General features: G+C 70.9%; 83 protein-coding genes, 1 tRNA gene, 1 rRNA gene and 3 pseudogenes. 22 read left to right on the plus strand and 66 right to left on the minus strand.

Features of this window, described 5'->3' with window-relative positions; translation table 11 throughout:
- Positions 1-612 (minus strand): annotated as a pseudogene (locus tag RY94_RS14565) (hypothetical protein); the annotation flags it as partial.
- A gap of 134 nt (positions 613-746) precedes the next feature.
- Between RY94_RS14565 and RY94_RS14570 the strand changes: the two are divergent.
- The 4 genes from RY94_RS14570 to RY94_RS14585 all read left to right on the plus strand — a co-directional run bounded on the left by RY94_RS14570 (position 747) and on the right by RY94_RS14585 (position 3781).
- Positions 747-1121 carry a hypothetical protein gene (locus RY94_RS14570; protein WP_156135203.1) on the plus strand — a complete coding sequence of 125 codons (375 nt, stop codon included), beginning with the start codon at positions 747-749 and terminating at the stop codon, positions 1119-1121.
- Positions 1122-1221: 100 nt separating this feature from the next.
- Positions 1222-1959, plus strand: coding sequence for a lipoyl(octanoyl) transferase LipB (gene lipB / locus RY94_RS14575; protein WP_043446932.1), 738 nt, complete (start codon positions 1222-1224; stop codon positions 1957-1959).
- Complete coding sequence (lipA, locus tag RY94_RS14580) at positions 1956-2957, plus strand: lipoyl synthase (protein WP_043446934.1); 1002 nt, start codon at positions 1956-1958, stop codon at positions 2955-2957. The genes lipB and lipA overlap by 4 nt, the downstream gene beginning before the upstream one ends.
- A gap of 71 nt (positions 2958-3028) precedes the next feature.
- Positions 3029-3781 carry a DUF4191 domain-containing protein gene (locus RY94_RS14585; protein ID WP_043446935.1) on the plus strand — a complete coding sequence of 251 codons (753 nt, stop codon included), beginning with the start codon at positions 3029-3031 and terminating at the stop codon, positions 3779-3781.
- A gap of 66 nt (positions 3782-3847) precedes the next feature.
- Here the strand turns inward: RY94_RS14585 and RY94_RS14590 are convergent, their stop codons facing one another.
- Positions 3848-4285: an RDD family protein gene (locus RY94_RS14590; RefSeq protein WP_043446938.1), complete on the minus strand. Its 438-nt coding sequence runs from the start codon at positions 4283-4285 to the stop codon at positions 3848-3850.
- Between the two features lie 255 nt (positions 4286-4540).
- On the opposite strand from RY94_RS14590, the gene glnA (RY94_RS14595) reads away from it, so the two are divergent.
- Positions 4541-5965, plus strand: a complete 1425-nt coding sequence (gene glnA / locus RY94_RS14595; RefSeq protein ID WP_043446939.1) for a type I glutamate--ammonia ligase — start codon at positions 4541-4543, stop codon at positions 5963-5965.
- Positions 5966-6055: 90 nt separating this feature from the next.
- Here the strand turns inward: glnA (RY94_RS14595) and RY94_RS14600 are convergent, their stop codons facing one another.
- Entirely contained in the window at positions 6056-9064 is a 3009-nt protein-coding gene (locus tag RY94_RS14600; RefSeq protein ID WP_043446941.1) for a bifunctional [glutamine synthetase] adenylyltransferase/[glutamine synthetase]-adenylyl-L-tyrosine phosphorylase, read from the minus strand.
- 32 nt (positions 9065-9096) lie between these two features.
- Positions 9097-10437, minus strand: a complete 1341-nt coding sequence (gene glnA, locus RY94_RS14605) for a type I glutamate--ammonia ligase (RefSeq protein ID WP_043446945.1) — start codon at positions 10435-10437, stop codon at positions 9097-9099.
- A gap of 277 nt (positions 10438-10714) precedes the next feature.
- Here glnA (RY94_RS14605) and panB point away from each other — a divergent pair, with 277 nt between their 5' ends.
- Positions 10715-11584, plus strand: coding sequence for a 3-methyl-2-oxobutanoate hydroxymethyltransferase (gene panB / locus RY94_RS14610; RefSeq protein ID WP_043446948.1), 870 nt, complete (start codon positions 10715-10717; stop codon positions 11582-11584).
- Positions 11585-11603: 19 nt separating this feature from the next.
- On the opposite strand, the gene RY94_RS14615 is transcribed toward panB, so the two are convergent.
- On the minus strand, positions 11604-11768 hold the full coding sequence (locus RY94_RS14615; RefSeq protein WP_156135204.1) for an SPOR domain-containing protein: 165 nt from the start codon (positions 11766-11768) through the stop codon (positions 11604-11606).
- Positions 11769-11864: 96 nt separating this feature from the next.
- On the opposite strand from RY94_RS14615, the gene map reads away from it, so the two are divergent.
- The gene (gene map / locus RY94_RS14620) at positions 11865-12743 is read left to right on the plus strand and encodes a type I methionyl aminopeptidase (protein ID WP_043446952.1); all 879 of its coding nucleotides are present in this window, start codon (positions 11865-11867) and stop codon (positions 12741-12743) included.
- A 92-nt stretch (positions 12744-12835) separates the two neighbouring features.
- Complete coding sequence (ppgK, locus tag RY94_RS14625; protein ID WP_043446954.1) at positions 12836-13648, plus strand: polyphosphate--glucose phosphotransferase; 813 nt, start codon at positions 12836-12838, stop codon at positions 13646-13648.
- 174 nt (positions 13649-13822) lie between these two features.
- Here ppgK and nrdR read toward each other — a convergent pair whose 3' ends face one another.
- From nrdR to RY94_RS14640, 3 genes are all read right to left on the minus strand, one after another.
- The gene (nrdR, locus tag RY94_RS14630) at positions 13823-14323 is read right to left on the minus strand and encodes a transcriptional regulator NrdR (protein WP_043446956.1); all 501 of its coding nucleotides are present in this window, start codon (positions 14321-14323) and stop codon (positions 13823-13825) included.
- Between the two features lie 129 nt (positions 14324-14452).
- Entirely contained in the window at positions 14453-15817 is a 1365-nt protein-coding gene (hisD, locus tag RY94_RS14635) for a histidinol dehydrogenase (protein ID WP_043446958.1), read from the minus strand.
- A gap of 76 nt (positions 15818-15893) precedes the next feature.
- Positions 15894-16421, minus strand: coding sequence for a hypothetical protein (locus tag RY94_RS14640; protein ID WP_052274437.1), 528 nt, complete (start codon positions 16419-16421; stop codon positions 15894-15896).
- 87 nt (positions 16422-16508) lie between these two features.
- Here RY94_RS14640 and RY94_RS14645 point away from each other — a divergent pair, with 87 nt between their 5' ends.
- Positions 16509-17039 carry a flavin reductase family protein gene (locus RY94_RS14645; RefSeq protein ID WP_082046403.1) on the plus strand — a complete coding sequence of 177 codons (531 nt, stop codon included), beginning with the start codon at positions 16509-16511 and terminating at the stop codon, positions 17037-17039.
- A 38-nt stretch (positions 17040-17077) separates the two neighbouring features.
- On the opposite strand, the gene dnaE is transcribed toward RY94_RS14645, so the two are convergent.
- From dnaE to dinB, 23 genes and pseudogenes are all read right to left on the minus strand, one after another.
- On the minus strand, positions 17078-20617 hold the full coding sequence (gene dnaE, locus RY94_RS14650) for a DNA polymerase III subunit alpha (RefSeq protein ID WP_043446961.1): 3540 nt from the start codon (positions 20615-20617) through the stop codon (positions 17078-17080).
- A 70-nt stretch (positions 20618-20687) separates the two neighbouring features.
- Positions 20688-21623 (minus strand): RluA family pseudouridine synthase, encoded by a 936-nt coding sequence (locus tag RY94_RS14655; RefSeq protein WP_043446963.1) that lies wholly within the window; start codon positions 21621-21623, stop codon positions 20688-20690.
- Complete coding sequence (gene lspA, locus RY94_RS18475; RefSeq protein ID WP_231554561.1) at positions 21613-22116, minus strand: signal peptidase II; 504 nt, start codon at positions 22114-22116, stop codon at positions 21613-21615. Before lspA ends, RY94_RS14655 begins: the two co-directional genes overlap by 11 nt.
- 301 nt (positions 22117-22417) lie before the next feature.
- Complete coding sequence (locus tag RY94_RS14665) at positions 22418-23062, minus strand: DivIVA domain-containing protein (RefSeq protein WP_043446966.1); 645 nt, start codon at positions 23060-23062, stop codon at positions 22418-22420.
- Between the two features lie 147 nt (positions 23063-23209).
- Complete coding sequence (locus RY94_RS14670) at positions 23210-23500, minus strand: YggT family protein (RefSeq protein WP_043446969.1); 291 nt, start codon at positions 23498-23500, stop codon at positions 23210-23212.
- A 57-nt stretch (positions 23501-23557) separates the two neighbouring features.
- Positions 23558-24079 (minus strand): cell division protein SepF, encoded by a 522-nt coding sequence (locus RY94_RS14675; RefSeq protein ID WP_043446971.1) that lies wholly within the window; start codon positions 24077-24079, stop codon positions 23558-23560.
- Positions 24080-24172: 93 nt separating this feature from the next.
- Positions 24173-24931 (minus strand): YggS family pyridoxal phosphate-dependent enzyme, encoded by a 759-nt coding sequence (locus tag RY94_RS14680; RefSeq protein ID WP_043447075.1) that lies wholly within the window; start codon positions 24929-24931, stop codon positions 24173-24175.
- Positions 24928-25677: a polyphenol oxidase family protein gene (locus RY94_RS14685; protein WP_052274440.1), complete on the minus strand. Its 750-nt coding sequence runs from the start codon at positions 25675-25677 to the stop codon at positions 24928-24930. Before RY94_RS14685 ends, RY94_RS14680 begins: the two co-directional genes overlap by 4 nt.
- A gap of 4 nt (positions 25678-25681) precedes the next feature.
- Positions 25682-27023: pseudogene (ftsZ, locus tag RY94_RS14695) on the minus strand (cell division protein FtsZ).
- A 222-nt stretch (positions 27024-27245) separates the two neighbouring features.
- Positions 27246-28124, minus strand: coding sequence for a cell division protein FtsQ/DivIB (locus RY94_RS14700; RefSeq protein ID WP_082046405.1), 879 nt, complete (start codon positions 28122-28124; stop codon positions 27246-27248).
- The gene (murC, locus tag RY94_RS14705; RefSeq protein ID WP_442853459.1) at positions 28121-29632 is read right to left on the minus strand and encodes a UDP-N-acetylmuramate--L-alanine ligase; all 1512 of its coding nucleotides are present in this window, start codon (positions 29630-29632) and stop codon (positions 28121-28123) included. The genes RY94_RS14700 and murC overlap by 4 nt, the downstream gene beginning before the upstream one ends.
- Complete coding sequence (gene murG / locus RY94_RS14710) at positions 29629-30750, minus strand: undecaprenyldiphospho-muramoylpentapeptide beta-N-acetylglucosaminyltransferase (RefSeq protein ID WP_043447088.1); 1122 nt, start codon at positions 30748-30750, stop codon at positions 29629-29631. The genes murC and murG overlap by 4 nt, the downstream gene beginning before the upstream one ends.
- A 25-nt stretch (positions 30751-30775) precedes the next feature.
- On the minus strand, positions 30776-32161 hold the full coding sequence (ftsW, locus tag RY94_RS14715) for a putative lipid II flippase FtsW (protein ID WP_082046406.1): 1386 nt from the start codon (positions 32159-32161) through the stop codon (positions 30776-30778).
- Complete coding sequence (gene murD, locus RY94_RS14720; RefSeq protein WP_043446976.1) at positions 32161-33741, minus strand: UDP-N-acetylmuramoyl-L-alanine--D-glutamate ligase; 1581 nt, start codon at positions 33739-33741, stop codon at positions 32161-32163. Before murD ends, ftsW begins: the two co-directional genes overlap by 1 nt.
- On the minus strand, positions 33738-34838 hold the full coding sequence (gene mraY, locus RY94_RS14725) for a phospho-N-acetylmuramoyl-pentapeptide-transferase (protein ID WP_043446977.1): 1101 nt from the start codon (positions 34836-34838) through the stop codon (positions 33738-33740). The genes murD and mraY overlap by 4 nt, the downstream gene beginning before the upstream one ends.
- Entirely contained in the window at positions 34835-36376 is a 1542-nt protein-coding gene (locus RY94_RS14730; protein ID WP_082046407.1) for a UDP-N-acetylmuramoyl-tripeptide--D-alanyl-D-alanine ligase, read from the minus strand. The genes mraY and RY94_RS14730 overlap by 4 nt, the downstream gene beginning before the upstream one ends.
- Before the next feature lie 6 nt (positions 36377-36382).
- Positions 36383-37975, minus strand: a complete 1593-nt coding sequence (locus RY94_RS14735; RefSeq protein WP_052274453.1) for a UDP-N-acetylmuramoyl-L-alanyl-D-glutamate--2,6-diaminopimelate ligase — start codon at positions 37973-37975, stop codon at positions 36383-36385.
- 58 nt (positions 37976-38033) lie between these two features.
- Positions 38034-39821 (minus strand): peptidoglycan D,D-transpeptidase FtsI family protein, encoded by a 1788-nt coding sequence (locus RY94_RS14740; protein WP_052274443.1) that lies wholly within the window; start codon positions 39819-39821, stop codon positions 38034-38036.
- Between the two features lie 53 nt (positions 39822-39874).
- A complete protein-coding gene (locus tag RY94_RS14745; RefSeq protein WP_052274444.1) occupies positions 39875-40480 on the minus strand; it encodes a hypothetical protein in 606 nt (201 codons plus the stop codon).
- Positions 40477-41478 carry a 16S rRNA (cytosine(1402)-N(4))-methyltransferase RsmH gene (gene rsmH / locus RY94_RS14750; RefSeq protein WP_043446980.1) on the minus strand — a complete coding sequence of 334 codons (1002 nt, stop codon included), beginning with the start codon at positions 41476-41478 and terminating at the stop codon, positions 40477-40479. Before rsmH ends, RY94_RS14745 begins: the two co-directional genes overlap by 4 nt.
- Before the next feature lie 209 nt (positions 41479-41687).
- Positions 41688-42119, minus strand: coding sequence for a division/cell wall cluster transcriptional repressor MraZ (gene mraZ, locus RY94_RS14755; RefSeq protein WP_043446982.1), 432 nt, complete (start codon positions 42117-42119; stop codon positions 41688-41690).
- A 260-nt stretch (positions 42120-42379) separates the two neighbouring features.
- A complete protein-coding gene (locus tag RY94_RS14760) occupies positions 42380-42757 on the minus strand; it encodes a DUF3040 domain-containing protein (RefSeq protein WP_043446983.1) in 378 nt (125 codons plus the stop codon).
- A 230-nt stretch (positions 42758-42987) separates the two neighbouring features.
- Positions 42988-44355 carry a DNA polymerase IV gene (gene dinB / locus RY94_RS14765; protein WP_269429760.1) on the minus strand — a complete coding sequence of 456 codons (1368 nt, stop codon included), beginning with the start codon at positions 44353-44355 and terminating at the stop codon, positions 42988-42990.
- A 211-nt stretch (positions 44356-44566) separates the two neighbouring features.
- Between dinB and RY94_RS14770 the strand changes: the two genes are divergently transcribed.
- Entirely contained in the window at positions 44567-45700 is a 1134-nt protein-coding gene (locus tag RY94_RS14770) for a polyprenyl synthetase family protein (RefSeq protein ID WP_052274445.1), read from the plus strand.
- Between the two features lie 57 nt (positions 45701-45757).
- Here RY94_RS14770 and RY94_RS14775 read toward each other — a convergent pair whose 3' ends face one another.
- Complete coding sequence (locus tag RY94_RS14775; RefSeq protein WP_043446986.1) at positions 45758-46111, minus strand: Rv2175c family DNA-binding protein; 354 nt, start codon at positions 46109-46111, stop codon at positions 45758-45760.
- Between the two features lie 281 nt (positions 46112-46392).
- On the opposite strand from RY94_RS14775, the gene RY94_RS14780 reads away from it, so the two are divergent.
- Both RY94_RS14780 and pknB read left to right on the plus strand, forming a co-directional pair.
- On the plus strand, positions 46393-47955 hold the full coding sequence (locus tag RY94_RS14780; protein ID WP_052274446.1) for a lytic transglycosylase domain-containing protein: 1563 nt from the start codon (positions 46393-46395) through the stop codon (positions 47953-47955).
- Positions 47956-48039: 84 nt separating this feature from the next.
- The gene (gene pknB / locus RY94_RS14785; RefSeq protein ID WP_043446988.1) at positions 48040-50190 is read left to right on the plus strand and encodes a Stk1 family PASTA domain-containing Ser/Thr kinase; all 2151 of its coding nucleotides are present in this window, start codon (positions 48040-48042) and stop codon (positions 50188-50190) included.
- 83 nt (positions 50191-50273) lie between these two features.
- Here pknB and RY94_RS14790 read toward each other — a convergent pair whose 3' ends face one another.
- Both RY94_RS14790 and RY94_RS14795 read right to left on the minus strand, forming a co-directional pair.
- Positions 50274-51656: a class II 3-deoxy-7-phosphoheptulonate synthase gene (locus tag RY94_RS14790; protein ID WP_043446990.1), complete on the minus strand. Its 1383-nt coding sequence runs from the start codon at positions 51654-51656 to the stop codon at positions 50274-50276.
- Between the two features lie 151 nt (positions 51657-51807).
- Entirely contained in the window at positions 51808-52677 is an 870-nt protein-coding gene (locus tag RY94_RS14795; protein WP_052274447.1) for a lysophospholipid acyltransferase family protein, read from the minus strand.
- Between the two features lie 260 nt (positions 52678-52937).
- Between RY94_RS14795 and RY94_RS14800 the strand changes: the two genes are divergently transcribed.
- Positions 52938-53525, plus strand: coding sequence for a hypothetical protein (locus RY94_RS14800; RefSeq protein ID WP_043446991.1), 588 nt, complete (start codon positions 52938-52940; stop codon positions 53523-53525).
- 15 nt (positions 53526-53540) lie between these two features.
- Here RY94_RS14800 and RY94_RS14805 read toward each other — a convergent pair whose 3' ends face one another.
- Positions 53541-54545: an ROK family glucokinase gene (locus tag RY94_RS14805; protein WP_231554564.1), complete on the minus strand. Its 1005-nt coding sequence runs from the start codon at positions 54543-54545 to the stop codon at positions 53541-53543.
- A 210-nt stretch (positions 54546-54755) separates the two neighbouring features.
- Between RY94_RS14805 and RY94_RS14810 the strand changes: the two genes are divergently transcribed.
- Positions 54756-56564, plus strand: coding sequence for an AMP-dependent synthetase/ligase (locus RY94_RS14810; protein ID WP_043446993.1), 1809 nt, complete (start codon positions 54756-54758; stop codon positions 56562-56564).
- Positions 56565-56603: 39 nt separating this feature from the next.
- On the opposite strand, the gene RY94_RS14815 is transcribed toward RY94_RS14810, so the two are convergent.
- Positions 56604-58007: a mycothione reductase gene (locus RY94_RS14815; RefSeq protein WP_043446995.1), complete on the minus strand. Its 1404-nt coding sequence runs from the start codon at positions 58005-58007 to the stop codon at positions 56604-56606.
- 80 nt (positions 58008-58087) lie between these two features.
- Complete coding sequence (locus tag RY94_RS14820) at positions 58088-61510, minus strand: pyruvate carboxylase (RefSeq protein ID WP_043446998.1); 3423 nt, start codon at positions 61508-61510, stop codon at positions 58088-58090.
- Positions 61511-61710: 200 nt separating this feature from the next.
- Between RY94_RS14820 and RY94_RS14825 the strand changes: the two genes are divergently transcribed.
- Positions 61711-62535 carry a ParA family protein gene (locus RY94_RS14825; RefSeq protein WP_043447108.1) on the plus strand — a complete coding sequence of 275 codons (825 nt, stop codon included), beginning with the start codon at positions 61711-61713 and terminating at the stop codon, positions 62533-62535.
- A 37-nt stretch (positions 62536-62572) separates the two neighbouring features.
- On the opposite strand, the gene RY94_RS14830 is transcribed toward RY94_RS14825, so the two are convergent.
- The 5 genes from RY94_RS14830 to gcvH all read right to left on the minus strand — a co-directional run bounded on the left by RY94_RS14830 (position 62573) and on the right by gcvH (position 65607).
- Positions 62573-63160, minus strand: coding sequence for a MerR family transcriptional regulator (locus RY94_RS14830; protein WP_043447000.1), 588 nt, complete (start codon positions 63158-63160; stop codon positions 62573-62575).
- Between the two features lie 222 nt (positions 63161-63382).
- Positions 63383-63886, minus strand: a complete 504-nt coding sequence (locus RY94_RS14835; protein ID WP_043447003.1) for a bifunctional nuclease family protein — start codon at positions 63884-63886, stop codon at positions 63383-63385.
- 10 nt (positions 63887-63896) lie between these two features.
- A complete protein-coding gene (ftsR, locus tag RY94_RS14840) occupies positions 63897-64646 on the minus strand; it encodes a transcriptional regulator FtsR (protein WP_043447006.1) in 750 nt (249 codons plus the stop codon).
- Between the two features lie 8 nt (positions 64647-64654).
- Entirely contained in the window at positions 64655-65146 is a 492-nt protein-coding gene (locus tag RY94_RS14845) for an FHA domain-containing protein (protein WP_043447009.1), read from the minus strand.
- A 74-nt stretch (positions 65147-65220) separates the two neighbouring features.
- Complete coding sequence (gcvH, locus tag RY94_RS14850) at positions 65221-65607, minus strand: glycine cleavage system protein GcvH (RefSeq protein ID WP_043447010.1); 387 nt, start codon at positions 65605-65607, stop codon at positions 65221-65223.
- Between the two features lie 237 nt (positions 65608-65844).
- Between gcvH and RY94_RS14855 the strand changes: the two genes are divergently transcribed.
- Positions 65845-66375: a flavodoxin family protein gene (locus RY94_RS14855; RefSeq protein WP_043447012.1), complete on the plus strand. Its 531-nt coding sequence runs from the start codon at positions 65845-65847 to the stop codon at positions 66373-66375.
- A 124-nt stretch (positions 66376-66499) separates the two neighbouring features.
- Here the strand turns inward: RY94_RS14855 and RY94_RS14860 are convergent, their stop codons facing one another.
- The 11 genes from RY94_RS14860 to RY94_RS14910 all read right to left on the minus strand — a co-directional run bounded on the left by RY94_RS14860 (position 66500) and on the right by RY94_RS14910 (position 78084).
- Positions 66500-67795 (minus strand): wax ester/triacylglycerol synthase domain-containing protein, encoded by a 1296-nt coding sequence (locus RY94_RS14860; RefSeq protein WP_231554558.1) that lies wholly within the window; start codon positions 67793-67795, stop codon positions 66500-66502.
- Positions 67792-68763, minus strand: a complete 972-nt coding sequence (locus RY94_RS14865; protein ID WP_043447014.1) for a hypothetical protein — start codon at positions 68761-68763, stop codon at positions 67792-67794. The genes RY94_RS14860 and RY94_RS14865 overlap by 4 nt, the downstream gene beginning before the upstream one ends.
- 123 nt (positions 68764-68886) lie before the next feature.
- Positions 68887-68963 (minus strand) — tRNA-Pro (locus tag RY94_RS14870).
- 77 nt (positions 68964-69040) lie between these two features.
- Positions 69041-70591, minus strand: a complete 1551-nt coding sequence (der, locus tag RY94_RS14875) for a ribosome biogenesis GTPase Der (protein WP_043447016.1) — start codon at positions 70589-70591, stop codon at positions 69041-69043.
- 92 nt (positions 70592-70683) lie between these two features.
- Positions 70684-71406 (minus strand): (d)CMP kinase, encoded by a 723-nt coding sequence (gene cmk / locus RY94_RS14880; RefSeq protein ID WP_052274455.1) that lies wholly within the window; start codon positions 71404-71406, stop codon positions 70684-70686.
- 29 nt (positions 71407-71435) lie between these two features.
- Positions 71436-72560, minus strand: coding sequence for a prephenate dehydrogenase (locus tag RY94_RS14885; protein WP_043447018.1), 1125 nt, complete (start codon positions 72558-72560; stop codon positions 71436-71438).
- 3 nt (positions 72561-72563) lie between these two features.
- Positions 72564-73928, minus strand: a complete 1365-nt coding sequence (locus RY94_RS14890) for a pseudouridine synthase (protein WP_043447020.1) — start codon at positions 73926-73928, stop codon at positions 72564-72566.
- 28 nt (positions 73929-73956) lie between these two features.
- Complete coding sequence (gene scpB / locus RY94_RS14895) at positions 73957-74592, minus strand: SMC-Scp complex subunit ScpB (RefSeq protein ID WP_043447021.1); 636 nt, start codon at positions 74590-74592, stop codon at positions 73957-73959.
- Positions 74589-75473, minus strand: coding sequence for a segregation and condensation protein A (locus tag RY94_RS14900; protein WP_082046409.1), 885 nt, complete (start codon positions 75471-75473; stop codon positions 74589-74591). The genes scpB and RY94_RS14900 overlap by 4 nt, the downstream gene beginning before the upstream one ends.
- A gap of 36 nt (positions 75474-75509) precedes the next feature.
- A complete protein-coding gene (locus RY94_RS14905) occupies positions 75510-76397 on the minus strand; it encodes a ParA family protein (RefSeq protein WP_043447118.1) in 888 nt (295 codons plus the stop codon).
- A 277-nt stretch (positions 76398-76674) separates the two neighbouring features.
- Positions 76675-78084, minus strand: coding sequence for a cation:dicarboxylate symporter family transporter (locus tag RY94_RS14910; RefSeq protein WP_043447025.1), 1410 nt, complete (start codon positions 78082-78084; stop codon positions 76675-76677).
- 204 nt (positions 78085-78288) lie between these two features.
- On the opposite strand from RY94_RS14910, the gene RY94_RS14920 reads away from it, so the two are divergent.
- Both RY94_RS14920 and RY94_RS14925 read left to right on the plus strand, forming a co-directional pair.
- Positions 78289-79941 carry a sensor histidine kinase gene (locus RY94_RS14920; RefSeq protein WP_043447030.1) on the plus strand — a complete coding sequence of 551 codons (1653 nt, stop codon included), beginning with the start codon at positions 78289-78291 and terminating at the stop codon, positions 79939-79941.
- A complete protein-coding gene (locus RY94_RS14925) occupies positions 79938-80660 on the plus strand; it encodes a response regulator (protein ID WP_043447031.1) in 723 nt (240 codons plus the stop codon). The genes RY94_RS14920 and RY94_RS14925 overlap by 4 nt, the downstream gene beginning before the upstream one ends.
- A gap of 7 nt (positions 80661-80667) precedes the next feature.
- On the opposite strand, the gene RY94_RS14930 is transcribed toward RY94_RS14925, so the two are convergent.
- Positions 80668-82611, minus strand: a complete 1944-nt coding sequence (locus RY94_RS14930; protein ID WP_052274448.1) for an AMP-binding protein — start codon at positions 82609-82611, stop codon at positions 80668-80670.
- 192 nt (positions 82612-82803) lie between these two features.
- On the opposite strand from RY94_RS14930, the gene RY94_RS14935 reads away from it, so the two are divergent.
- From RY94_RS14935 to RY94_RS14950, 4 genes are all read left to right on the plus strand, one after another.
- A complete protein-coding gene (locus RY94_RS14935; RefSeq protein ID WP_043447035.1) occupies positions 82804-83448 on the plus strand; it encodes a GntR family transcriptional regulator in 645 nt (214 codons plus the stop codon).
- 62 nt (positions 83449-83510) lie between these two features.
- Entirely contained in the window at positions 83511-85031 is a 1521-nt protein-coding gene (locus RY94_RS14940) for an MmgE/PrpD family protein (protein ID WP_043447037.1), read from the plus strand.
- A gap of 9 nt (positions 85032-85040) precedes the next feature.
- A complete protein-coding gene (prpB, locus tag RY94_RS14945) occupies positions 85041-85997 on the plus strand; it encodes a methylisocitrate lyase (protein WP_043447040.1) in 957 nt (318 codons plus the stop codon).
- Positions 85994-87136: a bifunctional 2-methylcitrate synthase/citrate synthase gene (locus tag RY94_RS14950; protein WP_043447042.1), complete on the plus strand. Its 1143-nt coding sequence runs from the start codon at positions 85994-85996 to the stop codon at positions 87134-87136. The genes prpB and RY94_RS14950 overlap by 4 nt, the downstream gene beginning before the upstream one ends.
- Before the next feature lie 25 nt (positions 87137-87161).
- On the opposite strand, the gene RY94_RS14955 is transcribed toward RY94_RS14950, so the two are convergent.
- The 12 genes and pseudogenes from RY94_RS14955 to rrf form a co-directional block, all read right to left on the minus strand.
- On the minus strand, positions 87162-87725 hold the full coding sequence (locus RY94_RS14955) for an NUDIX domain-containing protein (RefSeq protein ID WP_231554559.1): 564 nt from the start codon (positions 87723-87725) through the stop codon (positions 87162-87164).
- A complete protein-coding gene (gene xerD / locus RY94_RS14960; protein ID WP_043447045.1) occupies positions 87718-88680 on the minus strand; it encodes a site-specific tyrosine recombinase XerD in 963 nt (320 codons plus the stop codon). Before xerD ends, RY94_RS14955 begins: the two co-directional genes overlap by 8 nt.
- 5 nt (positions 88681-88685) lie before the next feature.
- A complete protein-coding gene (locus RY94_RS14965; protein WP_043447047.1) occupies positions 88686-89372 on the minus strand; it encodes an NUDIX domain-containing protein in 687 nt (228 codons plus the stop codon).
- Positions 89373-89374: 2 nt separating this feature from the next.
- Complete coding sequence (locus tag RY94_RS14970; RefSeq protein WP_043447050.1) at positions 89375-91075, minus strand: CTP synthase; 1701 nt, start codon at positions 91073-91075, stop codon at positions 89375-89377.
- Entirely contained in the window at positions 91072-92799 is a 1728-nt protein-coding gene (gene recN / locus RY94_RS14975; protein WP_043447052.1) for a DNA repair protein RecN, read from the minus strand. Before recN ends, RY94_RS14970 begins: the two co-directional genes overlap by 4 nt.
- On the minus strand, positions 92796-93722 hold the full coding sequence (locus RY94_RS14980; protein WP_043447055.1) for an NAD kinase: 927 nt from the start codon (positions 93720-93722) through the stop codon (positions 92796-92798). The genes recN and RY94_RS14980 overlap by 4 nt, the downstream gene beginning before the upstream one ends.
- Positions 93722-94564 (minus strand): TlyA family RNA methyltransferase, encoded by an 843-nt coding sequence (locus RY94_RS14985; protein ID WP_043447059.1) that lies wholly within the window; start codon positions 94562-94564, stop codon positions 93722-93724. Before RY94_RS14985 ends, RY94_RS14980 begins: the two co-directional genes overlap by 1 nt.
- Entirely contained in the window at positions 94551-94763 is a 213-nt protein-coding gene (locus RY94_RS14990; protein WP_043447062.1) for a hypothetical protein, read from the minus strand. The genes RY94_RS14985 and RY94_RS14990 overlap by 14 nt, the downstream gene beginning before the upstream one ends.
- 79 nt (positions 94764-94842) lie before the next feature.
- The gene (locus RY94_RS14995) at positions 94843-95832 is read right to left on the minus strand and encodes an HAD-IIA family hydrolase (protein WP_043447064.1); all 990 of its coding nucleotides are present in this window, start codon (positions 95830-95832) and stop codon (positions 94843-94845) included.
- On the minus strand, positions 95825-97573 hold the full coding sequence (locus tag RY94_RS18485) for a hypothetical protein (RefSeq protein WP_231554560.1): 1749 nt from the start codon (positions 97571-97573) through the stop codon (positions 95825-95827). The genes RY94_RS14995 and RY94_RS18485 overlap by 8 nt, the downstream gene beginning before the upstream one ends.
- A gap of 1286 nt (positions 97574-98859) precedes the next feature.
- Positions 98860-99051: pseudogene (locus tag RY94_RS18760) on the minus strand (hypothetical protein); the annotation flags it as partial.
- A gap of 395 nt (positions 99052-99446) precedes the next feature.
- A 5S ribosomal RNA gene (gene rrf / locus RY94_RS15010) occupies positions 99447-99563 on the minus strand.
- Positions 99564-99618: the final 55 nt, after the last annotated feature.

Below are 99618 nucleotides of genomic sequence, written 5' to 3' on the forward strand. Positions count from 1 at the left end.
GGGGCCGCGACTCGTCACGAGGCCGAGCAGCGAGCCGCCCGGGGCGAGGTCCATCAGCAGCCCGGGGCCCTGGTCCGTCCCGACGAGGCGGTGCACCCTGACGAGGTGGTCATGGGTGAAGCGCTGCAGGAGCGTCAGTTCGCGCGCGAGCACGTCCGCCCCGTCGCCGCCAGTCCGCGCGCCCGTACCCGCGCGGCGGCCGGTGCCCGACGACGGCGCGGGTCCTGCCGCATCGGCCGCCCCTGCACCGGGCGCGGCGAACGGCGCGGCCCCGGTGGCAGCGCGTCTCCCGCGACATGTCGGCCCCGCAACGCGCTCCCCGCCACGTCCCTCCGCGGGACCCGGCGGAACCGGCGTGATCACCTTGAGCGCGAAGCGCCGTCCGCCGTCATCCGTCACCAGCCACACCGCGGAGGAACCGCCACGGCCCAGGAGGCGTCCGACCAGCAATCCGGGGACGGCGGGCCGCTCCGCGCCGTCGGGATCGGTGTTCCATGCGTCGTCCGGGATGCCCGACGACGATGGGGCGGCCCTCACCGCAGCGCCCCCCAGGGTGCCCGCCGTGACGTCCGCTGATGGTCCCGTCCGCCTGGATCGGGTGTCTTCGTCCATGGTTCAGTTCTAGGCCACCGTGACGCGGCCCTCGGCGTTATCCACAGCCCGGGACGACAGACCCCCGGAACCGATTGCGGGACTAGAACATTTGTTCTATTTTTAAGGCACGGTTCCGGAGGAGACAGGTGATCATGAAACGCACTCCCGCTGACACGACCGAGACCTGGCGTCCGGTGGACGAGGCCGTCGGGCTCGCCTTCGAGGACGTCGACGGCGTCCCGCAGCCCTGCCGGCTGCGCTGGCGCGGCTCCCTGTGGCAGGTGGTAGGCCCGCGCCGCCACTGGTCCACGTGGCGGGCACTGCCCTCGACGCCGGCAGGACTGCAGGACGTGCGGCCCATCCACCCGTGGCGGGCCGATTTCTGGAGACTCGAGGCCCAGACCGGCCCCGTGTCCCCGATCCTCCACTTCGAGGTGCGCCGTGCCGGGACGGACTGGCGGCTGGTCCGCCTCGGCGCGACCTTCGACCTCCCCGGCCGGCCCGAACACCAGCAGGGCCACCCGTAAGGCCACCCGCGCGGCACCCTGTGCCGACCCTGCAGTCCGAGCAGCCGGGAGCAGGGGGCTGCGGCAGGAAGGTGTCACCGCGCAGGACTAGGCTTGTGCCATGACTCTTGTGCTGTCGCGCGTCGGCCTCGCTCCGGACTACATCGAGTACACGCAGGGGTGGGAGATGCAGAAGGCACTCCATGCCCGGGTGGTGGGGGGCTCCGCACCGAGCACCGTCCTCCTCCTCGAGCACGCCGCCGTGTACACGGCGGGCAAACGCACCGAGGATCACGAGAGGCCCTTCGACGGCACTCCCGTGGTGCCCGTCGACCGCGGCGGGAAACTCACCTGGCACGGCCCGGGACAGCTGGTCGGCTACCCCATCCTCGCGCTGCGGGATCCGGCGCGTGTCGCCGACTACGTCCACACCCTGGAGGAGGTCATCATCGCCTCCCTGCGCCCCCTCGGGATCGACGGCATCAGGATCGACGGACGTTCCGGGGTCTGGCTCGCGGAGACCGACACGCAGCCCGCCCGCAAGATCGCGGCCATCGGCATCCGCGTGAGGAACCGCGTCACCATGCACGGCTTCGCCGTCAACTGCAGCAACGATCTGGCGCCCTTCCAGCAGATCGTCCCCTGCGGCATCGCGGACGCCGGGGTCACCACCATCTCCGCCGAATGCGGCCGCACGGTCACACCGGCCGATCTCGTTTCGTCGATCGAGGCCGAACTGCGCAAGAATGAGGCGGTGCTGGTGGGCAAGGATGACGCCGAAGCACCCGACCACGACCCTGCCGGTGCCGGCGGTACGCCCGGCCCCGTCCAGAACCAGCCAGAAGGAGCTTCCCTGTGAGTCTTGCACCCGAGGGCCGCCGGCTGCTGCGCGTCGAGGCGCGCAACGCCGAGACACCGGTGGAGCGAAAGCCCGACTGGATCAAGGCCAAGGTCAACATCGGCCCGGAATTCGTGGCCATGAAGAACCTGGTGAAGAAGGAGGGCCTGCACACCGTCTGCGAGGAGGCAGGCTGCCCCAACATCTTCGAGTGCTGGGAGGATCGGGAGGCCACGTTCCTCATCGGCGGCTCCGAATGCACCCGGCGATGCGACTTCTGCCAGATCGACACCGGCAAACCGCAGCCCCTGGACCGCAGTGAGCCCTTCAAGGTCGCCCAGTCGGTGCAGTCGATGAACCTGCGCTACGCCACCGTCACCGGCGTCGCGCGGGACGACCTGCCCGACGAGGGTGTCTGGCTCTACGCCGAGACCATCCGGCAGATCCACAGCATGAACCCGGGTACCGGCGTCGAGATCCTGATCCCCGATTTCTCCGGTCGCCCCGAGCACATCGCGGCGATCTGCGACGCCGCCCCGGAGGTCTTCGCACACAACGTCGAGACCGTCCCCCGGATCTTCAAGCGGATCCGCCCGGCGTTCCGGTACGAGCGCTCCCTCGACGTCATCACCCAGGGGCGCGACCGCGGCATGGTCACGAAGTCGAATCTCATCCTCGGGATGGGCGAGACCCGGGAGGAGATCTCCGAGGCCCTCCGCGACCTCCACGACGCCGGCTGCGACCTCATCACCATCACGCAGTACCTGCGCCCGAGCGAGCGCCACCTCCCCGTGGACCGCTGGGTGAAGCCCGCCGAGTTCGTCGAACTGAGCGAGGAGGCCGAGGCGATCGGTTTCCTCGGCGTGATGAGCGGACCCCTCGTGCGCTCGTCGTACCGCGCGGGCCGCCTCTGGGCGCGCGCCATGCGCAAGAAGGGCCTCGAGCTCCCCCCGGAACTCGCGCACCTGGATGAGTCCGGATCCGCCCTGCAGGAAGCGTCCTCGCTCCTCGCCGGCTGACGTCCCCCGCCGTCCACGACGGCGGGCAGTCCGGCCGCCGCTCCTCCGCCATCCCGTAGAATCGAAGAACTATGTCGCACACGATCGATCCTTCCGGTTCCCCCACGCCCAAACGCCGTCTCTTCTCCCGCAAGCCGAAGGCCGCGAAGGGCCCGAAGAAGACCGGGCGCATGAAGCAGGTCTCCGAGGTCTTCAAGATGACGCGGCGCAACGATCCGAGCGTCGTCTGGTTCATGCTGCTGGCCTTCGTCGGCATCATCGCGCTGGGGCTGCTGATCGGGCTGCTGATCGACAACGTCATCACCCTGATGATCATCGCGATCCCGCTCGCGTTCCTCGCGGCGATCTTCATCCTGTCCCGCCGTGCCGAACGCGCGGCGTTCTCCCAGATCGAGGGGAAGCCAGGCGCGGCCGGGGCCGCCCTGAGCGTCCTGCGGCGCGGCTGGATCCTCCAGGAGCAGCCCGTCGCGGTCAATCCGCGCACCCAGGACGCCGTGTTCCGCGTCATCGGTCGCCCGGGGGTCATCCTCGTCTCGGAGGGCCCGTCCACCCGGGTCAAGCAGCTCGTGGACGGCGAGAAGCGCAAGATGGCCCGCATCATCCCGAACGTACCCGTCCATGTCATCGAGACCGGTCGCGACGAGCGCCAGGTCCCCCTGTCCAAGCTCCCGAAGACCGTGCAGAAGCTCAAGAAGACCCTCACCAAGCAGGAGGTGTCGGCCGTGGACAAGCGACTGAGTGCCCTCGGGACGAAGCTGCCGATCCCCAAGGGTGTGGATCCGTTCAAGGCCCGCCCTGACCGCAAGGCGATGCGCGGACGCTGACCCTCGACCGACGAAGAGCCCCTCCCGGCGGGAGGGGCTCTTCTGCGTCCGGCCCGCCGCTTCCGGCTAGATGCGGAAGAGTCCGGTCCCTCTCGCACGGTCGTGGATTCCGCGCTGGTCCGCGTCGATGATCAGTGCCGGGATCACGAGGCACAGGAGGACGCTCCGGATGATCGCGGTGAGGTAGCCCGCAGGCCGGCCGTCCAGGGTCTGCACCTGCATGCGCAGCAGGCGATGCCCGATGCTGTAGCCGAAGAAGCCGACGAACAGGATCTGTTCGACGAGGAAGATGTACAGCGTGGCGAAGGAGTCGTAGTCGAAGAACGCTGCGGACAGCAGCGAACAGAGGACCCAGTCGATCAGGAGCGCCGCGGCCCGCGGCGGGAAACGGGCGATCGACCCGGGACCCGATGCCGGACGTCCGAGCCGCTGGCCGGGCCACTGCTGGTTGCCCGACGGCGAGGGGCCTTCCATCCACGAGCCGATGTCATGTCTACTTACCACGCCTCCAGCGTACCCGGCGGCGAGCGGCCTCATTATGCCCCCGACCTCGCGAACGCGCTAGGGTAGGAAGCGCACTTCCCCTCATGTAACGTCCCGGAAACAACGGCGACACCAGCGAGAAACTGCCCGCTCCTACAGTGGGAGCGAGACGGCGGCAGTGTCCCACTCCGCCAGAGCTCGTGACTTCCCGCGCGATGCAGGGGCACGCGCTGGCGTCCAGTTTCCCCCCCAGCCATGCGATAGGAGCACGAATCGATGTTTAAGAATGCGGACGAGGTCCTCAAGTTCATCGCCGACGAAGACATCAGGTTTGTCGATGTCCGATTCACCGACCTGCCCGGCGTGCAGCAGCACTTCAACGTCCCCGCCAAGACGGTCGACGCCGACTTCTTCATCCACGGGCAGCTCTTCGACGGCTCCTCCATCCGCGGCTTCCAGGGCATCGCCGAGTCGGACATGCAGCTGATCCCCGACGTGACGACGGCGTTCATCGACACGTTCCGCGCCGAGAAGACCCTCGCGCTGAACTTCTCCATCGTCAACCCGCGCACCGGCGACCCCTACCACCGCGATCCGCGCAGCGTCGCCGAGCGTGCCGAGGCGTATCTCTCCTCGACCGGCATCGCGGACACGGCGTTCTTCGCCCCCGAGGCCGAGTTCTTCATCTTCGACAACGTGCAGTACGAGTCGTCCCCGCAGGGCAGCTTCTACAAGGTGGACTCCATCGAGGCGCCCTGGAACAGCGGCCGCGAGGAAGTCGGCGGCAACCTCGGCAACAAGACGCCGTTCAAGGGCGGCTACTTCCCGGTGTCCCCCGTCGACAAGCAGGCGGACCTGCGCGACGCGATCTGCGTCGAGCTGGACAAGGCGGGCCTCGAGGTCGAGCGCTCCCACCACGAGGTCGGCGGCGCCGGCCAGGCCGAGATCAACTACAAGTTCACGACCATGACGCACGCTGCGGATGACCTGCAGAAGTTCAAGTACATCGTCAAGAACGTCTCGAACGCCTGGGGCAAGTCCGCGACCTTCATGCCGAAGCCCGTCTTCGGCGACAACGGGTCCGGCATGCACTGCCACCAGTCCCTGTGGAGCAACGGCGTGCCGCTGTTCTACGACGAGCGCGGCTACGCCGGTCTCTCCGACATGGCCCGCTGGTACATCGGCGGCCTGCTCAAGCACGCGTCCGCCGTCCTGGCCTTCACCAACCCGACGGTCAACTCCTACCGCCGCCTGGTCAAGGGCTTCGAGGCCCCGGTGAACATGGTCTACTCGCAGGGCAACCGCTCCGCCGGTATCCGCATCCCGATCACCGGGTCCAACCCGAAGGCCAAGCGCATCGAGTTCCGCGCGCCGGACCCGTCGTCGAACCCGTACCTCGCCTTCGCCGCGCAGCTCATGGCCGGCCTCGACGGGATCAAGAACCGCATCGAGCCCGCGGATCCCATCGACAAGGACCTCTACGAGCTCCCTGCCGAGGAGGCCAAGGACATCCAGAAGGCCCCCGGCTCGCTCGAGGAGGCCCTGCTGGCCCTCGAGGCGGACAACGAGTTCCTGCAGGCGGGCGACGTCTTCACGCAGGACCTGATCGACACGTGGATCGAGTACAAGCGCGAGATGGAGATCAAGCCGCTCTCCCTGCGCCCGAACCCCTACGAGTTCGAGCTCTACTACGGCGTCTAGCAGCACCCGGCACCACAGGCACCGACGACGGCGGCCGCTCCCCTTGCGGGGGCGGCCGCCGTCGTCGTTCCCGCACGGGGACCGGGACCGCTAATACCCGTAGAAGTGCCGCTCGAAGATGCTCCGGCTGCGCCTGGTCATCCGGAGGTAGTCCTCCTCCAGGTGGGAGCCGCTGTCGGGACCGTAGCCGCACCACCGCGCCACCGCCTCGAGGTCGCGGCGCGAGGAGGGCAGCAGATCGGACCCCCGGCCGCTCCAGATGACGTTCGCCCCGCGGATCCGGGTGGCCAGGGTCCAGCTGCCGCGCAGCATGGCCACATCCTCCGCCGGGACCAGCCCCTCGGCCTCGATCACCTGCAGCGCCGCGAGCGTGGACTGCACCCGCAGGGCCGGGATCGCGTGCGCGTGCTGCAGCTGGAGGAGCTGCACCAGCCACTCGACGTCGCTGAGCGCACCGCGGCCCAGCTTCAGGTGCCGCGACGGGTCCGCCCCGCGCGGCAGCCGCTCCGCTTCCACGCGCGCCTTGATACGCCGGATCTCACGGACATCGGTCTCGGCCAGCTCCCGGGGGTACCGCACCGGGTCGATGAGCTCGAGGAACTCGGTGGCCAGGCTGTCGTCGCCCGCCAGGGGCCGGGCCCTCAGGAGCGCCTGCGCCTCCCACACGAGCGACCAGCGGCGGTAGTACTCGCGGAAGGAGGCGATGGAGCGCACCATGGGGCCCTGCTTGCCCTCCGGGCGGAGGGCTGCGTCGATCTCCAGCACGCGTTCGGCGAGCACGGCCGGCTTGCAGGGCTGCGTGAGCAGCGCGACCAGCCGGGCGACGATCACCTCCGCCTGCTTCTGCGCCGCGGACTCGTCCACCCCGGGCCGCGGCCGGTGCACGTAGATGACGTCGGCGTCGGAGCCGTACGTGATCTCGCGGCCGCCCTGGCGTCCCATCGCCATCACGACGACGTCGGTGAGCTGCTCCTCACCGGCGAACACCTGGTTCTCGGCCACGTGCAGGGCACCGAGGACCGCCGCCCGGTCGGTGTCGGACAGCGCCTCCCCCACCTCCGCCTGGGAGAGCAGGCCCGAGCTGTCGGCGATGGCGATCCGCAGCAGCTCCCGACGCCGGATGAGGCGGATCAGGCGCATGGCCTCCTCCGGCTCCGGGTGCCGCGACATCTTGGACCGGATCTCGTGCCACTGGGCCTCGAAGGTCTCGGGGACGAGCTCGGCGTCGGAGCCGAGCCACTGCGTCGACTCCGGCGACACCTCCAGCAGGTCGGTGATGAACCGGCTGCTGGACAGGACGGCGCAGAGCCGTTCCGCCGCGGCGTTCGAATCGCGCAGCATGCCGAGGTACCAGTGGCTCTCGCCGAGCGATTCGCTGAGGCGGCGGAACCCGAGGAGTCCGGCGTCGGGATCCACGCCGTCGGCGAACCAGCCCAGCAGGATGGGCAGGAGCTGCCGCTGCAGCAGCGCCCGGCGCCGCAGCCCGCCCGTGAGCGCCTCGATGTGGCGCATCGCCCCGCGCGGATCCTGATAGCCCAGGGCCGCGAGGCGCGCCTGCGCCGCCTCCGCCGTGAGCTGCACGTCCTCGGGCCGGAGCGTCGCCGCGTTGTTGAGCAGCGGCCGGTAGAAGATCGACTCGTGGAGGCGCTTGACGAGCCGCCGCGTGGACTGCCACTTGTCGTGGAGGCTCTGGGCGCTCGGTCGTACCCTCACCATGCACCCCTCCGAGGACCGCGCGAGGGCGCGCAGCGACGCCTCGTCCTCGGGCATCAGATGGGTACGACGCATCTGCATGAGCTGGATCCTGTGCTCGAGGACCCGCAGGTACCGGTAGGCGTCGTCGAGGTCCAGGGCGTCGGAGCGTCCCACGTACCCGGCGGCGCTCAGGGCGGCGATGGCGGAGACGGTGTCACGTACCCGGAGCGAGTCGTCCAGCCGTCCGTGCACGAGCTGCAGCAGCTGCACGGTGAACTCGACGTCGCGGAGGCCGCCCGGCCCGAGCTTCAGCTGGCGGGCCTCCTCGTCGCGCGCGATGTTGTCCGTGACCCGGCGGCGCATGGCGCGGACGCCCTCCACGAAGCCCTCCCGCTGCGACGAGGCCCAGATGAGCGGGGCGACGGCTTCCTCGTACCGCCGGCCGAGGTCGGCGTCCCCTGCCGCGGCCCGGGCCTTGAGGAGGGCCTGGAACTCCCAGGTCTTCGCCCACCGCTCGTAGTAGGACACGTGGGACTGCAGCGTCCGGACGAGCTGGCCGTCCTTGCCCTCGGGCCGGAGGTTCGCGTCCACCTCCCACAGGGCGGGCTCCGGTCCGGGCGAGTAGACGCCGCGGGTCATGCCCGATGCGAGCCCCGTCCCGATCCGGGTGAGCGTCGTGTCGTCGAGGTCCTCGCCCTCCACCACGTAGACGACGTCGACGTCGGAGATGTAGTTCAGTTCGCGGGCTCCGCACTTGCCCATCGCGATCACGGCGAGCCTCACCCGGGCGACGACGTCCGTCCCGTACACCTCGCCCAGTTCCGCGCGTGCGACGGCGAGGGAGGCCTCCAGCGCGGCGGCGGCGAGGTCCGCGAGTTCACGCCCGACGACGGGCAGGTAGTCGACGGGGATGCAGTGGCCGAGGTCGCGGACGGCGAGGTCCGTGAGGAGCCTCCGGTAGGCCACCCGGAGCCGGCAGTACGCGTCGACGCCGGCGACGCCCGCGACGGGGTTGGCCGCGGCCGGGTCGGCGTCGACGGAGCGGAGCAGCTCCGCGCGCAGGTCCTCCGGAGCGACGACCGGAGGGGTCGCCGGCCGGGTCCTCACGACGTCGAGGTGCTCCGGTCGACGCATGAGGAACTCCCCGAGCGCCTCGGTGGCCCCCAGCAGCCGGAACAGGAGGCCGCGCCGGCCGACGTCGGCGAAGGCCGCCGCGACCGCCGTGCGGTCCACTGCGAGGAGCCGCACGAAGGACTGCAGCGCCATGTCCGGGTTGGCGGCCAGGGCGAGGCCGGCGAAGAGGTCGTCGTCGTTGAGGCCCTGCAGCTCCGGCGCGTCGAGGAAACGCCGGCTCTTCTCGAGGTCCGTGAAGCCGTAACTGATCAGCTTGCGGTTAAGGCTCATGGTCCAACCCTAGCCATGTCCCCGGGCGCGCCTTACAGGATGTTGAGGTTCCGGCGCAGCTCGTAGGGGGTCACCTGGATGCGGTAGTCGTGCCACTCCGCCCGCTTGTTCCGCAGGAAATTCTCGAAGACCTGTTCGCCCAGGATGTCCGCGACGAGCTCGGACTCCTCCATGACGCGGATGGCGTCGTGCAGGCTGGCGGGCAGCGGGTCGTGTCCCATGGCGCGGCGCTCGGCGGCGGTCAGGCTCCAGACGTCGTCCTCGGCGGCCGGCGGCAGGTCGTAGCCCTCCTCGATGCCCTTCAGTCCCGCTCCGAGGAGCACCGAGTACGCGAGGTAGGGGTTGCTGGCGGAGTCGATGCCGCGGTACTCGATGCGCGCGGACTGGCCCTTGTTGGGCTTGTACAGGGGAACGCGGACCAGGGCGGAGCGGTTGTTGTGGCCCCAGGACAGGTAGCTCGGTGCCTCCCCGCCGCCCCAGAGCCGCTTGAAGGAGTTCACGAACTGGTTGGTCACGGCGGTGAACTCGGGGGCGTGCCGGAGGATGCCCGCGATGAACTGGCGTGCGGTCTTCGACAGCTGGAACTCGGCCCCGGCCTCGTAGAACGCGTTCGTGTCACCCTCGAACAGCGAGAAGTGGGTGTGCATCCCCGACCCGGGGTGATCCGAGAAGGGCTTGGGCATGAAGGTCGCGTAGCTGCCGGAGGTCAGCGCGACCTCCTTGATGATGGTGCGGAACGTCATGATGTTGTCGGCGGTCTGCAGCGCGTCGGCGTACCGCAGGTCGATCTCGTTCTGCCCCGGGCCCGCCTCGTGGTGGCTGAACTCGACGGAGATGCCCACGGACTCCAGCATCGCCACCGCCGTCCGCCGGAAGTCCTGGGCCACGCCGCCCGGCACGTGGTCGAAGTAGCCCGCCTGGTCCACCGGCACGGGCTGGCCGTCCGCGCCCGGTTCCGCGGACTTCAGCAGGTAGAACTCGATCTCCGGGTGCGTGTAGCAGGTGAAGCCCATGTCGGCGGCCTTCGCGAGGGTCTTCTTGAGGACCCCGCGCGGGTCGGCGGTGGAGGGCTGGCCGTCCGGGGTGAGGATGTCGCAGAACATCCGGGACGTCTGCTCCTTCTCCCCGCGCCAGGGCAGGATCTGGAACGTCGAGGGGTCCGGCTGGGCCAGCATGTCCGACTCGTACACCCGGGCGAGCCCCTCGATGGAGGACCCGTCGAACCCGAGGCCCTCCTCGAACGCCCCCTCAACCTCGGCCGGTGCGAGCGCCACCGACTTCAGGGAGCCGACGACGTCGGTGAACCACAGCCGCACGTAGCGCACGTCCCGCTCCTCGATGGTGCGCAGTACGAACTCCTGCTGGCGGTCCATGACAACCTCATTCCTCGAATCGATGCCCGGACCGCTCGGTCGGGGCGGCCGGCAATCCCTGTCCGGCGTCCTATACGTCCTGCTCCGGCGCCGCGGGGACCCGCAGGGCCCACGGGCCGCCTCGGGCACGCGTGCGGCGCCGTCATCACTCTACTGATCCGCAGGCGCAGAACAGGCGCGGCCGCGCCTCGCCATTCTCGCGCGTCCGTGTTAACGGCCGGTTACGGCGGGGCAGCGGGCCGTGGGACGGCGCAGCACCGTCCGATAGTCTCGTGTCATGACTTCCGCCGAATTGCCCGCCCCCTACGGAGCGGGCGCAGGCACGACGCCGACCCCGCCGGCCGGCGCCCCGACCGGTCGCATCCGCATCCACCACCTGCAGCAGGCGAAGGAGAACGGCACGCGCTTCGCGATGCTGACGGCGTACGACCAGTACGCGGCGCAGGTGTTCGACGAGGCCGGCATCGAGGTGCTCCTGGTCGGCGATTCGGCGGCCAACAACGTCCTCGGCCATGCCACGACGCTGCCCATCACGCTGGACGAGATGATCCTCTTCAGCCGGGCGGTGAGCACGGCGGCACGGCGGGCCCTCGTCGTCGCCGACCTGCCCTTCGGCAGCTACGAGGTCTCACCCCAGCAGGCCGTGGAGTCCTCGGTCCGCCTCCTGAAGGAGGGCCTGGTGCACGCCGTGAAGATGGAGGGCGGCGCCGAGTACGCCGGGACGGTGCGGGCGCTCGTCCGCGCCGGCATCCCGGTCATGGCGCACATCGGCTTCACGCCGCAGAGCGAACACGCCCTCGGCGGGTACCGGGTCCAGGGGCGCGGGGACGCGTCGCAGCGCATCATCGACGACGCCGTCGCCCTCGCCGACGCCGGCGCGTTCTGCGTCCTCATGGAGATGGTGCCCACCGTGACGGCTGACGCCGTCGAGGCCGCGGTGCGCGTGCCGACGATCGGCATCGGCGCCGGCCCGGGCACCACGGGGCAGGTGCTGGTGTGGCAGGACATGGCGGGGCTGCGCGGCGGCCGGCAGGCGAGGTTCGTCAAGCAGTACGCGGACGTGCGGACGGTCCTCACGGACGCCGCCCGCGCCTACGCGGACGAGGTCCGGGCGGGCACGTTCCCCGGGCCCGAGCACACGTTCTAGCCGAGGGACGGGACGGTGCCTAGGCGTCGTCGTCCCGGTCCCAGGCATCGTTGCGCTGCTGGACCTTCTCGAGGGCCTTCTCGGCCTCGGCCCTCGTCGCGTACGGGCCGATGAGCTGCGACCAGTCCGACAGCCGGTCCTCCTCGATCTCGTGCGTGCGCACGTTGAACCAGTACTCGCTCATGCCGACCTCCTCGATCCGGGCGCGGACCATGTCATCCGCCGGCCGGTCCGGTGGCGCCTTTCGGCCACCGACCAGCGCCCACTATAGAATCAGGGTATGCCCCAGACTTCCGCCGCCGCGCCCCTTGGGACCCTGACACCCGGCACCCTCTCCCCCCAGCGCCCCGTTCCCCGGGGCATCGCACGCCCGGAGTACGTGGGCCGCACGGCGCCCGCACCCTTCACCGGGTCCGAGGTGAAGACGCCGGAGACGATCGAGAAGATCCGCGTGGCCGGCAGGATCGCCGCCCAGGCCATCGTCGAGGTCGGCAACCATGCGAAACCCGGCGTGACCACCGACCACCTCGACCGGATCGGGCACGAGTTCCTGCTCGACCACGGCGCCTACCCCTCGACGCTCGGGTACCGGGGGTTCCCGAAGTCGCTGTGCTCGTCGCTCAACGAGGTCATCTGCCACGGCATCCCGGACTCCACGGTGATCGAGGACGGGGACATCCTGAATATCGACATCACGGCCTACAAGGACGGCGTGCACGGCGACACGAACTACACCTTCTGCATCGGCGACGTCGACGAGGAGTCCCGTCTGCTCGTCGAGCGCACGCAGGAATCCCTCAACCGCGCCATCCGCGCGGTGGCCCCGGGCCGCGAGATCAACGTCATCGGCCGCACCATCGAGTCCTACGCGAAGCGCTTCGGTTATGGTGTTGTCCGTGACTTCACCGGGCACGGCGTCGGCGAGGCGTTCCACACCGGCCTGATCATCCCGCACTACGACGCCGCCCCGGCGTACAACCGCGTGATCGAGCCGGGGATGGTCTTCACGATCGAGCCGATGCTCACGCTCGGGACCGTCGAGTGGACCATGTGGGCGGACGACTGGACCGTCGTCACGAAGGACCGGAAGAGGACCGCGCAGTTCGAGCACACTCTCCTGGTCACGGACCGCGGCGCGGAGATCCTGACCCTCCCGTAGCACCACACCCGGCAGTCCGCCCCGGACGCCGCACCACGACCATGTCCGGCCCGCGCCGGACGACGCCCCACCCCACCCGCCGAGAGAGAGCCATGGCCAAGGACACCGACAAGAAGAAATCGAAGAAGCTCCCCGCCACGGTCATCGGCGTGGACATCGGCGGCACGGGCATCAAGGGCGGCATCGTCGACCTCGAGAAGGGTGTGATCGTCGGCGAACGCTACCGGATCCCGACGCCGAAGCCCTCGACGCCGGAGGCCGTCGCCGAGGTGGTGGCCCAGATCGTCGCGGAGCTCTCCTCCCGACCCGAAGGCCCTGCGGCCGACGTCCCGGTCGGGGTCACCTTCCCGGCCATCATCCAGCACGGCATCGCCCGGTCCGCGGCGAACGTGGACAAGAGCTGGGTCGACACCGACGTCGACGGCCTGTTCAGCAAGGTCCTCGGGCGGGACGTCCACGTGATCAACGACGCCGACGCCGCCGGCCTCGCCGAGGTCCGCTACGGGGCCGGCAAGGGCAGGATGGGCACGGTCCTCGTGATCACCCTGGGCACGGGCATCGGCTCGGCGTTCATCTTCGACGGCAAGCTGGTGCCGAACGCCGAGCTCGGCCACCTCGAGATCGACGGGCACGACGCGGAGACGAAGGCGTCCGCCGTCGCCCGCGAGCGGGAAGGCATCGGCTGGGACGAGTACGCCGTCCGCCTCCAGCGCTACTTCTCGCACGTGGAGTTCCTCTTCTCCCCCGAGCTGTTCATCGTGGGCGGTGGGATCTCGAAGCGGAGCAGCGAGTACCTGCCGTCGCTGGACCTGCGCACCCCGATCATCCCGGCGCAGCTGAAGAACCAGGCCGGGATCGTCGGCGGAGCGCTGCAGGCCGCCCTGCTCTCCGGCTCGAAGGGCTGACCACCGCGAGGACCACCGCGAGGACCACGGTACGCAGAAGCCCGGTACGGATCACATCCGCACCGGGCTTCTGTCCTCCGGAGACCGTCGACTCCTGCGCCTCGGCGACGGGAGGTGGAACCGGTGGTGGCGTCGGCTTCCCCTCCGCAGCCACCACCGGGGTCTTGTAGGGCGCTAGTGCGCCGTCAAGGGCCGCTGCATCCCGGTGGGGACGCGCTGCCCGTTGTCCTCGTCCTGTCGTCGCAGGGTCCCGATGGCCTCCTCGAAATCCTCGAGGGACTCGAAGCCCTGGTACACGCTGGCGAACCGCAGGTAGGCGATCTGGTCGAGCTTGCGCAGCGGCTCGAGGATGGCGAGCCCCACCTCGTGCGCGTCGATCTCCGCGACGCCACTGGCCCGGACGTTCTCCTCGACCTCCTGCGCCAGGAGGGCGAGGTCGTCCTCCGTCACCGGGCGGCCCTGGCAGGCCTTGCGGACACCGTTGATGATCTTGGACCGGCTGAACGCCTCGCCCGCCCCGGAGCGCTTGATGACGCTGAGGGTCGTGGTCTCCACGGTGCTGAAGCGGCGGCCGCACTGGGGGCACTGGCGACGGCGTCGGATCGCCGATCCGTCATCCGCGAGGCGGCTGTCGACGACGCGGGAGTCGGCGTTGCGGCAGTACGGACAGTACATGGCACCCCTCCCGCTCCGTGGCCCGTCCGAACAACGTGCCGTGACCAGTTTAGGACTACATGTAGTGAAACAACAACACTGTAATTACCAGATGTAGTGGCCATCCGCCGGAACGGGTGCGGCGGCGGGTCAGGTCGCGTCGGCCTCGAAACGCGCCGCGACGGCCTCCCCGTGCGCGGGGAGGTTCTCCGCCTCGGACAGGGCGAGGATCGAGGAGGCGACCCCGCGCAGCGCCTCGCGGTCGTAGTGGACGAGCTGGACGGCCCGCAGGAACGTCGTCACGTTGAGCCCGGAGGCGAACGCGGCCGTCCCGCCGGTGGGCAGCACGTGGTTGGACCCCGCGCAGTAGTCCCCGAGGCTGACCGGGCTGTAGGCGCCGATGAAGACGGCGCCGGCGTTGCGGATGCGCCCGGCCACGGCTGCCGCGTCCGCGGTCTGGATCTCGAGGTGCTCGGCCGCGTAGGCGTCGCACACGGCGATGCCGTGCTCGACGTCGTCGACCAGGATCACGCCGGACTGCGGCCCGGACAGGGCGGTGCGGACCCGGTCGGCGTGCCGCGTCCGGGCGGCACGCACCTCGAGCGCACCGACGACGGCGGCCGCGAGCTCCTCCGAGTCCGTCACGAGGACGGACGCGGCCTGCGGGTCGTGTTCCGCCTGGCTCACGAGGTCCCCGGCGACGAGGTCGGGGTCGGCCGTCGCGTCGGCGAGGACGGCGATCTCGGTGGTGCCGGCTTCCGAGTCGATGCCCACCTGCCCGCGGACCAGCCGTTTTGCCGTCGCCACGAACACGTTGCCGGGCCCCGTGATGACGTCCACGGGATCGATGTCCCGGCCGGTCCCGGCGTCGTCGCGGATCCCGTAGGCGAGGGCCGCGACGGCCTGGGCGCCGCCCATCGCGTACACCTCCGTGACGCCGAGCATGGCGGCGGCGGCGAGGATCACGGGGTGCGGCCAGCCGCCGAACTCCTTCTGCGGGGGCGAGGCGAGGGCGATGGACCCGACGCCGGCGGCCTGGGCGGGCACCACGTTCATGACCACGGAGGACGGGTAGACGGCGAGCCCGCCGGGCACGTAGAGGCCCACGCGGTCCACGGGGATCCACCGGTGCGTCAGGTGGGCCCCGGGAGCGACCTGCACCTCCACGTCGTCCGGCACCTGGGCCCGGGCGAAGATACGCGCCCGCCGGATGGCCTCCTCGAGCGCGGCCCGGACGCCGTCGTCCAGGCCCGCGAGGGCGGCGTCGATGACGTCGGCCGGCACCCGGGGGTGGTCCTGCTCGACGCCGTCGAAGCGCAGGGCGAGGTCGCGGAGGGTCTCGACGCCGCGGGCGCGGACGTCGTCGATGATGGCCTGCACGGCGGCTTCCGAGGAGCGGGCGTCCGCGGCGGCACGGGGCATCGCGCGCTTCAGGTCGCCGGGCGACAGGGTCCGGCCCCGCAGGTCGATGGTGCGGAAGCCGACGGTCGGGGAGGTGCTGGACGGTGGATTCACCCTGAGAGTCTATCGGGAGCGCCGCCCGCGGGTTCACCCGCGGACGGCTGCCGGTGCGCCGGCGGCGGGCCCGCCGTCAGGTCCGGCGGCGTGCGAGGCCGACGAGGGCCGTGACGAAGACGATGACGGCGGCGACGGCGGGCCAGATGGCCAAGGCACCGTAGGAGTGCAGCAGGAAGTCGGAGCCGGGCCGTCCGTCCTGCCCGTGGGGTCCGAACAGGTAGGCGAGGCCCTCCCCGACGCCGAGGGCCAGGAGGGAGCCGAGGACCGACCCGCCGACGGCGGCCAGGATGCGCGACACCGGGGCGGGCAGCGTGAGCCGCAGGGCCACCACGGTACCCACGGCGATCCCGGCGGCAAGTCCGAGGCCCGCGAGCGTGAGGTCCCGGAGCAGCCACTGGTCGGCGGAGGACGGGTCGCCGAACAGGCGCCCGGTGGGAGCGAGCAGCCACCAGGCGACCCCCAGGACGGCACCCAGGAGGATCGTGGACCCGAGCCACCAGTACACACCCGCCGGTGGCACCGTCCGCCGGTCCTCGGCCACGGAGTACACGGGAGGCGGGTAGTTGCTGGGTCCGGTGTCCGACTCCTGGCTGGCGCGCATGACTTCTACATTAACAAACCGCTCCGCGTCCGGGGTGCGCGCCTAGGGTTGGGGTGTCCCACGTCCCGAGCCCTTCGGAGGAACCCAATGAGCAACCCAGGTACCGCAGCGCCGGTCGTGACCTCGATGCCCGGCGCGCACGCGGAGTCCTTCCGCGAGGTCTTCCGCCGTCACGCCGCCGGCGTGGCCATCATCACCGCCACCTACGACGGTGTCCCCTACGGGTTCACGGCGACGTCCGTGGCGTCGCTGTCCGCCGAACCGCCGCGCTTCACGTTCAACATGGCGCGGTCCTCGTCCTCGTGGCCGGCGGTCGCGAACACGAACTTCGTGGGCGTCCACATGCTCAGCACCGAGAACGAGGGCCTGGCGAACCGCTTCGCGCGCACGAAGGACCGGTTCACGGGCGACCACTGGGAGCCGGGACCGGAGGGTGTCCCGATCCTCCGGGACGTCGCCGGCTGGCTCGTGGGGCGCATCAGCATGCGCCTGTCCTTCGAGAACAACGCCGTGGTCGTCGCGGAGGTGGTCGCCGGGACCATCGGCCCCGACGGCGCCCCCCTGCTGTACCACGGCGGCAGCTACGGCACGCCGACGGCCACCGACTACGTCATCTGACGTTCGTCCCCGGGCCGGGCCCGTTCGGGACCTGCCGGTCAGGCGTCGAGGCAGGCCGGCCCGAACAGGATCTTGAGGTCCCCGAAGAGGCCCGGCGTCGGGTTGACGCGCAGGTCCACGCCCAGCTTCATGACCTCGACCTTGCGTGACCCGTTGAGCCGGATCAGCACCTCGCTGGTCCCGGGGTGCGTCCTGAGCACGTCGCCGAGCGCCGTGACCGCGGTCTCCGTCGCCTTGTGCTGCAGCATGGAGATCACCACGGGCCCGGAGTGCCCCTCGCTGAGGTCCGGCACCGTGAGCTCCTGCGCGTTGAGCATCACCGCGCCGTCGTCGCGACGCTGCAGGCGCCCCCGCACGACGACGATCAGGTCCTCCGCGAGGACCGCCGAGATGGGCCCGTAGACCTGCCCGAAGAACATGACCTCCATGGACCCGGCCAGGTCCTCCACCTCGGCCCGCGCGTAGGCGTTGCCGCTGTTCTTGGCGATCCGGCGCTGGAGCGAGGTGATCATGCCGGCGATGGTGACGATCGCACCGTCCGCCGGGCCCTCCTCGCTGATGATGGACGGGATGGAGGAGTCGGCATGCTGGCTGAGGATGCCCTCCAGTCCCTGCAGGGGGTGGTCCGAGACGTACAGGCCGAGCATGTCGCGTTCGAAGGACAGCTTGTCCTTCTTGTCCCACTCGGGCAGGTCCGGCACCTCCACGGACAGGCCCCCCACGGCGCCCCCGGCGTCGTCGAACGCGCTGAAGAGATCGAACTGGTTGGCCGCCTCGTTGCGCTTGAGGACGATCACCGAGTCCACGGCCTCCTCGTGGATCATCGCCAGGGCCCGCCGCGGATGCCGGAGCGAGTCGAAGGCGCCGGCCTTGATGAGGGATTCGATGGTGCGCTTGTTGCACACGACGGCGGGCACCTTCTGCAGGAAGTCGCTGAAGGAGGTGAACGCCCCCTTCTCCTCCCGCGCCCCCACCATCGCGCCGACGACGTTCGCGCCGACGTTGCGGATGGCGCCCATGCCGAAGCGGATGTCCTTCCCGACCGGGGTGAAGTTCACGCTGGACTCGTTGACGTCGGGCGGCAGGACGGTGATGCCCATGCGGCGGCACTCGTTGAGGTAGATCGCCAGCTTGTCCTTGTCGTCGCCGACGCTCGTGAGCAGGGCCGCCATGTACTCGGCGGGGAAGTGCGCCTTCAGGTACGCGGTCCAGTAGGACACGAGGCCGTACGCCGCGGTGTGCGCCTTGTTGAACGCGTAGTCGGAGAAGGATTCGAGGACGATCCACAGCTTGTCCATCGCGGCCTGCGAGTAGCCGTTGGCCTTCATGCCGGCGAAGAAGTCGGCCTGCTGCTTGTCCAGCTCCGACTTCTTCTTCTTGCCCATCGCGCGGCGGAGCATGTCCGCCTGGCCGAGCGTGAAGTTCGCCAGCTTCTGGGCGGCGCTCATCACCTGCTCCTGGTACACGATGAGGCCGTACGTGCCGCCGAGGATCTCCTCGAGCGGACCCTCGAGCTCGGGGTGGATCGGCTCGATCTCCTGCAGGCCGTTCTTGCGCAGGGCGTAGTTCGTGTGCGAGTTCACGCCCATCGGACCCGGCCGGTACAGCGCCAGGACGGCGGAGATGTCCTCGAAGTTGTCGGGGCGCATGAGCTTCAGCAGCGACCGCATGGGACCACCGTCGAGCTGGAAGACACCCAGCGTGTCGCCGCGGGCCAGGAGTTCGTAGGACTCCTTGTCGTCGAGCTCGAGGTCCTCCAGGACGAGGTCCGCGCCCTTGTTGGCCTTGATGTTCTCGACGGCGTCCGTGATGATCGTCAGGTTCCTCAGGCCGAGGAAGTCCATCTTGATCAGCCCGAGGCCCTCGCACGTGGGGTAGTCGAACTGCGTGATGATCTGGCCGTCCTGCTCACGGCGCATGATCGGGATGATGTCGATCAGCGGGTCGGAGGACATGATGACGCCGGCGGCGTGCACGCCCCACTGGCGCTTCAGCCCCTCGAGGCCGAGGGCCGTCTCGAACACCTTCTCGGAGTCGGCGTCGGTCTTCAGGAGCTCGCGCAGCTCCTCCGCCTCGGAGTAGCGCTTGGCCTGCTTGTTGTGCACGTCGGCCAGGGCGAGGCCCTTGCCCATGACGTCCGGCGGCATGGCCTTGGTGAGCCGCTCCCCCGTGGAGAACGGGTATCCCATCACGCGGGAGGAGTCCTTGAGCGCCTGCTTGGCCTTGATGGTGCCGTAGGTGACGATCATGGCCACGCGCTCGTCGCCGTACTTCTCGGTCACGTACCGGATGACCTCGGCGCGGCGCCGGTCATCGAAGTCGACGTCGAAGTCGGGCATGGAGACGCGTTCGGGGTTGAGGAAGCGCTCGAAGATCAGGCCGTGCTTCAGGGGGTCGAGGTCGGTGATGCGCATCGCGTACGCCACCATGGACCCCGCACCCGAGCCGCGGCCGGGCCCCACCCGGATCCCGTTGTTCTTCGCCCAGTTGATGAAGTCCGCGACCACGAGGAAGTAGCCGGGGAAGCCCATCTGCGTGATGACGCCGACCTCGAACTCCGCCTGCTTGCGGACGTCGTCGGGCACGCCCGCCGGGTAGCGGTACTGCAGGCCGGTCTCGACCTCCTTGACGAACCAGGACTGCTCGTTCTCGCCCTCCGGTACGGGGAACCGGGGCATGTAGTTGGCCTTGGTGTTGAACTCGACGTCGCACCGCTCGGCGATGAGCAGGGTGTTGTCGCAGGCCTCCGGGTAGTCGCGGAAGATCGCGCGCATCTCGGCGGGCGACTTCAGGTAGAACTCGTCGGCGTCGAACTTGAAGCGCTTGGGGTCCGCGAGGGTGGACCCCGACTGGACGCACAGCAGGGCCGCGTGGGCCTTGGAGTCCTCCGCGTGCGTGTAGTGCAGGTCGTTGGTGGCCACGAGCGGCAGCCCCAGGTCCTTCGCGAGCCGGATCAGGTCCGCCTTGACGTTCCGCTCGATGTCGAGCCCGTGGTCCATCAGCTCGCAGAAGTAGTTCTCCGCCCCGAAGATGTCCCGGAAGTCGGACGCCGCCTGCCGCGCCTCGTCGTACAGGCCGAGCCGGAGCTTGGTCTGGACCTCGCCGGACGGGCAGCCCGTCGTCGCGATCAGGCCCTTCCCGTACGTCTGCAGCAGGTCGCGGTCCATGCGGGGCTTGTAGAGATAGCCCTCGAGGGAGGCGAGCGAGGACATCCGGAAGAGGTTGTGCATGCCCTGGGTGGTCTCGGACCACAGCGTCATGTGGGTGTACGCGCCGGCACCGGAGACGTCGTCGCGCCCGCCGCCGCCCCACTGCACGCGGGTGCGGTCGTTCCGGGCGGTGCCCGGGGTGAGGTAGGCCTCCACGCCGATGATGGGCTTGATGCCCGCGCTGGTGGCCTTGCTCCAGAAGTCGAAGGCACCGAACACGAACCCGTGGTCGGTGGTCGCGAGGGCCTTCATCCCGAGTTCCTCGGTATGGGCGAAGAGGTCCGTCAGCCGGGCGGCGCCGTCGAGCATCGAGTACTCGGTGTGGTTGTGGAGGTGGACGAACGAATCTGTTGATGCAGGAGTAGCCACCCCCCGAGTCTAGTGCTCCCCGGCCCCGTGACGGGCCCCGGGGCGTGTCGCCCGGGGCCGCCCCGGCGTGTCAGACCAGGCCGTCGGACAGTGCCATCAGGGCGTACGCGAGATCCACCGGGTACGGGCTCGTCGCCGTGACCGGTTCACCCGTGCGCGGATGCGCGAAGCCCAGGCGGTGGGCGTGGAGCCACTGCCGGGTGAGGCCGAGCTCGGCCGCGAGCCGGGGGTCCGCGCCGTAGGTGAGGTCTCCCGCGCAGGGATGGCGGAGGGCGGAGAAGTGGACGCGGATCTGGTGGGTCCGGCCGGTCTCGAGGTGGACCTCGACGAGGCTCGCCCGGCCGAAGGCCTCGAGCACCTCGTAGTGCGTCACGGAGTCGCGGCCGCCCTCCATGACCGCGAACCGCCACTCGTGGTGCGGATGGCGCCCGATCGGCGCGTCGATGGTGCCCTTGAGCGGCTCCGGCAGCCCCTGCACCACGGCGTGGTACACCTTGTCCACCGTGCGCTCCTTGAAGGCACGCTTCAGGGCCGTGTAGGCGGGTTCGGTCTTGGCGACGACCATCGCACCCGAGGTACCGACGTCGAGCCGGTGGACGATCCCCACGCGCTCCGGGGCGCCCGAGGTCGAGATGCGGTAGCCGGCCGCGGCGAGGGCCCCGACGACGGTGGGGCCCACCCAGCCCGGCGACGGGTGGGCTGCGACGCCGACGGGCTTGTCCACGACCACGAAGTCCTCGTCGTCGAGCAGGATGCCCATGCCGTCCACCGCCTCGGGGACGACGCGGTGCCGGTCCTCGGGATCCGGCAGGTCGACGTCGATGCGCTCGCCGGCGTGGACGCGGTCCGACTTCGCCACCGGCGCACCCCCGCGGAGGACGCGCCCGTCCGCGCACCACTGAGCGACGGCGGAACGCGAGGCGTCCAGCAGGCGGGCGAGGGCGGCATCGGCCCGGTTCCCGGCCTCGGCCTCGGGAACGGTGAGCTCCCGGCGGTCACCGGCCATGATCGTCACGGTCCGGTGTCGGGCCGGTCGGCTCGTTGTCGCGGCGACCGTCCAGGCCGACGCCTCGCAGGGTCAGGATGCAGATGAGCACCACGCCGCTGACGACCGCCGAGTCGGCGATGTTGAAGATGGCGAAGTTCGGCAGGGCGATGAAGTCCACCACATGGCCCTGGCCGAACGAGGGCTCCCGCAGGAGGCGGTCCGTCAGGTTGCCGAGGGCACCCCCGAGGACGAGTCCGAGCGCCACGGACCACCCGCGGGAGGCGACCTTCGTCACCTGCAGGATGAGGGCGGTGGAGACGACGACCATGATGATCGTGAAGACCCACGTGTAGTCCGTGCCGATCGAGAACGCGGCGCCCGGGTTGCGGAAGAAGCGCCAGCTGAGCAGGGGCGGGAGGACCGGCGTGATCTGCCCCTCGGTCATCGTGGACACGACCCACCACTTGGTGAGCTGGTCGGCCACGTAGACGGCGAGGGAGCACGCGAGCATCAGGAGCCCGTAACGGGCCGGGATGCGGCGCGCGGGTCCGTGCCCGTCCGCCGGGGTGCTGTCCGCTGCTGCCGACGGGTCGCCGTCGGGATCGGGGGTGGTGTCGGCGGGCTGGTGCTCGTTCACGGTCCATCCAAGGGGTCGGCGCTGTGTGGTCTGTCGTCGTGCGCCCGGAGCCGTCGGTGGGGCCACGGGTCGGGTCCCGGCGGCCCTGACGCGGGAAGGGCCGGTCCCCGGGGTCGTGCCCCGGCAACCGGCCCTTCCGCTGCTGCCCCGACGCGGGTCGGGCCAGGACGTCCTGCTAGGAGGTGGACTCGGTCGCGAGGGAGTCGCGGGCATCGAGGTCGCGGAGCTGCCCCTCGATGTAGGCCTTCAGGCGTGCGCGGTAGTCGCGCTCGAAGCCACGGAGCTGCTCGACCGTGCTCTCGAGGACCGTCTTCTGCTCCTCGAGATCGCCGAGGGTCTTGCGGCTCTTCTCCTCGGCGTCGTCGACGAGGCCGGTGGCCTCGAGCTGCGCCTCGGCGATGATCCTGTCGCGCTGCTCGACGCCCGCGTTGACGTACTCGTCGTGCAGGCGCTGGGCCATGGCGAGGACACCGGCGGCGGCGTCGGTCGAGGTGACGGAGGCCGCGGCAGCCGCTCCGGCCGGGATCGCGGCGGGACTGGTCTCGTCGTCGGCCTGCGTGGCCTGGGACTCGGCCTCCCCGTCCGTCGCCGTCGCAGTCTGCGGGCTCGCCGCGACCGGCGCGGGGATCGCGGTGGTCTTCGAGGCCTCCGGGGAATCCTCCCCGAGCCTGCGGCGCAGGTCGTCGTTCTCGGAGGCCAGGCGGCGGAGTTCGACGACGACCTCGTCGAGGAAGTCGTCCACCTCGTCCTGGTCGTAGCCCTCACGGAACTTCGTCGGCTGGAACCTCTTGTTAAGAACGTCTTCTGGCGTCAAGGCCATGTGGTCACCTCATACTGATAGAAGCCGGCCCGCCGGCTGGCGGTCGTGGCTGCGGTACCGGATTGTGGACATGAACCGCTGGACTCACGTCGATCTGTGCTTCAGCGTATATCTTCCCCGGCGTCATTGCCGAAACGGGCCCGGACGCTAGCGCGCGAGCCCTGCGGACACGGACATCAGGATCAGCACCAGGACGAACAGGGCGAGGAACGCGAGATCCAGCTGGACCCCGCCGAGGCGCAGGGGCGGTATGAGGCGGCGCAGGGCCTTGATGGGCGGATCCGTCACCGAGTAGATGCCCGATGCCAGCACCAGCGCCGACTTCTGCGGACGCCAGTCCCGGGCGAATCCCTGGACGGCGTCATAGATGATGCGCAGGATCAGCGCGAGCTGGAACAGCATCAGTACCAGGTAGATCAGGGCGAATACCAGACTCACAGAGCAGTTTCAGTCCTTCGGGCCTTGGAGGGTCTTGCGCGACCGGAGGGCCGCAGCTCAGCTCTGGTTGAAGAAGCTGGTTTGTCCTTCGCTTGCCTTCAGGTCCTCGCCGAGTACTTCAATATACGACGGCGAGAGCAGGAACACCTTATTGGTGACCCTCTCGATGCTGCCGTGGAGGCCGAAGACGAGGCCCGCCGAGAAGTCGACGAGGCGCTTGGCGTCGGCCTCGCCCATGTCGGTGACGTTCATGATCACGGGGATGCCGTCGCGGAAGCTCTCGCCGATGAGCTTCGCGTCGTTGTACGAGCGCGGGTGGATCGTGGTGATCTGGCGCAGGGCGCCGGAATCCTCGCGGGACGACGGCGCACGCTTGATCGGCGTGACCGGGGCCCGGTACTCCTCGGCGGGGGCCACGCGGACCGCGGCCGGGGCCGGCTCGAGGTGACGCTCGTCGCGATCGTAATCCACCGTGTAGTCCTCGTTCCTGCTCTGCGCGCTTTTCGTTTCGGGCTCGTAGTGCTCATCACCATCGGCGAGCCCAAGGTAGATCATCGTCTTGCGCAGTGCGCCAGCCATGGTGACTCCTGTCCTGAAAGTGGATCGGTGGGTTCGGGGTCGTGCCACAGGCCACCAACACGGTGCCCGTCGTACCGCCGTTCTAGCACGACGCTACCTCACGGCCGGACGCGGACCGAGAACATCAGATCCGATCCTGAGGTGTGTCGCCCCGGCGGCGACGGCTTCCTCGAGGTCCGCGCTCATCCCCGCCGAGACGGCCGAGGCGGCCGGGTCGACGGCGCGGACGTCGGCCGAGATGCGGAGGAGCCGTTCGAACGCCCCGGCCGGGTCGGCGCCCAGGGGCGCCACGGCCATCACACCCGCGAGCCGCAGACCCTCCGTCGCGGCGCAGGCCTCGGCCAGGTGCGCCGCATCGCCGGGAAGGGCCCCTCCCCTGCCCGCCGACGCAGGGCCGGCTCCGGCGTCAAGCGTGAACTGGAGGAAGCAGTGGAGGTCCTCGCGGGCACCCGTCCCCGCCGCAGCCCGCCGCCCCTGCTCCGCCGCGACCGCTTTGCCGAGGGCCGTGATGAGCGGCAGGCGGTCCACGGAATGCACGCTGTGGGCGTAGCGGACCACCGATCTGGCCTTGTTGGTCTGCAGCTGTCCGATGAAGTGCCAGGCCAGGTCCAGGTCCTGGAGTTCGGCCGCCTTCGCCGCCGCCTCCTGGTCGCGGTTCTCGCCGACGTCGGTGACGCCCAGCGCGGCGAGGATCCGCACATCGGAGGCCGGGAAGTACTTGGTGACGACGACCAGCGCCGGTTCGTCGCGTCCGGCCGACAGCGCCGCGGACGAGATGCGCGTCCGGACGGCCCGCAGGCGTTCCTCGAGCTCGCGCGCACGGGCTGGGTCCGGGCTCCCGTGCGGGCTCACGTCCGCCACACGAGGCCCGCGAGGCGCCCCGCGCCGGGCTCCCGCCGGTGGGAGTACAGATCCGGGTTCTCGACGGTGCAGCAGATGCCGCTGCCGACCAAAGGCTCCACCCGGGCGCCGGTCCGCGCGAGCTGCACCGTCACGGCCGCCGGCAGGTCGAGCGCCGGCGTCCCCCGACGCGTCCGGGAGGCGGCGTCGGGGAGGACGCGGGCCATGGCCTCCATCATGTCCCCGGGCACCTCGTAGCAGGACCCGCAGACGGACGGGCCGATCCACGCCGCGACGTCGCGCGCGCCGTGGCGGCGGAGCGTCCTGACCGCGTGCTCGACGATCCCGTTGCCCACGCCCGCGCGCCCGGCGTGCACCACCGCCGTGGCCCCGGTCCCGCCGTCGGCGACCGGGGCGTCCGCCAGGACGATCGGGACGCAGTCGGCGACGAGGACGGCGAGCGGCTCGCTGCCGTCCGGCGACACCATGCCATCGGCGTCGGGCGCGTGCCGGGCGGTCCGGTCGACGACGGCCACGCGGTCCGAATGGGTCTGGCTCATGAACCGCAGGGTTCCGCCGGGCACGCCCATCGCCGACTCCAGCCGACGGCGGTTGCCGCGGACGGCATCGGGCTCGGCACCCACGTGGAGGGCGAGGTTGCCCGCACCCACCGCCGTGAACGCGACCCTGAGCCCCGGGCGGACCTCCGCGTTCCAGTGGAACGCGGAGGTCCGTCCGGGCACGCCGCCTGTGTCCATCCGACTACTTGAGGAAGTCGGGCACGTCGAGGTCGTCCGAGCGACCGGCCGACAGGTCGGGCTCGACGATCGCCGGCAGGTCGACGTCGAAGCCCGAGTCGGCGGGGACGGCCTGCACGTTCTGTGCACGCTGCTGCGACCAGGCGCCGAGGCCTGCGGTCGCCGCACCGGCCATGCGCTGCTGGTCGCCGCCCACGCGGGGTGCGACGGCCGGCCGGGCCGCCGGTGCCGCTGCCGCGGCGGGCTGGGACGTGGCGTCCACCTGGTCGAAGCCGGCCGCGATCACCGTGACCCGCGCCTCGTCGCCGAGGGCGTCGTCGATGACGGCGCCGAAGATGATGTTCNCCTGTCTCTTATACTCATCTAGATGGGTATAAGAGACAGGGCTGGGACGTGGCGTCCACCTGGTCGAAGCCGGCCGCGATCACCGTGACCCGCGCCTCGTCGCCGAGGGCGTCGTCGATGACGGCGCCGAAGATGATGTTCGCCTCGGGGTGCGCGACCTCCTGGACGAGGCGCGCGGCCTCGTTGATCTCGAAGAGGCCGAGGTCGGAACCGCCCTGGATGGACAGCAGGACACCGTGGGCGCCGTCGATGGAGGCCTCGAGCAGCGGCGACGCGATGGCGAGTTCCGCCGCCTTGACGGCACGGTCCTCGCCGCGGGCGGATCCGATGCCCATGAGTGCGGAGCCTGCGCCCTGCATCACGGACTTCACGTCGGCGAAGTCGAGGTTGATCAGGCCCGGCGTGGTGATGAGGTCGGTGATGCCCTGGACACCGGAGAGCAGGACCTGGTCCGCGGACCGGAACGCGTCGAGCATCGAGACGTTGCGGTCGCTGATGGACAGCAGGCGGTCGTTCGGGATCACGATGAGCGTGTCGACCTCTTCGCGCAGCGTGTCGATCCCGCTCTCCGCCTGGTTGGACCGGCGGCGTCCCTCGAAGGTGAACGGACGCGTGACCACGCCGATCGTGAGGGCGCCGAGGGACCGGGCGATCCGGGCGACGACGGGGGCGCCACCGGTGCCGGTTCCGCCACCCTCACCCGCGGTGACGAAGACCATGTCGGCCCCGCGCAGGACCTCCTCGATCTCCTCGGAGTGGTCCTCGGCGGCCCGGCGGCCGACCTCGGGATCCGCCCCGGCACCGAGGCCGCGCGTGAGCTCGCGGCCGACGTCGAGCTTGACGTCGGCGTCGCTCATGAGCAGGGCCTGGGCGTCGGTGTTGATGGCAATGAACTCCACGCCACGGAGTCCGACCTCGATCATCCGGTTGACGGCGTTGACGCCGCCGCCGCCGATGCCGACGACCTTGATGACGGCCAAGTAATTCTGAGGTGCTGCCACGTCCTGTGTCCCTTGTTCGAATCTGTGTGCTGTACGGGGGCCCGCCGGTGCTCCGGCGTCGACCTTCACCCGAGATAACGTTAACGTTCAGGTTGAGGGTTAACGTTATGTCAAGTAACTTCTATGTTCGACGCTAGGTGCATACGCATCTCGTTGCAAAGACCGCGCGCCGTGTGTCGGCGTGTCGGCCTCCGATCCTCCGTGTCGCGGGGCTCTGCGGCGTCATCGTGTCACCGGCCGGTCGGGTGTGCTGACGTCGAACACCTCGACGGGCGGGTCCGCCGTCGGCAGCGACAGCATGGCCTCGAGGACCCTCGCCTTCTCCGCGCTGCGCTCGGCGCTGCCCCAGAAGATCCTCTGCTCTCCCGACAGGGACAGCTGGATCGAATCGACGCTCGACGCCGATGCGCTGTTGAGGCGCGACAGGATGCTGACCGGCAGCTCGACCAGGACGGCGGTGATCGAGGAGAACACCTCGGAGTTGACCGCGTTGGCGCCGCCGTCGATCAGGGGCAGCTTGGCATCGCCCCGCTGTGCGACCTGCATGAGCTGCCGACCCTCCGCGTCGATGAGCATGAACTCCCGGCCGGTCTGCAGGACGGCGACGGGCACGCGCTCCTCCACGGTGACGACGAGCGTCGAGGGCGGTTCCGCAGCGATCCTGACGTCCTCGATGGGCGCCTTGTCGGCGAGCAGGTCCGCGACCTGCTCGCGCGAGATCCTGGTGAGCGGGGTCCCGGTCAGGGGCGCGAGGGCCGCCTCGACCTCCGACGTGGGGACCAGCGCGTTGCCCTGCACGGAGACCGTACGCAGGGCGAGGGCCGGCGAGAAGACCACGTACGCCACGAGGCCTCCGAGGACGAGCACCACGGCGGCGACGGCGATCACGGTGTTCCTCAGGCGGCGGGAGCGCCGAGGGGCCGGGAAGTCGAGGACCGTCCCGGAGGCGCCCCGCTCCGGAGGTCCTGTGAGCGTGGCGGTGCTGCCGCGGGTGCCGGTCGCGCCGCCGGTGCCGGTCGCGCCGCCGGTGCCCGGAGCCCGCGTACCCCTCGTACCCGGCGCCCCGGGTGCCCGCGTCGCGGGAGGCTTCCTCGGCGTCATCCGGCGGCCCCCGGGCCCGCGCCCGCAGCCCGCTCCGCCAGCAGGCAGACGAGGCGTGTCCCGTACTGCGTGACGTCCCCCGCGCCGATCGTGAGGACGATGTCGCCGGGCCGGGCGCTGCCGATCACGGCCTGCAGGGCCTCGTCCGGGTCCGCGACGTAGGCGGCGCCGCGCATGAGGTCGGTGATCGTCCAGCCCCCCACGTCGTCCACCGGGTCCTCCCGCGCCGCGTAGACGGGCAGGACGACGGCCGTGTCGGCGAGGGAGAGCGCGTCGGCGAACCCGGCGGCGAACTCGCGCGTCCGGGAGAAGAGGTGCGGCTGGAACAGGACGTGGACGCGGTGCTCCCCCGCCACCGTGCGCGCCGCCGTGAGCGCCGCCTGCACCTCGGTCGGGTGGTGCGCGTAGTCGTCGAAGACCCGTACGCCGTCGCCCTCGCCGCGCGCCTCGAACCGGCGTGCGGCGCCCGAGAACAGGGACAGCCCCGTCGCGGCGACAGCCGGGTCGACGCCGAGTTCCAGTGCGACCGCGAACGCCGCCGCGGCGTTCAGGATGTTGTGCCGCCCCGGGACGCTCAGCTGCAGGTCCTGTTCGGCGTCCAGTCCGTCGACGGCGAAGGACAGGACGCTGCTCGTGGTGCTGCCGACCGCCCGTGTGGCGCCGATGCGGATGTCGGCCGTCTCGGCGTAGCCGTAGGTCCGCACACGGCGCGTCCCGGGGATGGCCGCGGCCAGCGCGGCAGCCCCAGGATCGTCGGCGCACGCGACCAGGAGGCCGTCCTCGGGCAGCCGGTCCGCGAACCGGCGGAATGCGGCATGCACGGCCTCGGCGGTGCCGTAGTGGTCCAGGTGGTCCGCTTCGGCGTTCGTCACGACGCTGATGCGGGGCGAGTAGTTCAGGAAGGAGCCGTCGGACTCGTCGGCCTCGGCGACGAAGACCTCCCCGCCGGTCCACTCCGCGTTGACGCCGAGGGCGGCCACGTCTCCCCCGATCGCGAACGACGGGTCGAGCCCGGCCTGCCGCAGCAGGACCGTGATCATGGCCGTCGTCGTCGTCTTGCCATGGGTGCCCGCGACGGCGACGGCGAGCCGGCCGCTCATCGCCGCGGCGAGTGCTTCCGACCGGTGGAGCACGGGCAGGCCCCGGCGCCGCGCCTCGGCGAGCTCCGGGTTGCTCTCGCGGATCGCCGAGGAGATGACGACGGTCCCGTCCTCGGGGACCGCGGCCGCGGAGTGGCCCACGTGCACGTCCGCGCCGAGGGCGGCGAGGGCCCGCAGGCCCCTGGACTCAGCGGCGTCGGAACCCGAGACGCGCAGGCCCCGGCCGAGGAGCACGCGGGCGACGGCGGACATGCCGGCGCCCCCCAGTCCGATGAAGTGGACGGGTTCGGCCAGGACCGCGTCGGGTGCTCCGGTGCTGCTCGTGGTGGTGATGCTCGTGCCTTCCGTCGTCTCGCCTGCAGGCGTCATGGTCGCGTCGCCGGCGCCCCTGTGGTGTCCGGCGCTCATCGGCGGGCCTCCGCGACGGCCAGGACGAGTTCCGCCATGCGCCGGTCCGCGTCCCGGACGCCCTGCGCGTAGGACGCCGTGGACATCGCGGCGAGCCGTGGTGCGTCGGTGACCAGTGGCAGGACGTTCCGGCGGATCCAGTCGGCGGTGAATGCGGCGTCGTCGACGAGGATCGCCCCGCCGCGGTCCACGAGTCCCGCCGCGTTGAGCCGCTGCTCGCCGTTGCCGTGGGGCAGCGGGACCAGGACGGCGGGCAGCCCCACGGCGCCGACCTCGCTCACCGTGGCGGCACCGGCACGGGCGACCAGCAGATCGGCCGCCGCGTACACGCGCTCCATCCCGTCCACGAACTCGACCTGGTGGTACCCGGGCACCGACAGCGGCGTGCCGTCGTCGCCTGGGATCTGCTTGCCACGGCCGGTGATGTGCAGGATCTGGATGCCGGCGGCGATGAGTGCGGGCACCGCGGCGGCCACGGCGCGGTTCAGGCTCGCCGCGCCGGAGGAGCCTCCCGTGACGATGAGCGTGGGCCGGTCCGGGTGGAGCCCGAGGGAGGTACGGGCGTCGGCGCGCCCACCGGAGCGGTCGAGGTCGGCGATGCTGCGGCGCATCGGCATGCCCACCAGCACGGCGTCGGCGAGGCCCGTGCCGTCGAACGCGACGGCGACGCGCGCCGCGATCCGCGCGCCCACCCGGTTGGCGATCCCGGGGCGGGCGTTCGCCTCGTGGATCACCACGGGGATGCGGCGCGTCCACGCGGCGAGGTACACGGGCGTCGACACGTAGCCGCCCACCCCGACGACGACGTCGGCTCCGGCGTCCACCACGATGGCCCGCGCCTGGCGGACGGCCCGGAGGAGGCGCACCGGGAGCTTGAGGAGGTCCGTCGACGGTCGTCGCGGCATCGGCACCCGGTCGATGGTCCGCAGCTCGAACCCGGCCGCCGGGACGAGGCGGGTCTCCATGCCCGCCTCCGTGCCGACCGCCGTGATGCGCGTGCCTGGCACCTCGTCGAGGATGGCCCCCGCGATGGCGAGCAGCGGGCTGATGTGGCCGGCCGTCCCGCCGCCGGCGAGGACGACGGACACAGCGCGGTCGTCGGTGGTGGGGTGTGTCATGGGAGTGCGGGGCCTCTTCCGGAGGTTAGGACGCGGACCGGTCCGGCGCCGTGACGGCGGAGTGCGGGGTCTTCCGCGCGAAGGAGAGCAGGACGCCGACGGCGGCGAGGGTGAAGGTCAGCGCGGACCCGCCGTAGGAGATGAAGGGCAGCGGCACGCCGATGACGGGGAGCAGGCCCGTCACCATGCCGATGTTGACGAACGCCTGGCCGATGAGCCAGACGAGGATGGACCCCATGAGGATCCGTACGAAGGGGTCGGTGTAGCGCATCGCAACCCGGATGGTCGCCACGGCGAGGATGCCGAAGAGCAGCACCACCACGAAGGTGCCGAGCAGCCCGAACTCCTCACCGATGATGGCGAAGATGAAGTCGTTGTGGGCCTCGGGGATCCAGTTCCACTTCTGCCGGCTCTGGCCGATCCCCACCCCGAACCAGCTGCCGGAGGCCATGGCGAACAGCCCGTTGTCGGACTGCATGCACAGGTCCGTCCCGTCGTCGCAGTTGAGCCGGAGCCAGGCGGCGATGCGCCCGCCACGGTTCGAGCTGGTCGCGACCATCAGGAGGGCGCCGACGGCGGCGACGATCCCCACCAGGGAGAACATCTTCAGCGGCGCGCCGGCGAAGAACAGGGCCGCGGCGGCGATCATCATGAGCACGAGCCCGGTCCCGAGGTCCCCGCCGATCAGGACGAGGCCGATGGGCAGGCCGCCCAACGGCACGGCGGGGATCAGGGCGTGCTTCCAGTCGCGGATCAGGGCCTTCTTGCGCTCGAGCACCGACGCGAACCAGAGGGCCAGCGCGAGCTTCGCCGGCTCGGAGGGCTGGAGCGTCTGCGAGCCGATCCGGATCCAGTTCTTGTTGCCGTTGATCTCGACGCCGATGACCAGCACGAGGACGAGCAGCACGATCGCGATCCCGAGGCTCGGCCAGGCCAGGGCCTTGTAGGCACGGGGGCCGAGCCGCGACAGCACCAGCATCAGGATCAGGCCGGCACCGGCCCAGACGGCCTGCTTGAGGAAGAGGTCGAACGTGTCCTTGCCTTCGGAGATCGCCTCGACGGAGGATGCCGAGAGCACCATCATGAGGCCGATGGCCGTGAGTGCCAGGGCGGCGCCCAGGATCAGGTAGTAGCTGGAGCCGGTCGGCGACCGGTCCGAGCCCTCGAGGATCTCCCAGCCGCGCCGGACCCGGGCGCGCAGGCCCTTCGCCGGCCTGCGGGCGGGGACACCTGCGCTCCCGCCCGGCGCCGCCGTGGTGGCGTCGCCGCGGACGGTCCGCCCCGCGACCGGCGGGCGGGGCGTCGACGGCGAGACGGGTGGGCCCCCGGACAGGGCCGACCGCCCCGCCCCCGTGGTCCGGGCGGACCGGACGGAGGGCTTGCGTCCTCCCGGACGGGTTGGCGTGGCCATTACGACTCCTTAGCGGTTGTCCCCTGTCCGCCGCGGGCGTGGACGGCGGCCGTGAAGGCCGCCCCCCGGTGCGCGTAGGAGGAGAACTGGTCCATCGACGCGGCGGCAGGCGCCATGAGCACCGTGTCGCCGTCCTGGGCGAGCCGCGCGGCTTCCGCCACGGCCCATTGCATCAGGGCGTCTGCGCTGACCGGGTCGGGTGACCCGCCGGCGTCGTGCCCCCGTCCAGTGTGATGGCTCGGCGGGAGGGAGACAGGAACATCGGGTGCGTGTCGGGAGAGCGCCCCCTGGAGGGGGGCAGGATCCTCGCCGAGCAGGACGACGGCGCGGAGCCGCCCGGCGTGGTCCCGCACGAGGTCCTCGTAGGAGACCCCCTTGGACAGGCCGCCGGCGATCCAGACGACGGACTGGAAGGAGGCGAGGGACGCGGAGGCGGCGTGCGGGTTGGTGGCCTTCGAATCGTTGATCCAGAGCACGCCGTCCTCGTTGGCGACCACCTGGATGCGGTGGTCGCCCGGCTGGAAGGCGCGGATCCCGTCGCGCACCGCTGCGGCGGGGACGCCGGCGGCCCGGACGAGCGCGGCGGCGGCCAGCGCGTTCGCGACGAGGTGGCGGGGCACCACCTCGCCGAGCTCGCTGATCGACGCCAGTTCGGCAGCGGAGTCCTTGCGCTGCTCGATGAAGGCGCGGTCCACCAGCAGGTCCTCCACGACGCCCATCATGCTGATCGACGGCATGCCGGTGGTGAACCCCACGGCGCGGCAGCCGTCCATGACCTCGGCGTCCTCGACCATGGTCTCCGTCTCGCGCTGCTCCACGTTGTAGATGCAGGCGATCTTGGTCCGCTCGTAGACCGAGGCCTTGGCCGCGAGGTAGGCCTCGTAGCTGCCGTGCCAGTCGACGTGGTCCTCGGCGATGTTGAGGCACACGCTTGCCAGGGGCTCGATCGAATGGGCCCAGTGCAGCTGGAAGCTGGACAGTTCGACGGCGAGCACGTCGTAGCCCTGCGGGTCGCGGATGACGTCGAGGATCGGGGTGCCGACGTTGCCTGCGGCGACCGCACGCTTGCCGGCGGCGATCAGCATGGACTCGACCAGCCCCACCGTCGTCGTCTTCCCGTTGGTCCCGGTGATCGTGAGCCATTCCGCGGTGGGGCGGCCCTCGCGGATGCGGACGCGCCACGCCAGCTCGACGTCGCCCCAGATGGGGATCCCGGCGGCCGCAGCCTCGGCGAGCAGCGGCTGGGTGGGAGGCCACCCGGGCGAGGTGACCACGAGGTCGGGCTGCCCGCCGTCGACCAGGGGCAGGGCGGCCGCGTGGCCGGCACCGAGCAGGACGTCGCGGGCACCGACGATCCGCAGGGTGTCGGCCTTCGCCTCGTTCGCGGGCGTCACGCCGGCGTCGACGACCACGACCACGGCGCCGAGCTCGATGAGCGTGTCCGCGGCGGAGAAGCCGGAGGCCCCGAGGCCGGCGACGACGACCCGCAGTCCGGCCCAGTCGGCGTCCCACGACGTGAGGTGCGCGAGGCGCGGGGTCTCCCAGGTGTTGGGGACGGTCTCCCCGTGCGACCCGCTCATCCCACGACCCATTCCGCGTAGAAGATGCCGAGCGCAGCGGCCACGAAGAGGCCCGCGAGGATCCAGAACCGGACCACCACGGTGACCTCCTGCCAGCCCTTGAGCTCGAAGTGGTGCTGGAGCGGCGCCATCTTGAAGACGCGCTTGCCGCCCGAGAGTTTGAAGTAGCCCACCTGGATGATCACGGACAGCGTGATCACGACGAACAGGCCGGCCAGGATCACCAGGAGCAGCTCGGTGCGGGAGAGGATCGCGAAGCCGGCGATCGCGCCGCCGATCGCGAGGGACCCGGTGTCGCCCATGAAGATCCTGGCGGGCGAGGTGTTCCACCACAGGAAGCCGACGAGCGCGCCGCACATCGCCCCGGCGATCAGGGCCAGGTCCAGGGGGTCGCGCACCTCGTAGCAGACGCTGCCCGCGCCCGGCGAGCCGCAGCTCTGGTTGCTCTGCCAGATACCGATCAGCATGTAGGCGCCGAAGACGAGGATCGAGGCACCCGCCGCGAGTCCGTCCAGGCCGTCCGCGAGGTTCACGCCGTTGCTGGCGCCGGTGATGATGAGGTTGGACCAGATGACGAAGAGGATGGCGCCGAGGACCGTCCCGGCGAACGCGAGGTCGATCGGGGTGTCGCGGATGAACGAGATCGCGGTGGATGCCGGGGTGCGCCCCTCCTCGTTGGGGAACATCAGGGCCATGACGGCGAAGGCGACGCCGACGGCGGTCTGGCCGGCGATCTTCGCCGGGGCGGACAGCCCGAGGCTGCGCTGCTTGGAGATCTTGATGTAGTCGTCGGCGAAGCCCACGAGGCCCATGCCGCCGGCGAGGAAGAGCAGCAGCAGTCCCGACGCGCTGGGCCCGGAGGCCGGGGCCCCGATCGCCATCATCAGCAGGTGCGTGAGGAAGTAGGCCAGCAGCACGGACCCGACGATCACGGCGCCACCCATGGTCGGCGTCCCGCGCTTGGTGTGGTGCGCGGTCGGCCCGTCGTCGCGGATGAACTGGCCGTAGCTCTTCTTCACGAGGAGCCTGATGAACAGGGGCGTCCCGACGAAGGCGAAGATCAGGGCGGCGGCCGAGCCGATGAGGATTGCGATCACGGCTGGGTGGCCTTTCCGGAAGCGTCAGGTCCACTGACCGCTTCAGAGTCTGCTGCTGGGTGGTTCGAACTGTGGTCGGTGCGGTGCTCCGGGCTGCTGACCGGGCCGGCCTGCTGTGCGATCCGGTCCCCGAGGAACCGGAGGCCGGCCCCGTTCGAGGACTTGAACAGGACGATGTCCCCGGGTTCGAGCTCCGCGGCGAGCAGCTGCTCCGCCGCCCCGACGTCGTCGACGTGCACGGCTTCGCTGCCCCACGACCCCTCGAGCACGGCGCCGTTGAAGAGCGCCCGGGTGTTGGGCCCCACGCACACGAGCTTCGAGATGTTGAGCCGGACGACCACGCGTCCCAGGAGGTCGTGCTCCTCGATGGTGCTCCCGCCCAGCTCGAGCATCTCCCCCAGCACCGCCCAGGTCCGCCGGCGCCCGCGGCCGAGTTCGGCGAGGGTCCGCAGGGCCGCACGCATCGACTCCGGGTTGGCGTTGTAGGCGTCGTTGATGACGGTCACGCCGTCGGCGCGCTCGGAGCGCTCCATGCGCCAGCGGCTCGCGGCCGTCAGGCTGCGCAGGCCCTCCGCGATCCGCTCGGACGGGCACCCGACCTCGTAGGCCACGGTCGCCGCGGCCAGCAGGTTCGTGGTGTGGTGCAGTCCGAGGAGCGGGGACACGACCTCGTGCTCGCCGCCGTCCGGGAAGGTGAGGGTGAACGAGGGATGCCCCTCGGGCGTCGTCGTGCTGTTCCTGGCCCGCACCACGCCGCCCTCCGCCGCGAAGTCGTCCGAGGAGGTGAAGAACGCGGTGCGCGCGCCGGTCCGGGACCGCATCGCGAGGACACGCTCGTCGTCGGCGTTGATGACGGCCGTGCCCGTCGGTGCGAGGGCCTCGAAGAGCTCCCCCTTCGCCCGGGCGATGTTCTCGACGCCGCCGAACTCACCGGCGTGGGCCGAGCCGACACCGAGGACAACGCCGACGTCGGGCTGGACCAGCGAGGCGAGGTAGGCGATGTGCCCGGGCTTGGTGGCACCCATCTCGATCACGAGGTAGCGCGTGTCCCAGGTGGCCTGGAAGACCGTCAGCGGCACGCCGACCTCGCCGTTGTAGGAGCCGCGGGGCGCGACCGTGGGACCCGCCGCGGCGAGGATGCCCGCGAGGAGGTCCTTGGTGGTGGTCTTCCCTGCCGAACCGGTGATGCCGATGACGGTGAGGTCGCCCGCGGCCCGCAGCCGGCGGACCGTCTCCGCGGCGAGCTCGCCCATGGCGAGGATCGCATCGGGGACGACGACGGAGGGGTGGGGGACGCCGTCGGGTCCCGCGACCTCCCGCTCGGCCAACGCGAGGACGGCGCCGCGCCCGAAGGCCGATCCGATGTGGAGGTGCCCGTCGGAGGCCTCGCCGGGCTTGGCGACGAAGAGCGACCCCGGGACGCACTCGCGCGAATCGGTGGCGGCGGAGGTGACGGTGATGGCGGGGCCGGCAGGGTCGATCCCGACCAGTCGTCCGCCCGTGAGTGCCGCGATCTCGGCTGCGCTGAATTCAATCATGACGGTTCAGGACTCTATCCCGGGGCGGGAAAGCCCAGAGAATCCGTGCCTTGTCAACGCGGAACGCAGTTCCTCCCGATCGTCGAGTGACAGGTTGACGCCCTTGACCTCCTGCCACACCTCGTGGCCGCGGCCCGCGACGATGATGGTGTCGGACGCGCGGGCCAGGGTAACGGCGCGCTCGATCGCCTCCGCCCGGGGGAAGACCTCCAGCACCTCGCACGCCAGCCCCTCCGCGCGGACCGCCGCGTCGGCACCCGATCGGACGGCCTGCCGGATGGCCGCTTCGTCCTCGTCATGCGGATCGTCGTCGGTGACGATGAGGATGTCGGACAGCCGGGCTCCGACGGCGCCCATGACGGGCCGCTTGGACTCGTCGCGCTGCCCGGTGGCACCGAAGACGGAGATGACCCGGCCACCGGGACGCCGGACCGAGGCCAGGGTCCGTTCGAGCGCGTCGGGGTTGTGCGCGAAGTCGACGATCGCCGCGGGCTCCTCGCCGATGAGCTGCATGCGTCCCGGGACCTCGGTGGTGAACGGGTCATGAGCATCCAGGGCGCGCTGGACGTCCTCGAGGGGCACGCCGGACGCGAGGACCATGACCGTGGCCAGGGCGGCGTTGGAGACGTTGAACGTCCCGGGGAGGCCGGTGCGGACCCGCAGCCGCTCCCCCGCGCGACCCTCGAGGGTGAAGGCATGTCCCAGGCCGCTGGGTCCGACGTCGGCCACGGTCCAGTCGGCCGCCGGGTCGGTGCCGGCGGCCTGCTCGGTGCGCAGCGAGAGGACGGGCACGTCGGCCGTCGCTGCGAGGCGGCGCCCCCAGGCGTCGTCGACGAGGACGACGGCGCGACGGCAGCGGGTAGGCGTGAAGAGCGCGGCCTTCACGGCGAAGTAGGCCTCCATGGTCCCGTGCAGGTCGAGGTGGTCCTGGGTCAGGTTGGTGAAGCCCGCGACGTCGAACCGGACGCCGTCGACCCGCCCGAACTCGAGGGCGTGCGAGGAGACCTCCATGGCCGCCGCGTCGAGTCCCCGTTCCCGCATGAGGGCGAGCAGGGAGTGGACCTGCGGGGACTCGGGCGTGGTGAGCGCACTGGGGATGGCGTCCGCGCCGGCGCGGATCTCGATCGTGCCGATGAGCCCCGTGGTCCGGCCCAGCGCGCCGAGGAGCGCAGTGAGGAAGTAGGTCGACGTCGTCTTCCCGTTGGTCCCCGTGATCCCGAAGAGGGCCGGGGCGGCGTCCGGCTGGCTGTCGAAGATCACGCCCGCGAGCGGTCCGGCCGCCCGACGGGGGTCGGGGACGACGACGACGGGAGGCGCCTCGAAGCGGCCCGCCGCCGCGGCACGGGCCAGGATCGCCGCGCCTGCCTCGTCCGTCAGGACGGCCACGGCCCCCGCCCGCACGGCCTGTTCGGCGAAGTCCGCGCCGTGGCGCGCCGCTCCGGGTACGGCCGCGTACACGTCGCCGGGGAGCACCGACCGCGAATCGAGGGTGAGGCCTGTGACCACGGGGAGGTCCGCCGGCCCGGCCGGTCCGGCCAGGGGCCCGATCGCCGCGAGGGCCTCGGAGAGGGCGACAGGGTGCGGAGTGCGCGGTCGCATCAGGGAGGCGCCGCCCCCCTGCGAGTTGTTGGATTGCACGATGCTCCGGCCTCCGGGATCAGAACTCGACCGGATAGGTGTCCGGCTTCGTCGTCGAGGCCGGGACGTTGTTGGAATTGAGGACCTGCTTCATCACCTTCTGGAACGACAGGCCCGGGATGAGGTAGTACAGGTCGCCCTGCGGGCGCTGGAGCGTGACGACGACCACGTATTCGGGGTCCTCGATCGGCGCGATCCCGGCATAGGACAGGGTGTAGCCATCGTAGCCGCCGGTGGGGCTGGGAGCCTCGGCGGTGCCGGTCTTCGATCCCACGCGGTACTGCTCGAGCTGCCCCGTCTTGCCCGAGCCCTCCTGGGTCACGGTCTCGAGCATCTTCAGCGTCTTGGCGGCGGTCTCCGGCGACACCACCTTCGTGCCCTCCGCCTGGGGGACGGTGTGCTCGGTGCCGTCCGGGTCGATGTAGGCGTCGATCAGCCGCGGTTGCAGCCGCACCCCGTCGTTGGCGATCGTCTGGTACACCATGGCGGTGTGCAGCGCGGTCTGCGCGAGGCCCTGCCCGAACAGGACGGTGTACTGCTGGCGCTCGTCCCAGTTGTCCGGCGTCGTCAGGAGGCCCTGGTTCTCCTCGTTGAGCCCGGTTCCGAGCGGCTCGCCGATACCGAACTTCTTCAGCCAGTCGTACCGCTCCTGCTTGGTCAGCTGCTGGCCCACCTGCACGGTCCCGGTGTTCATCGACTTCGCCAGGATGCCCGCGGCCGTGCGCTTCTCCGTCTTGTGCTCGAAGGCGTCCTTGAACGTCTGTCCGTCGATCGTGTAGCGGTTGTCGAGCGTGAACCTGGAGGTCGGCTCGATGAGTCCCTGCTCCAGCGCGGCGGCCATCGTGATGACCTTTGTCGTGGAGCCCGGCTCGAAGGACGCGCTGACGGAGTTGGGGCGGCGCTGCTCGGCCGGCGTCGCCGTCGGGTCGTTGGGGTCCGGCGTCGTGGACTCGGCCATCGCGCGGATGGCGCCGGTGTCCGCCTCGACGACGACGATGTTCCCCCATTCGGCGTCGTACTCCTCGACCTGCGACGCGATCGTCTGCTGCGCGAACCACTGCAGGTCCTGGTCGATCGTGAGCCGTACGTTCTGGCCGTCGACCGCCGGTACGTCCTCGTTCGTGGCGTACGGGATGCGGATGCCGTCCCCGCCGATCTCGAAGGTCCTGCTGCCGGCGGTGCCCTCGAGCGCATCGTTGAGCGAGTACTCGAGGCCCTCCTGCGGCTTGCCGTTCTCGGACACGAAGCCGATGATCGACCCCCCGACCGCGCCCGCGGGGTAGGTCCGCACACTGGTCTCGTCGGCGTAGACGCCGGGGATCTTGACGGAGAGAGCCCGGTTCTTGACCTCGGGCGTCACCGATTTGAGGATGTAGTTGAAGCTCCTGTCACCGAGGACGGCGCCTCTCAGCGTCTCCCCGTCGATGCCGATGACGGCGGAGAGCTCCAGGAGTGCCTGGTCCATCGGGATGACCTCCCATTCCTCGAGGTCCTCGTTGTACCGGCGGAACTCCTCGACGTCGCTCAGGCGCTGGTCGACCACGAGGTCGTAGCGTTCGACGCTCCGTGCGAAGTACTTGCCGTTCATGTCGACGATCGAACCCCGGACGGGCTGCACGGCGGTGGTCGTGAGCCGCTTGGACAGGCCTGCCTGCGCCATGCCGTTCAGATCGAGGGCCTGCAGCTGGAAGAGGCGCACGCCGAGGACCATCAGGAGGACGAGGACGAACGCGAGCCCCACGCGGAGCCGGGTGGAGCCCAGGGTCAGACGGAGGCTGTCGGGGCTGCCGAGGCGTGCAGGGGTCACGAAGAATCCTTGTCGATCAGTACATCCGGTGCGGGGTTCTGGAGTCGTTCCTGCTACTGGCCGGAGCCGAGCTGCTCGGGACCCGGGATCGTCCCCGACTCGGCGCTCGGTGCCGTGTCCGTCGCGGGTTCTCCGGCGGCGGGAGGGGTCGGGTTCGAGCCGAGGTCCGGCGCAGCGATGAGGACCTCGGGCTCGGGGCCCTCCGTCGCGGGTTCCGGCGTACCGGTCACCGTCTTCGAATCCAGCTCGATGGTCCCGAACGTCGGGGAGGACACCATGCCGAGTTTCGTCGCGGCCGCGGCCAGGTTCTGGGGCGCCTCCTTCGCCTCGATGGCGAGCACGAGCGCCTCGTTCTCCTGGCTCAGGGCCGTCTGCTGGTTCCGGAGCTGCACGAGTTCGTACTGCGTGCCGGAGACGGAGATGTTGAGCATGAGCACCGTGGCGAGTGCCGCGGCGAGCACGAGCAGGCTGAAGACGGCGAAGGGCACCTTGCGCCGCGCAGGGCGTGCAGGCACCACGGACAGTGGCGTCCGGGTCCTCGTGGTGGCGGGGGCCTCGGTGGCCGGCCCGGTCAGCCGTCCCGGAGCCAGCGCGAGAGCGCCGTTCCCGGAGAAGGCCGCGGCGCTGTGTCGCTTCTCCACGGTCAGTGCCTGGCTCATGTGGTCTTCCTGTCGACGGGTCCGGCTGTGATTCGTTCAACTGCCCGCAGCTTGGCCGATGCCGCACGCGGGTTCTCCTCGATCTCCGCCGCGGTGGGCGCTTCTGTGCCGCGGGTCAGGGATCGGAGGTAGGGCTTGTGCTCCTCGAGTTCCACCGGGAATCCGACGGGCGCAGAGGACTTCGTTCCGGCGGTGAACGCGCTCTTCACGATGCGGTCCTCCAGGGAGTGGTAGGACATCGCGACGACGCGGCCGCCGGTCAGGATGGAGGCGACGGCTGCGGGGATGGCCCGTTCGAGGACGGTGAGTTCCTCGTTGACCTCGATCCGCAGCGCCTGGAACGTGCGCTTGGCGGGGTGCCCACCGGTGCGGGCCGCGGCGGCAGGCACGACGCCGCGGATGACGTCCACGAGCTGGGACGTGGTCCGGAACGGTTCGGTCTCCCTCGTCCGGACGATCGCCGATGCGATCCTCCCGGCGAACTTCTCCTCGCCCCAGGTGCGGATGATGCGGAGGAGGTCGTCCTCGCGGTAGGTGTTGACCACCTCGGCCGCCGTGATGCCCCGGCTCGTGTCCATGCGCATGTCGAGCGGCGCGTCGTAGGAGTAGGCGAACCCCCGCTCGCGTTCGTCGAGCTGCAGGGAGGAGACGCCGAGATCGAAGAGGACGCCGTCCACGCCGTCGATCCCGAGGTCCTCGAGCACCTCGAGCAGTTCGTCGTACACGGCGTGGACCAGGTCGGTGCGTGCCGCGTACGGGGCGAGGCGTTCGCCGGCGAGCCCGAGCGCCTCGGTGTCGCGGTCGATGCCGACGAGGTGCGCGTCGGGGAAACGCTGGAGCATGCTCTCGGAGTGGCCCCCCATGCCGAGCGTGGCATCGACGACGACCGCGCGCCGACCGGCGGATTCCGCCGCGACGACGGCAGGCGCGAGGAGGGAGACGCAGCGGTCGCGGAGGACGGGGACGTGGCGCTCCCCCGTCGGCCGGTCACCGCTCATGCGTCCTCTTCTTCCTGCAGTCGGTACTCGTCTCGGGTTTCACTGCAGGCAGGAAGGGAGGTCGGCCTTCTTGGATCAGACCCCCATCCGGCCGGAGGGTCGTCGCCTGGCTTCGGGGAAGTGAAGCCAGGAGGCGTACCGGATCCGGCGGCTGGAGATCTCATCCAAGGGACGTTCCCACCTGCGCCGTCGTGCTGTCGTGCTGTCGTTCAGATGATGCCCGGGAAGGCGTCCTCGTCCGTCTCGGAGAACGCGGTCTCCTTCTCCGTCAGGTAGGAGTCCCAGGCGTCCGCCGCCCAGATCTCCGCGCGGCTTCCCGCCCCGATGACCGCCAGGTCCCGGTCGAGTCCCGCGTAGGTCCTCAGCGCGGGCGGGATGGTGATCCTGCCCTGCTTGTCGGGTACCTCGTCCGAGGCTCCCGAGAGGAAGATGCGGTTGTAGTCCCTCGCCTGGCGTGACGAGATGGGAGCCGTGCGCATCTGTTCGTGAACCCTCTCGAACTCACTCATGCTGAAGACGTAGATGCACCGTTCCTGGCCCCTCGTGAGGACCAGCCCCTCGCTCAGTTCCTCACGGAACTTCGCAGGGAGAATGAGCCTGCCTTTTTCATCCAGGCGGGGGTTATGAGTTCCGAGGAACATCCATGACCGCCTGTTCTGAGTCCGCCAAGCCCGGCGTGGTGCCGCTTCGCTCTTATATTCCCCACTTTACTCCACAACTCTCCCCGGTCAACGTTCATGGGGGCGCGCCGCGCCGCTTTTCGTCGGCGCGTGTCGCGGTCGGGCGACTGGTGACGGCGTCCTGGCGCCCCCGGATCCCGTGGGGAGCGAAGTGGAGGACTTAAACGCAGAAGGACCCGCCGAGGCGGGTCCTTCTGCAGTGCGGTGGAGTGCTCCGACTCCTAGGACTGGTCGCGCTTCCGTTCGTCCCATTTGTCTTCGAGGCTGGACATGAAACCGCTCTTGCCTCCGGTGGTCGCCTTGGACGGTTTGCCGATCGGCTGGCCGGTGTCGACCTGCTTCGACTTCGTCGTGGCAAAGTACACGCCGGCTCCCATGATCAGGAAGCCGGCGACGCCGATGAAGATGTTCTGCCAGACGATGCCCGCCAGGAGGACGAGGATGCCGGCGATCGTGATGAGTGAACCGATGACAAGACGCCTGGTCGACATCGACTTGCGACTGTCCGAGGCCATGGAGTGCGCGAACTTGGGATCGTCGGCGTGTAACTGCTGTTCAAGCTGATCAAGCAACCTCTGCTCGTGTTCCGAGAGTGCCATGACCGCCTCCTTGATATGGGTACCAACGTTCCTTCACCCAACCAACGCTCCTGACGCTGCCCCGGTTCCCGATGGGAGGCTCCGGGACCCCGGGTTCCGGGTGGTGGATTTGCGTCACGACCGGCAGTTGGACTACCGGGTTAAAGACTAGTGTGCTACTGCGTGGGAGCAAAGTCACAATGCGGTGTTGGGAGCCACCTCTTCTGGATGATATGGGCCCGTCCTGGCGCTCAGCGGCGAGGATCGTGATCGTCCTGCACCGGGCCCCGCGGCGATGCTCCGGGAGGCCCGGGCCGTTGTGGCCGATCACCGTCGCGGGCCCCGTGCGGAGTGCGCGTCCGCTCGTCCTCGGCGGCCGCCGGCAGCCCGCCGCCGGGCCCCCTCGGAGATGCCTGCGGACGCGCTCGGGCGAGCAGGCCCGCGGGCATGACGCCGGCGTCCCCGAACTTCCGGTTGACATCGTCGAGGACCCGTTCGGCGAGCCTCCAGTTGTCGTCCTGCCGGTCGATCGTCAGCTGCGTGGAACCGTCGCCGCCGGTCTCGAGCGACTCGGCACGGAGGCCGATCAGCCGCACCGCCATGGGCCTGTCGCCCAGGCCGGCGAGCAGCGCCGTCGCGGCCCGGTAGAGGGCGTTCGCGTTGTCCACGGGTTCGTCGAGCTTCTTCGATCGGGTGAGGGTCGAGAAGTCCTCGTAGCGGAGCTTGAGCGCCACCGTCCCGGCACGGTGACCGGACGCCCGCAGCCTCGCCGCCGTCCGGTGGGCGAGCCTCAGCAGCTCCCGGCGGAGGACGTCGGAGTCCTCGACGTCGCGGGAGAACGTCTCCTCCGCGCCGATGCTCTTCTCCGGGCGCGAGACCACGACCCGCCTCGGGTCACGGCCCCAGGCCAGGTGATGCACGTGCTCACCGGCGGCGCCGAGGAGCCTGCGGAGCGTGGGCACCGGGGTGAGCGCGACGTCCTCCACCGTGCGGATGCCGATACGCGCCAGGACCTCCTGCGTCTTCGCGCCCACACCCCAGAGGGCGGAGACGGGGAGCGTGTGGAGATAGGCGACCGTCCGGTCGCCCGGGATGAGCAGGAGGCCGTCCGGCTTGGCCCTCGTCGAGGCGATCTTCGCCACGAACTTCGTCGTCGCCGCCCCGACGCTCGCCGTGATGCCCAGCGTCGAGTGGATCTCCGCGCGGACCTGCTCGCCGATCTCCCGCGGGCTGCCCAGCCGCCGGAGGGAACCCGCGACGTCGAGGAAGGCCTCGTCCACGCTCAGCTGCTCGACCTCCGGCGTGACCGATCGGAAGATCCCCATCACCTGCCCGGAGACCTCCGCGTACCGGTCGTGGTGCGGGGGGAGGATGACGGCGGTGGGGCACTGCCGCATCGCGACCGCCATCGGCATCGCGGACCGCACGCCGAAGCGACGGGCCTCATAGGAGGCCGACAGCACCACCGACCGTCCGGACGGGGATCCCACGACCACCGGCACGCCGCGCAGGTGCGGGTGGTCGAGCAGTTCCACGGAGACGTAGAAGGCGTCCATGTCGATGTGCAGGATGTGGCACTCCGCGTACTCGACAGGTTCCTGCCCCACATCCTTTGGCACGCCTTCATCGTACGCACCCGCACCGACACCGAACCCGTACCGAACCCATACCGACCCGACACCGACCCGACACCGGACCCACCCGCATCGGCAGCCCCTCGGGCTCCCGGCGCGGCCCACGATCGCCGGCCGCAGGCGCACCCCGGGAGAACCGGCCGGGGCGCCGGTTAGAGTGGGGACACCACCGAAAGACGAACTGCACGGGAGATTCATGCTGTCCGCACCCGCCATCCCCGACCAGGGCGGCCCCGCTCCCGATGCCATCACCGTGGAGCAGGAACGGTTCAGGTCCTCCCTCACACGGACCATCGAGGACTTCCTCGGCGAGCAGCGCTCCGTGCTGGCCTCCATCTCCGACGAGGCACTCCCCCTCATCTCGAGCATCGCCACCCTGACGAGCGGGGGGAAGAGGATGCGGGCGCTGCTGTGCTACTGGGGCTGGCGGGCGGCGGGCGGATCAGCCCTGGCGTCCGCTCCGGTGACGGCCGGCACGGCCCTCGAGTTCTTCCAGGCCGCGGCCCTGATCCACGACGACATCATCGACCGGTCCGACACCCGGCGCGGGCGCCCGAGCGTCCACCGGCAGTTCACGGCACGGCATGCGGACGCGGGGTGGCATCTCGACGCGGAGCGGTTCGGCGTCTCCTCCGCCATCCTGGCGGGCGATCTCTGCCTCGCCTTCAGCGAGGAGCTCTTCACGGGGTGCTGCTCCGGCGTCACGGGCGACGCCGGGACCGCGGCGCGCGCGATCTTCAACCGCATGCGCACGGAGGTGATGGCCGGTCAGTACCTGGACCTGCTGGAAGAAGCCGTCGGCCCGGACCAGACCCCGGCGGTGGCCGAGGACCGGGCGCTCAACATCCTCCGCTTCAAGTCGGCCAAGTACTCGATGGAACGGCCCCTCATGCTCGGCGGGGCGCTCGCCGGCGCCGACGACGCGCTGCTCGCCGCCTACTCGGCGTTCTCGCTACCGCTGGGTGAGGCGTTCCAGCTGCGCGACGACGTCCTGGGCGTCTTCGGCGATCCGTCGGTGACGGGCAAGCCCGCCGGAGACGATCTGCGCGAGGGCAAGCGGACCTTCCTGATCGCGCGCGCCCTCGGATCCAGCAGCGAGACCGGGCGTGCCCGGATCAACGCGATGCTCGGCGACACGTCCCTCGACGCGGACGCCGTGGATGTCCTGCGGGCGCTCATCGTGGACAGCGGAGCGCTGGCGCACACGGAGCAGCTCATCGGGCAGAAATCGGAAGAGGCGTTCGCGGCACTCGAGGACCTCACAGTGGACCCCGTCTCGCTGCGCGCACTGCGACTGCTCGCGGAGGCGGCGGTGACCAGGACCGCCTGACGGTGCCTCGCCCCGGAGGTCGCCCGCCCCGGATCGTCCCCGGCGGGCAGGATGCCTCTACCAGGCAGCGGCCTGGGCGCGGCGGCGGATCTCGGTCTTGCGGCCCTCCCGCAGCGCGTCGATGGGCCGGCCCGGCAGCGACTCGTCCTCGGTGTACAGCCACCGGATGATGTCCTCGTCGCCGTAGCCGCTGTCCGCCAGCACCACCACGGTGCCCTTGAGGCTGTCGAGGACGCCTCCGTCGACGAGGAAATCCGCCGGCACGCTGCGGATGTTGCGCTCTCCGATCCGCACGCTCACGAGGGATCGCTCGCTGACGAGCGAGTGCACGCGGGTGATGGGCAGATCGAGTGCCTCGGCCACCTCGGGGAGATTGAGCCAGGCCGGGACGAGTTGTTCGAGTTCAGTCACCGTCCAAGGGTGCCATGCTCCCGCACCCAACTCCACTCGGCCGCGCTCCGGCAAGGACTCCTCAAGAATCGGTGGGCAGGACACGCCGATCTTGACGATTCCCTGCATTTTCATGCCCTTGTGCTAACGAACCCATCGTGTAGATTCACTTGAGTCGCACAAGTCACAATATCAACACGTGTAACACCAGCATCATCAGCACAGCATGATCCCGGACAGGAAGAGTCACCCCGGGGCATGCGTCCGCGCGGACTCAGCCGCCAACAGACGAGGAACCAAACATGACTGCCCAGCGATCGAACGCACCGCTGAACGGCGCCCGCAGGAAGGTCGACGGCTCGAGCCGACGCCGCCTGAATGTCGCCGTGACCACCGCCGCCCTGCCCGCGGTGCTTCTCTCCTCCGTGGCTCTCGCCCAGCCGGCCACGGCAGCACCTGCCACTCAGGCTCCGGTCACCCGGCACCTCGGAGCAACAGCAGCCGCCCTTCCCCCGCGGGCCGTCGTCCCGGCCGCCCTCGTCGCCGCCCAGATCCCCGCGCAGAAGATCGCCGTCGTCACGCAGACGGTGCCCAGCACCTACATCGTCAAGTCCGGTGACACCATCGGCGCGATCGCCAAGCGGTACGGGCTGTCCACCGACGCCGTCCTGACGCGCAACGGCATGACCGCGCGCACCATCATCTACCCGGGACAGAAGATCCTGCTGACCGGGAAGTCCTCCCCCGTGGCGAAGCCCGCCCCCGCGGCCCCGGCGGCACCGACGGCCGGATCCACCTACGTCGTCAAGCCCGGCGACACCCTGGGCGCCATCGCCTCCCGCCACGGCGTGAGCCTCCAGAGCGTCCTCACGGCCAACAAGCTGTCGATGACCTCGATCATCTACCCGGGCCAGAAGCTCAGCCTCGGCGGCAAGGCACCTGCCCCCGCCCCCGCCCCGGCGCCCACCAAGCCGACGCCCGCACCGGCACCGGCCGGCGGCACGTATGTCGTGAAATCCGGCGACACGCTGGGTGCCATCGCCTCCCGCAGCGGCATCGGCCTCGATACGCTGCTGACCGCCAACGGCCTCTCGAGGTCGTCGATCATCTACCCCGGCCAGAAGCTCAAGCTCACCGGTTCCGTCACGCCGCAGGCGACTCCCCCGAAGGCACCGGCCCCTGCCCCCGCGCCCGCGGCCGGCTCGTACGTCGTGAAGGCCGGCGACACGCTGGGCGCCATCGCCTCCCGCAACGGGGTGGGCCTCTCCAGCCTGCTCACCGCCAACCGCATGAGCGCAACGACGGTGATCTACCCGGGCCAGAAGCTCACCATCCCGGGCCCGGGCACCACGCCCGCACCCGCCCCCGCGCCGACCGGCCTCGTGCCCTCGACCTTCCTCGGCTTCACGTACCCGGACAAGGTGGTGGCGGACGCGAACGCCAACAAGGCGCTGCTCAACTCGCTTCCCGCGCCGTCGCAGGCCGACATGAAGAAGATCGTCGCCGACACCGCACGCTCCATGGGTGTGGATCCGAGCCTCGCGATGGCGTTCGCCCACCAGGAATCGGGCTTCAACCAGCGTGCGGTCTCGCCGGCGAACGCCATCGGCACCATGCAGGTCATCCCCTCGTCCGGTCAGTGGGCCAGCGACCTCGTGGGTCGCAAGCTCAACCTCCTGGACCCGTACGACAACGCCACGGCCGGCGTCGCGATCATCCGCGCGCTGACCCGCACCAGCCCGTCGCTGGACATCGCGATCGCGTCCTACTACCAGGGCCAGTACTCGGTGCAGACCCGCGGCATGTTCTCGGACACCAAGCAGTACGTCGCGTCGATCAAGGCCCACCAGAAGAATTTCCGGTAGGCCCGCTCCGGTCCTGGACCGGTGAGGGGGTGGGGCCGCGTGTGGCCCCACCCCCTTTTCGCTGCTCCCGTTTAGTATCGAAGGGTGCACCAGCAACGGAAGGACCCCCTCGAGGGGGCAACTGTCGACGGGCGCTATGTCGTCCACTCGCGGTTGGCCCGCGGGGGCATGTCCACCGTCTACCTCGCCACCGACCGCCGGCTGGACCGGCGCGTGGCGCTCAAGGTCCTGTATCCGCACCTGGCCGAGGAGCCCGGCTTCATCGACCGCTTCGAGCAGGAGGCGAAGTCCGCGGCCCGGCTCTCCCACCCGCACGTCGTCGGCGTCCTCGACCAGGGCGTGGACGACGTCGGGGGGCAGAACGTCGCCTACCTCGTCATGGAGTTCGTCGAGGGCCGGACCCTGCGCGATGTCCTGCGCGAGCACGGCAGGCTGACACCGCGCCGTGCCCTCGACCTGCTCGACGCGGTGGTGGAGGGGCTGGCGGCCGCCCATGATGCGGGCCTGATCCACCGCGACGTGAAGCCGGAGAACGTCCTCCTCTCCGACACGGGCCGGGTGAAGATCGCCGACTTCGGGCTGGCCCGCGCCGTGTCGGCGACCACGGGCACCGCGACCCTCGTGGGGACCGTCGCCTATCTCTCCCCCGAGCTCGTCCTCGGCCGGCCCGCCGAAGCACAGAGCGACATCTACTCGACGGGCGTCATGCTCTTCGAACTCCTCACCGGGCAGCAGCCCTTCACGGGCGACACGCCCATCCAGGTGGCCATCCAGCATGCGCAGGCGGATGTGCCGGCGCCCTCCGTGCTCCTTCCCGGCCTCGCGCCGGACATCGACGAATTGGTGCAGTGGTGCACCTCCAGGGATCCCGAGGACCGCCCGGTGGACGGCGCCGCGCTGCTCGGCGAACTCCGGCACATCCGCCGGACGCTCACCGACGAGGAGCTCGACTTCGCACCCGAGGACGCGCCCGCCGTCCCGGAACAGGATCAGCTCACCGTCGCCGTCGTCCCGCAACTCACGGGCGACGACACCCGGACCGGGGCGGCAGGTCCCGGAGACACCGACGGGGCCTCCGGCCGGACGGAGGTCCTGCCGCGCACGGCCTACGAGGACCACCGCACCAGCGTCATCAGCAGGGACCGCAACGCGACCCGCGTCATCGGGGCGATGCCCGCCGTCCCGCCGGCGTCGGGCCCGTCGGCGCCGTCCGGGGACGAGGGACGGCCGGGCGGCACGGCGACCGCGGTCGGCGGTCCTGGAGGAAGCACGGCCCGTCCGCTGTCGAAACGGCAGCAGGCACGCCAGGCGCAGCGCCCGCAGAAGACGCTGCGCGGGCGGACCGGGCGTCGGTCCGTCCGGCTGCTCGTGGCCCTGCTGATCGTCCTCGCCGGCCTGGTCGCCGGGCTCGGCTGGATCTTCGGGGCAGGACCGGCCGGGGTGGTCACCCTTCCCGACGTCGCGAACGTCCCGCTCGGGGAGGCGCGCGCCGCCCTGGAGGACCAGGGGCTCGTCTCCGTGTCCACGGAGGAGGCCTTCGACGAGGAGGTCCTCGCCGGCCTCGTGATCGGCACGGACCCGGCCGCGAACACCGAGGTCCGACGCTTCGAGCGCGTGGACCTGCTCGTCTCGAGAGGGCCCGAGCTGTTCGCCGTCCCGGAGCTCGGCGGCAGGTCGCAGGTCGACGCCACCGCGGAGCTCGAGGCCGCAGGCCTGGCCGTCGGCGCGCTGGACGAGGAGTACAGCGAGAGCGTGCCGGCCGGCGGGATCCTGCGGCAGGACCCGGCGCAGGGCGCCGAGCTCCGGCGCGGTTCCGTGGTGGACCTCGTGGTGTCCCTCGGCCCCGCGCCGATCGCCGTCCCCGACGTCGTCGGGCTCGCCGAGCAGGACGCCGTGGACGCGCTCGAGGAGGCGGGGCTCGTGCCGGTCGTGGGCGAGGCCCGCGAGTACAGCCGGACGGTGCCGGCCGGCGCCGTCGCGGGCCAGAGCCCTTCCGGCACCGAGGTCCAGCGCGGGACCGGCGTCACGCTCACGCTCTCCCGCGGCCCGCGCCTGGTGCAGGTGCCGAGCGTCTTCTCGCTGTCGGAGGAGCGCGCCGTGGACGTCCTGGAAGCCGCCGGTTTCGAGGTGGAGGTCGACTACACCTTCGGCAGCGCGGTCCTGGGACTCGTCGCCGGGCAGAGCCCGTCGGGCGAACAGCCCGAAGGAAGCGTCATCCGCATCACGGTCACCTGAGGCGCGGTGGCCCGGAACGCCGAAGGCGGCCACCGCGGTGGCCGCCTTCGGGAGGGTCCTGGTCGAGGGGTGTCCTCCGAGGTTCAGCTCTTCGAGAGCGCGCCGGCGACGAGGAACGCCATCTCGAGGGACTGCATGTGGTTGAGGCGGGGATCGCACACTGACTCGTACCGCTCCAGGAAGGCGTCCTGGTCGATCGGGTCGGCGCCGCCCAGGCACTCGGCGACGTCGTCGCCGGTCATCTCGACGTGCAGCCCGCCCGGGAAGGTGCCGAGGGAGTTGTGCACCTCGAAGAACCCGCGCACCTCGTCGATGACGTCGTCGAAGTTGCGCGTCTTGTAGCCGTTGGGCGAGGTCACCGTGTTGCCGTGCATGGGATCCGTCACCCAGAGGACCTGCGCACCCGAAGCCGTGACGCGTTCCACGAGCTGCGGCAGCTTCTCGCGGATGTTCTTCGCACCCATGCGCGTGATGAACGTGAGCCTGCCCGGCTCGCGGTTCGGGTCGAGCTTGTCGATGAGCGCGAGGGCGTCGTCCCCCGACGTCGACGGACCGAGCTTGACGCCGATCGGGTTCCGCACCCGGGACAGGAAGTCCACGTGGGCGCCGTCGATCTCGCGGGTGCGCTCCCCGATCCACAGGAAGTGCGCGGAGGTGTCGTACGGGAGGGAGGTGCGCGAGTCGATCCGCGTCAGCGCACGCTCGTAGTCCAGGAGCAGGGCTTCGTGGCTGGCGAAGAACTCCACGCGCTTGAGGGCTTCGAAGTCCGTGCCGCAGGCGTCCATGAAGCGCACGGCGCGGTCGATCTCCCGGGCGAGCGACTCGTAGCGGGAGTGCGCCGGGTTGGCCATGAAGCCCTTGTTCCAGTGGTGGACCAGCCGGAGGTCCGCGAATCCGCCCTGCGTGAAGGCCCGGATCAGGTTCAGGGTGGAGGCCGACGTGTGGTAGGCCTTCACCATCCGGGAGGCGTCGTGCCCGCGGCTCTCCGGGGTGAAGTCGTACCCGTTGACCATGTCCCCGCGGTAGGCCGGCAGCGTGATGCCGTCGCGCGTCTCGTCGTTGGAGGACCGCGGCTTGGCGAACTGGCCTGCCATGCGCCCCATCTTGATGACCGGCAGGGAGGCGCCGTAGGTCAGGACGACGGCCATCTGGAGGATCGTGCGGACACGGGCACTGATCTTGTCGGCCGTCGCACCGTCGAACGTCTCCGCGCAGTCGCCGCCCTGGAGCAGGAACGCCTTGCCCTGGGCGGCCGCGGCGAGCCGCTCGCGCAGCACGTCCACCTCCCCGGCGAAGACGAGGGGCGGAAGGGTCGAGAGTTCCTTGACCGACGCCGAATAGACTCCGGGATCCTGCCACGAGGGCTGCTGCGCCGCGGTCATCGAACGCCAGGCATCGAGGCCGGCGAGGGTGGACGAAGCGGAATCCGCGGTGCGCGGGAGGACGGGAGCTAGTGAGTCAGTCACACCCGAATTCTACTGGCTGGGCGGAGACGTCCCGATTCGGCCCGTCATGGCCGCCCGGGGCGGTGTCATACAGCGACACCTCACGCCGGTCACGCGGAGACACCGGCGCGCCGGGGCCGCTGTGCGGGCCCGACCTCCCGGGGCAGGACGATCAGGCGGGGCCGGTCGTCCCGTCGCGCGGGGCGTCCTGCCCCTCGTCGGGCGTCGGGGGCTCGTCCGAGGGTGTGCGGCCGATCTCGGTGACGGCCCCCGGTGCCGGGGTGGCGGCGTCGGTGGAGATCCTGACGGCGGCCCTCCGCGTGTCGGCGCCGGGCCTCGGCGCCTTCCGGCCCGCCGCCTTCTCCGCGGCGAGGCGCTCCTTGACCGTACTGGCGTACGCGTCGACGTACTCCTGCCCGGAGAGGCGCATCAGTTCGTACATGATCTCGTCGGTGACGGAGCGCTGGACGAAGCGGTCGTCCTCGAGTCCCTCGTACCGGGTGAAGTCGAGGGGCTCGCCGATGATGATGCCGACGCGGCGGATGTTGGGGATGCGGCGGCCGATGGGCTGCACCTTGTCCGTGCCGATCATCGCCACGGGGATCACCGGTACGCCGGTGGCGAGGACCAGCTTCGCGACGCCGGTCTTGCCGCGGTAGAGGCGCCCGTCCGGGCTGCGGGTCCCCTCGGGGTAGATGCCGAGGACACCGCCGTCGTTCAGGATGTCCATCCCGGCGCTCAGCGAGGAGGACGACGCCGCCCCGCCCGAGCGGTCCATGGGCAACTGGTTGGACAGCCGGAAGAAGAGCGCCGTCAGCCGGCCCTTGAGGCTCTTGCCCGTGAAGTACTCGGACTTCGCGAGGAACACGACCTTCCGGGGAACCACGATCGGCAGGAAGATCGAGTCGGAGAAGGACAGGTGGTTGCTGACGATCACGGCGGGACCCGAGGCCGGGACGTTGTCGAGTCCCTTCACCCACGGCCGGAACAGGAGGTTGAGGATCGGACCGACGATGATCCGCTTCATCACCCAATAGAACACGCTGCCAGCCTCCCTGATGGACGGTGCGGCACTCGGCAGTGCCGCCCGCTTTTTCCTCTGGAAGCCTACTCTAAGGGTGCCGGCGTGACGGACGGTGGCACCTCTGCCACCCGGGCGGGGAAAGACCGACACGCTGGGTATCGGTTGACGTAGCGCCGTGCGGTGTCCACGATTGAACGAGCACGCCCACTGATGTCCGAAATTGCCGGGTGGAGATCCTCCGAACCCTGGCCGCAGCACGCGACGGCAGGTAGCAAAGTATGGGCCCCCGAGGTCAGGAACCGAACGAATCCACGGACGACGCCGTATGGCAGGACCTCGTGGCGCGGCTGGAAGGGACGTCCGCCGATCCCGAGTCCCCCGCCGCGCCGTTCCGCGCGCGGATCGACGGGGTGCCGGCACCCCGACCGGGCGGTCCCGACGGCCAGGGGCCACCAGCCACCCGCGGTTCCGGCGACGGCGTCCACGATGCCGTCCGCGCCGCGGACGACGCCCCGGGTGACGCTACAGGGGCCACGAGCCGCGAGCGGGCGGAGGCCGTCTTCCGCAACCAGCCCCTGCTTCCTTCCGGGCCGCGCGACTACGCCGCGCCGGATGATCCGGACGAGGACGAGGGGTTCACCCCGGAGGACCCGCCGCCGCTCGGATCGGGCGACCCGCTCACGGTCCTCGCCTGGATCGGCGCGGCCGGCGGACCGATCCTGCTGTTCCTCATCGCCATGTTCTGGCGGACGGCGCCCATGGCCGCGACGCTGGGCCTGCTCGCGGTCTTCCTGGCAGGCGCCGGCTACCTGGTCACCAAGCTGCCCAAGCATCGGGACATGGGCGACGACGGCGCCGAGGTCTGACACGGGCAGCTGCGCTCAGGTGCCGCTGCGTGAGAGCAGGCGGGACAGGTCCGCAGCACCGATGAGCCCCGCGGCCGGCCCCAGGGCCGCCCGCTCGATCCGCGCCACGGGGCGGAAGCCCCGACCGGTCAGGTTCCTTCCGAAGGCGCGCCGGGCCGGCTCCAGCAGGAGATCGCCCGCCGCGCTCAGCCCGCCGCCGATCACGAACGTGCCGGGGTCGAGGGCCGCCGCCAGGTTGGCCAGCCCCAGTCCCAGCCACTGGCCGACGTCGTCGACGAGTTCGCGCGACGTCGGGTCCCCCTCCATGGCGAGCCGGGTGACGAGGGCACCGGTGATCGCACCGCCGTCGGCTGCCGCGGCGTCGATGACGGCCTGCGCCACGGGCGACTGCGCAGCCGCCAGCTCGCGTGCCTCGCGTCCCAGCGCGTTGCCCGAGGCGTACTGTTCCCAGCACCCCCGGTTCCCGCATTCGCAGCGCTGACCCTGCGGGACGATGATCTGGTGGCCGAACTCGCCCGCGACGCCGTACCGGCCACGCTCCACGCGTCCTCCCATGATCATGGCCCCGCCGATCCCGGTCCCCAGAGTCACGCAGACCAGGCGGGACTCCCCGCGGCCCGCGCCGAACCGCCACTCGGCCCAGGCGGCGGCGTCGGCGTCGTTCACCACCGTCACGCGCCGGCGGAGCAGCTTCTCGAGGTTGCGCCGCACCGGCTCGTTGCGCCAGGCCAGATGCGGGCTGAACAGCACGGTGCTGTTCGACAGGTCCATCCAGCCCGCTGCCCCGATGCCGACCGAGCGGACACGGTATTCCCTCGACAGTTCCCGGACGAGATCGGTGACGGCCGCCTCGACGGCGCGCGCGTCCTGGCCCGGCGTCGGCCGGCGGGCCTCGGCGAGGATCCGCCCGTGGACGTCCACCACGCCGGCGGCGATCTTGGTGCCGCCGATGTCCACGCCGACCGACAGGCCACGGCGCGCCGGATTGGGGAGTGCGGTACGGGCCGGGCGCGCGGCCATCGGCCCGTGGCCCCGCCACGCCAGGCCCGTGTCGCGGCGCTGCCGCCGGGTCCGGGGGACGCCCGGCTCGGACATGATCGACATGCGGTCCTCCTCCTCGCGGGACGCGCGCGCACCCGTCACCGATTCGTACCTTACTGGAGAGCGTTTCGGGCAGGCACACTATAGGGTTGAACCACCTCGCCGTGAGGAGATATCAAAGGAGCTATCGTGCGCGACATCAGCGTCCCCGTCCTCGTCGACGTCCCCCGCCGGACGAACACCACGGACCTCGTGATCAGGCAGGCCTCCAAGCCCTCGAACCCGGCCCTCTTCGCCGTCAAGGGGACCTCGGGCGAATGGGAGAACATCTCGGCCACCGAGTTCCGCCGCCAGGTCGAGGACGTCGCGAAGGGCCTGATCGCCTCGGGCGTCCAGCCCGGGGACCGCGTGGCCATCATGGCCCGCACGCGGTACGAGTGGTCGCTGGCCGACTTCGCGATCTGGTTCGCCGGCGCGGTCTCCGTCCCCGTCTACGAGACCTCCTCCCCCGCGCAGGTCGCCTGGATCCTCAGCGACTCGGGTGCGGTCGGGGCCTTCGTCGAGTCGGCACGCCACGAGGGCGTGGTCCGTGATGCCGTCGCACTGGAGGACATCGCATCCCTGCAGCACGTCTGGCAGTTCGACGGTGACGGACTGGACACGCTGCGGACGGCCGGGGTGGGGACGGACGAGCAGATGCTGGCGGACCGCCGGGCACATGCGGGGCTCGACGACATCGCCACGATCATCTACACCTCGGGTACCACGGGCCGGCCCAAGGGGTGCGAACTGACGCACGGCAACTTCGTCGAGCTGTCGGAGAACGCCGCCGCCGCCCTCCCGGAGGTGGCCCGCGAGGGCGGCCAGACCATCATGTTCCTCCCCCTCGCCCACGTCTTCGCCCGCTTCATCTCGGTGCTGTGCGTCGCAGCCGGGGCTACGGTGGCGCACACACCCGACGTCAAGAACCTGCTCCCCGACCTGCAGAGCTACCGGCCCACGTTCATCCTGGCCGTGCCGCGCGTCTTCGAGAAGGTGTACAACAACTCGATGCTCAAGGCCGAGGACGGCGGCAAGGGCAAGATCTTCCACGCGGGCGCCGATGTGGCCATCGCGTGGTCGAAGGCCGAGCAGGCCGGGAAGATCCCCCTGGCCCTGAAGGTCAAGCACGCGGTCTTCGACCGGCTGCTGTACGGCAAGATCCGCACGGCCATGGGCGGCCGCGTGGAGCACGCGGTGTCCGGCGGGGCACCCCTCGGGGACCGGCTGGGGCACTTCTTCCACGGCATCGGACTCATGGTGCTCGAGGGCTACGGCCTGACGGAGACCACCGCGCCCATCACGGTGAACACGCCGAAGCGCATCAAGATCGGGACCGTGGGCGCTCCCCTCCCCGGCAACGCGGTGAAGATCGCCGACGACGGCGAGATCCTCGCCAAGGGCGTCTGCGTCATGAAGGGCTACTACAACCGCCCGGACCTGACCGCCGAGGCCTTCCTCGACGGGTGGTTCCGTACCGGTGACATCGGCGAGCTCGACGACGACGGCTTCCTGCGCATCACCGGCCGGAAGAAGGAGATCATCGTGACGGCCAGCGGGAAGAACGTGATCCCGGCGATGCTCGAGGACGCGATCCGCGCCAACGCCCTGGTCTCCCAGTGCGTCGTCGTCGGCGACGCCCGGCCCTTCATCTCCGCCCTCGTCACGATCGACGAGGAGGCCCTGCCGGGCTGGCTCGACCGGCACCAGCTGCCGGCCGGCACCACGATCGCCGAGGCCGCCGAGCACCCGGCGGTCCTGGCGGAGATCCAGGTCCTGGTGGACCAGGCGAACTCGACGGTCTCGCGGGCGGAGGCGATCAAGGAGTTCCGGATCGTCACGACGGACTTCACCGAGAGCACGGGCCACCTGACGCCGTCCCTGAAGATCAAGCGGGCCCAGGTCCTCAAGGACTACTCGGACGTCGTGGAGTCCATCTACAGCAAGGCCGCCGTCTGACCGGACGGGGTCCCGGCCCTTCGTGGCCGGGGCCCCGGGTCAGTCGATCGCGAGATTCAGCAGGGCGTTCTCGACCACTTCGGTGAGGGCCGGATGGATCCAGTACTGACCCCGCGCCATCGTGTGCGCGTCCAGTCCGAAGGACATGGCCTGGACGAGGGGCTGGATGATCATCGACGCCTCGTGGCCGAGGATGTGGGCGCCCAGGATCCGGCCGGTGTGCTGCTCGGCGATGATCTTCGCGAAGCCGAGTGAATCCTCCATCGCCCACCCGTACGCGGTGGAGCCGTAGTGCTGCACGGCCGTCACGACGGCCGTGCCTTCGGCCTCGGCGTACGCGAGGGCCTGTTCCTCCGTCATGCCGACGGAGGCCGCCTGCGGGTGCGAGAACACCGCGGCGGGCACGAAGCGGTGGTCGCTCGCCCGCAGCGCCTCGGGATGGAGCAGGTTGTGGGCCACGACCTTCGCCTCGTGGTTCGCGACGTGCTTGAGCTGGTAGGGGCTGCTCACGTCCCCGAGGGACCACAGTCCGTCCACGGGCGTCCCGTTGCGCAGGACCCGCTGGAACTCGTCGACGGCGAGGCGGCCGTCGTCGTGGAGGTCCAGCCCCGCCTCGGAGGCCCCCAGGCGGTCGGTGTTGGGCGTGCGGCCGATGGCCACGAGCACGGCGTCGACCTCGAGTTCGGCGACCCCGGCCGGGCCGCTGAGCCGGGCGGTGACGCTGCCGTCGTCGTTGGCGGCCAGGCCCGTGACGTCCGTGTCCACCCGGAGGTCCCACTGCCGGGCGGCCTGCTCGGTGAAGGACCCGGACACGGTCTCGTCCAGGTGGCGCAGCATGCCGGCGGAGCGGACGGCGAGCGTCACGCGCGTGCCGAACGAGCCGAACACGTGCGCGAACTCCGCTGCGATGTAGCCTCCGCCGATGATGAGCAGGCGCTGCGGCTGCTCCTCCATCCGCATGATGGAGTCCGAGGTGTGCACCTGGGGCAGGGTGATGCCCGGGATGTCCGGGAGCGCGGCACGCGAGCCGGTGGCCAGGACCAACTGGTCGGCCGTGACGACGTCCCCGGCCGGCGTCTCGAAGGACTTCTCCCCCGTCAGCCGGACGTACTCCTCGATGAGGGTGACGTTCGCGAGTTCCTCCGCGCGGTACGTCCTCCCGCCGCGCGAGATCGCGTCGATGCGGGTGAAGATGCGGTCCCGGATGTCCCGCCAGCGCACCCCGTCCAGCGAGAGGTCCACGCCGAGTCGCGAGGACTCGGCCGGAGCGGTGGCCAGCCCGGCGGGGTACACGAACATCTTCGTGGGGATGCAGCCCACGTTGAGGCAGGTGCCGCCGAAGGTCCCGCCCTCGACGAGCACCACCTTGCGGTCGTCCCATTCCGGGGAGATGAGCGTGTTGCCCGAGCCGGAGCCGATGATCGCGAGGTCGTAGTGGGTCACACCCGCAGTCTAGCGGCGGTCGGCGCGTCGGCCGGCCGGGGTCGCGGGCCGCGGGTCCTCCCCACGGCCCACGACCCCGCTCAGGAGGTCGAGACCACGAGCAGGAGGTCGCCGCCCTGCGCGGGCGCGGCCCCGGTGAACGCGACGCGCTGGACCGTACCGGCCACGGGGGTCGTGATGCTGGCCTCCATCTTCATGGCCTCGATGGTGGCGACGGTGTCCCCGGCCTCGACGGTGTCGCCCTTGGCACGGGTCACGGTCACGGACCCGGCGAACGGAGCGGCGATCTGGCCCGGGGTCCCCGGGTCCGCCTTCTCGGCCGTCACGACGTCGCTGTGGACGCTCCTGTCGCGCACGCTGACCGGCCTCATCTGGCCGTTGAGCGTGCACATGACGGTCCGCATGCCCTTCTCGTCGGGCTCCGAGACCGCCTCGAGGGTGGCGATGAGCCGGACGCCCTTCTCGAGCTCGATGATGTGCTCCGTGCCGGGCTGGAGTCCGTAGAGGTAGTCGGCCGTGCCGAGGAGCGACACGTCGCCGTAGGTGTCGCGCGTGGCCCGGAAGTCCTTCGTCGGCCCGGCGAACAGGAGCGTGTTGAGCGCGGACCGGCGCTCCGACGACGAGCCGGCGAGCTTCGCCTCGTCCTCGGCGGTGAGCGCGACGTCGCGTGGCTTGAACTCGCGGCCCTGCAGGGCCTTGGTGCGGAAGGGTTCCGGCCAGCCGCCGGGCGGGTTGCCGAGCTCCCCGTTGAGGAACCCGATGACGGAGTCAGGGATGTCGAAGGCCTGCGGGTTCTCCTCGAACTCGGCGGGGTCGGCGTCCCGGCCCACCAGGGCCAGGGCGAGGTCCCCCACCACCTTGGAGGACGGCGTCACCTTCACGAGCCGGCCGAGGATGCGGTTCGCCGCGGTGTACATGTCCTCGATCGCCTCGAACCTCTCGCCCAGGCCGAGCGCGATGGCCTGCTGCTTCAGGTTGGACAGCTGCCCGCCGGGGATCTCGTGGCGGTAGACGCGCCCCGTGGGCCCGGGCAGCCCGGACTCGAACGGCGCGTACATGCGTCGCACGGCCTCCCAGTACGGTTCCAGGGAGCAGACCGCGTCGAGGTCCAGGCCCGTGTCCCGGGGCGTGTGCGCCAGGGCCGCCACGAGGGCGGACGCGGAGGGCTGGCTGGTGGTGCCGGCCAGGGCGGCGCTGGCGACGTCGACGGCGTCGACCCCGGCGTCCACGGCCGCGAGGAGCGTGGCGAGCTGGCCGCCGGCGGTGTCGTGGGTGTGCAGGTGGACGGGCACCTCGAAGCGCTCCCGCAGGGCGGTCACGAGACGGGTCGCGGCGGCCGGCCGGAGCAGCCCCGCCATGTCCTTGATGGCCAGGATGTGCGCGCCGGCGTCGACCATCCTCTGCGCGAGGTCGAGGTAGTACTCGAGCGTGTACAGCGTCTCCGCCGGGTCGAGCATGTCGGCGGTGTAGCAGAGGGCCACTTCTGCGACCGCCGTCCCGGTCTCCCGGACCGCCCGGATGGCGGGCTCCATCTGCGTGACGTCGTTCAGGGCGTCGAAGATGCGGAAGATGTCGATGCCGGACGCGGCGGCCTCCTGCACGAAGGCCGTCGTGACCGCCTCGGGGTACGGCGTGTAGCCGACGGTGTTGCGCCCGCGCAGCAGCATCTGCAGGCAGATGTTCGGGACCTCGCGGCGCAGCGCGTCCAGGCGCTCCCACGGGTCCTCGCCCAGGAAGCGGAGCGCGACGTCGTAGGTGGCCCCGCCCCAGGCCTCCACGGACAGCAGCCCGGGGGTCAGCCGGGACACGCTCGCGCCGGCGGCGACGAGGTCGCGGGTCCGGACACGCGTGGCGAGCAGGGACTGGTGGGCGTCGCGGAACGTGGTGTCCGTGACCGCGACGGCGGTCTGCCCGCGCAGCGCCTTCGCGAAGCCCTCCGGACCGAGCTCGAGCAGCCGCTGCCGGCTCCCGGCCGGCGGGTCGTCGGCCTCGGTTGCCCGCCGGTCCTCGGGGAGCTGCGGCAGCTTCTCCCGGGGGTCGAGGTGCGCCGGCCGGGCGCCGTTGGGCTGGTTGACCGTCACGTCGGCGAGCCAGGTGAGGAGCTTGGTGCCGCGGTCGGCCGGCACGCGCGCCGTCAGCAGTTCGGGGCGTTCGTCGATGAAGGACGTCGCCACGTTGCCCGCGATGAAGTCCGGGTCGTCCAGGACGGCCTGCAGGAAGGAGATGTTCGTCGACACGCCACGCACGCGGAACTCCGCCAGGGCCCGCCGCGCCCGGGTGACGGCCGAGGGGTAGTCCCGGCCCCGGCAAGTGAGCTTGACGAGCATCGAGTCGAAGTGCGGGCTGATCTCGGCACCCGCGTAGACGGTGCCGCCGTCGAGCCTCACCCCGGCGCCGCCGGCGGACCGGTAGGCGGAGATCCTGCCGACGTCGGGGCGGAACCCGTTCGCGGGATCCTCCGTGGTGATGCGGCTCTGCAGGGCAGCGCCGCGCAGGGTCACGGTGTCCTGGCTCAGGCCGAGGTCGGCGAGGGTCTCCCCCGCGGCGATCCGCAGCTGGGACTGGACGAGGTCGACGTCGGTCACCTCCTCGGTCACCGTGTGTTCGACCTGGATGCGCGGGTTCATCTCGATGAACACGTGCTGGCCCGCCCGCTCCCCGACCGTGTCCACGAGGAACTCGACCGTGCCGGCATTCACGTAGCCCAGGGCGGTCGCGAACTTCACGGCGTCGCGGTGCAGCGCCTGGCGGATGGACTCGTCGAGGTTCGGTGCGGGCGCGATCTCGATGACCTTCTGGTGGCGCCGCTGCAGGGAGCAGTCGCGCTCGAAGAGGTGCATCACGTTGCCCTCGGCGTCAGCGAGGATCTGCACCTCGATGTGGCGCGGGCGGAGGACCGCCTGCTCGAGGAACATGGTGGGGTCCCCGAACGCGGATTCGGCCTCCCGCATCGCGGCCTCGAGTGCCTCCGGCAGTGCCTCGCGTGTGTCCACCCGGCGCATCCCGCGGCCACCGCCGCCGGCCACGGCCTTCGCGAAGACGGGGAACCCGATCTCCTCCGCCGCGGCGATCAGTTCGGCGACGTCGGCACTCGGGCGGGACGATGCGAGGACCGGGATGCCGGCCGCGCGGGCGGCGTCGAGGGCCTTGACCTTGTTCCCGGCGAGTTCCAGCACATCCGCGGGCGGTCCCACGAACGTGATGCCCGCCGCCGCCGCGGCCCGGGCGAGGCCGGGATTCTCGGACAGGAAACCGTACCCGGGGTAGATGGCGTCGCAGCCGGACTCGCGGGCCACGCGGATGATCTCGTCGATGTCCAGGTAGGCCCGGACCGGGTGGCCCTCCTCGCCGATGAGGTACGCCTCGTCGGCCTTCTGGCGGTGGATCGAGTTCCTGTCCTCCTGGGGGAAGACCGCGACGGTCTTCGCTCCCACCTCGTGCCCGGCCCGAAAAGCGCGGATGGCGATCTCGCCACGGTTGGCTACCAGAATCTTCGAGAACATGGCACTCCTGCATCCTTGCGGGTCGGGTTCTTCACGCAGGCTCGATCCTACCCGTGGCGCCGCGCCGGTCCATGACGGTGCCGCCATGTGGACGGGCGGCCCTCCGGCGCCGTCAAGGCGGCGGGCCGCGCCACCCTATGATGGACGGGATCACAAGGACATCGGGCCGCTCGTCGCGCCCGGGGATAGGTATGGGTGACGTGCAGGTAGTGAGCATCAGCAGTCTCAAAGGCGGCGTGGGCAAGACGTCGATGACCCTGGGGCTGGCCTCGGCCGCGCTGGCGGCCGGCATCCCGACTCTCGTCGTCGATCTCGACCCGCACGCCGATGCGACCACCGGCCTCGGCGTCAGGCCGTCCGGCCGGACCGATATCGGCCGCCTGCTGAAGAACGCCCGGCGCGGGGACCTCGGTGCCCACACCGTCCCCAGTGGCTGGGTGGCGACCGCCGCGCGGCAGCCGGGCGTCCGGGCGTCCACGCTCGACGTCGCGATGGGGTCGGCCCATTCGGGCATCTACGACCGGCCGGATCTCGGACGCCGCGACCAGCTGCGCCTGTCCACCCTGCTGTCCCGGGTCGAGGGCTACAGCCTCGTCCTGATCGACTGCCCACCGTCGCTGAACGGTCTGACCCGCATGGCGTGGACCGCGAGCGACAAGGTGCTCCTCGTCGCGGAACCCGCCCTCTTCTCCGTGGCGGGCACGGAACGCACGATGCGCGCCCTCGAGCTGTTCCGCCGCGAATTCGCGCCGAATCTGCAGACCGCGGGCATCCTCGCGAACCGGGTGCGCGGGACCTCCCACGAGCATGCGTTCCGCCTCGGCGAGATGCGGCGGATGTTCGGCGACCTGGTCCTGAGCCCCACCATGCCGGAGCAGGCCAACTGGCAGCAGATCCAGGGCGCAGCCCACTCCGTGCACCACTGGCCCGGCGAGTCGGCCCAGGCGGCGGCGAGCCGCTTCGACGAGCTGCTCATGAACGTGGTGGACCCGGCCAGGATGCGCAGCCGGACCGCTCGGCGGTAGGCGCCCGGCGCGGAGCCGTCGGCACACGGGCGAGGCGTCAGCTGATCCTGCGGGTGGCGCGGCGCTTGCTGAGCTCGTCGCCGGGGAAATCCTGGTCCGCGGCATGTTCGCTGGGCAGGGCCGCGAGGCTTCCCTCGACCTCGCGCCATACACGACCGACGGCGATGCCGAAGACCCCCTGTCCGCCCTGCACGAGGTCGATGACCTCGTCGGCGGAGGTGCATTCGTAGACGCTGGCGCCGTCGCTCATGAGGGTGATCTGGGCGAGGTCCTCGACCCCACGTTCGCGGAGGTGCTCGACGGCGGTACGGATCTGCTGGAGGGACACCCCGGTATCCAGCAGGCGCTTGACCACCTTGAGGACGAGGATGTCGCGGAAGCCGTAGAGGCGCTGCGTGCCGGAGCCGGAGGCTCCGCGGACGGCGGGTTCCACGAGTCCGGTGCGCGCCCAGTAGTCGAGCTGGCGGTAGGTGATGCCTGCAGCCTTGCAGGCGGTGGGGCCGCGGTATCCGGCGTCCTCGTCGAGGACGGGGAGGTCTTCCGTGAAGAGCAGGCCCTGAGCGCTCGCCGGGACACCGGTGCCTGATGGGCTGGCTGCCTTGCCGGCGTCACCCTTCGGACTCACGTGCTGCCTCCTCGTCGGGTCCCCGGGACGTCTGCTGATCAGGCGGGGCCCCGGGGTATGCACTCAAGTGTGCCCCGGGCCCACCACGCGCACAATGGGAACTGTATTCTTCGACGTTAGATCGCGGGAGGGACAAGGTCAAAGACGATGCCCCTCAAGCGGTGCCGTGTCGTCCGCGGACCGCGGGAAGCCGCCGGAGCAGGGGTCCCGTGGTGGGCAACCTCACCGTTCGAAGTCCTCGGGCTCCACGTCGGCGAGGAACTCCCGGAACTGGAGGACCTCCTTCTCGGCGGTCTCCTCCGTCCCGCCGTCCCCGGGTTCCTCGGCGTCCGCCTCCGCGATCTCGACGCCGGCCACGGCCAGCACCTCGTCGGCGCAGAAGATGGGGCAGGGCACGCGGAGCGCGATGGCCAGCGCGTCCGAGGCGCGCGAACCGACCGTCACGCCGTCATCGAAGACGAGTTCCGCATGGTAGACCGTGTCCTCCACCGAGGTGATCCGCACCTCGGTGATCTGCTTCCCCGCAGCGGCGACGACGTCCACCAGGAGGTCGTGCGTCATGGGCCGGGGCGGGACGATCCCCTGCTGCACGAAGGCGATGGCACTGGCCTCGGGGGCGCCGATCCAGATGGGCAGGTGCCGCTCCCCCGCGGTCTCGCGCAGGAGGACCAGGGGCTGGTTGGACGGCAGCTCGATCCGCACGCCCACCACTTCTACTTCGATCACGGAACGCCGCCTAACTGTCCATCCGGGCTATGTGGCTGTGCACCAGGGCGCTGTGGAGGCCGAGGCAGAGTTCGCTGATCTCGCGCGCGGTCTCCGCGGCGCGGGCCTTCGAGGCCACGTCCCTGCGCGAGGCCACGGGAGCGACGACGCTCTCCACGAGCCCCAGTTCGCGATCCGCGGCGGCGCGGAACGGCCGCAGGTGGCGGGGCTCGATGCCGTGGCCCTCGAGCTGCACGCAGGCCTTCGTGATCTTCAGGGCGTGCTCGTCGAAACGGTTGTCGACGGCCGTGATCAGTCCGAAGCTCACGAGGTCGTCGACCAGCCTGCGCGGCGCCCCGGCCTCCGCGGCGAGCGTCTCCGCGGTGAGCCGCCGCGCATGCCCCTGCAGTTCGCGGGAGAGCTGGTCGGAGACGACGCGCGGCGAGAGGGTCAGCCCGCCGGGCAGCGACTCCGGACGCTCACCGCGATCGATCGCGTCGACGTAGTCCTTGATCACCTTGAGGGGCAGGTACTGGTCGCGCTGGAGGGCGAGCACGAACCGGAGGCGCTCGACGTCGTGCGATGCGTACTTCCGGTACCCGGCCCGCGTACGCTGCGGCGAGATCAGGCCCTTCTCCTCGAGGAACCGGATCTTCGACGCCGTGACCCGGGGGAACTCCTCGGCCAGCTCGCGCAGGACCTCACCGATGTTGAGGACACCGGTGCCGGACGGACCGGGGACGACGCCGGTCGGACGCCGGTCGGGTTGGGAGACAGGCATGAAGCGGACTACGCCTGAGCTGTCGTGTGCCGGCCGCCCTGGCCCGGGACGGTGCGCGCCGCGTAGAAGGTGAGGCGGAACTTGCCGATCTGCACCTCGTTGCCGTTGCGCAGGGCCACGCTGTCCACACGGTCGTTGTTGACGTAGGTGCCGTTGAGGCTGCGCGTGTCGACGACCATGAACCCGTTCTCGGTACGGCGGAACTCGGCGTGCTGGCGTGAGACCGTCACGTCGTCGAGGAAGATGTCGGCGTTCGGGTGGCGACCGGCCTTCGTGACGTCCTCGTCGAGAAGGAACCGCGCACCGGCGTTGGGCCCGGAGTGGGCGATCAGCAGCGCCGAGCCCGCGGGCAGTGCCGCGACGGACGACTGCTCCTCGCCCGTCAGATGCCGTTCCAGCTCGGTCACCGCGACCTGCGGGGGCAGACCGATGGTCGTTGTCTCGGGAGACGTCATGTTCGGCTCTTCTCCGTTTCCGGCTGGATTCACGTGGGGCACCATGGTCTTTCCTCCACCTACTGCACGATGGGCCGACGTGACGCCGGCCATACCGTCCCTGCCTTTGCGAGGTGGATCTAGCCTACCTGCTGCGAGTAGTCGGCTGAACTCAGCAGACCCTGGACCACCGCGGGGTCCGCGACCCTGATCTCCAGCAGCCAGCCCTCGCCGTAGGGGTCGGAGTTGATCAGGGAGGGATCGTCGTCGAGCGCCTCGTTGCGCGCCACGATCTCACCGGTCACCGGGGCGTAGATGTCGCTCACGCTCTTGGTCGACTCGACCTCGCCCACGACGTCCGCGCCGGTGACCCCGGTCCCGGCCTCGGGCATCTGGACGTAGACCACATCCCCGAGGGCGTCCTGCGCGAAGTCGGTGATGCCGACGCGGACCGTGCCGTCGACGGCCGGCTCACTGACCCACTCGTGCTCCGCGGTGTAGTAGAGGCCGTCTGGGATGTTGCTCATGGTTGCCTTTCGGACGCGGGGTGCGGCAGCGGCGGCGGGAGGTGCCACCCGGTACAAGTACTGGTCGAGTATAGGCATAACGCGCACCACCGTGACGCGCCTCTCATCGTGCGCGGACGGCGTCCACGGGCAGTGCAGCCGGTCACCCGATCGGCGCTGCGACGGGACGTTCGGCCCTTCTGGAGTCCCGGCCGCCGGTGGAGACTTCTCTGCGCAGACCGACGAAAGGTGCGGGAGATGGACACACTGGTCGTATACGAATCGATGTTCGGCAACACCCGGATGATCGCGGAGGCCGTCGCCGACGCCCTCCGGTCCACCGGCGACGTCACGGTGGCCACCGCGGCCGAGGCCCCGGTGCAGCTGTCCGGGTACGGCCTCGTCGTCGTCGGTGCGCCGACCCACGCGCACACCCTCCCGCAGCCGTCCTCACGGCAGGAGGCCGCCGCCTGGGCCGACGACCCGGACCGGGACCTCACGCTCGAGGCGGATGCCATGGAGCCCGGCATCCGGGAGTGGCTGGACCTCATGACCCTGTCCGCAGCGGAGCCCCGCTTCGCGGCGTTCTCGACCCGGGCGGACATCCCGCGCATCTTCGCCGGCGATGCCACGGCCTCGATCCGGCGCAGGCTCCACCGGAGGGACCTCGCCCTCGACGCGCACGAGGACTTCCTCGTGGACCACGACAGCCACCTCCTGCGGGGAGAGCAGCAACGCGCCCGCGACTGGGCCCTGACACTCGTCCCGGTGACGTCCCGCCGGGAGTGAGCCCACGGCAGTGATTCCACGGGAGCGGTGAGCCGAGAGCGGTGAGCCGGCAGCAGCGGTCCGGCGGGACGGTCGGACAGGTTAGTCAGACAGGTTAGTCAGACAGGTTAGTCAGACAGGTTAGTCAGACGGGCCGGTCGGCCGCGGGGTGTCCGCCCAGGCGGACGAACTCCTCCGCCATGGCCCGCGCGAACACCGTCCCGGGCACGCTCGCCGCGTCGAAGTGGACGCTGCAGCGCAGGCGGCCGTCGTAGGAGACCGCCGCGACGCCCAGCCGGACGTTCGCGGCGAGTACCGCGACGGGCCAGATGTCCGTCACGGGGGCGCCGGCGAGCTGGAGGGCCCGGCCCGGACCCGGGACATCGGTCACGAACCCCGCCACCAGGTGCTGGCGGTGCGCAACCCGGTCCAGGATCCGGGCACCGAGGGGGCCGCGCATGAACTCCAGCGTGCCCTGCTGCCGCGCCTCCACCTTCTCGGAGCGGGTGCGGGCGGCGATGAGGCGCAGGCGCCGCGCCGGATCGGGCTCGCCGAGCGGCAGATGCACGAGCATGACCCCGACGTGGTTGCCCGATGATCCCCGACGCTGCAGCGCCACCGGGACCGACACGGGCAGGTCCGCGGGGACGCCCTCGCCGGCCGTCTGGAGGGCGGCCCGGTAGCCCGACGCCACCGCGGAGAGCAGGGCGTCGTTCACCGTGGCACCGACGGCTCGCGCATGGGCCCCGACGGCGGCGAGGTCGGCGTCGAGGAAGGCGACGCCACGGTGTGCGCTGCGCTCGCCCAGGAGCAGGGTGGACCCCACCTCCCGCCCCGTGAGGGTCAGCCGGATGCGGCGCCCGCCGACGACGGCCCGGCGGAGGACACGGCACAGATCCCGCCGACCGCCGGCAGCGGCGGCCGGCGGGGGTGGTGCCGTTTCCGGCGTGGATGCTCCCCCCGGGTCGAAGAGGTGCTGCACGATCGACACCGCCCCCAGACCGTCGGCCAGCGCATGGTGGACGCGCAGCACCATCCCCACCCCGACGGCGTTCGCACCCGGCACCAGCAACAGTTCCCACAGCGGGCGGTACCGCGGCAGGGGCACACCCATCAGCTCGCCGCACAGGCGTTCGAGCCCGGCCGGTCCCGGCACGGCGGCCACGAGGCGGATGTGATGGCGGAGATCCGGCGACACCTCCGCCCACCGGTGCCGGCGGCCGTCCCGGACCGCCAGCCGGCGCAGCCGCGGCAGCGCGGCGATCCGCTCGCCCACGACGGCGCGCACCATGGTCAGGTCGGGGACGCCGTCGGGCCCCACGAACCCGCCTGCCGCGAGCACGCCCGCGACGAGGAACACGTTCACCTGTCCGGCGTGGTCCAGCACGAGGTTGGCCTCGTCGACCGGGGCCAGCCGCTCTCCGGCCGGGATCGGGGTCATCGCACGGACCCGGTCGCCTCCACCCGACCCGCACCCAGATGGCGGAGGAACACGAGGAGCGGCACCATCCCGATCGCGGCGACGGCCGCGAAGAGAGGAACGGCCGCCATGGACGCGAACGGCGTCCCCGGGTCCGCGACAGCACCGAACCATTGGTCGGTGGCCACGCCGATACCCTCGACCACCAGCAGGACGAGCAGTGCACCGACCACGAGCCGGCCGAGCGGGCGGGACGTCCACAGCCACCACGAGGCGACCGCCAGCAGTGGGAGCCAGACGGCGAGATCCTGGACGAAGACGGGATTGGTCGTCATGCCCGATCCCGCCAGGAAGGCGGGCGGGTCCTCGCCGAGCATCGCGGGCACGATCGTCCGCAACCAGACCAGCGCATTGAGGGCGGCGACGACGACCGCGTACGCCGCGATGCCCCGTGCGGGCAGGCGGTCGTCGAAGCAGGCGTTGAAGACCGCCGGATCGATCTGCCGCAGCAGCGCCCCCGCGGACCACAGCGCGAGCGAGAGCATCGCCACATAGGCGAGGAAGAGACCGTTGAAGGGCGTGCCGAACAGGAACAGCACCGCCTGGTAGATGATGTACGCCACCGCTCCCAGCCACACCACGAGGGCCCGGGCGGAGTTCCTCGCCGCGAAGGACATCGAGGCTACGAGGAGCGGGACGGCGATGACCATCAGCACGAGCGCCGTCCCGCGGAGGCTCCCACGCGTCACGGCCGGCCCGCCGAGCACGTCGGGGAGGAAGAAGGAGGCGGAGGCGGCGAGCAGCGTCATCACCGCCAGGGCGGCGGACAGGGTGTATGCCGCGCCCGGGCGCACCAGGGCCGTGGCCGTCGCGCTTCCCTGCAGGAGTCCCTGGCCCGGCCGGCGACCGGACGGCGTGGCGACGGTGCGGACCGGGGCCTCGTCCGGGCGCGCTCCTCCGACGACGGCGGGTGGCTGGTCGCTCTTCATCCGTCGATCCTCGTCCGCGCCACGGGACCCGCCTAGGGCCGAGAGTCCCCTCACAGAGGCCCGGAAACACGAAACGCCCTCCCGAAGGAAGGCGTTCCGTGGTCGATGTCCGAGGACATCACATGGTCGGGATGACAGGATTTGAACCTGCGACCCCTTGACCCCCAGTCAAGTGCGCTACCAAGCTGCGCCACATCCCGAACGGCCTGTCCAGCAGGCCAAACCACTCGGATAACACTACAGCATCCAGCGGCGGAACCGCACACCGGAGAGGGGGTCAGCGCTTGCGGCTGCGCTTCTCGCGGACGCGCATGCTGACCTCGATGGGCGTGCCCTCGAAGCCGAACGTCTCCCGCAGGCGGCGCGTGATGAAGCGGCGGTAGCCGGGGTCCAGGAACCCCGTGGTGAACAGCACGAACCTCGGCGGCCGGCTGGAGGCCTGGGTCCCGAAGAGGATGCGGGGCTGCTTCCCGCCGCGCACGGGGTGCGGGTGGGCGGCCACGAGTTCGCCGAGGAACGCGTTGAGCCGGCCCGTCGGGATGCGGCGGTCCCAGGACTCGAGGGCGACGTCGAGCGCGGGGACGAGACGGTCCTTGTGCCAGCCGGTGAGCGCCGAGATGTTCACGCGCGGGGCCCAGTCCACGTGGGCCAGGTCCTGGTCGATCTCGCGCTCGAGGTAGCGCCGGCGTTCGTCGTCGAGCAGGTCCCACTTGTTGAAGGCCAGCACGATCGCGCGGCCGGACTCGATGGCCAGGTTCAGGATGCGGATGTCCTGCTCGCTGAGCACCTCGTCGACGGCGAGGAGCACCACGGCGACCTCGGCCTTCTCCAGGGCGGACTGGGTGCGCAGGGACGCGTAGAAGTCGGCGCCCTGCTGCATGTGGACGCGGCGGCGGATGCCTGCGGTATCCACGAAGCGCCAGGTGCGCCCGCCGAGCTCGATCATCTCGTCCACGGGGTCGCGCGTGGTCCCGGCCAGCGGGTCGACGACGACGCGGTCGGAGCCCGCGAGCTTGTTCAGCAGCGAGGACTTGCCCACGTTGGGTCGGCCGATCAGCGCGATGCGGCGGGGGCCGCCGGAGCGCTCGATGCCGCCGTGCTCGGAGAACTCGGGGAGGATCGTGTTGATGTGGTCGAGCATGTCGGCGGTACCGCGGCCGTGCAGCGCGGACACCGGCCAGGGCTGCCCGAAGCCGAGGCCCCACAGCACGGAGGCGTCGGCCTCGTTCTGGATGTCGTCCACCTTGTTGGCCACGAGGATGACGGGCCTGTTCTTGCGGCGCAGCATGCGCACCACGGCCTCGTCCGTCGCGGTGGCACCCACGGTGGCGTCGACGACGAACAGGACGGCATCCGCCATGTCGACGGCGATCTCCGCCTGGTCGGCGACGCGCGCGGCGATGCCCCTGGCGTCCTGCTCCCATCCGCCCGTGTCGACGAGGGTGAAGTTCCGCCCGGACCACTGGGCCGGGTAGGAGACGCGGTCGCGGGTCACGCCGGGGGTGTCCTCGACGACGGCCTCGCGTCGGCCGAGGATGCGGTTGACGAGCGTGGACTTGCCGACGTTCGGGCGGCCGACGATGGCGAGCACGGGGTTGAGCCGGCCTTCCGCCTCGTCGTCGAAGTCCTCGTGCCGGCGGTCCAGGAGCGCGGCGTCCTCGTCGTCGAGCTCGTAGTCCTCGAGGCCCGCGCGGAGGGAGGCGGCGCGCTGCTCCGCCTCGGCGTCGTCGAGGCTGTCGAGCAGCGCACCGACCTGGTCCTCGCCGCTCGGCTCGTAGTCCTCGTCGGCTCCGGGGCTCTGCTCGTCCGGCGAAAGGTTCTCGCTCATCTGGTATTCCTTCGGTTGATGTTCACCGTCTCCCGACGGCAATCCTGGGTGGGCTCGCGCCCTGGGTCTTGCGGTGGGCCGTCGCGGGACGGCTAGTGCGCCACCGTGCGCACGATGCCGAGGACGGCGGTTACGGTCTGCTCGAAGTCGAGGTCCGAGGAGTCGAGCGCGACCACTCCGTCCGCGGCCTGGTGGAACTCGACGACGGTCGAGTCCCGGGCGTCCCGTTCGGTGACCTGCCGCTTCAGCTGGGCGTCGGTCTGCGTACCGCCGAGCTGGTCCCCGCGGCGGCGCAGGCGCGCCTCCTCGCTCGCGGTGAGGAGGATGCGCACCTCGGCGTCGGGGGCGACGACGGTGGTGATGTCGCGCCCCTCGGCGACGATGCGGTGTCCGGCTCCGGCGATCAGCGCGCGCTGGCGCCGGATCAGCTCGGCCCGGGCACCCATGGTGGTCGCGACGGCGCTCACCGCTGAGGACACCGCGGGCTCGCGGATGGCGGCGGTGACGTCGTCGCCCCCGATGGTCACGGATTCGTGGTCCGGGCTGGTGCTGATGAACAGCTCGACCTCCCGCGCCGCCGCCTCGACGGCGGCGCTGTCCTCGAGATCGATCCCCTGCGCGACGCAGTGGAGGGTGACGGCGCGGTACATCGCCCCGGTGTCGAGATACGCGGCGCGGAGCCGCCGGGCCACTTCCCTGCTGACACTCGACTTCCCGGAACCGGAGGGCCCGTCGATCGCCACGACGAGGGACTTGCCCAGACGGAAGCCCGAGTGCGGGCTGGATGGCGCGGACTCGCCGGCGGCGTCCGGGATGATGGGCGTCTGCACTGCTGAAACCTGCGTCACTGCACTACCTTCCAGCCCCGCTGCGTCAGGGACTCCGTGAGTTCTTGTCGTTTGCCCGGGATGACCGACAGTTCGGCGAGGCCCACCTGGCGCCCGGGAGAGTGTTCGAGGCGGAAATCCTCGACGTTGATGCCGGTGTGCCCGATCTCCGTCAGGAGTTTCGCGATCTGCCCTGGCACGTCGTCGACGAGCACGGTCAGGCGGGCGAAGGAGTTCGGCGGCGTCCCGTGCTTGCCGGGCACGCGCGCCTGGCCTGCGTTCCCCTCGGACATCAGCTGGGCCATGTCGAGGCGGGATCCGCCGCCCGTCGGGTCCTCGAGGGTGCTGATCAGCCGGTTCAGGTCCTCGCGGACGCCGTACAGGATCTCGACGAGTCGGCCGGCATTGGCGGAGAGGATCTGCACCCAGAGGCGGGGGTCGCTCGCCGCGATGCGCGTCACGTCCCGCAGTCCGTTGCCTGCGAGCGAGAGCGCCTGCACGGGCGAGTCCTGCAGCCTGCTCGCCACGAGCGAGGACACCACCTGCGGCAGGTGGGAGATGAGCGCCACGGCCTGGTCGTGCTCCTCGACGGACATGCGCGCGGGCACGGCCCCGAGGTCGACGGCGAGCCGTTCGGCGCACAGGACGGCCTCGGTGGAACTGTGGGCGCCGCAGAGCACCCAGGGTGCACCGGTGAACAGTTCCGCGCGGGCCGCGACGGGACCGGACGTCTCGCGGCCGGCCATCGGATGCGTCCCGACGTAGCGCGACAGGTGCGCCGCGGCACCCGGCGTCCCTTCGAGGTCGCGCAGGATCGCTTCCTTCACGCTGCAGATGTCCATGACGACGGCGTCCGGGTAGTCCCGGAGCGCGGCCGCCACGACCTGAGCGGTGACGTCGGGAGGGGTCGCGACGACGACGAGTTCCGGTGCCGGCCGCTCCCCCGCGGCCAGCACCTCCGCGAGGAGCCGGCCGGCTCCGATGTCGCGGGCGACGGCCTCGGTGGAGGGCGAGCTGTCGGACAGGACGACGTCGAGCCCGCGGGCGCGCAGCCCCAGCCCGATGCTGGCACCCAGCAGCCCGGCCCCGATGACGAGGACCGGTCCTGCGAGGTGCGTTCCCTGCTCCGTGCGCGCGGTCATGGGCTAGAGGCCCACCGATGCCAGCAGGTGCCCGACCTCCTGGCGTCCGAGCACGCGGATGCTGCCCTGGCGCTGGTCGCCCACGCGGATGGGGCCGAGCTGGGTGCGGACGAGGCGTTCCACGGGATGCCCGACGGCGTCGAAGAGTCGGCGGACCACGCGGTTGCGGCCCGAGTGCAGCACGACCTCGACGAGGATGTGGCCGGGCGTCGAGTCGACGAGCTTGAAGGAGTCGACCTTCGCGAGGCCGTCCTCCAGCTCGATACCGGCCTTCATCTGCGCGCCGATGCCCTGGCCCATGGGACCGCGGACCTGCACGAGGTAGGTCTTCGGGACCTCGTAGGAGGGGTGGGTCAGGCGGTTGGTGAGTTCGCCGTCGTTGGTGAGCAGGAGCAGGCCCTCGGTCTCGGCGTCCAGGCGGCCCACGTGGAAGAGTCGCTCGTTCTTGTTCTTGTTCTTCAGGAAGTCGCTGATGCACGGGCGGCCCTCGGGGTCCTCCATGGTGGAGACGACGCCGCGGGGCTTGTTGAAGACGTAGTACTTGAGGTTCTCGTCGAGCTGGAGGCGGATGCCGTCCACGTGGATGGCGACCTGCTCGGGGGCGACGCGCACGCCGAGTTCGGTGACGACGGTACCGTCCACCTCCACGCGGCCGTCGAGGATCATCTCCTCGCAGACGCGGCGCGAGGCGACGCCGGCGAGGGCCATGACCTTCTGCAGGCGGACGCCCTCCGGATTGTGGACGTCGATCTCGTCGGCGGGGCGGCTGGAACGCTTGGGCCTGGCGACGCGCACCGGCCCGAGGTTCTGCCCGAAGCGTTCACGCCCGAAGGGCTTGGCGCCGGCAGGCTTCTGGCGCGCCGCGCTCTTCTGCTCACCCGTGCGTCCGCCGGTCGCGGCACCGGGGCGGCCGGGCTTGCCGGTCGCACGCCCTCCCGCCTTCGTCCCGAAGCGGCTCGAGGGGGTGCCTGCGGAGGGACGGCCCGCGGCAGACCGCGCGCGTCCCTCGGCGGATTCGCGACGGTCACCTGCATCGCGACGATCGCCCGCGCCGGAGGGGCGGCCTCCGGAGGAACGGGTGTCGTCCCGGGAGGGGCGGCCCCCGGAGGAGCGGGTGTCGTCCCGCGAGGGGCGGGCGTCGTCCCGCGAGGGGCGGGCGTCGTCCCGTGCGGGGCGGGACTCACCCGGACGGCCACCCTGCGCCGAGCGCTCCTGGAAGGGACGACCCTCACCGGAACGCCCGCCACCCTGCCCCGAACCGGTACGGGGAGCGGACTTCCTGGTGCGGGCAGCGTCGGATGGGCGCCCGGCCGACCCGCCGCGGCGCGGCGTATTGCGTCCGGAACCGGATCCTGGCTGCTGTGTCATGTAGAAAAGTCCTTCTCGTCGGTCGTGCTCAGTACGTCGTTTCGTCATACTCCCCAAGGCTCTCGAGGCCCGGCAGGTGGGGAGCGATCCGGGGCAGTTCGTCGACGCTGCCCAGCCCCAATCTTTCCAGAAAGAGGGTGGTGGTCCCATAAAGGACGGCACCGGTCTCCGGATCGGTCTCGAGCTCGACAACCAGTCCGCGCTGCAGCAGCGTGCGGACCACGGAATCGACATTGACGCCCCGAATCGCGGAAACCCTGGCACGGGACACCGGCTGGCGGTACGCGATGACCGCCAGGGTCTCGAGCGCTGCCTGTGACAACCGGGCTGATTGGCCGTCGAGCACGAAGTCTGCGACGACGGATGCGAAGTGCTGCCGCGAGAAGATGCGCCACCCGCCGGCGATGTTCCTGAGTTCGAAACCACGCGGCATGGGATCTTCGGCGCCCTGGGAGCCTGATCCAGTATAGCCGTCATACTCCCGCTGCAGGTCCACGAGCACCGCGCCCACCTGTGCGGCCGGCCGGTCGAGCGCCGCGGCGACCTGCTCGTCGGTGACGGGCCGGTCCGCGACCATGAGGATCGCCTCCACCGCCGCCCGCAGCCCGCCGGGCAGATCCTCGACGGGGACGTCCTGCCCGTCGGGGGCTGTCCCCTCGCTCATGCCGCACCCCTCTCGTCGTCGCGCGTGTCCGCCGCGCCCTCGCCATCGCTGGTCATCACGCCGGTCGCCCACGGCCCGTCCTCCGTGCTCCACCGCACCAGGAGCTCGGACAGGGGGGCCGCCTGCTCGAAGGAGACGGCACCGTCCCGGTACAGCTCCAGCAGGGCGAGGAATCGCACCACGAGCACCAGCCGGGACGCGGCATCCTCCGTGAGGTGGCGGAAGGACAGCGCGCCGCTGCCCTGCAGGAGGTCCCGCAGGGCCAGGGCCTGCTCGCGCACGCTGACCGCGGGCGCGTGCAGGTGTCCGATGCCCACCTCGGCGGGCCGTTCCTCCCGCGGCGCGAGCACCCGGGCGGCGATGGCCGCGAACTCCTCGGGAGAGTGCCGCCAGAGGAGTTCCGGGAGGAGCCGGGTGAAGTGCGGCTCGAGCGGCGCGTCGCGCGGGTGGCGTGCGTCCTCCTCCTCGAGGCGGGCGGCGAGGTGCCGGGCCATCTCCTTGAAGGCCCGGTACTGCAGGAGCCTGGCGAACAGCAGGTCGCGGGCCTCCAGGAGTGCGACGTCCTCCGCGTCCTCGACGGCGCCGGCCGGCAGCAGGCGTGCCGCCTTCAGGTCCAGGAGGGTCGCCGCGACCACCAGGAACTCGCTCGCCTCGTCGAGCTTCCACTCCCCCTCGGCGGCCTGGATGCGGCGGATGTGGGCGATGAACTCGTCCGTGACCTGTGCCAGGGCGATCTCGGTGATATCGAGCTCACGCCGGGAGATGAGGTTCAGCAGCAGGTCGAAGGGCCCGCTGAAGTTGGTCAGCTGCACCTCGAAGACCTGGCGCGCGCCGGCTCCCGCCGGCGTCCCGACCGCCGGGGCGTCCGCCACGCGCACCACCCTAGCGGGACCGGGAGGACCCGGAGGAGACCCGCACTAGGGCGCTCCGCCCCTGCTGATCAGTTCCTTGGCGAGGCGGCGGTAGGCGTCCGCACCGGAGTGGTTGGCCGCATAGGACGTGATGGGCTCCGCCGCCACGGTCGCGTCGGCGAACTTGATGGTGCGCTTGATGACGGTCTCGAAGACCTTGTCGCCGAAGGCTTCGACGAGGCGCGCGATGACCTCGCGGCTGTGGAGCGTCCGGGCGTCGTACATGGTGGCGAGCACGCCGTCGATCTGCAGCCGCGGGTTCAGGCGGTCCTGTACCTTCTCGATGGTCTCGACCAGCAGTGCCACGGCGCGCAGCGCGAAGAACTCGCAGATCAGCGGGATGATGACGCCGTGCGCCGCGGTGAGCGCGTTCACGGTGAGCAGCCCCAGCGACGGCTGGCAGTCGATCAGGATGACGTCGTAGTCGTCCGAGACCTTGCGCAGCGCGCGGTCGAGGACCTGCTCGCGCGCCACCTCGTTGACCAGCTGCACCTCGGCGGCCGAGAGGTCGATGTTGGCCGGCAGCAGGTCGATGTTCTCGATCGCGGTGTGCTGGATGGCGTCCTGGATGGAGACCTTGCGGTCCATGAGGACGTTGTAGACGGTGACGTCGAGTTCGTGCGGATTGGTACCGAGGCCGGCGGAGAGCGCGCCCTGCGGGTCGAAGTCGACCAGCAGGACCCTGCGGCCCGCTTCGGCGAGCGCGGCGCCGAGGTTGATGGTGGACGTCGTCTTGCCGACACCGCCCTTCTGGTTGACCATCGCGATGATCCTCGCCGGGCCGTGCGACTCCAGGACCCTCGGCTCCGGGAATTCCGTCACGGGGCGGCCGGTCGGGCCCAGTTCCGTGTCCGCCGCGCTGGGCAGGGTCGCTGAACCCTGTTCGCTACTCACGTATGTCTCCACGCTTCCATCAGTGTCGGTGCAGGCCGGCCCGTGATCGCCCACGGCCGCTTTTCTCTAGGTCAACGGTACAACGCCGAGGGCGGCCGCCGTGAAGATCGATGTCGGGAGGTGGCGAGCCTTGATCCTCGACCTGAGGTCGGAGCTTCCCGCGGGACGGGTTCCGAGGCCGGGAACGACGACGGCGACGGCCGGGGGTGCCCGGTCCGTCGCCGTCGGTTCTACTCGTGCGGTTCCTGCGCGGCGGGTGGCTCCCGCCGTCGCCCTGTCAGCGCGCGGCGGGTGCGACGACCGCGGCGTCGGTCCTGACGGCCGCGCCCTCCTCGATGCCGTCGTCGGTGTCGTCGTTGTCGAAGCGGTGGTCGGTGCTCATGGTCGCCTCGTCGAAGGGCTCGCGGCCCTCGAGGACCTCGTCCACGCGGGCGCGGTCGATCTCCTTGGTCCACGTGCCGATGAGGACGGTCGCGACGGCGTTACCGGTGAAGTTGGTCAGCGCGCGGGCCTCCGACATGAAGCGGTCGATGCCGACGATGAGGCCGACGCCGTCCACCAGGTCGGGGCGGTGCGACTGCAGGCCGCCCGCGAGGGTGGCCAGGCCGGCGCCGGTGACGCCCGCCGCGCCCTTGGAGGCGATGATCATGAAGACGAGCAGCGAGATCTGCTCGCCGAGGGCCAGCGGCGTCCCCATGGCCTCGGCGACGAACAGGGAGGCCATCGTGAGGTAGATGGCGGTGCCGTCGAGGTTGAAGGAGTACCCGGTGGGCACGGTGACGCCCACCACGGGCTTGGAGACACCGAGGTGCTCCATCTTCGCGATCAGGCGCGGCAGGGCCGCCTCGGAGGAGGAGGTGCTGAAGATCAGCAGGTACTCGCGGCCGAGGTACTTCATCAGCTTGAAGATGCTGACGCCGGTGACGAGCCGCAGCAGTCCGCCCAGGATGACCACGATGAACAGGATGCAGGTGATGTAGAACGCGACCATGAGCGTGGCCATGCTGATGATCGCCTGCACGCCGGTCTCGCCGACGACGGCGGCGATGGCGCCGAAGGCACCGATCGGCGCGAGCCACATGATCATGACGAGGATGCGGAAGACCAGGGCCTGGATGTGGCCGATGCCCCGGAGGATCGGCTTCCCGGCCGAGCCCATCTTCTGCAGCGCGAAGCCGACGAGCAGTGCGACGAACAGCGTCTGGAGGATGCTGGGACCGGTCAGTGCGGACAGCAGCGTCGTGGGGATGATCCCGAGCAGGAACCCGATCGTCCCGCCGTCGCCGCCCTCGGCGGACTCGGGCACGGTGTAGGTGGAGGACGAGATGTCCAGGCCCTCACCGGGCTGGATGAGGTTGCCGACGACGAGCCCGATCGCGAGCGCGAAGGTGGACATGAGCATGAAGTAGCCGAGCGCCAGTCCGCCCACCTTGCCGACGGTCGCGGCCTTGGCGATCGAACCGACCCCGAGCACGATGGTGCAGAAGATGATCGGGGCGATCATCATCTTGATGAGGTTGATGAACCCGGTGCCGAGGGGCTTGAGGGCCTTCGCGAACTCGGGGGCGACGAGGCCGAGGACTGCTCCGAGGATCACGGCCGCGATGACGGCGATGTAGAGGAAGTGGGTCTTGTCGACCCGCTTGCGGGGTTGTGCTGGTCCGCTGTCGGACCGCGCTGGCGCCATAGCCATGCTGTTCTCCCTTGGTGTCGGCCGCCCGGCGGCGCCGGCGGGGAGGTCGTTCTCCGTCCGCGGGGGTCTGGCCAGGAAGCGTAGTGTTGAGTCGTTCCTCCCCATCGTGCCCGTGCGAGTGACCCGGATCACGATTGCGTTCATACTGGTCGTGGTCGTACAGGCGTGGGGGCCAATTCGGAAGGAGCGGATCCCCGCGTGAGTCGATGGAGCCTCGCCCGCCAGTTCTTCCTGGCCCAGCTCGTCTTCATCGTGGTCCTCTCGGCCTCCCTGTCGGTGATCCTGTACCTCGACGCCGCCCGGGGCGTGAACGACGCCGCGGCCGAGCGGATGGTCGCCGTCTCCACGTCGATCGCCCTCGAACCCGCCGTCCTGGACGCCGTCGGAGGCCCCGACCCCTCGGCGACCCTGCAGCCCTACGCGGTGGAGGTGATGGACCGCCTGGGCGTGGACTTCATCACCATCATGGCGACCGACCGTACGCGCTTCACGCACCGCAACCCGGAGGAGATCGGCAGGCCCTACATCGGGTCCGTGGCCGAGGCCCTGGCAGGCACCACGCACTCGGAGACCTACGCCGGGACCCTCGGGCCGTCCATCCGCGCGATCGTCCCCGTCGTGGACGACACCGGGACGGTGCAGGCCATGGTCGCCTCGGGCATCACCGTGGACCGTGCCGCCATCGCGCGGAACGCGCAGCTCCCGCTCGTCGCCCTCATCGCCCTGGGCGCGCTGGCGCTCGGGGCCCTCGCCTCGTTCCTGCTCAGCCGGCGCCTCCGGGACGCGACGCTGGGCATGGGACCGGCCGAGCTCTCCCGCACGTTCGTGTTCTACGACTCGGTGCTCCACTCCGTGAGGGAGGGGCTCCTCCTGACCGACGCGGCGGGGCGCCTGGTGCTCTACAACGACCAGGCGGCCCGGCTCCTCGGGCTCGACGGATCGCAGGAGCCCGTTCCGGCGTCGCACCTGGCGGTGCCGCCGTCGCTGCGCGAGCTGCTCTCCTCGGGCCGGCGGGCCCTGGACGAGGTGCACGTCACCGAGTCCCGGGTCCTGGTGGTCAACCAGGAGCCCGCCGTCCCGCCCACTGCGCCGGGCCGCACCGCCCAGGCCCAGGGTGCCCTGGGGACCGTCACGACCCTGCGCGACCACACCGAGATCGAGGCCCTGACCGGGCAGGTGGAGACCATGCGGACCCTGACGGACGCGCTGCGCTCGCAGACGCACGAGCACGCCAACCGCCTGCACACCATCGTCTCGCTCGTGGAACTCGGCAGGGACGCCGAGGCCGTGGATTTCGCCACCCGGGACCTCCAGCAGTCGCAGCGGCTCACGGACGAGGTGGTCCAGGCGGTCGACGAGCCGTTCATCGCGGCGCTCCTGGTCGGCAAGGCCGCCCAGGCGAACGAACGCGGTATCGAGCTCACCTCGGACATCGCCCCCGATGCCCAGGCCGGTTCGCTCCATCCCGTGGACCTCGTGACGGTCATCGGGAACCTCCTCGACAACGCGTTCGACGAGGCCGCCCGATCCGAGGAACCCCGTGTCCGGCTCGCGGTACGACGCGCGACGGACGGCGACGGCGCACCGGTCGTGGAGATCGTCGTCGAGGACAGCGGCAACGGCCTGCCCGACTCCGAGAAGGCCCGGATCTTCGACTTCGGCTACAGCACCAAGCCGCCGCACGAGGCCGGGGGCGGGACTCCGGCCGGACGCGGCATCGGCCTCGCCCTCGTCCGCCAGGCGGTACGACGCTTCGCGGGCTCGATAACGGTGACGGACACGGACGACGGCGGGGCGCGGTTCACCGTCCGGCTGCCCGTCGCGCCCGTCACCGGCCGGGTCGGCGCATGAGTGCCATCCGCGTCCTCGTCGTCGAGGACGACCCGGTCGCCGCGGACGCGCACGCCGAATACGTCCGGCGGCTCGAGGGGTTCGAGCTCGCGGGAGTCGCCCGGAGCGGCGCGGAGCTCGCGGCGTTCCTCCGGCTGGCGGGCGAGAAGCCGGGGCGCGGCGGGGCCGCCGTCGACCTCATCCTGCTCGACATGAACCTGCCGGACGCTCACGGACTGGACATCATCCGCCGCCTCCGCGGTCTCGGCCTCCCGGTGGACATCATCGCGATCACCGCCGTGCGGGACCTGCAGGTGGTGCGCTCGGCGATCTCCTCCGGCATCGTCCAGTACCTCATCAAACCGTTCACCTTCTCGGCGTTCCGGGAGAAGCTCGACGCCTACCGGGACTTCCACCGGAACCTCGTGGAGCAGGCCTCGGCCACCACGCAGGAGGAGGTGGACCAGGCCTTCGCCTCCCTCCGGCCCGCCACCGTGGCGGCACTCCCCAAGGGCCTCTCGGCGGAGACGCTGCGTGCCGTCTCGGGGGTCCTGAAAGAGCTGCACGAGCCCACCTCGGCGATCGAGGTGTCGGAGGCCCTGTCCATGTCCCGCGTCACGGCGCGGCGGTACCTCGAGTACCTCGCCGACCGCAGGTCGGTCCTCCGGACGCCTCGCTACGGCACGCGGGGGCGTCCCGAGTTCGAGTACACCTGGGCCCGGACCCCGCCGGAGCGGTAGGTGCGCGTCAGCCGGCCGGCGACGGGCGGAGCAGGGGCTCCAGCGCGTCGAGCACCGAGGGGTCCTCGATGGTGGACGGGACGGCGTACGCGGCCCCCGCCGCCATCTGCCGCATGGTCTTCCGCAGGATCTTGCCGGACCGCGTCTTCGGCAGCGCCTCGACGACGACGGCGGACCGGAAGTCGGCCACGGGGCCGATCGTGCGGCGGACCATCGCCACGAGCTCGGCCTCGAGCGTGGCCGGGTCGAGGGAGACACCCGCCTTGAGGACCACGTAGCCGCTCGCCCGCTGTCCCTTGACCGGGTCCTGCAGCCCGAGCACGGCGCACTCGGCGACGGCGGGGTGCTGGGCGATCACCTGCTCGATCGCGCCGGTCGAGAGCCGGTGCCCGGCGACGTTGATGACGTCGTCCGTGCGGCCCATCACGAACAGGTAGCCGTCCTCGTCCAGGTAGCCGGAGTCGCCGCTCGTGTAGAAGCCCGCGAAGTCGCTGAGGTAGGCGTCCCGGTAGCGGTCGTCGCTGCCCCACAGGGTGGTCAGCGTGCCGGGCGGGAGCGGAAGGCGCAGGGCGATGCTCCCCTCGGTCCCGGCCGCCACCGGGGACCCGCCGGGGTCGAGGATCACGACGTCGAACCCGGGTGAGGGCAGGGACGGCGATCCGGCCTTCAGCGGCACGCCGCCCAGCCCGCGCGGGTTCCCGCAGATGGGCCACCCGGTCTCCGTCTGCCACCAGTTGTCGACGACGGGCACGCCGAGGACCTCCCCGATCCACTCGGAGGTCCCCGTGTCGAGCCGCTCACCGGCCGAGAAGAGCGTCTCCAGCGAGGAGAGGTCGTGGGAGCGGACGGCCGCGGCGTCGGGGTCGGCGCGCCGGACGGAGCGGAGCGCGGTGGGCGCGGTGAACAGCACCTTCACACGGTGCTGTTCGATGAGCCGCCCGAAGGCCCCGGCGTCGGGGGTGCCCACGGGCTTCCCCTCGTACAGGACCGTCGTGGCGCCGGCCAGGAGCGGCCCGTAGACGATGTACGAGTGGCCCACCACCCAGCCGACGTCGGACGCCGTCAGCATCGTGTCGCCCGGGCCCACGCCGAAGATCGCCTGCATGGACCACGTCAGCGCCACGGCGTGCCCACCGTTGTCGCGCACCACACCCTTCGGAGAACCCGTGGTGCCGGAGGTGTAGAGGATGTAGAGCGGGTCCGTCGCGGCGACCTCCACGGGCGGGACGGCCTCCGCAGCGGCGACGGCCTCGTCCCAGTCCAGCCACCGCGTCCCGGGCTCCCGGTACTCGGTGATGCCGTGGCCGAACCCGTCGCGCGCCTTGACGACGACGGGCGTCCCGGCGCTGTCGGCGAGCGCGAGCGCCTCCTGGACCGCGGGGAGGTACTCGACGCGCCGGGCGGGTTCGATGCCGCCGTCCGCCGTCACGACCGCCGACGGCCGCGCATCCCTGATGCGGGCCGCCAGTTCGGCGGCGGCGAAGCCTCCGAAGACCACGGAGTGGGCGGCGCCGATCCGGGCGCAGGCGAGCATGGCGATGGCGGCCTCTGGGATCATCGGCAGGTAGATCAGCACCCTGTCGCCCTTGCCGACGCCGAGGCGCGCGAGCACGCCCGCGAAGACGGCGACCTCGTCGCGGAGCTCGGCGTACGTGATGGTGCGGACCGTGCCGAGCATCGCGGAGTCGTAGATCAGGGCCGCCTGGTCGCCCCGTCCCGCCTCGACGTGGCGGTCGAGCGCGTTGTAGCTCGTGTTGAGGGACGCGCCGGGGAACCAGCGGTACAGCGGTGCGTCCGCGGTGTCCACGGCGGCCGCGGGCGGGCGCACCCAGTCGACCGCATCGGCGGCCTGCAGCCAGAACCGCTCCGGGTCCGCGAGGCTCTCCGCGTGCAGTCGTCGGTAGTCCTGTCCGGGGAGAACCCCGGGTCCTGCATCGTGTTCGGCAGCCATGGTCGCCCCTCGTCGCGCGTGGATGGTGAGGACCAGTATCCACCATCACCTTCTGTATACATAGGAGTCATAACTTCCAGCTGAGATCCGTAAATTCTTGTACTTGTGCACTCCTTTGCATACATTGGAGCCGGTACAGCCCCGTGACAGCGGGGTGATCGGCACCACCAGGACGAGCCGGAGGAGGCGAGGATGCGGGCCAGTGATCGCGCCTACGCCCTCCTGCGCGCGGACATCGTCGAATGGCGGCTGGCCCCGGGGGACGTGCTCGCCGAGGTGGAGCAATCGGCGCGGCTCGGCGTCTCGAGGACCCCCCTGCGCGAAGCGCTCTCCCGGCTCGTCGCCGAAGGCCTCGCCAGCCCGCACGCCGGGCGCGGCGTCGTCGTCTCCGCGATCTCCCTCGCGGCCGTCGCCGATCTCTTCGACGTCCGCCTGCCCCTCGAATGCGCCGCCGTTCGGCTCGCCGCCGTGCGCGGCGATCGCCCCGTCTTCGCGGCCCTCGCTGGGGAGTTCGCCCGCGCCGGGCAGCTCATCGGGGACGACGACGGCGGCCAGGACGCGTACTACGCCCTCGTGGCGCGGCTCGACGCCCAGATCGACGAGGCGGCCGGGAACCCCTACCTGCTGCAGGCCCAGAAACCGATCCGCACCCATCTGGCCCGGGTCCGGCGGCTGGCCCGGGACCACCCGCCCCGCCTCCTGGCCTCGGCCCGCGAGCACGAGCAGATCGCGCTCGCCCTGGGCGCCGGCAACGCCGATCTCGCCGAGGCCTCGATGCGCGTGCACCTGCACACCAGCCTGCAGCACCTGCTCGCCCCGGACCCCACCCGAACCTGACCGACCCTGCAACCCACCCTGAACCAGCCCCGAACCACCCCCGCAGCACCGAGAGGAACACCATGGTCGAACTCCACCCCGTCCGCGTCCACCGCAGTGAGGAGAACCTCCCCCGGGAGGACCAGCTCGCCTGGAAGATCGCCGAGGTCGCCACGGATCCCGTCGAGGTCACGGCGGACGTCACCGACATGGTGATCAACCGGATCATCGACAACGCCTCCGTGGCCCTCGCATCGCTGAACCGCGCGCCCGTCGTCGCGGCCCGCGCCCAGGCGCTGAGCCACCCGGTCTCGGTCCACGGCTCGGGGGCCGCCGTCTTCGGCGTCGACTCCCCCGTCTCCGCGGAATGGGCCGCATGGGCCAACGGCGTCGCCGTGCGCGAGCTCGACTACCACGACACCTTCCTCGCCGCGGACTACTCGCACCCGGGCGACAACATCCCGCCCATCCTCGCCGCGGCGCAGCACACCGGCGCCTCGGGCCGCGACCTGGTCCGCGCGATCGCCACCGGGTACGAGATCCAGGTGGACCTCGTGAAGGCCATCTGCCTGCACGAGCACAAGATCGACCACGTCGCGCACCTCGGCCCCTCCGCCGCAGCGGGCATCGGCACGCTGCTCGGCCTCGACGCGGACGTCATCTTCCACGCCGTCGGACAGGCCCTGCACACGACGACGGCGACCCGCCAGTCCCGCAAGGGCGAGATCTCCACATGGAAGGCGCACGCCCCGGCCTTCGCCGGGAAGATGGCCGTCGAGGCCGTCGACCGCGCCATGCGCGGACAGACCTCGCCCACCCCCATCTACGAGGGCGAGGACGGCGTGATCGCCTGGCTCCTCGACGGACCCGGGGCCGCCTACGAGGTGCCCCTGCCCGCGCAGGGCGAGCCGAAGCGCGCCATCCTCGACACCTACACCAAGGAACACTCCGCCGAGTACCAGGCCCAGGCCTGGATCGACCTCGCCCGGCGCCTCCACGGCTCGCACCCCGAGGCCACGGACCCGTCGAACGTCGCGTCCGTGGTCATCCACACCTCCCACCACACCCACTACGTGATCGGCTCCGGCGCCAACGATCCGCAGAAGTACGATCCCACCGCCTCCCGGGAGACGCTCGACCACTCGATCCCCTACATCTTCACCGTCGCGCTGCAGGACGGCCGCTGGCACCACGAGGACTCCTACGCCCCCGAACGGGCCGCACGACCGGACACGGTCGCCCTCTGGCACAAGGTCACCACGGTCGAGGACCCCGAGTGGACGCGCCGCTACCACTCCCTGGACATCGCGGAGAAGGCCTTCGGCGGGCGGGTGGAGATCACCCTCACGGACGGCACCGTCATCACCGACGAGATCGCCGTGGCGGACGCGCACCCCCTCGGCGCCCGGCCCTTCGCCCGCGCCGACTACATCGCCAAGCTGCGCATGCTCGCCGCGGGCGTCGTGGACGACGCCGAGCTGGGCCGCTTCCTCGCCGCCGTCGAGCAGTTGCCCGACCTGCCGGCCGGCTCGCTGGGGCAGCTCAACATCCTCGCGCGCCCCGGCGTCATCGATGCGGCCGCCGCGCCGCAGGGACTCCTCTAGGAGGCGGCCGTGCTGTACTCGAGCGTCACCCCCGAACAGAAGCGCCGGACCCTCAGGGACGGGCTCGCCTCCGGGCGCCTTCAGCAGTTCCCGGGCGCCTTCAACCCGCTCTCGGCCCGCCTCATCGCCGACAAGGGCTTCGACGGCGTCTACATCTCCGGGGCGGTCATCGCCGCCGACCTCGGCCTGCCGGACATCGGCCTGACGACGCTGACGGAGGTCGCCCACCGTGCCGGGCAGATCGCCCGCATGACCGACCTGCCGTGCATCGTCGACGCCGACACGGGCTTCGGCGAGCCGATGAACGTGGCCCGCAGCGTGCAGGAGCTCGAGGACGCCGGGCTCGCGGGCTGCCACATCGAGGACCAGTTCAACCCGAAGCGCTGCGGCCACCTCGACGGCAAGAACGTCGTGGACCTCGACACGGCCGTGAAGCGCATCCGGGCCGCCGCCGACGCCCGCCGGGACCCGAACTTCCTGATCATGGCGCGCACCGACATCCGGGGCACGGACACGCTGGAGGCCGCCTGCGAGCGGTCGCGGGCACTCGTCGAGGCGGGCGCCGACGCCATCTTCCCCGAGGCCCTGCGGAGCCTCGAGGAGTTCCGCGCCGTCCGCGCCGCCGTGGACGTGCCGATCCTCGCCAACATGACCGAGTTCGGCAAGAGCGAGCTCTTCACCGTGGAGCAGCTGCAGGAGGTGGGCGTCACCATGGTGATCTACCCCGTCACGCTGCTGCGCAGTGCGATGGGCGCCGCCGAGCGTACGCTGGACTCGATCAGGACCCAAGGGACGCAGGAGGCGGCCGTGGCGGACATGCAGCCACGGAGCCGGCTCTACGAGCTGGTGGACTACGAGGGCTACAACCGCTTCGACTCCTCCGTCTTCGACTTCGAGATTCCCGACGGCCGCCCGCCGGGCGGCGCCGGATCCGCACGACCGACTGCACAGGAGGACCAGGCGTGACAGAACCACAGATCCACAAGGGGCTCGCGGGAGTCGTGGTGGACTACACCGCGGTCTCGAAGGTCAATCCGGAGACCAACTCGCTCCTGTACCGGGGATACCCCGTGCAGGAGCTCGCCGGTCACCGCGACGTCGAGGACGTCGCCTATCTGCTGTGGAACGGCGAACTGCCGGACCCCGAGGAGCGGGCGCGGTTCGATGCCTTCGAGCGCGCGCACCGGGCCCTCCCGGAGCAGGTGGTCGCGGCGATCGACCTGCTGCCGCTGACGGCCCACCCCATGGACGTGGCGCGGACGGCCGTCTCCGTGCTGGGCGCCTGCCACCCGCTGGCGAACGACAACTCGGTCGAGGCGAACATGGAGAAGGCCGCCACGCTGTTCGCGGTGTTCCCCGCCGTCGTCGCCTACGACCAGCGCCGCCGGCGCGGGCAGGCCCGCGTTGAGCCCCGCGACGATCTCGGCTATTCCGCCAACTTCCTGTGGATGACCTTCGGCGAGGAGGCTCCCGCCGAGGTGGTGCACGCGTTCGACGTGTCGATGGTCCTGTACGCGGAGCACTCCTTCAACGCGTCGACCTTCACCGCGCGGGTCATCACCTCCACCCTCTCGGACCTGCACTCCGCCGTGACCGGCGCCATCGGCGCCCTCAAGGGAGCCCTGCACGGCGGGGCGAACGAGGCCGTCATGCACACCTTCGAGGAGATCGGCATCCGCGAGGACGAGTCCTCCGAGGAGGCCGCCGCCCGCGCGAAGGCGTGGATGGAGGAAGCGCTGGCGTCGAAGAAGAAGGTCATGGGCTTCGGCCACCGGGTCTACAAGAACGGCGATTCCCGCGTCCCCACCATGAAGTCCGCGCTCGACGCCATGATCGGGTACTACGGCCGCGGCGAGATCCTGGGGCTGTACTCGGGGCTCGAGACGGCCATGGACGAGGCCAAGGGCATCAAGCCGAACCTGGACTACCCGGCCGGGCCCACCTATCACCTCATGGGGTTCGACACCGAGATGTTCACGCCTCTCTTCATCGCCGCGCGCATCACCGGCTGGACCGCCCACATCATGGAGCAGACGGCCGCCAACTCGCTCATCCGCCCCCTGAGCCTCTACAACGGGCCGGACGAGCGGCACGTCGAGGGCTGACCCGCGCGTGCCGGCGCCGTCGCGCTCAGTCGACGACGGCGCCGGCGACGCTCTCGTTGTCAGCGGCCATGACGAACCGGGCGTGGACCGGCCGCCCCGCGAGGACGGTCGGGACCCAGTGGGGAGCGTCCTGCCACATCTCCTGCCAGGGGATGGCACCGACCCCGTACCAGCGCGGTTCGATCTCCTCGCAGGGGACGGCGATGGCGCACCCGGCCTCGGCCGTGAACAGGGACGCCGCCATGTTCCAGGCGGGCTGTGCAGGGAACCGCCAGGTGATCGTCCCGGCCGCACGCACCTCCGTCGGCACGAGCGCGATGCCGCTCTCCTCCTCGACCTCGCGTACGGCCGCCTCCCGGGCTGTCTCCCGACCGTCGATCTTGCCGCCGAGGGCCACCACCCGGCCGGCGCCGAACCGGGTGCGCTTGAGGCCGAGCAGCACCTGCCGCCCGCCGTGTCCGTCACTGTCACTGTCACTGTCCCGGAAGAGGAAGCACAGGACCACCCGCCGGTAGTCGACGCCGTCGATGCCCACCCACTCGGGGGTCGTGAGGCCGGCGTCCCGTCCCGGCACGCCGGCCTCAGGCAAGGGCCCGCGGGTGGGCCGCCGCGTACACCTCCCGCAGCGTGTCGGCGGTGACCAGGGTGTAGACCTGCGTGGTGGTGACGGACGCATGGCCGAGGAGCTCCTGCACCACGCGCACGTCCGCCCCGCCCTCGAGCAGGTGGGTGGCGAAGGAGTGCCGGAGGGTGTGGGGTGAGACCTCACGGGTGACCCCGGCGCGCTCGGCCGCGCTCTTCAGGATGGTCCACGCGCTCTGCCGGCTCAGGCGCCCTCCCCGCATGTTGAGGAACAGGGCGGGGCTGCCCGTGCCCTTCGCGGCCAGCCCCGGACGGCCCTGCACGAGGTACGCGTCGACGGCCCGGGCGGCGTAGGACCCGACGGGGACGAGGCGCTCCTTCGATCCCTTGCCGGTGAGCCGGACCACGGCGGGACCGTCAGCGGTGTCGTGGACGGAGACGTCGTCGATGTCGAGGCCGACCGCCTCGCTGATCCTCGCCCCGGTCGAGTACAGGAACTCGAGCAGAGCGCGGTCCCGCTGGCCCGACGGCGATCCCGTGTCCACGGCCTCGAGGATCCGCACCACCTCCGGGACGGGGATGGCCTTCGGCAGGCGGCGCCCCGCCATGGGCGGGGCCACGTCGCGGGCCGGGTCCCCCTCGGTGATGCCCTCCAGGGCCCAGAACCGGTGCAGGCCCCGCACCGCGACGACCGTCCGTGCGGCGGACCGCGGACTCAGCGGCGACTGGCCGTCCTCCCCCGAGACGACGGCCTGCGCGAAGGCGGAGACGTCGTGGCGCGTGATGCGGGCGGCGTCCTCCACGCCCCGGGAGCCGAGGAACGCCTCGTACCGCCGCAGGTCGCGCCGGTAGGCCGCGAGCGTGTTGGCGGACAGGCCCCGTTCCACCGACATGTGCTGCAGGTAGTCGCGGACGAGCACGGTCAGCGGTCCGTCGTCGCCCGCGGGTGCCGTTCCCGGCATGATCGTCAGTCCCCGAGCACCGCACCGCGCGGCCAGGCGGAGTGCTGGCTGGGGTGCTCGGGCCAGGGGGTCGACGCGGGGCGCAGGCCGGCGAACCCGTCCTCACGCGCCACCCGGGCGGCGAGGATCGCGGCGGCCGCGGACGGGCTGTGGATACGCCCCTCGAGGACCGCGTCCACGGCGGCGTCGAGGTCCACCCACTTCAGTTCGATCTCGGCTTCCTCGTGGGTGCGCGTGTGCCGGTCGGCCTCGGGGACGTCCCCGATGTCGCGGGCCAGGTAGACGCGCAGCGCCTCCGAGGAGGACCCCGGCGAGAGGAAGAGGTCCACGAGGACGTGCCATCGCCCGGCCGTGAGGTCGGCCTCCTCCGCGAGCTCGCGCGCGGCGGCGTCGACGAAGTCCTCGCCGTCCTCGTCGAGCAGGCCGGCGGGGATCTCCCACAGCGCCATGCGCACCGGGTGCCGGTACTGGCGCAGCAGGAGGACCTGGCCGGCGTCGTTCAGCACGAGCACCGCGACGGCACCCGGGTGCTGGATGAAGTCCCGGGTGATGGTCTCGCCGTCTCCGGTCAGCGTGAACTGCTCGCTGACGACGTCCCACACCCGCCCCTCGTAGACCGTGGTGGTCCCGAGGAGCCGGCGCGGGCTCTGCTCGTCGCCGAAGCCGGCGTCGCTGACCCCCGGGGGCTGCACCGTCAGACCTTCGCGCCGCGGCGTTCGAGGGCCGCCTTGACCAGGCCGGCGAACAGCGGGTGCGGCCGCGTGGGGCGCGAGCTCAGCTCGGGGTGGGCCTGCGTCGAGACGTAGTACGGGTGCACGTCCTTCGGCAGTTCGGCGAATTCCACCAGCTTCCCGTCCGTGGTGGTGCCGGAGAACACGAGGCCGGCGGCGGCGATCTGCTCGCGGTACTCGTTGTTCACCTCGTAGCGGTGGCGGTGGCGTTCGAAGACCGTCGTCTTGCCGTAGGTCCCGGCGACCACGGAGCCTTCCTGGAGCTTGGCCTCCCAGCGTCCGAGGCGCATGGTGCCGCCCATGTCGCCCTCACCGCTGACGATGTGCAGCTGCTCGGCCATGGTCGCGATGACGGGGTACTTCGTGTCCGGCTCGAACTCGCTCGACGACGCGCCTTCGAGGCCCACGACGTTCCGGGCGTATTCGATGACCATGCACTGCAGTCCGAGGCAGAGGCCGAGGGTGGGGATCCTGTTCTCGCGGGCGTAGGTCAGCGCGCCGAGCTTGCCTTCCAGGCCGCGGATGCCGAAGCCGCCCGGGATGCAGATGGCGTCGACACCGTCGAGGGCCTGCTTGGCGCCCTCCGGGGTCTGGCACTCGTCCGAGGGCACCCATTTGATGGTGACCTTCGTCTTGTTCGCGAACCCGCCGGCGCGCAGCGCCTCGGTGACGGAGAGGTAGGCGTCGGGCAGGTCGATGTACTTGCCGACGAGCGCCACCTCGACGTGGTGCTTCGGGTTGTGGACGACGTCGAGGAGCTTGTTCCACCGGGTCCAGTTGACGTCCTTGAACTTCAGGTCGAGCGCCTGGACGATGTACGCGTCGAGGCCCTGGGCGTGGAGCGTCTTCGGGATGTCGTAGATGCTCGGCGCGTCGGCCGCGTTGACGACGGCGTCGATGTCGACGTCGCACATGCGGCCGATCTTCTCGCGCATCGCCATGGGCACCTCGCGGTCCGAGCGGATCACGATGGCGTCCGGCTGGATGCCGATGGAGCGCAGCATCGCCACGGAGTGCTGGGTGGGCTTGGTCTTGAGCTCCTGCGAGGGTCCGATGTACGGGACCAGGGAGACGTGCAGGAAGAAGACGTTGTTGCGGCCGATGTCCTGGCGGACCTGGCGGGCCGATTCGAGGAAGGGCTGCGACTCGATGTCGCCGACCGTCCCGCCGATCTCGGTGATGATGACGTCCGGCGCCTTCTTGCCCGGGGTGTGCTCCGCCGGCAGGCGCATGCGGCGCTTGATCTCGTCCGTGATGTGCGGGATGACCTGCACGGTGTCGCCGAGGTACTCGCCGCGGCGTTCCTTCGCGATGACCGTCGAGTACACCTGGCCGGTCGTGACGTTCGCCGACCCGTCGAGGTTCTCGTCGAGGAACCGCTCGTAGTGCCCGATGTCGAGGTCGGTCTCTGCGCCGTCGTCCGTCACGAAGACTTCACCGTGCTGGAACGGGTTCATCGTGCCGGGGTCGACGTTGAGGTAGGGATCAAGCTTCTGCATCGTCACGGAGAGGCCGCGCGCCCTCAGGAGGTGACCCAGGCTGGAAGCCGTCAGTCCCTTGCCGAGTGAGGAGGCCACGCCGCCAGTCACGAAGATGTGCTTGGTCGTTGCGGATTTAAGGAACCGGGAGTTTAGTTGCTGCGCCACGGAATTCGAGACTATCACCGAGCGGCGGTCCGGGCAGCATCGGCGAGCAGTTCCTCGGCGTGGGCCCGGGCCGATGCCGAGTCCTCCTGGCCGGCGAGCATCCTCGCGAGCTCGCGGACGCGTTCGTCGTCGGACAGCACCTCCACGTCGCTGGCCGTCACTCCCCCGCCCTCTCCGTCCCGGGAGACGTTCTTCGTGACCCGGATGTGCCGGGCGGCGAATGCGGCGACCTGCGGCAGGTGGGTCACCACGATGACCTGCACGTGCTCGGCCAGCATGGCCAGCCGCCGCCCGATCTCGACGGCGGCCTTGCCTCCGACACCCGCGTCCACCTCGTCGAACACGAAGGTGGGCACCGGGTCGACGGCGGCGAGGACCACCTCGATGGCGAGCATGACGCGGGAGAGCTCTCCGCCCGATGCCCCCTTGCCCAGGGCGCGCGGCGCGGAGCCGGGATGCGGCTGCAGGTTGAAGGCGATGTCGTCCGCGCCGTGGACGGAGAGCGACTCGCCCGGCGTGACCTCGATGAGCAGTTCGGCGTCCGGCATGGCCAGCGCCGTCAGCTCGTCGCTCACCTTCCGCGCGAGGCTCTCGGCCGCCGTGCGGCGCAGGGTCGACAGCGTGTCGGCGAGCCCGTGGACCTGCCGGTCCAGGTCCGCGATGACGTCGTCGAGCTCCTCCACGCGGGAGGAGTCGCCGCTGAGTTCGAGCAGCCGTTTGACGGCGTCCTCCTGCCACGCGAGCACCTCGTCGATGGTGGGGGCGTACTTCCGGACGAGGACGGACAGTGCGGCCCGCCGCGACTCGACCTCCTCGAGCCGGCCGGCGCCCTCGCTGTCGAGCGCCGTCCCGTAGCCGGCCAGCTCCGCGGAGATGTCCGCGAGGAGGTAGCCGACCTCGGCGAGCCGTTCGGCGAGCCGGCCCAGGTCGGCGTCGTGCTCGGCGACGGCCTCGAGCTGGCGTTTCGCCTCGTCGACCAGGGAGACGGCGTCCGCGCTGGCCCCGATCTCCTCGGACACGAGGGCCTGATGGGCCACGAGCGCCGCGGTGCGGAGCTCCTCGAGGTTGCCGAGGCGCATCGACTCGGCCTTCAACGCGGCGTCCTCGCCCGGCTGCGGGTCGAGGTCGCCGATCTCCGTCAGCGCCGCTTCGAGGCCCTCGGCCTCGCGCAGGCGTTCGCGGGCCTCGCTCCTCAGCCGGTCGCGTTCGGTGAGGGCATCGCGCCACTGGCGGAACGCCTCGCCGTACGCGCGGAGCGCCTCGTCGACGGGCTTGCCGCCGAACTTGTCGAGCGCCTGCCGCTGCGCAGCGGCCCCCTTCAGCCGCAGCTGGTCCGACTGCCCGTGCACGACGACGAGTTCGTCGCCCAGCTCCGCGAGGACCCCGACGGGCGCGGCCCGGCCGCCCACGTACGCGCGGCTCCGGCCCTCGCTGGTCACGGTGCGGGCGAGGATCAGTTCGGCGACGCCGTCGTACTCCTCCAGGGCGGCTCCCGCCTCCGCGGCCCGCAGCGCGGCGGGGCTCATCGGTTCGAGCCTCAGCACGGCCTCCGCGGACGCGGATCCGGCACCGAGCCGGACGGCGCCGGCGTCGGACCGGGCACCGCGGAGCAGTCCGAGGGCCGTGATGACCATCGTCTTGCCTGCGCCGGTCTCGCCGGTGACGACCGTCAGGCCGGGCCCGAGGCGGAGGGTGGCGTCGGTGATGACGCCGAGGTCGCGGATACGCATTTCCTCGATCATCGTGTGGGTCCGTCCTGGTGCTGCACGGGGCCCCGCCACCCCTGGATGGGCAGTTCGAACTTGCGGACGAGGCGTTCGGAGAACGGCGTCTGCCGGGTGCGGGCGAGGCGCACCGGGTTGTCGGAACGCCGCACCTCGACGCGCGCGCCGGGCGGCAGGTCGATGCTCCGCCGTCCATCGCACCACAGCACGCCTGATGCGTCGGTGCGGGTCAGCAGTTCGACGGCGAGCACGGAGGTGGGCGCGACGACGAGCGGCTTCGCGAACAGGGCGTGGGCGCTGATGGGCACCATGAGCAGTGCCTCGACCTCCGGCCACACGATGGGTCCGCCGGCGGAGAACCCGTACGCGGTCGATCCGGTCGGGGTGGCGAGGACCACGCCGTCGCAGCCGAAGGAGCTCACCGGGCGGCCGTCGACCTCCATGACCACCTCGATCATGCGTTCGCGGCTCGCCTTCTCGATGGCGGCCTCGTTCAAGGCCCAGCTCTGCCCGAGCAGGGTGTCGCCCTGCCAGACGAGGACCTCGATGGTGGTGCGCTCCTCGACGGTGTAGCTGCGATCGGCGATCCACCGCACCGTCTCGGCGAGGTCCGCCCGCTCGCTCTCCGCGAGGAAGCCCACATGGCCGAGGTTGACGCCGAGCAGGGGGATGTCGGCCTCCCGCACGAGCTCCGCGGCGCGCAGGATGGTGCCGTCGCCGCCGAGGACCATGACGAGTTCGACGTCGCCGAAGTCGACGCCGTCGCCCAGTTCCTCGGCGGGTGCGGCGAGGGCGCCGTACTCGCCCTGCAGATCGGCGAGTTCCTCCTTGCGCATGACGGGCTTCAGCCCGAGGTCGTGGAGGCGCGTGCACGCTTCCTGCGCCGCGATCATCGCGTTCCTGCGGCCGGTGTGCGCGAGCACCAGAATTCGTCTACTCATCAAGCTCCGTCTGATTGGTCGGTCGGGGCGGCGGGGAAGAGTGCTGCCTGGGCGAGCGCCTGGTCCGTCAACCGGTCGAGCTCCCCCTCGATCCTAGGCACCATCGCGCGGCTCGGCATCTTTATCCACACGAAGTACTCCAGGTTGCCATCCTGTCCGGGCAACTCGCTCTGCGCGACGCCGCCGATGTCCAGCCCGCACTCGAGGGCGCTGTGCAGCACGCCGGCCACCGCTCGGCGGCGGGCCTGCGGCGACGTGACGACGCCGAGTCGGTTGAGGCCGCTGCGCCCCACCTCGAACTGGGGCTTCACCATCAGGAGCAGGTCCCCGCCGGGGTGCGTGGCGCCCGCAAGAGCCGCCATCACGAGCCGGAGGGAGATGAACGAGAGATCGGCGACGGTCAGCTCCACCGGTCCGCCGATGTCCCCGGGCTCGAGGTGGCGGACGTTCATGCCTTCGAACACCTGCACCCGAGGGTCGTCGCGCAGCTGCTGCACGAGTTGACCGTGTCCCACGTCGACCGCCGCGACCTGGCGGGCACCGCGCCGGAGCAGGACGTCCGTGAACCCGCCGGTGGAGGCCCCGGCGTCGAGGCATCGCCGGCCGGCCGGGTCGATGTCCGGGAAGGCGCGCAGGGCGCCGTCGAGCTTGGTGCCCGCCCGGCTCACGTAGTCCTCGCCCTGTCCCTCGACGGAGAGGACGTCCCCGGGCGGGACCGCGATCGAGGGCTTCCGCGCCACGACGCCGCCGCGGAGCACCCTGCCCGCGGCGATCAGCTGGGCCGCGTGGGAGCGTGAACGCGCGAGCCCCCGGGCCACGAGTTCCTGATCAAGGCGAGCCATGGGCTCCCGCCTGACGGAGCGTCCGCTCCGGGTCGAGCTCCCGGGCGAGCCGGTCGTGGACGTCCACGTACACGTCGGCGTGCTCCGCGACCGCGAGGTCCTGCAGCCCGTCGAGGAGGTCGAGGATCCGATCGACGGCCGTCCCACCCGTCGGCGACGGCATGCCGCCCTCCGGAGCGGAGGCCTGTGCCTCGTCCATCTGGTCCCTTCCTGTTGCGCTGCCTCGAACACTGCCCGGAGCGGAGGAGCCTGTGTGCCCGGTCCGTACCGTGTCCAGCCTAGCCAGCGGCTTCGAAGCTCACCTCGGGAGCGGTCGCCGTCGTCGCTGTCGGGTGGGCTGCCCACCAGGCGGCGCAGGCCGCACGCCAGCTGTCGACGTCGTCCTCGCGGCCGGTGACGGCCACCGTCGAGCCCGCGACGCGGGCCGTCGCGCCGCCGCACGTGGAGGCGCCGGCGTCGCCGGTGACCGCGGGGTACTCCTCGTACAGCTCCGCGAGGGAGCCGAGGAGGTAGTCCGGGCGCTCGTCGACCCGTGCCGCCAAGGCGGTCCTGACCGAGTCCACGCCGGTGAGGACGAGGGCCGTGGACATGCCCGCCCGATTGCCGCCCAGGATGTCCGTGTCGAGGCGGTCACCCACCACAAGGGCTCGCTCTGCGCCCGAATGGCGTGCGGCCGTCCGGAAGAGGGCCGCCTCCGGCTTGCCGGCCACGGAGGGTGACTGCCCGGTCGCGGCGGCGACCGCGGCGACCAGGGTCCCGTTGCCGGGAGCGATGCCGCGCTCCTGCGGGATGGACAGGTCCGTGTTGGTCGCGACCCACACGGCGCCCGCAGCCACGGCGTAGGCCGCCTCCGCGAGGTCCTTCCACCCGAGGGCCGGCGAGAATCCCTGGATGACGGCGTCCGGCCCGTCAGCCGCTGATCCGACGACGGCGAACCCCTGCTGCCGGATGCAATCCGCGAGGGACTCGCTGCCGACCACGAGCACCGACGCACCGGCGGGCACCAGGCCGGCCAGCAGTTCGGCGCCCGCCAACGCGGACCCGAAGACCTGGTCGGCACGGGCCGGCGCTCCGAGCTCCCGCAGGTGGGCGGCCACCTGCTCGGAGGATCGCGACGCATTGTTCGTCACGTAGGCGAGGCTCTTGCCCTCGTGGGCGAGCCGCTCCAGGGCGGCGGTGGCCCCCGGGATGGCGTGCGGTCCGGCGTACACGACGCCGTCGAGGTCCGCGAGGATCCCGTCGTAGCCGTCGATCAACCGATCAGTCATCGACGCCGTCCTCCGACCGCGTCGCGTCCGGCGCTGCGGAGACTTCGACCGGCATCGGCGGGGTCCCTGCCGCACCGGCACGATCGGCATTCTTCGCGCTCTTGGCCGGCTTGGTGTCCTTGGTCGCCTTGGCCGCCTTGCCGTCCTTGGTTGCCTTGCTGTCCTTAGTTGCCTTGGCCCCCTTGGCCGCCTTGCCGTCCTTGCTGTCCTTGGTTGCCTTGGCCGCCTTGCTGTCCTTCGCGTCCTTGCTGTCCTTAGTTGCCTTGGCCCCCTTGCTGTCCTTGCTGTCCTTCGCGTCCGACGGCGCTGAGTCCGCGCCCCCTCCGTCATCCATGCTGAACAGCACCTCGGTCTGCAGAGGCTGCACCGAAGAAGCCGACTCGCCGACAGGGATGGCCTCGACAGGCACCGGGTCGGTACTCACTGCCGGTTCCTCCACCGAGGCGTCCTCCGACCCCGGAACCACGGCGGACCCGTCCTCCGCTGCGTTGCCCGAGCCATCCACGGCGTCCTTCGCTGCTGACTGGTCCTCCACCGGATCGACGAGAGTCGCTTGAGTGTCCTGCACCGCAGCACCTGACGGCTCGTCCGTCCCTGTCAAAGCCGCATCAGCCTCTCCCGCGGCTTCGTGGTCGGCCTCGTGCTCGTCCTCGTGCTCGTCCTTGTGCTCGTCCTTGTGCTCGTCGTTGTGCTCGTCCTTGTGCTCGTCCTTGTGCTCGTCGTTGTGCTCGTCCTTGTGCTCGTCCTTGTGCTCGTCGTTGTGCTCGTCCTTGACCGCCCCCGCGTCCTCGGACGCTCCGGCAGAGGGCTGCTCATTCCCCGTGGGCACTCCGGCTGCTGCCGCCGTCTCGCCGGCGTCGGCCTCCGCGCCGTCCGCAGCGTCCGTAGCGTCTGCAACGTCTGCAGCGTCTGCAACGTCCGCAGCGTCCGCAGCGATCGTCACGTCGGTCACGTCGGTCACGTCGAAGAGCGAAGCGGCTTCGTCGGCTTCGTCTGCCTGCTCGGCGGTGTCTGCTGACGCTTCGCGCTGAGGCTCATCGGCACTGGCACCTGCGGGTGTCTGTGCTGGTGCGCCGAGGACGTCCGCCACCTTCGGCACCGGGGTGGGAGCGGGTTCGTCGTCCTCTCCGAGGTCGATGATGTCGGGCTCGAGGTCGTCGTCCAGACCGAGGGCCTTCTCCGCCACCCGGGCCTGGCGCCGCCACTTCTCCGACTCGCCGGAACGGCCGGCAGCATCGAGCGCTGCCGCATACGCACGGAACAGGCGGGGAGTGAAGGAGAAAGCGCGGTGCAGGTCCAGCTGAGGGATCTCGAGGGCAGCGACGGCGGCATCGAGCTGGCCCAGGTCCGAGCGTGCACCGGACACGACCATGGCGAGTTCGGCCTTGCCGGCGGCATCGAGGGACTCGGCCTCCTCGCTGCGAGCGAGGTCGAGCGCCCTGTCGGGACGCCCCAGGCCGCGCTCACAGTCAGCCATGACCGGGAGGTGGACGTTGGATCCGCTGATCCTGCGGAACGTCCGGAATTCACGCAAGGCCTCGCCGTAGTGTCCTGCACCGTATGCGGTCAACCCGACGGCTTCCCGGACGGCAGCAAGGCGTCCACCGCGGCGGCTCGCAGCGAGGGCATGCTGGAAAGCCAGCTCCGGGTCGAGGTCCAGGAGTCGACCCGCCATCACGAGGTGCTTCGCGACCCAGAGGGCGCTTCGTTCCTCGAGGTTGCGGATCTGGGCCCGGGTCACCCGGTCGAGCTCGTCGCCCTTGACGTCCTCGTCGATCTCCGGGGAACGCTCCCGGTCCGGTCGGTTCGCGCTCCGGAGATCCCGGGCGTTGTGGGGACGGGGGGCGGCGGACTCTTCCGATCCGTAGCCCTGGTGCCGGTCACTGTCACGGCGCTCGGAGCCGGAACCCCTCTCCTGGCGATCCGATGGTCGCCGGTGGGAGTTGCCCCGTTCGGGCGAACGTCGCTGCCCGGCGGACTGTCCCTCTCCGGACGCGGAACGCGACTGCCAGGGACGATCGCGACCCTCGTCGGACCGGCGCGTCGGCGCCTGGCCTCGACTGGCGGACCGCGGCTGCCGATCGGCAGCGGAGCCCGATGACGACCCACCGCGGGAGGCTGCCCCGCGCAGCTGGGCACCCCGCCCCTCCTCGGGCCCTCGTGCCGGTCGCTCCGTCGAACGGGATGCTGAGCGGTCGGGGTTCTGGCCTCTGCGGTCGCTCCATTGCTGACTGCCGCCACCGTCCCTGGCCTGACCCGTCCGACCCTCGCGTGGTCGGTCCGGACGGTCTCGACGGTCGTCCTGGCCGGCTCGTTCCGGTCGCCCGCCCCGGCTTCCTCCGGTGCGTGCGTCGGACTGCCCTTTCCAGGCAGGCCGATCACCCGGGGGACGCCCTGCGCTGCCCGATGCCTGCGAGCCCTCGCCGGTCCGGTTGCTGTCACCGCTCGGGCTGCGATCGGCGGATCCGGGGCGGGAGTCGTCGTCGGCGCGAGCGTCATCTCCGGCGCGGGGCGTCGATGGACGAGTGCCCTGGGCGGCCGACTTCGAGCCCCAGGAGTGACGGCGTTCAGGCCGCTCGGACCCTCCCTGATGACCGTCCGCCGGCCCATCCGACCGGCGGGGGTTTCCGTCTTGTCCGGCGGTGTGCTCCTGCTCAGTCATGGCAGTGCGGTCCTCTCATCAGGGTCCGGCATCTCTACCGGCGGGTCTCTATTTTGCTGTGGGTACTACCCATCTATGGAACCACGAAGCGGCCGCCCCCACGTCATCGTGATGCCTGGATCAGCCCCTTGTGATGCACACCTCTGCGCCGGGGTGAACGCCTCTGCCGGCGGCCGCCAAGGAGCCGCGGCACCGGCTCTCCCGAACCGGCCGTCGACGTCCTGCTGCACCAGCTCCGCCAGGCCGGCCCCTTCGGAATTCCTAGAGATCCCCACCGATGGACTGGGCCTCAGGCAGCGTGAGGCATTCAGAACCGGAAGCACTACGAATCGTATCGGGATCCCATCCCGCTCCGATGAGGTAGATCACTGCGATGTCCGGAGAGCGCAACTGGACTTCGTCGTGTCCCGCGAGCTGAGGGCAGAGCCGCCGGGGTGCTCGAGGCGCCCGCTGATCGCCTCCGTGGGTCCGTTGCCGTTGCCGGGGCAGTCGAGGAAGGCGAGGACGACGAGGACGACGAGGACGACGCCGGCGCATTGTTTCGAGGTCCGGCCGACTCCGCCCCTGACGGATGCGCTGCCGGCACCTATCCAACGCGTCGTGGGCGAGCCCGACACCAGGGACCGGGTGCATGACCGGGTCTGCACCCGGACGCTCCTCGGACGCGGCGGTCCTGAACCCGGTGCACCCTGAAGGCACCCCCTCACCTGGGGACACGGCATTCCAGCACCGAGCCCTTCCAGCCAGGGTGGTGCCAACAGCCACCAGGCCGAACCTGTCGAGCCGGCAGAACGTCATCGGATCACACGCCGCCCAAGGGGGCCTGGGGTCAGGGGGTGGGAGCGATGGGGTCGGGGGTGGATTCCCGACGAGCTGAGGCTCCGCCCCGCTATCTGGTGGTTAACGTGGGAAGGCCCCGCACCTGGTGGTGTGGGGCCTTCCTGTAATGGTTGTCCGGCGGTGTCCTACTCTCCCACACTCTCTCGGGTGCAGTACCATCGGCGCTGTGGGTCTTAGCTTCCGGGTTCGGAATGGGACCGGGCGTTTCCCCCACGCTATGACCGCCGTAACCCTTGCTACCTGACGCGCCCGTGCCGTGCCCCCGGGTGCCCTGATGGGCGGGG

It is taken from the genome of Arthrobacter sp. L77, from assembly GCF_000816565.1.
Lineage (GTDB): Bacteria > Actinomycetota > Actinomycetes > Actinomycetales > Micrococcaceae > Arthrobacter_D > Arthrobacter_D antioxidans.

What these genes read in the sequence shown, in the direction of transcription:
- RY94_RS14860 (WP_231554558.1), bottom strand. Translation starts at nt 67,795, where the DNA reads ATGACCCCGATCCCGGCCGGAGAGCGGCTGGCCCCGGTCGACGAGGCC.
- RY94_RS14760 (WP_043446983.1), bottom strand. Translation starts at nt 42,757, where the DNA reads ATGGCACTCTCGGAACACGAGCAGAGGTTGCTTGATCAGCTTGAACAG.
- RY94_RS14645 (WP_082046403.1), top strand. Translation starts at nt 16,509, where the DNA reads ATGAGCAACCCAGGTACCGCAGCGCCGGTCGTGACCTCGATGCCCGGC.
- RY94_RS14805 (WP_231554564.1), bottom strand. Translation starts at nt 54,545, where the DNA reads ATGGCCGCGCGCCCGGCCCGTACCGCACTCCCCAATCCGGCGCGCCGT.
- RY94_RS14925 (WP_043447031.1), top strand. Translation starts at nt 79,938, where the DNA reads ATGAGTGCCATCCGCGTCCTCGTCGTCGAGGACGACCCGGTCGCCGCG.
- glnA (WP_043446939.1), top strand. Translation starts at nt 4,541, where the DNA reads ATGTTTAAGAATGCGGACGAGGTCCTCAAGTTCATCGCCGACGAAGAC.
- lspA (WP_231554561.1), bottom strand. Translation starts at nt 22,116, where the DNA reads ATGCTCGCGTGCTCCCTCGCCGTCTACGTGGCCGACCAGCTCACCAAG.
- RY94_RS14910 (WP_043447025.1), bottom strand. Translation starts at nt 78,084, where the DNA reads ATGGCGCCAGCGCGGTCCGACAGCGGACCAGCACAACCCCGCAAGCGG.
- murG (WP_043447088.1), bottom strand. Translation starts at nt 30,750, where the DNA reads ATGACACACCCCACCACCGACGACCGCGCTGTGTCCGTCGTCCTCGCC.
- RY94_RS14780 (WP_052274446.1), top strand. Translation starts at nt 46,393, where the DNA reads ATGACTGCCCAGCGATCGAACGCACCGCTGAACGGCGCCCGCAGGAAG.
- RY94_RS14685 (WP_052274440.1), bottom strand. Translation starts at nt 25,677, where the DNA reads ATGGACACAGGCGGCGTGCCCGGACGGACCTCCGCGTTCCACTGGAAC.
- rsmH (WP_043446980.1), bottom strand. Translation starts at nt 41,478, where the DNA reads ATGAGCGGTGACCGGCCGACGGGGGAGCGCCACGTCCCCGTCCTCCGC.
- RY94_RS14855 (WP_043447012.1), top strand. Translation starts at nt 65,845, where the DNA reads ATGGACACACTGGTCGTATACGAATCGATGTTCGGCAACACCCGGATG.
- xerD (WP_043447045.1), bottom strand. Translation starts at nt 88,680, where the DNA reads ATGCCGGGAACGGCACCCGCGGGCGACGACGGACCGCTGACCGTGCTC.
- map (WP_043446952.1), top strand. Translation starts at nt 11,865, where the DNA reads ATGCCCCAGACTTCCGCCGCCGCGCCCCTTGGGACCCTGACACCCGGC.
- RY94_RS14770 (WP_052274445.1), top strand. Translation starts at nt 44,567, where the DNA reads ATGCTGTCCGCACCCGCCATCCCCGACCAGGGCGGCCCCGCTCCCGAT.
- panB (WP_043446948.1), top strand. Translation starts at nt 10,715, where the DNA reads ATGACTTCCGCCGAATTGCCCGCCCCCTACGGAGCGGGCGCAGGCACG.
- RY94_RS14985 (WP_043447059.1), bottom strand. Translation starts at nt 94,564, where the DNA reads ATGGCTCGCCTTGATCAGGAACTCGTGGCCCGGGGGCTCGCGCGTTCA.
- RY94_RS14675 (WP_043446971.1), bottom strand. Translation starts at nt 24,079, where the DNA reads ATGGCTGGCGCACTGCGCAAGACGATGATCTACCTTGGGCTCGCCGAT.
- mraZ (WP_043446982.1), bottom strand. Translation starts at nt 42,119, where the DNA reads ATGTTCCTCGGAACTCATAACCCCCGCCTGGATGAAAAAGGCAGGCTC.
- RY94_RS14570 (WP_156135203.1), top strand. Translation starts at nt 747, where the DNA reads ATGAAACGCACTCCCGCTGACACGACCGAGACCTGGCGTCCGGTGGAC.
- murC (WP_442853459.1), bottom strand. Translation starts at nt 29,632, where the DNA reads ATGAGCGCCGGACACCACAGGGGCGCCGGCGACGCGACCATGACGCCT.
- RY94_RS14935 (WP_043447035.1), top strand. Translation starts at nt 82,804, where the DNA reads ATGCGGGCCAGTGATCGCGCCTACGCCCTCCTGCGCGCGGACATCGTC.
- scpB (WP_043447021.1), bottom strand. Translation starts at nt 74,592, where the DNA reads ATGAGCGAGGGGACAGCCCCCGACGGGCAGGACGTCCCCGTCGAGGAT.
- ftsW (WP_082046406.1), bottom strand. Translation starts at nt 32,161, where the DNA reads ATGGCCACGCCAACCCGTCCGGGAGGACGCAAGCCCTCCGTCCGGTCC.
- RY94_RS14885 (WP_043447018.1), bottom strand. Translation starts at nt 72,560, where the DNA reads ATGACCGCGCGCACGGAGCAGGGAACGCACCTCGCAGGACCGGTCCTC.
- RY94_RS14665 (WP_043446966.1), bottom strand. Translation starts at nt 23,062, where the DNA reads ATGGCCTTGACGCCAGAAGACGTTCTTAACAAGAGGTTCCAGCCGACG.
- nrdR (WP_043446956.1), bottom strand. Translation starts at nt 14,323, where the DNA reads ATGTACTGTCCGTACTGCCGCAACGCCGACTCCCGCGTCGTCGACAGC.
- recN (WP_043447052.1), bottom strand. Translation starts at nt 92,799, where the DNA reads ATGATCGAGGAAATGCGTATCCGCGACCTCGGCGTCATCACCGACGCC.
- RY94_RS14845 (WP_043447009.1), bottom strand. Translation starts at nt 65,146, where the DNA reads ATGGTGCCCCACGTGAATCCAGCCGGAAACGGAGAAGAGCCGAACATG.
- RY94_RS14615 (WP_156135204.1), bottom strand. Translation starts at nt 11,768, where the DNA reads ATGAGCGAGTACTGGTTCAACGTGCGCACGCACGAGATCGAGGAGGAC.
- gcvH (WP_043447010.1), bottom strand. Translation starts at nt 65,607, where the DNA reads ATGAGCAACATCCCAGACGGCCTCTACTACACCGCGGAGCACGAGTGG.
- RY94_RS14735 (WP_052274453.1), bottom strand. Translation starts at nt 37,975, where the DNA reads ATGCGACCGCGCACTCCGCACCCTGTCGCCCTCTCCGAGGCCCTCGCG.
- RY94_RS14820 (WP_043446998.1), bottom strand. Translation starts at nt 61,510, where the DNA reads ATGTTCTCGAAGATTCTGGTAGCCAACCGTGGCGAGATCGCCATCCGC.
- glnA (WP_043446945.1), bottom strand. Translation starts at nt 10,437, where the DNA reads ATGGACCGCCAGCAGGAGTTCGTACTGCGCACCATCGAGGAGCGGGAC.
- RY94_RS14800 (WP_043446991.1), top strand. Translation starts at nt 52,938, where the DNA reads ATGGGCCCCCGAGGTCAGGAACCGAACGAATCCACGGACGACGCCGTA.
- der (WP_043447016.1), bottom strand. Translation starts at nt 70,591, where the DNA reads ATGAGCGAGAACCTTTCGCCGGACGAGCAGAGCCCCGGAGCCGACGAG.
- RY94_RS14730 (WP_082046407.1), bottom strand. Translation starts at nt 36,376, where the DNA reads ATGATTGAATTCAGCGCAGCCGAGATCGCGGCACTCACGGGCGGACGA.
- RY94_RS14655 (WP_043446963.1), bottom strand. Translation starts at nt 21,623, where the DNA reads ATGGCCGGTGACCGCCGGGAGCTCACCGTTCCCGAGGCCGAGGCCGGG.
- lipB (WP_043446932.1), top strand. Translation starts at nt 1,222, where the DNA reads ATGACTCTTGTGCTGTCGCGCGTCGGCCTCGCTCCGGACTACATCGAG.
- ftsR (WP_043447006.1), bottom strand. Translation starts at nt 64,646, where the DNA reads ATGCCTGTCTCCCAACCCGACCGGCGTCCGACCGGCGTCGTCCCCGGT.
- RY94_RS14980 (WP_043447055.1), bottom strand. Translation starts at nt 93,722, where the DNA reads ATGAGTAGACGAATTCTGGTGCTCGCGCACACCGGCCGCAGGAACGCG.
- RY94_RS14995 (WP_043447064.1), bottom strand. Translation starts at nt 95,832, where the DNA reads ATGACTGATCGGTTGATCGACGGCTACGACGGGATCCTCGCGGACCTC.
- RY94_RS14585 (WP_043446935.1), top strand. Translation starts at nt 3,029, where the DNA reads ATGTCGCACACGATCGATCCTTCCGGTTCCCCCACGCCCAAACGCCGT.
- RY94_RS14700 (WP_082046405.1), bottom strand. Translation starts at nt 28,124, where the DNA reads ATGACGCCGAGGAAGCCTCCCGCGACGCGGGCACCCGGGGCGCCGGGT.
- RY94_RS14940 (WP_043447037.1), top strand. Translation starts at nt 83,511, where the DNA reads ATGGTCGAACTCCACCCCGTCCGCGTCCACCGCAGTGAGGAGAACCTC.
- RY94_RS14640 (WP_052274437.1), bottom strand. Translation starts at nt 16,421, where the DNA reads ATGCGCGCCAGCCAGGAGTCGGACACCGGACCCAGCAACTACCCGCCT.
- RY94_RS14600 (WP_043446941.1), bottom strand. Translation starts at nt 9,064, where the DNA reads ATGAGCCTTAACCGCAAGCTGATCAGTTACGGCTTCACGGACCTCGAG.
- RY94_RS14990 (WP_043447062.1), bottom strand. Translation starts at nt 94,763, where the DNA reads ATGGACGAGGCACAGGCCTCCGCTCCGGAGGGCGGCATGCCGTCGCCG.
- RY94_RS14890 (WP_043447020.1), bottom strand. Translation starts at nt 73,928, where the DNA reads ATGACACAGCAGCCAGGATCCGGTTCCGGACGCAATACGCCGCGCCGC.
- RY94_RS14865 (WP_043447014.1), bottom strand. Translation starts at nt 68,763, where the DNA reads ATGAAGAGCGACCAGCCACCCGCCGTCGTCGGAGGAGCGCGCCCGGAC.
- RY94_RS14745 (WP_052274444.1), bottom strand. Translation starts at nt 40,480, where the DNA reads ATGAGCCAGGCACTGACCGTGGAGAAGCGACACAGCGCCGCGGCCTTC.
- ppgK (WP_043446954.1), top strand. Translation starts at nt 12,836, where the DNA reads ATGGCCAAGGACACCGACAAGAAGAAATCGAAGAAGCTCCCCGCCACG.
- RY94_RS14930 (WP_052274448.1), bottom strand. Translation starts at nt 82,611, where the DNA reads ATGGCTGCCGAACACGATGCAGGACCCGGGGTTCTCCCCGGACAGGAC.
- murD (WP_043446976.1), bottom strand. Translation starts at nt 33,741, where the DNA reads ATGAGCGGGTCGCACGGGGAGACCGTCCCCAACACCTGGGAGACCCCG.